The organism is Streptomyces maremycinicus (assembly GCF_001184025.1).
Classification (GTDB): domain Bacteria; phylum Actinomycetota; class Actinomycetes; order Streptomycetales; family Streptomycetaceae; genus Streptomyces; species Streptomyces maremycinicus.
Map to the genome: position 1 here is coordinate 1 of NZ_BBYG01000023.1, position 115,343 is coordinate 115,343.

Here is a 115,343-nt window from a genome sequence, read left to right on the forward strand (position 1 = left end):
TTAAGGCTGCGGAGGGCTGCCGCCGATGTTGGCAAGCCCCACCCGTTGGCTGCCTACGTCATCGCTGCTAACTGACTAGATGATCGGGTGACACACGATCGTGTCAGGCTCCCCCTCTGCAAGCTGGCGTCCTCTCGCGCGCTATGAGCTATGCCGCAACCTCGCTGCCGCTGCTCTATGCCTCGGTGGCAGGGCCGGCTCGTCCGTCAGCCAGCGAACGGCTGCCAAACGACTCTGCCGAGGCACTGGCTACTACTCCAGCCAGTTGCAGCACTAATGGATGCGTGGAAACCTAACAAGTAGGGGATGGAAGTACCAATTACTCAGCTGCGAAGGCATGAATCGCCTCGCCTGTCACAAGGTCGCGAGTTTCTCAAGACGCCGCTTCGAGGGATTTTTGCAACTCACCGCGAAAGCTAGGTGATTGCTTTGCCGCGTAAATCGATGAGCACTTTGGACAGGCTGAAAGCAGAGGCAGCAATTGTCCACGCCTACCGCTCCCAATTGGCGACCCCTACTGAGGCTGGCACGAGAGGGCGCTCTCTCCTTTCTGGAGAACTTAGAGAGGTGGAGCGGAATACTTCTCATCCGGAAAGCAGGATTCCTTCTCTCCTGAAGCCTGCGATCAATTACCTACTCAAGACATTGCCAACTCTCAGCGATAGGCGATCTCGGCTACTCAATTTGATGCTACAGGCCAGTCACGATACGGCGCGGGTCACCTTCGGAGTGGATATCGATCGTTCCGCACATCTCACCTACCACCTGAGCGGCGGTCCGCACGCCGGAGTAACTTCAATGGCGGACGGCAGCATTTCGGTAAAGTATTCTGAGCGCCTCCTCCTTTTCGTAGAGTTCTTCTCGTGGATGCTGACTGAGGATTTTTTCGAAGAGTATCATCACATTGCCCAACTCCGACTCACCGGAAACTATGCCTCGACGGATGAAATAATAGGCGCCTTGGTCCGCTTCGCGATGGCCCAGGAAAACTTTACAAACGGCGGAGCTTATTTGATGTCGAGGAGTGCCAATAAAAAGGGTTTGTTTGGATTGCCCCATGGATTCCCTGCCCACTCTTTTATTGTGGCTCATGAACTCTCACATAAGCTGCTCGATGAGGTTGATACAGCACCAGAGCTCGCCGCGTGGGTAGCCCAACATGGACTGACCACCGCTAACCGTGAGATCGCCGCAGATGCACTGGCCGTAGAGCTAATCAAGACTATCCACGAGCCGTACGAGGCGTATGACTGGGTCGATTCTGCGGGCGCCGTGTGGGCTCTCACCACTCTTCAGGCCGTCGACGTCGGATCGCATGCGCGCCTCTCGGCTGCAAATCCCAATTTCGATGAGAGACTTGAGGCTCTGGCTGGAAAGTTCCGGCGGTCAGCAAAGATTCCTAATCCAGACCGGCGAAATTTCTTGATTACCCTCTCTTCCCACAAACACTTCATACCTGACAGCGCTTGGGACGCTCTCCGCTTTCTCGCGAAAAGCCGATTTATTGCCGTCAAGGGCAGGGCATTGAAAGCCATCGATTTGGCCCAGTTCGGAGATGCCTTTCTGGTGATGGGGAAAGTGGATGCGGGTCTGAATTTTTTGCGCTCCCGAACCTCTCCGGGATACCACTTCGCGGATTACGCCGAGGCGATCTCTTTTAATCAAGGGGATGATATTTGCGAGTACACTTCGCGATATGTCGAAAGGCTGAATATTCAGGGTAGCGGAAAGGAAGCCCTAGAGGATCCTCAACACTCAGTGCGATATTACGACCTCATTGATTGGATCTGGAAATCTCCTCGAATTTCTGAGCTAGCGGCTGAAGATCGCGAGGTAGCGTACGGATTAGCCATCTATCTGGCGAGCGTGTATGCAGAGGCATGCCGACGAGCGCAGGAGGAACAGGAATGACGACCGACTTGCAGAATCTCACGGAAGATCAGCTTTTCGCGAAGCTCGATGAGCTCGTATATGGTTCCGACGAATACATATCCGGTAGGGAGTTGCAAGCTGCAATCGAGCGAGGTCGAACCTGGGCTTCCACTTGGCTAGATCGAAATCGTCGCACAGTATGTCGGGAGCTGAGAAGTCGCGGCTTTACCGACTCGACGAAGCAAGAAAAGTTTCTAGATTTCGCGACGATAGTTGAAATCGTAGGCCATACGGGACTCGATCCTCATTATTCTCCAGTGCTGGCAGCAATTCTATTGAAACGTGGCATCGATGCCCTATGTCCTTAAGTCGCCGGGACTGATGCCTACCTGGTTCGATGGGCAGGACCGAGTCGTTCAGAGCTGAAAATCTGACGGTTGCCGCCTCTGAACACGGACCGCGAGTGTCTCTGGGGCCGTAGTGCCCCGAAGCGCAAAACTACAGTCCGCGGCATAGTTGGTCCGCAGTCTGTAAATCTGCCGATGCCTCGAGCTGGCCGTGACTGCGAAGGGACTTGGGAGAAATCTAGGAGAAGATCTTCTCCCAATGTCTCTCAAGCACCCACGGAGGCCGCTCGATACCGACGCCCTGACCTGTGCAATCGTCAAAAAGTTCAGGCACGGACCACACTCCGACCTTATTCAGGACGAAGAGGTCGTGCCAGACGCGTGCCAGATCGCACGGGGAGCCGCGGGGGACAACGGGGAACCGAGGAACACGCCACCAGGCGTCAACGCCCTTCCGTCCCAGGTCAGTCCCCCGGCAAGTCCCGGATCACCTCAGCTTCCCAAGCTGATAGCTCCGGCGTCGTTGTATCGGCCCGGCCGTCGTGGCCCGCTCTGGTCGACGGCATTGGCAGCGTGGCTAAGGCCGGTGGGGGTGCATCGAGGCATACGCGTACGTGGTCGGTCGGCGCACCCGCCGTCGTGGCTGACTGTCGTCGGCTGAGGTTCAGACGGGGTGTATCGGGGGTGCCGGCCGTCAGTCGAGTGGGGGCGAAGCTGGGCCGTCCCTGGGCCGTCCGAGGTTGCTCGACAGTGGCCAATGACGACCAGTGACGACCACCAGACGCCCGACCCCACCGCCCCTGACCAGCAAAAACCCAGCTCACCAAGATCCCCGGCAAGACCCAGGGCAAGAAGACATGTCTTGCCTCGCCCATTGAGACTCCACCGACCTATGCGCAGTCCGGTGCCATTCGCATGGGCCGGTGTCGAGGAAACTTCCAGGCCGTAATGAGCGCGGGCGATGTCGCGGATTGAGGTGTCGGCGGCCTGCCTGCACTTCAGTAGGCCCCGGATCCACGCAAGACTGCCGAGACCGTGCGAAACAAGATCACCACATCCAGGCTGATGGACCAGTTGTCGACGTACGCGAGGTCCAGGCGCACCGATTCCTCCCAGCTGAGATCGGATCGTCCGCTGATTTGCCACAGCCCGGTGAGTCCGGGCTTGACCAGGAGGCGCCGACGTTCATCCGGGCCGTAATGAGCGGCTTCCTCCGGCAAGGGCGGGCGGGGCCCGACTAGGGACATGTCACCGATCAGCACATTGATCATTTGAGGGAGTTCGTCTAGCGAGTAGCGTCGCAACACTCTTCCCACCGACGTGATGCGCGGGTCGCGGCGCATTTTGAACAGGGGACCGTCGCCGCTGTAGTTCAGCTGGGACAACTCCGCTTCGAACTTTGCCGCCTCAACGTTCATGGTGCGGAATTTATACATGGTGAACGGCTTCCCGTCACGACCCACCCTGTTTTGGCGGAACAGCACGGGGCCACGACTCGTAATCCGGATAAGCAGGCTGATGAACAAAAGCATCGGCAGGAAGAGGAACAGCAGCGCAGCGGCGAACACGCGATCAGTGATCGCCCGCAAACTGTGCTGAAGGCCCTGCCTCTTGTGACGGCCTACTTTGATCAATGCCAGTCCGGCAACCGATGCCGACGACTGTCGGCCCGTGCCCAGATCCACGATGCTTTGGGAGAGAAACAGATCAGCATCGATGCCCTCTAGCGACCAGACCAGCTGATGCAGAGCGGACCTGGACAGACCGCTGTCGGGGATGACGATCACCGTGTCGGCACCGCTGGCCGTCATGACTTGGCGGATGTCGGCGACGGTGCCCAGCACACTAATTCTCAAATCTTCCCACGTGCCGGCTTCGGAGATAGGCGTAGCAGGCACACACGCACCGACCACCGAGATCCCGGCCCCGGTCGAGGCTGGCTCCCACAGTTTCAAGAACTCCGCAGCGTGCTCGCCTGCTCCGACCAGGACGACGAGCCGCCCGCGATCCGATCCCAGGGCGTCTTTCGGCCAGGACCGGGCGCGAATCAGTTCGTTGAGGCACAGCACAGCGATCAGGCTAACGATCCAGATCCAGGATCCGAAGCTCGATGTGGCCAGCACCGCGATAATCACGAAGGCAGCAACCAGCAGCCCACGCACGACCGCATGAATCATACGCTTGACGGTGCGGCGGCGCTTCCGCCTACGGTAGCTCGCCGCCGACGGCTTCGGCGACAGCAAATGGCTGTATTCGCCAAAGCGAGAACGCAACAGGGCAGAGTCCGAGGACGCTCCGATCAGGTCCAGACGCCGGGCCATCTCCCGCTCCACGCGGCCCGCGTAGTCCTCATGTTCCATAGCCGTGTCGTTCACTACACCCCCGTGGTTCGAGATACCTCGGGAAAGGAAAAGCCCGTCAGGGCCAATTGGTCGCGAATGGGGGTCACCACACGCTGCTCCAGGATGGCGCGGATTCCAGGTCTGCGAAGATCGGAAGTCAGCGGCGGCCTGCGATCTTCGAGTAAGAGCACCGCACGCACCGCACCGACCGCGTCGATGAGAGGGAAAGCCGTCGCGGTCATGGATTTTCCTGCGATAGCCCGCCGTTGATCGTCGGTGAGCTGCCAAAGGGCAGGATCCCCAAGGAGGTCGGTGGGCAACCCCATGTCCTCCGGCGCCGACACCACGGTCTTCTCCTGCCATGCCTTCCCGGCCAAGCCCTGACCCTCCTGCCAGCGCAGCTCCTGCTCCAGGCGTGAGTAGGGGCCGAAGGCGTAGGCGATCCGCAGCGTCCCTTCATCCGTAAAGGTCAGCACGCAGGCGCGCAAATTGCTGGTGCCCGGCACTTCTTCCTCGAAGTTCTCGATCACCGGAAAGACCGTCTGGAGAACCCCGATGACGCTCAATTCGGCCTGGGCCGCTTGCAATCGCAGGGCGTCGTCCCGTGAAAGGCGCGTCGCACTGAATGATGCAGCCCCGGCCACGAGGAATCCGAGGACCAGCATGGGGGCGCTGATCGACGGTGGCAGGACCGCGATCGAGCCGACCGCGGTGAGACCTGGTGCGGCCCAGTGGCGCCATACCATGCCCAGCAAACGACGGCGGCCCGACTGGCCAGCACGCGGACCTGCCACAAGGCCCCCAATGGATCCACGGACGGTAGGAATTTGGGACGAGTGTAGGACCCTCTCCGGCCGGGCGGGGAAGAATCTCTCATCCTTCACAGACAGGGCAAGACGCCATACAAGACCACCCCGTCCGTTTACGAGAGACGGGCCTGCGGAATGTGCCGTTCCGGTGAATGGACGGAGGAACCGCCCGGCTAACCCCGGCTGCCCAGACGTATCCGCAGCTCAAGGGCACCAACAAACACAAGGGGATCGACCACTTCTAAGCGCTAGGACGCAGCTTTGGCGATCCAGTGCTAGTCGTCGGCGTGGGTCCATTCCGCAATGACCCAAGCATCGGAGCCGGTTGATCGCCACGCGACGTATCCAGGTGGCATGGTGGCCAACTGGGCAAGCGATGGGTCCAGGTCCACGACGTGCTGGAGGTGAAGGACCGACGAGGCACCAGTACCGTTGGGATCGTGGGCGCCGTCGCTCACGAGCTAGTCGTCCTCGTCATCGTGGATCACGGTCAGGGCCGGGAACTCCCCAGCTGAGTCAGTCCTTTGGATGATCGCGAGCAAGTCATGAGGGAAGACCTCCCCTACAAACGGCCAGCTCTGCTGAGGCTGCATAGATCCCAAGCGGGTGATTCTGCGTACAGCAGCGAAGTACAGCAATCACAGCAACCGCCGCCGTTCGGCAGTGGTCGTCACGACCTCAACTTCGGCCGGTATGACCGTGACCGAACGTTCTCTCTAGAGCTACGGATCAGATGCTGCTCCTCCGCAAGCCCCAGGACGCATCAGCGGTGAGTGTCTAACTACGTGACAACGCCGACGAACAGCGGCGGACAACCGCGGACGTCTGCGGACCATCGCGGCAGGTGAGAGGTACATCGGCTGGAGGTCAGGCACTCGCCGCAGTTGCTTCGGGACGAAGCGGTCGCTTCGTTAGGCTGCCCCGCATGACCGACGACGCCCCGGCCTGTCCCGAGTGCAGCCAGCCCATGAAGTCCGGTGGCCTTGTCCTCGTCAAACGGGAGGACGATGGTCGGCGGACCTGCCGGGCACTGTGGCGGTGTGCCGGTCGGCATCTCTGGTGGAGCTGGGCAGACCGGCCGGACGAACCACTGGAGGTCTGTCCCTTCCCGGGGCTGTTCCGCTGACATCCAACGAGCACGGACGGCGGCGACAACCGGCGGCCCTGTACAGCGCCGGTGCGCGAGGCGAGTCCCCACCACGCTGGGCCCGGATCGAACTCCTAAAGCGGAAGTCGCTTCCCCACCCGGCCCGGCTCGAACGGGCTGGTCCCCTCCACGACGGGCCGGTACTGGGGGAAGCAGCCACCGGCCGACGCAGGTCGTGTCAATCGTAGGCCCGATGCTGATTGCCTATGGGGATGATGGAGTTGCTGTACAGCAGCGGAGTACAGCAACCACCGAAACCGCCGGTGACCGACAAGGTCCGTCAGCGGCCAGCTGACCAGCCCAGCAGACCCTGATGACCCCCCTGCCGAGAGTTCGGGACGAAGGGGCCGTGCCAGATCCATGCCATTCGTGCGGGGAACTACGGGGAGTGGCGGGGAACAGCGAGTCAGCCCATCACGGCTGACAGCAGCTTCACCGCAAGGCAGCGCAACCACCGCCGCGAAGAAGCCCAAGCTTCCAAGCCGAGGGCTCTCGATCAGCGATGGATGGTCAGCCCTCGCAACAGTTCTGGTCGATGACGAGACGCCAGCAGGGGGCAGCTGTTCACGCTCTCAAGGAGGGAAACCAGGGTGCTGACTCGTGCTGACTGGGCACCATCTCCTACGAGCACCTGGTGGGGGGAGCGGGTATGGGCAGGGAGCCAAGCACGCTGAAATTGATGCCGACGGAAGGAAAGCGCGTAGCGCCCCTCGTGCTGAGGACACTGATCACCGTCGTCGTGTGCATGGTGGCCTATGGGATCGCCGATCTAATAGACCTGTCCCAGGACGCACTGGAGAAGGTCGGGGTGTCCATCGGCATCGGCGGTCTGACACTGATTGTCCAGTATATGGTCGACTTCGAGCGGCGGCTGGCCTCGATGGAGACCGACCAACGAACGCGAACCCGAGAGCTCCACGACCACTTCCACCAGCTCAGTGAGGCTGCCGGGCTCCTGAGCGAGCTCGATCAGGCGGGCATGAGCACCAGTGACGCGAAGCGTCTGATCAACAGCGCGAGCCTGGTGGGACAGCAGGGCCCGGAGATCGTGAAAGCCTTCGCCCGTGCCGAGATAGAGAGCCTTGCCTCGGTCGTCACGGACCTGACCGGCATGACCGCACACTGGCAGCGGGACAACAACGAGTGGCTCATCAGGCTCACCGAATGTGCCCGGCGCACCATCGATGCCACGAGCAGTTCCATCGACCGGGCCTTCTGGGACACCGACCCGGCGAGGCCCTACCTAGACGCCCAGATCGAAGCGATGCGGGCCCCAGGTGTGAGCATCCGACGTCTCTTCATAATCAACCCCGCCGAAGAGAGTGATCCCGAATTCATGGCCAGGTTCGTGGAGCTCTGCCGGGGACAGCGCGACCTCGGCATCATGGTGCGCTTCATGGTCCTCTCTCCGCAGCGACACACTCGGGCGGCGGCACGGGACATCGTGATATTCGACGACGCGTTGTACTTGGAGTTCGAACCGGACCGGCAGCAGGGCAACCTCCAAACCAGACTCGACGCGGACGCCCGTCGTGTCGACGGGCAGGTCAGGCGCTTCAACGGTCTGTGGCAGGTAGCCACTGAGCCGGGGCAGCGGTGAGTGTCTAACTCCGTGACAACGCCCACGAACAACGACGGACGAGCGCGGACGTCTACGGACCTTCAGCGCAGGTGAGGACCACACCAGTCCAAGGCCATGCCCCGCCCAAGTTGCTTCGGGGCGAAGAGGTCCTCACCGCAAGGTCTCACCGCCACGCTTCCGCCAGCGCAGCCTGCTCTCGTCGACGGCATGGCAACGTGGCTGACGCCGGCGGGGGTGCGGCGAGGCATACGCGTGTGGTCGGTCGGCGCGCCCGCCGTCGTGGCTGGCTGTCGTCGGCCGAGGTTCAGACGGCCCGTATCGAGGTGGCTGCCGTAGGCGGACCTGCCGGACCGTAATGATCAACTCTGGGCCGTCTCTGGGCCGTCCGAGGTTCCCCGAGGCCACTCGACGATGACCGGCAGTGACAGATCAGTACCAGCCGTCAACACCGAAACCCCAGGTCAGCCCTCCCCGGCCGAATGGGTTAACACCCAGGGCTGGACCTCAGGCAAGATGGGGTGTATCTGCCCACCTGCCCACTGCCAGATCTCAAGCTGCCGGACGGTTTCTCTTGGCTGAGTACATCTACACCATGCGCAAGACGCGCAAGGCACACGGCGACAAGGTCATCCTTGACGACGTAACCCTGAGCTTCCTGCCCGGCGCGAAGATCGGTGTGGTCGGGCCGAACGGTGCCGGTAAGTCCACCGTTCTGAAGATCATGGCGGGGCTCGAGCAGCCCTCCAACGGTGACGCGTTCCTGTCGCCCGGCTACAGCGTCGGCATGCTGCTCCAGGAGCCGCCGCTCGACGAGTCCAAGACCGTTCTGGAGAACGTGCAGGACGGCGCGGCCGAGATCATGGGCAAGCTCAAGCGCTTCAACGAGGTCGCCGAGCTGATGGCGACCGACTACTCCGACGCGCTCCTCGACGAGATGGGCAAGCTCCAGGAGGACCTGGACCACGCCAACGCGTGGGACCTGGACACCCAGCTGGAGCAGGCCATGGACGCCCTGGGCTGCCCGCCCGGCGACTGGCCCGTCACCAACCTCTCCGGTGGTGAGCGCCGCCGCGTCGCGCTGTGCAAGCTGCTGCTCGAGGCGCCCGACCTGCTGCTGCTCGACGAGCCCACCAACCACCTGGACGCCGAGTCCGTGCAGTGGCTGGAGCAGCACCTCGCGAAGTACCCCGGCACCGTCGTCGCCGTCACCCACGACCGGTACTTCCTCGACAACGTGGCCGAGTGGATCCTGGAGCTCGACCGCGGTCGCGCCCACCCCTACGAGGGCAACTACTCCACCTACCTCGACACCAAGGCGAGCCGTCTCAAGGTCGAGGGCCAGAAGGACGCCAAGCGTGCGAAGCGTCTGAAGGAAGAACTCGAGTGGGTGCGGTCCAACGCCAAGGGGCGTCAGGCCAAGTCCAAGGCGCGTCTGGCCCGCTACGAGGAGATGGCGGCCGAGGCCGACAAGATGCGGAAGCTGGACTTCGAGGAGATCCAGATCCCGCCGGGCCCGCGTCTGGGCTCCATCGTCGTCGAGGTCAACAACCTCTCCAAGGCCTTCGGCGAGAAGGTGCTGATCGACGACCTCAGCTTCACGCTGCCGCGCAACGGCATCGTCGGGATCATCGGCCCGAACGGCGCCGGCAAGACCACGCTGTTCAAGATGATCCAGGGCCTCGAGGAGCCGGACTCCGGTTCCATCAAGGTCGGCGAGACCGTCAAGATCTCGTACGTCGACCAGAGCCGTGAGAACATCGACCCGAAGAAGTCGCTGTGGGCCGTGGTCTCCGACGAGCTCGACTACATCAACGTCGGGCAGGTGGAGATGCCGTCCCGCGCGTACGTCTCCGCGTTCGGCTTCAAGGGTCCCGACCAGCAGAAGCCGGCCGGCGTGCTCTCCGGTGGTGAGCGCAACCGCCTCAACCTGGCGCTCACCCTCAAGCAGGGCGGCAACCTGCTCCTCCTCGACGAGCCGACGAACGACCTCGACGTCGAGACGCTGTCCTCTCTCGAGAACGCGCTGCTGGAGTTCCCGGGTGCGGCCGTGGTCGTCTCCCACGACCGGTGGTTCCTGGACCGGGTCGCCACCCACATCCTCGCCTACGAGGGTGACTCCAAGTGGTTCTGGTTCGAGGGCAACTTCGAGTCGTACGAGAAGAACAAGATCGAGCGGCTGGGCGCGGACGCCGCGCGCCCGCACCGCGCCACCTACAAGAAGCTGACCCGGGGCTGATCGATCTTGCGGCACATCTACCGCTGCCCGCTGCGCTGGGCGGACATGGACGCGTACGGCCACGTCAACAACGTCGTCTTCCTCCGCTACCTGGAGGAAGCCCGTATCGACTTCCTGTTCCGCCCGGAGAAGAACTTCAAGCAGGGGTCCGTGGTGGCGCGCCACGAGATCGACTACAAGCGGCAGCTCGTCCACCGGCACTCCCCGGTCGACATCGAACTGTGGATCACACAGATCAGGGCGGCGTCCTTCACCATCACCTACGAGGTGAAGGACGGCGACCAGGTGTACGTCACCGCCTCCACGGTGATCGTGCCGTTCGACTTCGAGGCGCAGCGGCCGCGACGGCTCACCGCCGAGGAGCGTGAGTTCCTCGCCGAGTACCGGGACGACGACGAGGAGGCCGTCGCCGCATGACGGTGCTGCACCTCGCCGACGAGGGGGAGGCGGCGGACTTCGCGGCCTTCCTCTCCCGGCTGCTCCGCTACGACCGCGGAGCGGCGGTGCGGCTCCAGGCGGCCGGCACCGCGCTCGCCGTCTTCGGCCGGCCGCCCTCCTTCGAGGTGCTCGCGATCCGCGCGGTCCGGCTGGCCAAGCCGTACGAGAACGGCCTCGACGTCACGCTCGACGTGACCGTTTCGGCGGGTGAGCTGCTGGAGTCCGTCGACGAGAGCGCCGCGACGGCCGCCGTTCCCGGGGCCGTCACCGGGCCGCCGTGGGCCGGTGTGCTGCCGCCGCGCGGGGGCTGGCGGCCCGAGGCGGGTCTGCCCGCACCGGACGCGCTGCGTGCGCTGGTCGGGGCGGCCGTCGCTGAATTCCGTTCCCGTACCGAGGAGTTGGCGGACGAGCTGCGGACGCGGGCCGAACTCGACCGGATCGGCCGGGAGATCTGGTCCCGGACGGTCGGGGACACCGGACTTCCCGTGCGCGCCGTGCACGCGGCCCAGTCGCTCGGATTCCTCCGGCCCTCGGTGGGACCGGGCGAGCTGAAACTGCTCTCCTTCGGCGCGTGGCTGCGGCTGCGCACGCCGTACGGGTCGATCGCCGTCCGGCGGGCGGGGCGGCTGGGGACGCTCGACGTCAGCGTCCGCTGAAGCACGCCCTCCGGGGCCCCGCGTGACGGATTTCGTCCGCGTTGACGCTTGCCGCCCGGGCCCCCGCATGCCGGATTTCGCCTGCGCTGACGCGTGCCCGCCCGGGCCCCCCGCGCGTCGACCTTGTCCACGCTGACGCGCGCCTTCCACGGCCCTACGCGACGGACTGCGCCTGCGCTGGCGCGCGCCGTCCGCGGCCCCGCGTGCCGGACATCGTCCGCGCTGACGCGTGCCGCTCGGGCCTTCGTCCGCGCTGACGCGCGCCGTCCGCGACCGCACATGCCGGACTTCGTCCGCGCTGGCGCGCGCCGTCCGCGGCCGCACGTGACGGACTTCGTCCGCGCTGACGCGTGCCGCCCGGGCCCCCGCGTGACGGACTTCGTCCACGCTGGCGCGAGCCTTCCGCGGCCCCCGCGCGACGGGCTTCGCCCTCACTGACGCGGCGCGCCCTCCGCGGCCCCCAAGCCCCGCACTTCGCCCGCGCGTCGAAGTGCGCCCGCCCGTCTAAGTCGGCCACCCCCGGATCGCCCTGCGGAGGTTCGCCGTACGGAGGATTCGCCGTCCGGTGTGCCTAGTCCGGGGTGTTCACCATCGACGCCGCCGCGTACGTCAGGTAGTTCCACAGGGTGTGCTCGTGTTCCTCGGACAGTCCGAGCTCGTCGACCGCGACCCGCATGTGCTTCAGCCAGGCGTCGTGGGCGGCCCGGTCCACGACGAACGGGGCGTGCCGCATCCGCAGACGCGGGTGGCCGCGGTGCTCGCTGTAGGTCGTCGGACCGCCCCAGTACTGCATGAGGAACAGCGCGAAACGCTCCTCGGCCGGGCCCAGGTCCTCCTCCGGGTACATGGGCCGCAGGACCGGGTCCCCGGCGACTCCCTCGTAGAAACGGTGGACCAGTCGGCGGAAGGTCTCCTCCCCACCGACCTGCTCGTAGAAGGTCTGCTCCTGAAGCGTGCCGCGCCGAATCTCTTTCACGCCTCCCATGGTCTCAGACCGGCAGGCGGAGGACTTGAGGCTTAGGACCACCCCCGCGGTCACCGCCGGCGGCTCGCTTCCCGGGGTCGCGCGCCGCACAGTGGAGTCATGAGCGCGGACGCACTCGACAGGGAGCTGGCAGACCTCGCCGCATCGGCCCGGACGGGGCTGCTGCGGCAGATCGTGGCGAGCGGGGCCTTCGACGCCGATCCGCGCTGGGAGGACGCCTTCGCCGCGGTCCCGCGCCATCTCTTCGTGCCGTACTACTACGTCGGCGGGGTCGGCGGCTACGAACGGCGCTGGGCCGGGAGCCCCGACCCGCGCACCCGGGCCCGCTGGGTGCGGGGCGCCTACGAGGACGTCCCGCTGGCCACCAGGCTGCGCGACGGCGTGCTGGTCTCCTCCAGCAGCCAGCCCTCGCTGATGGCGCTGATGCTGGCCGAGCTGCGGGTCGAGGACGGTGACCGGGTCCTGGAGATCGGCGCGGGCACCGGGTACAACGCGGCGCTGCTGTCCTACCGGCTGGGCGAGGAGAACGTCACCACCGTCGACCTGGATCCGGAGATCACCGAGTCGGCCCGCCGGCATCTCGAGCACGCGGGATACCGACCGACCGTCGTCACCGGGGACGGGGCGCGCGGCGTGCCCGAACGCGCGCCCTTCGACCGGATCATCGCGACCTGCACGATGGCCTCGATCCCGCGCGCCTGGCTCGCCCAGTGCACCCCCGGAGCGCTGATCCTGGCCCCGCTGGCCACCGGGCTGATCGCGCTGACCGTACGGGACGCAGGCCACGCCGAGGGTCACTTCCTGGAGACCCCGGCCTACTTCGTGCCGTTGCGCGGGTCGGACCGGCCCGAGCCGGAGCCGGTGGCGCTCGCCGGGGTGCCGCACCGGGCCCGGGAGAGCGATCTGTTCCGGTTCCTGCTGGCCCTGACCCGGGGCGCCCTCGACCCCCAGGAGGCGTCCGCCCTGTGGGAGCGCGAGGGGATGCCGGGACGGCAGCGGTACGGCATCACGGTCGGCGCCGAGCACGCCTGGGCGTGGCTCGACGAACCGGAGGGGCCGTACGCGTGGCCCCTGCCGGGTTCGTCGGGTCCTGGACTCGTCGAGGCGTAGGGCCCGTCCGTCCTAGCCGCGGCGGATCGTGAGGGTCGTCCAGGCGCCGACGTGCACCTGGTCGCCGTCCTGGAGCGGTACCGGGACGAACGGCTGGATCGGTTCTTCCGAGCCGTTCACCGTGGTGCCGTTCGTCGAGTTCTGGTCGACGACCGCCCAGGTGCCGTCCGGCTGCTGCACGAGCACCGCGTGCTGGTGCGAGACGCCCGGGTCCTCCGGCGGCACCGACAGGTCCAGGTCGGGGGTCTCCCCGGTGGAGTGGCGGCGGCGGCCGATGGTGAACTGGTTGCCGGTGAGCGTGCGCTGCTGCTCGGGAGAGTAGGCGGGCAGGTTGAGCCCCGCGGCCTCGGGGCCCGAGCGGTGCATCATCGCCATGAAGTACGCGCGGTCCGGGCCGATGGTCACCGTCCAGGTGGCCGGCTGCTGCTGGTAGCCGGAGCCGGGCGGGGGCGGTGCCTGGTCGGCGCCGGGCTGCGGGTAGCCGTAGCCACCGCCGCCCTGGGCCGGGCCGGGGCCGCCGGGCGCGCCCTGGCCGGTGCCGGTGTTCGACGGCGGGGAGATCACCCAGTCGTCGTCGGCGCCGCCGAAGGGACGGCCGCCGGGTTGCTGCGGACGGCCGGTCTCCTGCGGGTAGCCGGGCGGGGCCGTCGGGCCGGACGGCTGGAAGGCCTGCGGGGCACCGGGGCCGCCCGGATTCCTGGGGTCGTTCTGGCCGCCGCCGAAGCCGCCCTGGCCCGGTATGCCGGGACCGGTGGGCGTGGGACCGGGCGGTGGCGGAACCGGCCGCGAGGGGTCGGCGCCGAAGCCGGAGGGTCCGCCGGGACCGGCCGGACCCGGGGGACGGCCGCCGGGTCCGGAGGGCTCGCGCCCGAAGGGGTCGCCGACGGGACCGCCGGGCTCGCGCCCGAAGGGGTCGGAGGCCTGTCCGGTCTGCTCACGCCGGTAGGGGTCCGAGGACGGGCCCGACGGCTCACGGCCGAAGGGGTCGCCGCCCTGGCCCGGGGGACGGCCGCCGGGTCGGAAGGGGTCGCCGCCCTGGTGGGAGGGGTCCCGTCCGAAGGCACCCGGAGGCGGACCGCCGGCAGGACCGCCCTGGCCCCCCGGACCGCCCTGTCCACCGGGACGGCCCTGACCGCCCTGACCGCCCGGACCCGACGGCTCGCCGCCGAACGGCGGGATCGGTTCGGCGGGACGGTTCACCTGGGACGGGCGGGAGCTCTGGTAGTCGAACGAGTCACTGCCCCCGTAGGAGGGAGGCGGCGGCTGGAAACGCCCGCCCTGCCCACCGGGACCGCCCTGACCACCTGGACCGCCGGGACCGCCGGGACCGCCCTGACCACCTGGACCGCCCGGACCCGGGCCCTGCGCCGGGGGGCGCGGGGCGGCCGGGGTGTACGAGGTGGCCGTGTTGGTCAGGAAGTTCCACCGGCACTCCTCGCAGAACGGCGCACCGCCCTCACGGGGCGTGCGGCACTGCGGGCAGAGCTCGGGCTCGTGGTCCGGCACCGGGGACAGGTGGCGTCCGCCGGGCTGACCGCCCTGACCGGGCGGGGGCGGCGGGAAGCCGTAGCCGGCGGTCGGGGGCGGCGGGGGAGGGGGCGGAGGTACGGCACCGGCCATGCGGTGACCGCAGACCTCGCACCAGTCGTCGGAACCCGACTGGTGTCCGTTCGGGCAGGTCGGCATGTCGGCGCGTCCCCCTCTCTCCTTCGGTGTCGCCAAAGCGCGTTCGGTGAGGCGTTCAGGTCACTTCTTTACACGAACAGTCTTTGTGGACCGGGTCTCGAGCGTCATTTCGTCGGCGTCCGTGACCTTCGCCTTCAGTCGCACAGTACCTGTCGTCGCGTCGACCACGTCCACCACCTTCGCAAGCAGTTTCGCAGTATCACCGTTCCCCGAGGCGCTCGCGAGCTGAACGGCCCTGCCCAGTTTGGCCGTTGCTCCATCCATATCGCCCGCTTTGCGAAGGTCCAGTCCTTGTTGGATGACCTGCGCCAGTTCGGCCTGGCCCGTGTAGTGAGCGACCTGGGGGTTGATCGACGTGGAGGCGGACATGTCGTCGGTCCACACGGCCCGCACGAGACCCTGTGCGCCGAGGTTGCGGACCGTGCCGTCCGGTTGCGGGATCACCAGGGAGACCCGCGCGGCGAGCATCTCCTGACCGATGTTCGCGGCCGGGACCTCGACACACACGTGGTAGTCGCGGGACTCGTCGCCCCAGGAACCGATGGGGTAGTCGCCCGCGCGCGGGCCCGCCTCCGTACGGCGTCCGGTCAGTTCCTCGACCGTGGGCGCGACCTGCTTGACGAACTTGATGGCGGTGCCGACCGGGGTCCACAGGCGCAGCGCGACGTCCGCGACCTCCTTGCCCATCGCCGTCTCCATCATCTGCGTGAAGTCGGCGGCGAGGCCGGCCGGGTCGGCGACGATGTCGGCGGTGCCGAGCAGGGCGGAGGCGATCCCTGTGACTTCTTTCACTTCCCAGTCGGTGCCCACACCGCGGGCGTCACAGGTGAAACGTCCGGCGCAGTCGTCGAGCGCGGCCTTGAGGTCCTGCGGCGACTCGTGCTCGTTACGGCCGTCGGTGAGCAGGATGCCGTGCCGGATCGCGACGTCCGCGGTCGAGAGCAGCCGGTCGGCCAGCCGCAGCCAGGTGCCGATCGCCGTGCCGCCGCCCGCGCTCAGCCGGCGCAGCGCCTGCTTGGCCTGGTCTCGGGTGGTCGCGTCGGCGACCGCGAGCCGGCCCCCGCCCGGGTAGACCTCCTTGGCGACGTGGGTGCCGCCGATCACCGAGAAGTGCACGCCGTCGCGCAGGGTGTCGATGGCGGCGGCGGTGGCGTCGCGGGCGTTGCGCATCTTGGTCGGCGGGTAGTCCATCGAGCCGGAACAGTCCACCATGATCGCCACGGCGGCGGACGGGCCCTGGCTCGGTGAGTACAGGTGCGGCGCGGCCGCCGCGCTGCCCACGGTGCCGCCGCCGGTGGCGGTGACCGTGACGATGGCGTTGACCTCGCGGCCGCCCTCCGGCAGGTACTCGTTCTGGTAGACGTCCACCGAGAACTGCGGCACGTTCGACTTCGAGAAAATGGCCATGCCTACTCAAATCCCCCTCGGAAACCCCACGTTCGCGGGGCGATGTCTGAATACGGACCGGTCCCCACCGGTCCGTACGCGTGCTTCCCCGTGCTTCCCGTACCTGCCGTGCTTCCCCGTGTTCTTCCGGCGTGTTCCGGCGTGTTCCGGTGTTTCCCTGTTCGCGGCCTCAGGCCGATCCTGCCCCTTGGGCGGGGGCGGGGAACGGTACGACGGCCACTGTTACGTTGTCGTGGCCCCCGCCGTCCAGGGCGTGGCCGACCAGGACCCGTGCGCTGTGCAGCGGTCGGGCGGAGGCGTCCCGCGGGACGACCTCGGCCATGTCCTCGGCCGCCTCCGCGTAGTTCCACAGGCCGTCCGTGCACACCACCACCACGCCGGGCCGGTCCGGCTTGAAGGAAGCGGTGTGCGGCTCCAGTTCGTAGGCGTCGGCGCCGAGCCAGCCGGTGATCGCGTGGGCGCGCTCGTCGGCGTAGGCCTCCGCCTCGTTCATCAGGCCCGCGGCGACCATCTGCGCGGCCCACGAGTCGTCCTCGGTGAGCCGGGCGGGGGGCGAACTGCGGTCGGACGGGACCCAGTAGGCGCGGCTGTCGCCGACCCAGCCGACGACGAGCAGCCCGGCGGTGACGATCGACCCGACGAGGGTGCAGGCCGGGGCGTTCTGGTGCGGGGCGTGCTCACGGACCGTGGCCGGCTCGTCGGCCAGCGCGTTGACCGCGTACGAGGCGGCGACGATCGCCTCGTGCATGGCCTGCTGCGGGTGCGTGCCCCGCGGCAGGGATGCCAGCAGGGCCTCCCTGGCCGCCTTCGACGCGGCGAGGGAGGCGTCGTCGGGGCGGGTCGCGGAGGACACGCCGTCGCAGACGATCGCCACGAGCGCGGGCGAGCCGTCGGGCAGGGCGGAGCAGGCGAGACCGAAGGCGTCCTCGTTGCGGTGGTGGCGCAGACCGCGGTCGCTGACGGCGGCCAACGGCCCCGACTCCAGCTCCATGTGGTCGCGTTCGCGCGGCTGGGCGTGTCCGCAGTTCTCGCAGTACCCGTCGTCGTCGACCCGGCCCGCCCGGCAGGCCACGCACACCTGGGCGGTCTCGGCCACCGCGGCGGCCTCGGCGGCGACCCGGGGGTCCGGCGCCTGGAGGGCGTACTCGTCGGGCTCCGAGGGCCGGTCGAACCGGACACCGGAGACACCGGCGGCGCCGGTGACACCGGAACCGCCCGGAACGGGGGACGCCGGGGTCTGCGGCGGGAGCGGGGAACCGGGGGCCGGCGGGGGTACCGGCACACCGGGGCCCGCGGGCGGTGGCACACCGGGACCCGACCGTGGCGGCGGCGCGCCGTCCGGAGGCGGCGCCGCCATGGCGACACCACTTGCACCCGGGCCACTCGGACCCGGGCCACTCACACCGAAGCCACTCGCAGCGGCGCCACTCACGCCGAAGCCACTCCCACCGGAGCCGCTCTCGCCACTCGCAGCGGCACCACTCGCAGCGGCGCCACTCGAACCGGCACCGCTCACACCGGCGCCGTTCGCGGCGAGCCCGCTCAGGCCGGCGCCCGGCGCGGCCGTGCCGCTCGCCGTCGGCCCCGCGGGAGCCTGCTGGGCCGAGCCGTTCATCGTGAGGGTCGGGTGGTCGTCCGGGCGCGCCGGTACGGCGGACAGGTCGTATCCGCACGCACCGCAGAAACGGTCACCCGCGTCGAGCGGCTCCGCGCAGCTCGGACACGTCGGCAGGGCGGCCTGCCGGGGCATCTGGGACATCAACTACACCCACGTCCGGGGGCGGTAACGATTGGCACGTTCCACCAGGTCGATCCTTTCCTCGCCGCCCGTCGCCAGCCGGGCCAGCGTGCGGTACGAACGCTCCAGGCCGAAGCGCAGCCCCCGCTCGTCCAGTTGGCTGCCGAGCAGCACCCGGGCGGCCGGGCCCGCGCCCTGGCCACCGGAGAGTATCCAGTCGAGGGCACAGCCGAGGACCTCCGCGGACAACTGCTCGCGCCGCTTCGGATCCAGACCGTACGCGTCCAGCGCCTCGACCTGGGCCGCGGCGGCGGTGAGGTCCTCCAGGAAGGGTACGTCGGAGGCGAGGGCGGTCCGCTCCCGCAGCCGGGCCCGCACGGCGGCCACCCGGGCCGCCGTGTAGTGGATGGAGGACTCCGGCACCGACTCCAGGGTCCGTACGGCGCTCCGCCGGTCACCGGCCGCGAGCTGCACGCGGGCCAGGCCGAACGCGGCGCTCACGAAGCTCGGGTCGGTCGACCACACCAGGCGGTAGTACTCGGCGGCGTTGTCCAGCTGCCCCAGCACCTCCGCGCACAGGCCGAGCGCCAGCTTGGGCGTGGGCTCGCCCGGGAAGGCGTCGTAGATCGCGTCGAAGGCGAGCGCGGCGCCCTCGTGGTCGCCGGTCACCAGCGAGGTCACGCCCCGGTACCAGACCACCCGCCAGTCGTCGGGCCGTTCGCCCTCCAGTTTCTGGAGGGACATGAGGGCCGCCTGGTGGTCGCCGTTCTCCAGCCAGGCGCGGATCTGCCGCAGCCGGGTCTCGACCGACGGCGCCGGCGCGGCCGCGAGCGCCGTGATCAGCTCGGCCGGCGCGGAGGCCAGCAGGCCGGCGAGGAAACCCGCGTTGGGGTCGGTGGCGTCGACGTGCGGAACGGGCAGCGCGAGCGCGGCGGCGGGCGCGGCGACGGTCTTCACGAGGCCGGGGGCGACAGCGCCCGGCGCGACGGTGCTGCCGGCGCCGGACAAGGCGCCACCGCCACCGCCCGCGCCCGGCAGCCCGGAGGTGCCGACGAAGGCGGGCGCGGCGGTTCCGGAGAGTGCCGGAGCGGCGCCCGCGAAGGCGGGAGCACCGCCGGGCAGGGCCGGTGCGGCACCCGAACGGCGGAGCGGACGCGGCGATCTGACGGCGACCCGCGCCCCCAGCCGGGACACCTCGCCGGTCGGCTTCGGGAACAGCTCGGTGTCCGTGACCTTGACCTCCGGCCCGAACAGGGTGGACAGGGCGGGCCGGGCCCGGCCGCTCTGGAGCGAGACGACCTCGCGCAGCACACCGGTCAGCTGCTCCGCCATCTCCTGCGCGGAGGCGAACCTGCGGGCCGGGTCGGGGTCGGTGGCGCGGACCAGCAGCCGGTAGAACGACTCGTACTGGCGGAAGACCTCGATGTTGTCGGGGTCGGGCAGCGAGTCCACGAAGACGGTCGTGTAGCCCTGGAAGTCGAAGGTCAGGACGGCGAGCGTACGGCCCACCGTGTACAGGTCGGACGCGACCGAGGGGCCGACCTCCGCGACCTCCGGACCCTGGTAGCCGACCGTGCCGTAGATGGCCGACTCGTCGTCGTCCATTCTCCGTACCGCGCCCATGTCGATCAGCTTGAGCTGGTCCTCGGTCTGGATCGCGTTGTCGACCTTGAAGTCGCAGTACAGCAGGTTGCGGCTGTGCAGATGGCCGAGCGCCTCGAGTGCCTCGATGCCGTACGCGCAGGCCTGCTCCACGGGGAGCGGATCCCGCTTGCCCTGCGGGGTGCGGCGGTCGTTGGCGATCTCCTTGAGGGACTTGCCGCCGACGTACTCCATGACGATGTAGCCGTCGAGCGAGCCGGTGCGCTGGTCGAGATGCTCGACGAAGTTGTAGATCCGCACGATGTTGGCGTGCTCGATCTCGGCGAGGAAGCGCCGCTCGGAGATGGCCGCGGCCATCGCGTCCTGGTCACCGGTGTCCAGGAGGCCCTTGAGCACCACCCACCGGTCGGAGACCGCGCGGTCGACCGCCAGGTAGACCCAGCCCAGCCCGCCGTGCGCCAGCGCTCCCACGACCTCGTACTGGCCGTGCACGACGTCGCCGGCCTTCAGCTTCGGCACGAAGGAGTACGGGTGGCCGCACTTGGTGCAGAAGCCCTCGGTGCGTCCTTCCCGCTCGCCGCGCGAACGGCCCACCGGGGCACCGCAGTCGGAGCGCGAGCAGAACCGCTTGCGCTCCGGTACCTCGGGGTTCTCCTGCACCATCACGCGCGGGTCGGGCCGCGGCACCTGCGGCACCGTGACCAGGCCGACGCCGAGCCGGGCCCGCGCGGAGGAGCCGGCGGTCGAACCGGAGCTGCGTACCGACACCGAACGGCCCGTCGACCTGCCCGACAGCGACCGGGACAGCCGCCCCGACACCGAGCGCCGCGACTTCGACGACTGCGACGACGTACGGCTGCTGCGCGCGCTGCGCCCGCTGGAGCGTGAACCGGCGCTGCCCGCCGTGCCCTTGCCGCCCCCGGTCACCCCGGTCGGCGGTGAACCGACCAGACCGTCCCCGGAGGAGGAGCCCCCGGACGCGACGACCGGGGCCAGACCGCAGGTGTCGCAGTACAGCTCGCCGCCGCCCACGTCCTCGTACGACCCCTCGCAGCCCGGCCGCTGACACGTCTGCCCCGCCTGACTCATGGTTACTGCTCCCCCCTACGGTCCTGAGGTCCGCCCTGCTCGGGCACGCGCGGCGCCGTGAGCAGTTCGGCGGCCGCCTGCTGGTAGCGCAGGACGGCCTGTCCGGCGACGCGCAGATCACAGGGCGCGCTCCAGAGCATGCGGCGCGCCGCGTCGTAGCGCTCGATGAGGAACGGGTCCTCGGCGAGCCCGTGCCGGGCGACCTTCGCCTTGTACGCGTCGAGACGGCCGCGCAGCTCCGCGCGGACCGCCAGTGGCTGGGTGACGGCGGTCAACGACTCCCGGGCCCGCAGCAGTTCGTCCTCCGCCTTCTGTTCCAGGGACTCCAGCAGCGGGGACAGCCGGTGCCACTGGGCGTGCCTGCGGTACTCGGCGGCCGTCGCGAGCTGCTCCTGGAGCACGGTCGGCGGCCCGCTGACCACCGGCACCTCCGTCGCGGCGATCTTCGCGAGCACCTCGCCGCGCGCGGTGCGCGCCTCGGCGAGCGTCCGGTCGGCCCGGCTGAGGATGTCCCGCAGCTTCACCAGTCGCTGCTCGGCGTCCTGGCGGACCGTCAGGACGGCGTCGATCTCCCGACGTACGTCCTCCAGGGCGCGCGCCTCACGGTCGTACACCGTGGTGTCGGGTCGGCCGCCGCCCGGCGCCGAACTGCCCTGTGCGCGGACCCAGAAGGCCAGCGGGTCCGACACCACCTGCTCGCGCAGGGAGGTCAGGGTGCGGGTGATGCGCTCCAGGTCGTCGCCCGCCGGGTGCTCGCCCGGGCGGACGCCGACGGAGTGCGCGAGCCGGCGGGTGCGCTGAAGTTCCGCGGCCAGTAAATCTATCCGGGCGGGCAGCGCCGACCACACCGCGTCGGCGGTGACGACCATGTCGAGCGAGGACGCGTAGAGCTCGTTCATCCGGTCGACGAGGGTGGTCAGGGAGAAGCTGTGGCTGAGCCGGCCGGCGCCGTGCAGCGTGGGCGCCTCGGCGGTGGCGGCCGTACCGGCGGCGGAGCCCGCCACCGTGACCGACTCGCCGCGCAGCAGTTCCGTCAGCTCCACCAGGTCCTCGCGGCTGGACCAGCGGCGGCGCGAGCGGATGTCGCGGGCGGTGCGCAGCGCGTCCGTGTACGCGTCGAAGTACGTCCACAGCAGTGTGATCGACGCCTCCGCGGACGCCCAGCGCTCCTTGGTGACACCGGTGAGTTCGGCGCCTTCGAGGAGCCTGCGGCCCGCGTGGTCCTGGAGGGCGAGGAGCGAGGTCTCGATCGCCTCGTGCTCCGCGCCGAGCCGCGCCAGCGCACGGTCGACCTCGTCCCGGTCCATCACCGGCCCGGGGGGTCCCGTGACGCCCATCGATCACCTCTCGCTGCTGTGTCGGTCTCTCGGCTGTGTCCGCCGCCTGCCCTGCCGTCCTGCGCCTGCCCCGCCCGTCCTGCCGCCGGTCCGTCAGCTCGTGCTCAGGTACTGCGGCACGGGCGGCCTCGACTTCGCCGCGTCACCGCCCAGTGTCGCCGACAGCCACTTGTCGTACGAGGCCTGCCAGCCGTTCGCGCGGTACTCCACCAGGATCTGGTTGACCCGGCGTACCAGATCCGTCGCGTCCTTCTTCATGGCCACGCCGTAGTACTCGGTCGTGAAGGGGGCGCCCTTCAGTTCGACGGTCGGGTCCTGGGCGGCCTGACTGGCCGCGAGCGCGCCGTCGGTGACCACCGCGTCGACCTCGCCGAGCTGAAGCCGCACCAGGCAGTCGAGCTGGTTGGGCACGGGAGCGGCGATCACGACGCTGGAGGCGATCCTCCCGGCCTTCTTGTCGTCGACCAGCTTGGTGTTGGCCGTCGAACCGGTCGCCGTGCAGACCTTCTTCTTCGCCAGCGTGTCGTCGTACCCCTTCACCGTCGAGGACTTGGGCGCGAGGACCTGCTGTCCCGTCTTGAAGTAGGGCGCGGAGAACGCGACGTCCTCGAGGCGGGTGCAGGAGATCGTCATGGTGCGGACGACCATGTCGACCCGCCCCTCCTGGATGGCCGGGATGCGCTGGTTGGTCGGGATGGCCTTGAACTGGACCGCGTTCGGGTCGCCGAGGATGTCCTGGGCGATCCGGTGGACCAGGTCGATGTCGAAGCCCTCCAGCTCGGCGCCCGTGTTGTTGGGGTCGCGGTAACCCCAGCGGTAGCTGTTCTGGTCGACGCCGACGATCAGCTTGCGCTTCTCGCCCTGCCGGGCCTTGATGGCGGCGATCGTCGGACCGTCCGCGCCGGACGGCGTCGGCGTCCGCTTCTCCGGGTCCGTGCAGTCGGCGTCGGCCGCCTGGGTGCCCGCGGCGACGCCCCGCCCGGCCTGGCCGGTGCTTCCGTCGCCGGGCGACCGGGTCGTCCACGGCAGCAGCAGGACGAAGGCCAGCGCGAGGGCGCACAGACCCGCCATCGCGCCCACTCCGCCCCAGCCCTTCAGGCCGGCCCGTACCCGTCGCACCCGCATCGTCATGCCCCCTTCCACCGGTACGCCTCCTTCAGCCGGTCCGCCCCCGCCCCCGGACAGGCTCCTGCCCACCGGCAGACGCCTGTCCACCGATCCGCGCCCGTTCACCCGCCCGCGCCTGTTCACCGGTACTCCGACAGTCTGCGGCCGATGCCGACGACCGCGCCCGCGGCGCCCAGCACGGCCAGCACGGCGGCGCCGATCGACAGGCCGGTCATCGCGTCCAGGCCGTCCCCGGCCGCCTGCCGGAACTCGGTCTGCTCGTGCTCCAGCGCGTCCGCGAGGTTCTGGTCGACGTTGTCGAAGCAGGCGCCGGTCGCGTCCTTGCCGCCGATCACGAGGGCCAGCGCCTGCTCGTAGTTGCCGTTGTCGTCCTGCGCGCGGGCCGAGGTGTGGCGCTTCTTCCACTCCGCCATGTTGCTCTCGGCCGACGCGACCGGCTTCTCGCCCGCCTGGTCGTCGGCGAGCTTCGCCGCGAGGGTGAGGCCCTTGCCGAGGGTGGTGATCTCGGTGTTGAACTCGTGGTCGTACTTGTCGAGCGTCACCTCCTCGCCGTCGGCCGTCACCTTCACCGTCTCGGCGCCGCGCGCCACCAGGGTCAGGTTCTCGTTGCCGCGTGCCTTGAGGGAGGCGATCCGGGCGTCGTGCAGGACGTTCAGCGAGCGGACGCCGTGGTCGTAGGAGTCGTTCAGACCCGCGCGGGCCACGCTGTGGCCGACGACCAGCCAGAGCAGGACGACCGTGGTGGCCGCCGTCGCCGCGACCAGGCCGTGGTTCATGACCCGGTTCGTACGGCGGTAGTTGCGGTGCTGTGCCCAGGCGAGGGCGGCGAGCGCGAGGACGCCCAGCGAGATGGCCGCCCACGGGTAGGGGGTGGCGTCGCCGTAGTCGTCCTGGAGGCGCTGGTTCTCCTTCGTGTAGAGATCCTGGGCCGCCGGGAGCATCTCCCCCTGCATCTTCTGGTTGGCGTACCGCAGATAGGCGCCGCCGACCGGGAAACCCTGCCGGTTGTACGTCCGCGCGCGCTCCACCAGGCCCTTGTACTCGGGCAGCAGCTTGTTCAGCTCGGTGATGAACGCCGTGGAGGGCGAGTCCGGATCGGCGTTGTTGGCCGCGGTGACGAGCTTGGAGGCGGCCTCGTCGATGTCCTCCTCGTAGCGCTGCCGGGACTCCGCCGTCTCCTGGCCCCCCGCCAGGAAGCCGCTGGAGGCCGCCGTGTTGGCGTCGGCCAGCGCGCGGTAGATGTCGGCCGCGGCCGTGCTGAGCGGCTGGCTCTTGTGCAGCACGTCGTCGGCCGCGGCCGCGCGGTCGGTCGTCTGCCAGGCCGTCACGGCACCGAAGGCGAGGACGAGCAGGGCGAGGAGGGCGCCGATGATGCGGAGCCGGCCCGGCTCCGTGGTCGCCGCGGCGCGCGCCTTGTCGACGCCCTCGGCGAAGGCCGTGCGGCGCGTCGGAGGCGGCGCCGACGCCGGCGCGAGTGGCGCTACGGTGTTGCCTGGTGCCGGGTTTGCCACGTTGTTGACCTCCCCCATGGTCATCTGCCGCCGCCAGTATCGCTGGCGGGACCGGTCCTGCGCACCGGCCTTCACGCGATCTTGATCAGATCGCAGTCACCCCTGTCCATGAATACGCGTCGGGTGGGTGTTCGGTTCCTTCGTGGCGACCCGTGTTGTGATCGGAGGCACCCGTGGTCACTCATCCCGCGTCGAAATGCCCGCGCACCCTGCGCTGCACGTCCGCGTCCGCCCCCAGCCGGTCCAGGCCCAGCAGCGCGGCGCCCAGCACCGGGCGTTCCCGCACGACGCTCGCCACCGCCTTCGGCGCCCGAGCGGCCAGGAGTTCGCGGACCCCGTCGTCCAACTGCCCGTGGCCCGCCGTGAGAACGCCTCCCCCCAGTAGCACCGGTGTCTCCTCCTCCAGAAGGTCCAGACGGGTCAGGGCCACCGTCGCCATCGACACCACCTCCTGAGCGAGCCGGTCGACGACCGCGCGCGCCACCGCGTCCCCGTCCCGCGCCGTCCCGAAGAGGACCGGGGTCAGTTCGTGGCGGCGGGACGGGGCGATGCGCTCCAGATGGAGGGCCTCGATCAGGGCGTACATGGACGGCAGCCCGAAGTGGGACGGGAGCGCGTCGGTGAGGGCCGTCGGGGCGCCCCTGCCGTCCTCCGCCCGCGCCGCGTGCCACATCGCCTCCTCGGCCAGGCCCCAGCCGCCGCCCCAGTCGCCGGAGAGGCGGCCGAGGGCCGGGAAGCGGGCGGTGCGGCCGTCGGGGCGCATGCCGACGCAGTTGATGCCGGCGCCGCAGACGACGGCCACCCCCCGGGGTTCGGCGACGCCCGCCCGCAGGATGGCGAACGTGTCGTTGCGGACGTCCACCGAGGCGCCCCACGCGCGCGCGTGCAGGGCCGCCGCCAGCTGTTCCTCCTCCACCGGAAGGTCGGCGTTGGCCAGACAGGCCGACACATGGACCACCGAGTCGACGCCCGCCGCCGCGTACGCGCGCGTGACGGTGTCGGCCAGGGCGTCCACCGCCGCCGTCACCCCCACGGCGGGCGGCCGGAAGCCGTCACCGCGGGCCGTGGCGAGGACCGCTCCGTCGGCCGCCACGACCGCGACGTCCGTCTTGCTGTTGCCCGCGTCGATGGCGAGCACGCTTGCCGTCAGGCCCACGCGAGATGCTCCCGGTTGTGTGCGATCAGCTGGTCGGTCAGCCGCTCTGCGTACTCGTACTGGCCGACCAGAGGGTGGGACAGCAGGGCCTTGAAGACCCGGTCGCGGCCGCCGTGCAGGGCCGCCCGGAGGGCCAGGTCCTCGTACGCCGTCACGCTCGCGGTCAGCCCCGCGTGGAGCGGGTCGAGGGAGGGCACCGGGAGCGGGGACGGACCCTTGGGGCCCACCGCCGCCTGGACCTCGATCACCGCGTCGTCCGGCAGGAAGGGCAGCGTGCCGTTGTTGAGGGTGTTCACCACCTGGTAGGGGCTGCCGGAGCCGGCCAGCAGCGCCGCCGCCAGGTCGACCGCCGCCTCCGAGTAGTAGGCGCCGCCGCGCTTCGCCAGCAGCTCCGGCTTCTCGTCCAGGGCCGGGTCCGCGTACAACGACAGCAACCGGCGTTCCATCGCGGCCACTTCCGCCGCCCTCGACGGCTTCGTACGCAGCTCCCTCACGACCTCGTCGTGCGCGTAGTAGTAGCGCAGGTAGTAGGAGGGGATCGTGCCCAGCCGGTCCAGGAGTACGCGGGGCAGCCGCAGGTCGGCCGCGATCGTGTCGGCGTGGGCGGCCAGCAGGCCCGGCAGCACGTCCTCGCCCTCGGGGCCGCCCAGGCGCACCCCGGTCTCCCAGGTGAGGTGGTTGAGGCCCACGTGGTCCAGGTGGACCTCGGCCGGGGTGACGTCGAGCAGGGCGGCGAACTTGCGCTGGAGGCCGATCGCCACGTTGCACAGGCCGACCGCCTTGTGGCCGGCCCGGAGCAGGGCGCGGGTGACGATGCCGACCGGGTTGGTGAAGTCGATGATCCAGGCGTTCGGGTTGGCCCTCCGCACCCGTTCGGCGATGTCCAGCACCACCGGGACGGTCCGCAGCGCCTTGGCGAGACCGCCCGCCCCCGTCGTCTCCTGCCCGACGCAGCCGCACTCCAGCGGCCAGGTCTCGTCCTGCTCGCGGGCCGCCTGGCCGCCGACGCGGAGCTGGAGCAGCACGGCGTCGGCGCCCTCGACGGCCGCGTCCAGGTCGGACGTCGTCACGATGCGGCCCGGGTGCCCCTGCCGGGCGAAGATACGGCGAGCCAGGCCGCCGACCAGTTCCAGACGGTCGGCCGCCGGGTCGACGAGGACGAGTTCCTCCACGGGGAGGGTCTCCCGCAGCCGGGCGAAGCCGTCGACGAGTTCGGGTGTGTAGGTCGAGCCGCCGCCGACCACGGTGAGTTTCATGGCGAGTTAACCCTTTACTCCGGTGAGGGTGACACCTTCGACGAACGCCTTCTGGGCGAAGAAGAACACGAGGATCACGGGGGCCATGACCAGCACGGTGGCCGCCATGGTGAGGTTCCAGTCGGTGTGGTGCGCGCCCTTGAAGGACTCCAGGGCGTAGGAGAGGGTCCACGCGTCCGGATTTTCGGAGGCGTAGATCTGCGGACCGAAGTAGTCGTTCCAGGCGGCGAAGAACTGGAAGAGGGCGACGGCGGCGATGCCGGGCTTCGCCATCGGCAGCACCACCCTCAGCAGGGTGCGCAGCTCGCCGCAGCCGTCCACCCGTGCCGCGTCCAGGTACTCGTTCGGGATGGTCAGCAGGAACTGGCGCAGCAGGAAGATCGAGAACGCGTCGCCGAACGCCAGCGGGATGATCATCGGCCACAGCGTGCCCGACAGGTCCAGCTGCTTCGCCCAGAACAGGTACATCGGGATGACGACCACCTGCGGGGGCAGCATCATCATCGAGATCACCAGCATGAGCGTCAGATTCCGGCCCCGGAAGCGGAACTTGGCGAGCGCGTACGCGACGGGCACGGACGACACGACGGTGAGGACCGTGCCCAGTCCGGCGTAGATCAGCGTGTTCCGCCACCAGGTGAGGAAGCCCGGGGTGTCGAAGACCTTCCGGTAGTTGGCCCACTCCCAGGTGTGCGGGATCAGGTCGCGGCTGAGCGCCTGGGTGTCGCTCATCAGGGAGGTCAGGAACACGAACACGAAGGGGAGGGTGAAGAAGAGGGCGGCGGCCACGCCGAGGGAGTGCACCGCGATCCACTCCAGCAGCGCCCGGCGGCGGGCGGTGCGCTCGGCGGGCGAGGACGGTTCCCTCAACTCCACCGGACGGTCCAGTACTTGGGTCATACGGGTCAGTCACCTGCCTGGATGAGACCGCCCCGGCGCCGCATCAACAGCGCGGTGAACGCCATCGACAGGGCGAACAGCACCAGGGCCACGACACAGGCCGAGCCGTAGTCGAAGCGCTGGAAGCCGAGGTTGTAGACGAGTTGGGGAAGGGTGAGCGTGGAGTGCTCGGGGTAGCCGGGCTCGAACATGGTGCCCGCGCCCTGGATCACGCCCGAGGCGACCTTTCCGGCGACCAGCGGCTGCGTGTAGCACTGCATCGCCGCGATCACGCCGGTGACCACCGCGAACATGATGATCGGCGAGATGTTGGGGAGGGTGACGAACCGGAACCGCTGCCACGCCGAGGCGCCGTCCAGTTCCGCGGCCTCGTACTGCTCCTTCGGGACGTCGAGCAGCGCGGCCATGAAGATGACCATCAGGTCGCCGACCCCCCACAGGAACATCAGGGTGAGGGCGGGCTTGGACCAGCTCGGGTCGTTGAACCAGCCGGGCGCCGGGACGCCGATCTTCTCCAGGATCGAGTTGACCGGGCCGGTGCCGGGGTTGAGGAGGAAGGCGAAGGCCATGGTGGCCGCCACCGGCGGGGCGAGGTAGGGCAGGTAGAAGAGGGTGCGGAAGATCCCCGTACCGGTCTTGATCTTCGTGATGAGCATGCCGATGCCGAGTCCGAACAGCACCCGCGATGTCACCATGATCACGACGAGCCAGAGCGTGTTGCGCAGGGCCGGCCAGAAGAACGGGTAGTGCTCGAAGACGTACGTCCAGTTCTTGGCGCCGCTCCACGTCGGCGGCTTGAAGCCGTCGTAGTGCATGAACGAGAAGTAGACCGTGGAGATCATCGGGTACGCGAAGAACACCGCGAATCCGATCAGCCAGGGGGAGAGGAAGGCGAGGGTGCGCAGTGCCGAGCGACGGTGCTTCGCCCGCAGCGTGTGGGTGGCCGCCATCGCTACTTCGCCTGCGCGATGTCCGTGTCGATCTGCGCCGCCGCCTTCTCCAGGCCGGCCTTCAGGTCGGTGACCTTGCCGCTCTCGTAGTCGTAGCCGAGCTGCTGCACGGTGGTGAGGTAGACGCCGCCGTTGATCGACGCGGGGGAGGTGGTCGAGTTCGGGTCGGCGGCGATGTCCAGGAACGTCTTGAACCGCGCGTCGTACTTCAGGTCCGGTGACTTCAGCGCGGCCAGCGTGGACGGCACGTTGTGGATGGCGTTGGAGAAGGCGACGACCGCGTCCGTGTCGGTGGTCATGTACTTCACCAGTTCCCAGGCCGCGTTCTGCTTCTTGCTGGTGGCGGCGATGCCGGCGATGGTGCCGGTGATGTAGCCCTTGCCGTACTGGGCCGCCTGGTCGTCCGGGACGGGCAGCGGGGCGACGCCGATCTCGAAGTCGGGCTTGGCCTCCAGGGCCATGCCGAGCCGCCACTCGCCGTCGAGCTGCATGGCGACCTGACCGGTCTGGAAGGGGTGCTTGGGGCCCCACTCGTCGCCGAGCGTGGAGCGGAAGGTCTCCAGCTTCTTGAAGCCGCCGAGTTCGTCGACGAGCTTCTTCTGGAGGGTGAAGGCGGACGCGACGGCCGGGTCGGTGGCGATCGTCGACTTGCCGGCCGTGTCGAAGTACGTCGGCGAGAACTGGCCTAGGTAGTGCTCGGTGGTGGTCTCCCAGCCGTGGTAGTTCGGCATGAAGCCGAGCTGCTCGAAGGTGCCGCCCCGGGGGATCGTCAGCTTCTTGGCGTCGGCCTCGAACTCGGACCAGGTCTTCGGGGGAGCGGTGATGCCCGCCTTCTCGAACGCCGTCTTGTTGTAGTAGAGGCCGTACGCGTCGCCCAGCAGCGGGACGGCGCAGCGGTTGCCGTCGAACTGGGTGTACTCGTTCATGGCCTTCGGGAAGGTCGTGGACGGGTCGATGTCCGCCTTCTCGAAGAAGGGGTTGAGGTCGACCAGGGCGCCCGACGAGCAGAACTTGCCGACGTTGTTGGTGGTGAACGACGAGATCACGTCCGGCGCCTTGGTGCCGCCCGCGCGCAGCGCCTGGTCGATCTTGTCGTCGGTCATGTTGCCGACGACGTTCACATGGATGTTGGGGTGTGCCTTCTCGAAGCCCGCGATCAGCGACTTCACGGCCTTCACCTCGTTCGGCGCGCTCCAGGCGTGCCAGAAGGTGAGGGTCGTCTCCTTCGACGCGTCGTCGTCGGAGCCGGCCGCGGACTGGCCGGTACAGGCGGTGGTGCTCAGGAGGAGGGCCGTGGCGGCGGTGAGGGCGAAAGCCGCCTTTCGGACGGCTGTGGGTATGGGTGTGGGCATGACGGAGCCTTCCAGGAACAGGGCAGGGTGAAGGAGAGGCGGTGCGGTGGAGCAGGGTGGAGCGAGGTGGGGAGGGATGGAGCGGGGTGAGGTGCGGGCCGGGGAGGGGGTGGTGGTGAGGGTCCGGGGGAGAGGGTCGGTGGTGCGGCTAGCGGGAGGTGTCGAAGACCTCGTCGCGGGTGGCCGCCAGCGCGCTCTCCAGCGCGCCGCGCAGCACGGGCCGTTCGGTGACGTCGCCCATGACCAGCTTCGGCCGGGACGCGGCCAGTTCCGCCAGCTCGTCCTGGACGAGGGCGCGCAGCACCTCGCCGCCGGCGGTCAGGGAGGCGCCGCTGAGGACGACGAGTTCGGGGTCGAGCACGGAGACGAGCGAGGCGAGACCGGTCGCGAGCCGGGTCGCGTACGTCTGGAGCAGTTGCCGGTGCGGGGCGGTGTCCTCGGCGGCGGCCCGCTCGACGAGCGCGGCGGCGACCTCGGCGTACGGCCCGGACGGGATGCCGGTGATGCCGAGCTCCCGGGCCAGCCGGGGCACGGCCTGCGAGCCCGCCAGCTCCTGGAAGCCACCGCTGTTGGCCTTGGTCACCTGCCGGACCAGGGGCGCGCCCGGGACCGGCAGGAAGCCGACCTCGCCGGCGCCGCCGGTCCAGCCGCGGTGCAGCCGGCCGCCGAGGACGAGGGCGGCGCCGAGACCGGCCTCGTTCCACAGCAGGACGAAGTCCTCGTGGCCGCGCGCCGCGCCCAGGCGCTGCTCGGCGACGGCGGCGAGGTTGACGTCGTTCTCGTACTCGACCGGCATCGGCAGCGCCGCGGCGAGATCGTCGAGCAGCGCGGGGGAGTGCCAACCGGGCAGGTGGGAGGCGTAGCGCAGGCGACCGGTGGTGGGGTCGAAGGCGCCGGGGGTGGCGACGACCAGCCGCCGCACGTCGTCCCGGGTGAGGTGCGCGGCCTTCACCGCGCCGTCGAGGGCCTCGGTGACCTGCCGTACGACGGCGTCGGGGGTCTTCCGGCCGGGTGTGGGCACCTCGAACGTGCCCACGGTCCGGCCGGTGGCGTCGGCGACGGCGGCCAGGACGCGCTCGGGGGTGACATCGAGCCCCGCGGCGTACGCGGCGGCCGGGTTGACCTCGTACAGCTGGGCGTTGGGCCCGGGGCGGCCCTCGGTGGTGCCGGTCGCGAGCACCAGTCCCGCCGCTTCCAGCCGGGCCAGCAGCTGTGAGGCGGTGGGCTTCGACAGGCCGGTGAGCTTGCCGATCCGGGTGCGGGACAGGGGTCCGTGCGCCAGCAGGAGGTCGAGGGCGGCGCGGTCGTTCATGGCGCGCAGGACGCGCGGGGTGCCCGGCGTACCGGCGGTTCCTGCCATGGGGTCGACACCTGCCTTTCTGAACTGCCCAGCTTCTCAAGCGCGCCGGACGCAAGTCCACATCCGGTCACTGTTAGGAAAGTTTCCTATCGGCTGGCAGGAACGTAGACCCGTCACGAAGGGGACGTCAAGGAGTGAAACGGCGAACGCCCCCGAGGCAACAGAGTCGTTACTTCGCGGGCGGGACGCGTCACGTCGGCGCGGGAACAGCCGGCCGGACCGATGCGGCCGGACGGGGCCGCGCAAGCTCGACGGGGCCGGGGAGGGCCGAGGGGGGCCCGGGGAGGGCCGAGGGGGACCCGGGAAGGCCGGGCGGGCCGGGAAGGCCGGTCGCGGCAGGGAGGGAAGGCCGGTCGGGGCAGGGAGGGAAGGCCGGTCGCGGCGGGGAGGGAAGGCCGGTCGGGGCCGGGAAAGCCGGAAGGCCGTACCCGGAGCCTTCCGGCGTGCGGGCTACTTCGCCGGCGCGGTCGGGGCCGCCGACCGGGGCTGGTTGAGCGGGGTCGTCGCCGCCACCTGCGGCGAGTCCGCGTTGGAGAACACCGACGGCGCCGCGACCGCGGCCGTCGGGTCGGCCGGGTCCTCGGTGGCCGTGGCGGTCGCGCCGCCCACGATGCGGATGTCGGCCGCGTCGAAGGCCCGCTTGATGCGCCAGCGCAGCTCCCGCTCGACGACCAGGGCCTTGCCGGGCATCGTCTTCGCGGAGACGCGGACCACCATCGAGTCGAGCAGGACGCTGTCCAGGCCGAGCACCTCGATCGGGCTCCACAGGAGCTCGTTCCAGGGCTCCTCCTTGCTCATCTTCTCGGCGACCTCGTCCAGGGTGGCCTTGACCAGATCGAGGTCCTCGGACGCCTTGACGGTCACGTCGACGCCGGCCGTGGCCCAGCCCTGCGAGAGGTTGCCGATCCGCTTGACCTCACCGTTGCGGACGTACCAGATCTCACCGTTGGCGCCGCGGAGCTTCGTCACGCGCAGCCCCACCTCGATGACCTCACCGGTGGCCACGCCCGCGTCGATCTGGTCGCCGACGCCGTACTGGTCCTCAAGGATCATGAACACGCCGGAGAGGAAGTCCGTGACCAGGTTGCGCGCGCCGAAACCGATCGCCACGCCCGCGACACCGGCGGAGGCCAGCAGCGGGGCCAGATTGATCTCGAAGGTGCCCAGCACCATCAGGGCGGCCGTGCCGAGGATCAGGAAACTCGCCACCGAACGCAGCACCGAGCCGATCGCCTGCGAGCGCTGACGCCGCCGCTCGTTGTTGACCAGCAGCCCGCCCAGCGCCGTGCCGTCGACCGAGGAGACGGTGCGGTTCATCCGGTCGATCAGCTTGGTGATCGCCCGCTGCACCACCACTCTCAGCACCACCGCGATCACCAGGATCAGCAGCACGCGCAGACCGATCGCCAGCCAGGTCGACCAGTTCTGCTCGACCCAGCTGGCCGCGTTCGTCGCGCTCTCCTGGGCGTCCTGGAGGGACGGGACGATCACCGCGGTCGGCGACTCCGAGGGAGTCGGCGACGGTGACGCGTCGGCGGCCAGTAGGACGGCGGGCAAGGACACGGCAGGTACCTCCAGGTGCTGCACTGCTCCATTCGGTGCGGCGGTCAAGGGCGACACGCGCTGCGAGGTCACGGAAAGGTCACCGGACGGGCAGAACCACCACACTAACGGGGCATTGTGTGTGGTTCGGCGAGTTCCGTGAAGGAGAGACGGTCCTCACCTGGGCTTGAACAGGCCATGATCCTGGGGAGACAACAGGGTGTGGTCGAAAACACTCCCAGCCCGTTACCGGGACATGGTGGCGCGTCCACCAGGCAAGAGGGGACACTGACCACAGATCGTCCCGGCGCGAGCCACGCGCCGCCGACGCCCAAGGAGGCATCCGTGCCGCATGTCCTGGTCCTCAACGCGTCGTACGAGCCGCTCGGCGTCGTACCGCTCCGCCGCGCGCTCGTCCTCGTCCTGGAGAACAAGGCGATCTCCCTCGAGGAATCCGGCGCCTTCCTGCACAGCGCGACCGTCACAGTCCCCGCACCCAGCGTGGTCCGGCTCAAGCGATTCGTCCGGGTTCCCTATCGGGGGCCCGTTCCTCTGACCCGTCGGGCGCTCTTCGCCCGTGACGGGGGCCGGTGCATGTACTGCGGTGGCGTCGCAACCAGCGTCGACCACGTCGTCCCGCGCAGTCGCGGGGGCAAACACGTGTGGGACAACGTCGTGGCGTCCTGCCGTCGCTGCAACCACACCAAGGCCGATCGGCACCTCGTCGAGATCGGCTGGCGGCTGCGCCACAAACCCGCTCCCCCGTCCGGACTCGCCTGGCGCATCATCGGCACCGGGCATAGGGACCCGCGCTGGCTGCCGTACTTGCAGCCGTACGGCGCGGACGACGCACTGGCCCGGATCGACGGCATCTCCGCCTGACGATCCGGGTCTTCGTATTGCGTCGCCCGCGCCTTCGCACCGCGCCACGACGTCACGACGGCCCGGCCGGATGTGACGGGCTCCGGGGACCGCCCTGCGCCCCCGGAGCCCCATCGGCATGCCCGCCCCGTCCCTTTGCCCAGCCTGCCGTCATGCCCGCCCCGTCCCTTCCTCCGGCCTGCCGTCATGCCCGCTGGCACCCCTGGTGGGGGTCCGGCCCCGCGGCGGCCGCCGGGCCGGTGCGGGCCTGGCCGGGCGGGTCCCGGCGGCGGCAGGATGGGGCCGTGCCCACCGAGTCGGACAAGATCGAGCTGAGCGAACACGAACTGCGGGAGATCGCGGGCTACGCGGCCCACTGCGCGCGCAGGGCGCTGCCGCTCTTCGAGCGGAGCCTTCCCTCCGACCCGCGCCCCCGCGACGCCGTCGAAGCGGCGGAGGCCTTCGCCGGGGGCGGCCGGCGCACGGGCGCCCTGCGGCAGAGCGCGTGGGCGGCCTACCGGGCCGCGCGGGAGGCCGCCGCGGCCGCCGCGCCCGCCCCCTGCGCCGCGGCGGACGCGGCACGCGCGGCGAGCCACGCGGCGGCCGCGGCGTATCTGCATCCGCTGGCCGACGCGCACCAGGTGAAGCACATCCTCGGTGCGGCGGCGCACGCGGCGCGGGCGGAGGAGCTGGCAGCGGAGGAGGAGCCGGCCGCGGGTGAGGAGCCGGCCGCGGGTGAGGAGCCGGCCGCGGGTGAGGACGGGACCGGCGTCTTCGTCCCTTCCGCCGGGGCGGGGAGCCCGACGGGCGGCGGGACCCCGGCGGGGACTGCGGAATGGGCGCGCCGTCACGCGCCGGCGGCGGTCGCCGCGGTGCTCGGCCGGTTGCCCGCAGCGCCTCCCGGAGGCGGACGGGTGGGAGAGCTGATGCGCGGTCTCGACGCAGCCCTGCGCGCCTGAGCGCGCGCGGGGGCGGGCGGGCTGTCCGGAGGTGTGCGGGGGATCGGGGGCGGGCGGGCTGCCCGAAGGTGCGCGGGTGATCGGGGGCGGGCGGGCTGCCCCAGGGTGTGCCGGCGACGGGGGCGGGCGGGCTGTCCGGAGGTGTGCGGGGGACCGGGGGCGGATCCCTCGTGTCGGCGCGGGTTCCGGGAGGGGGTCGCGGCGTGTAATGACGTGAGGACGTCTGTCCCCGCGTCCGCTGGGTAGGGCTGGGGTATCCGATGCCGTACTGAAGAGGAGGCCACCGTGATCGCACCGGCCCGCTCCAAACGCCCGGCGGAGCACTCCGCCGTCACCCCCGCCGAGCTCGAGGACCCCTCCCTCCGTGCCTTCAGCGCCGAGGGAACCCGCGCCGAACCCCCGCTGACCAGTGAACCGCCGCTGCCCGACGCCGAGCCCCTGACCAGCGAGCCGCCGCTCGCCGTCACGGACCCCGACTCCACGAGGCCCTGAATGACCGCACCCCCGGGAGAGGAGCTCGCCCGGCTCGCCACGCTGCACGGGGTCGCCACCTCCTACCAGCCCTCCCCGGACCGCACGGTCACCGCCTCGGCCGGGGCCGTCACCCGCGCCCTGGCCGCCCTCGGGGTCGACGCGGACACCCCGGAGGCCGTACGTGCCGCGCTCGCCGCCCGGGAACGGGAACTGGCCGAGCGGCTGCTGCCGCCGACGGTGGTGTGCTGGCGCGGAAGCCCCTGCGAGGCGCTAGCCGCCCTCCCCGCGGGTACCGCCCTGCGGGTGGAGACCGAACAGGGCGAGCGCCGCGACTTCGGCGACCGGCTCCCGCTCGGGGTGCACCAGCTGACGGCCACCGCACCGGACGGGCGGACCGGCCGCGCCCATCTCGTCGTCGCCCCGCCCCGGCTGCCCACGCCCACGGGACGCTCGTACGGGCTCCTAGTCCAGCTGTACTCGCTGCTCTCCCGGCGTTCCTGGGGCATGGGTGACCTCGGGGATCTCGGTGAGCTGACCGCCTGGGCGGGCCGGGCGCTCGGTGCCGGGTTCGTGCAGGTCAACCCCTTGCACGCGGCCGTGCCCGGGGCGCCGACCGACCCGTCCCCGTACCGCCCCTCCTCGCGCCGCTTCCCCGACCCGGTGCATCTGCGGGTCGAGGACGTCCCCGAGTTCGCGTACGTGCCGGACGCCGGGGAAGCGTGCTCCGCGTTGCTCGAACGGGCCGGACGGCTGCGCGAAGCCGTCCTGGAGAAGGGTGAGTTGATCGACCGGGACGCCGTGTGGGAGCTGAAGCGGGAGGCGCTGGAGCAGGTCGCCCGGGTGCCGCTCGGGCCCGGCCGACGCGCCGCCTACTGCGACTTCCTCGCCGAACAGGGCCAGGCCCTGGAGGACCACGCGACCTGGTGCGCGCTCGCCGAGGTGCACGGCCCCCAGTGGCGGCGGTGGCCGGCCGGGCTCCGGGATCCGCGTTCCGCCGAGACCACCCGCGCCCGGGGCGAGTTGATGGACCGCGTCGACTTCCACTCCCGCCTCGCCTGGCTCACCGACGCCCAGCTCACCGCCGCCCAGCGCGCTGCGCGGGAGGCGGGCATGCCGGTCGGGATCGTGCACGACCTGGCGGTCGGCGTGCACCCGGAGGGCGCCGACGCGTGGGCGCAGCAGGAGTACTTCGCCGCCGGCATGTCGGTGGGCGCGCCGCCGGACGCCTTCAACGCGCGCGGCCAGGACTGGGGCCTGCCGCCCTGGCGCCCCGACCGGCTGGCCGCCTCCGGCTACGCCCCCTACCGTCGGCTCCTCAAGGGCCTCTTCCGGTACGCAGGCGCCCTGCGCATCGACCACGTCATGGGCCTGTTCCGTCTCTGGTGGGTCCCGCAGGGCGAGCCACCGACCGAGGGTGCCTACGTCCGCTACGACGCGGAGGCCATGCTCGCCGTCCTGGTGCTGGAGGCGTCCCTGGCCGGTTCGGTGGTGATCGGTGAGGACCTGGGCACCGTCGAGCCGGGGGTGCGCGAGACGCTGCGCGAACGGGGCGTGCTCGGTACGTCGGTGCTGTGGTTCGAACGGGACTGGGAAGGCGACGGGCGCCCCCTGTCCCCCGAACGCTGGCGCGACGACTGCCTGGCCACCGCCACGACGCACGACCTGCCGTCCACCGCCGCCCGGCTGACCGGCGAACACGTCGAACTCCGGGACCGGCTGGGCCTGTCGACCCGCCCGGTGGAGGAGGAACGCGCGGAGGCGGCCAACGACACGGCGGAGTGGCTGGCCCTGCTCACCCGGCTCGGACTGCTGGCCGGCAGCGGCGGCGGCAGCGATCTCTCCTCGGAGGAGGCCGAGGTCCAGGCCGTCCACCGCTTCCTGCTGCGCACTCCCGCCCGCATGATCGGCGTCTGGCTCCCGGACGGCGTCGGCGACCGCCGCCCGCAGAACCTCCCCGGCACCTGGGACCAGTATCCGAACTGGCGCCTGCCGATCGCGGACGCCGCGGGCCGCCCGGTGACCCTGGAGGAACTGGCGGCCTCACCGAGGCTGCGGGCGCTGATCGACGTCCTGCGCGAGGAGCACGGCCCGTCCGGGGGCGACGCCTCCGCGGGAACCTGAGCGGGAGCTTGAGCGGGAGCTTGAGCGGGAGCCAAAGCGGGAGCTCGTGCGGGCGTGGGGTCGGCCGGCCGTTGGGGCCGGTCGGCCGTGGGCGGGTCGGCCGTGGGCGGGTCGTGGGCAGGCTGCGGGCAGGACTTTCGACGCCGTGACGGGGGTGTGCCGGTGGCCGCCCCCGGGGCGGCGGTACGAGCGCCCGCGCGCCGCCGTGTGCCTCATACGGCACCCCGGGCGCGCGCTCCCCGACACGGTTCGCTAACTTGGGCACCGTGGACAAGAAGAACGCCCTGCGCGCCGGCGCCCTGGCTGCCGGTACGACGCTGATGATGCTGCTCATGTCGTCCCCCGCGCTCGCGCTCACCCGCGACGACGGTGACGACCCCGGCCCGGGTCTGAGTGTCGGCGAGACGCTGGGCCTCTACGTCGTGGCCCCGATCGCGATCTTCGCGCTGATCGCCGGCCTCGTGTGGGTCCTGGACAAGTCGAAGGACCGGCACGACCCCACCAGCTCGAACATCACCGTCAAGGGCGGGGCGAACGCCAAGGCCTAGCCCGCAGACCCCCTGACTCCAGGCCCGCACGCGGGCCCGAGGGCGCCGGTCTCTTTCCCGTACGCGTATGGCGTGGGGGAAGGGGCCCGGCGCCCTCGACGCGTTCAGGGGCGCCGCTGAGACGCCGCCCGGTCCCGGTACGGGACGGAGGTGACCGTGTCGGGGCGCCCGGCCGACCGCCTCGCCGACCGCCCGGCCGTGCGCCCGGTCGACTGTCCCGGCTCAGCTCCTCGGTGTCTCCGTCGTCAGCAGCAGATCCCGCAGCAGGTCGGCCAGTTGACCGACCCTTTCGGTGTCCAGGGCGGCGGTGAGGGCCTCGGTCTGGGCGGCGAGGCCCGCGCCGACCGCCCGGTCGACCAGATCGAGGCCCTTCTCGGTCAGCGTCACCTGGAGGCCCCGGCGGTCGTGCGGGTCGGGGGAGCGGCGCAGCAGCGCGGCGCGCTCCAGTTTGTCGAGGCGGCCGGTCATGCCGCCGGTGGTGAGCATGAGCGTCGCCGACAGCTGGCGGGGCGAGAGGGTGTAGGGCTCGCCGGCCCGGCGCAGGGTGGCGAGCACGTCGAACTCACCGCGGCCGATGCCGAGTCCCGCGTACGCCTTCTCCAGCCGGTCGCCCATCGCGCGCGCGAGCCGGGAGATCCGGCCGAAGACCTCCATGGCGCCGGTGTCGAGGTCGGGCCGGACGGCAGCCCACTGCTCGATGATCGCGTCGACGGGGTCCTTGCGCGGGGGCTGGGGGCTGCTCATGGGACGAGTATCCCCCTGTTCCCGGTCAGCCACGAGAAAGTAGCTCGCCGTTAAGCCGGTAGGTGCCAAGTCGATCACCAGTAAGCCGCTTTGCGCTAAGCCGCTTGACGGTAAGTCGCTTAGCGCTAAGCTAAATACATGAAGAGGTCCACGACCGTTCTGCTCACCGCTCTCGCCCCGGTCTCCTGGGGCACCACCTACGCCGTCACCACCGAGTTCCTCCCCGCGGACCGGCCCCTGTTCACCGGCCTGATGCGGGCCCTGCCCGCCGGGCTGCTGCTGCTCGCCCTGGGCCGGGTCCTGCCGCGCGGTGTCTGGTGGGGGAAGGCCGCGGTACTCGGCGCGCTGAACATCGGCGCCTTCTTCCCGCTGCTCTTCCTCTCCGCCTACCGCCTGCCCGGTGGCCTGGCGGCGGTCGTCGGTTCGGCCGGGCCGCTGTTCGTGGTGGGACTCTCGGCGCTGCTGCTGGGGCAGCGGCCGACCGCCCGGACCGTACTGGCCGGGGTCGTGGCCGCGTTCGGCGTCAGCCTGGTGGTGCTGAAGGCGGCCGGGGCGCTGGACCCGATCGGCGTGCTCGCGGCGGTCGCCTCCACCGCCTCGATGTCGGCGGGCACGGTGCTCACCAAACGGTGGGGCCGCCCGGACGGCGTCGGCCCGCTGGCCCTGGCCGGCTGGCAGCTCACGGCGGGCGGCCTGCTCATCGCGCCGCTCGCCTTCCTCGTCGAGGGCGCCCCGCCCGCCCTGGACGGCCGCGCGGTCGGCGGCTACCTGTACCTCGCCCTGGCGAACACGGCGGTGTCGTACTGGCTCTGGTTCCGTGGCATCGGCCGGCTCACCGCCACCCAGGTCACCTTCCTGGGCCCGCTCTCCCCGCTGACCGCGGCCGTCGTCGGCTGGGCCGCCCTCGGCCAGGCGCTGACGCCGCTCCAGCTGACCGGCATGGCGCTGGCGTTCGGCGCGACGGTGGCCGGTCAACTGAGGCCCGGCGGCCCGGCCCCACGCACGTTCGTGCCCACGAGGCGAGTGACCCACGAGGACCGACTCACGAGAACCGGCCGGAGGTGACGGTGCCGCGACTCGGGCGGTTGGGCGGTTCGGCCGTGGCGGCGTGACCCGGCCCAGCGCGGTCCGTCGCGGCCCCGCCCGGCGTGGTCGGGCCCGGCGTGGTCCGGCACGGCGCCGACTGGCACGGCACGGACCGGCACGGCACGGCTGAGGGCGCCCGATGCGACATCAGGCGCCCTCAGCTACGTGAGGCAGACGCGACGCGGGCCGCCCGGCGAGGCCCCGGCCCGTCGCGGACCGGCACGGCACGGCTGAGGGCGCCCGATGCGATATCGGGCGCCCTCCGCTGCGTCATGCGGCTGCGACGCGGCCGTGGCCGTGGCCCAAGGATTGCCACCGCCGCCACCGCCGTGACTGCCGGGCCACCACCGTGACCGCGGCGACCGCCATGAGCGCCGTGACCGCCGCGCGGGGACCGCGAGGACGGACGACCGGTCGACCGGACGGCCGTACGGCAGGACGGCTACCGTGCGTCGGCCTCCTGGGCCTTCAGGGCGCGCTCCACGCCCGCGCGGGACTCGGAGACGAGGCGGCGCAGGGCCGCGTTCGGCTCGGCCGAGGCCAGCCAGGCGTCCGTCTTGTCCAGGGTCTCCCGGGAGACCTGGACCCCCGGGTACAGGCCGATCGCGATCTGCTGGGCGATCTCGTGCGAACGGGAGTCCCAGATGCCCTTGACGACCTCGAAGTACCGGTCCGTGTAAGGCGCGAGCAGCTCACGCTGGTCGGTCTGGACGAAGCCGCCGATCACCGCCTCCTGCACCGCGTTCGGCAGCTCGTCGGACTCCACGACCGACGCCCACGCCTCCGCCTTCGCCTCCGGGGTCGGCCGGGCGGCCCGCGCGGTCGCCGCGTGCCGCTCACCGGCGGCCGTCTTGTCCCGCTCGTACTCGGCGGCGATGTCCGCCTCGTCGAAGGTGCCCACGGCCACCAGCCGCTGCACGAACGCCCAGCGCAGCTCGGTGTCGACGGCCAGGCCCTCGATGGTCTGGCCGCCGTCGAGCAGCGACTCCAGGAGGTCGATCTGCTCCGGGGTGCGGGCGGTGGCCGCGAACGCGCGGGCCCACGCCAGCTGGTGGTCGCTGCCCGCCGCCGAGGACCGCAGATGCGCCAGCGTGGCGTCCGTCCACCGGGTCAGCAGGGCCTCGCGGCTGGCCGGGGCGGCGTACAGGTCGATGGCGAGCTTGACCTGGCGGTGCAGCGACTGGACGACACCGATGTCGGACTCCTTGCCGATGCCGGAGAGCACCAGGGACAGGTAGTCGCGGGTGGGCAGTTCGCCGTCTCGGGTCATGTCCCAGGCGGACGCCCAGCACAGGGCGCGCGGCAGGGACGACTCGAAGTCGCCCAGGTGCTCGGTGACGAAGGCGAGCGACTGCTCGTCGAGGCGGACCTTGGCGTACGACAGGTCGTCGTCGTTGAGCAGGACGACGTCCGGACGGCGCTTGCCGACCAGCTGCGGTACGGCCGTCAGCTCGCCGTCGATGTCCAGTTCCACCCGCTCGTCCCGCACCAGCTTGCCGCTGCCGTCGTCGAGTCCGTACAGGCCGACGGCGATGCGGTGCGGGCGCAGGACCGGCTCGCCCTTGGCGCCGGCCGGGAGCGCCGGGGCTTCCTGGCGGACCGCGAAGGAGGTGATGACACCCTCGGCGTCCGTCTCGATCTCGGGACGCAGGATGTTGATGCCGGCGGTCTGGAGCCACTTCTGCGACCAGGTGCCGAGGTCACGGCCGGAGGTCTCCTCCAGCGCGCCGAGCAGGTCCGACAGGCGGGTGTTGCCGAACGCGTGCCGCTTGAAGTAGGCCTGCACGCCCGCGAAGAACTCGTCCATGCCGACGTACGCCACGAGCTGCTTCAGGACGGACGCGCCCTTGGCGTAGGTGATGCCGTCGAAGTTGACGAGGACGTCGTCCAGGTCGCGGATCTCGGCCATGATCGGGTGGGTGGACGGCAGCTGGTCCTGCCGGTACGCCCAGGTCTTCATGGAGTTGGCGAACGTGGTCCACGAGTGCGGCCAGCGCGACTGCGGGTGGTACGCCTGGCAGGCGATGGAGGTGTACGTGGCGAACGACTCGTTCAGCCAGAGGTCGTTCCACCACTCCATGGTGACCAGGTCGCCGAACCACATGTGGGCCAGCTCGTGCAGGATCGTCTCCGCGCGCAGCTCGTAGGCCGCGTCGGTCACCTTCGACCGGAACACGTACTGGTCCCGGATGGTGACCGCGCCCGCGTTCTCCATCGCGCCGGCGTTGAACTCCGGTACGAACAGCTGGTCGTACTTCTTGAACGGGTACGCGTAGTCGAACTTCTCCTGGAACCAGTCGAAGCCCTGCCGCGTGACCTCGAAGATCGCGTCCGAGTCGAGGAACTCGGCGAGCGAGGGCCGGCAGTAGATGCCGAGGGGCACCGACCGGCCGTCCTTCTCGTACACGCTGTGGACGCTGTGGTACGGCCCGACGATCAGCGCGGTGATGTAGCTGGAGATCCGCGGGGTCGGCTCGAAGGCCCAGACGTCGTCCTTGGGCTCGGGCGTCGGGGAGTTGGAGATGACGGTCCAGCCGCTCGGCGCCTTCACGGTGAAGCGGAAGGTGGCCTTGAGGTCGGGCTGCTCGAACGACGCGAAGACGCGGCGGGCGTCCGGCACCTCGAACTGGGTGTACAGGTAGGCCTGCTCGTCGACCGGGTCGACGAACCGGTGCAGGCCCTCACCGGTGTTGGTGTACGCGCAGTCCGCCACGACCCGCAGGACGTTGCGTCCCTCCAGCAGGCCCGGCAGCGCGATCCGGGAGTCCTTGAAGAGCCCCGCCGCGTCGAGCGTGTCCCCGTTCAGCGTGATCTCGTGGACGGTCGGCGCCACCAGGTCGATGAACGACTCCGCGCCCCCCTCCGTGACGTCGAAGCGCACCGTCGTGACGGACCGGTAGGTCCCTCCCTCCTGCGCGCCGGAGAGGTCGAGATCGATCTCGTAAGAGTCAACGCTGAGCAGCTTCGCCCGCTGCTGTGCCTCTTCGCGAGTCAGGTTTGTGCCAGGCACGCGGTCATCTCCTCGGATATGTGTCGGTTGCGCCATCCTTCCACGGCACCCCTGTCCCGGGCGACGACCTTATGGGCGGCCCCGGGGCCACGTCCGAGGGGATCGGGGTCCGCGTCGGCCGTCCCCCTGGACACCTGGGGCAGGGTGCGCCCGGCGCCGGACGGCGGTCGCGGGGGCGCCGGACCGACCCCTCGCCGTCCCCGCCCTCGCCACCCGCGCCCGCGGCCGAGCGCGACGTCCGGATTCCGCCGGTGCGGCCGGGGGGCGAGCGGGAGGCTCGGGACATGACGATCCAGGCAGACGCGACGCCCCGGGAAGCAACGACGACCCGGGGAGGCACCCGCACCGGCACGCGCCCGGTATCCGGCCCGGCGGGTCACACCGCGCGGCCCGTCCCGCCCGACGTCCTCGACGAGCTGCGCGCCGTCGACGACGCGGGGCGGCCGGCCGTTCCCCTGACCGACGAGGAGGGCGGCGCGCCGCTGCGTTGCTGTCTGCGGCGCAGCGAGGCCGGGGAGTCGATCGCGCTGGTCTCCTATGCGCCGCTGCGCCGCTGGGCGGCCGCGGCCGGTGTCGATCCCGGCGCGTACGACGAACAGGGGCCGGTGTTCATCCACGCGCGGGCGTGCGGGGGTCCGGCCGGGGGAGGGCTGCCGTTCACCGGGGCCCGGCGCACCCTGCGCCGCTACTCCGCCGCCGGACGCATTCTGGGCGGCCGGCTCGTCGAGGACCCCGACGGGTTCGACGCGGCCTTCGCCGAGGCGTTCGCCGACCCCGAGGTCGCCCTCGTGCACGTCCGGGCCGTCGAGTACGGCTGTTTCCTGTACGAGGTGCGCCGCGGCTGACCGCGCGGCGGGCCCGGGCACGGGGGAGGGGCGGGTGCCTGTCGCACCCGCCCCTCCACGCAGCTTCCCGCGGCTCGGGAAACCCGCCGTCAGCTCTTCAGCTCGGCCGCCACCAGCTCCGCGATCTGTACCGCGTTCAGGGCCGCGCCCTTGCGGAGGTTGTCGTTGGAGATGAACAGGGCGAGGCCGTGCTCCACGGTCTCGTCCTCGCGGATGCGGCCCACGAACGACGGGTCCTTGCCGGCCGCCTGGAGCGGGGTGGGGATGTCGCTGAGGGCCACGCCCGGGGCGCCGCCCAGCAGCTCCGTCGCGCGCTCGGCGCTGATCGGACGCGCGAACCGGGCGTTGACCTGGAGGGAGTGGCCGGAGAAGACCGGGACGCGCACACAGGTGCCGGAGACCTTCAGCCCGGGGATCTCCAGGATCTTGCGGGACTCGTTGCGGAGCTTCTGCTCCTCGTCGGTCTCGTTCAGGCCGTCCTCGACGATCGAGCCCGCGAGCGGGATCACGTTGAAGGCGATGGGGCGCTTGTAGACCTGCGGCTCCGGGTAGTCGACCGACTCCCCGTCGTGGGTCAGCCGGTCCGCGTCGGGCACGACCTTCTGCGCCTGCCCGTGCAGCTCCGCCACGCCCGCGAGGCCCGAGCCGGACACCGCCTGGTACGTCGCGACGACCAGCGCCTCCAGACCGGCCTCCGCGTGCAGCGGCTTCAGGACCGGCATCGCGGCCATCGTCGTGCAGTTCGGGTTGGCGATGATGCCCTTGGGGCGGTCCACGATCGCGTGCGGGTTGACCTCGGAGACGACCAGCGGCACCTCGGGGTCCTTGCGCCACGCCGACGAGTTGTCGATCACGACCGGGCCCTGCGCGGCGACCTTCTCGGCCAGCGCCCGCGAGGTCGCGCCACCCGCGGAGAACAGGACGATGTCGAGGCCCGCGTAGTCGGCCGTCGCCGCGTCCTCCACCGTCACGCCGTCCAGGACCGTCCCCGCCGAACGGGCCGAGGCGAACAGACGCAGCTCCGTGACGGGGAAGTCACGCTCCTTGAGGATCCTGCGCATGACCGTGCCGACCTGACCGGTGGCTCCGACGATTCCGACCCTCACGGCGACTCCTTGCTCTTTTGCACTGTTCACGGCTCTTCACGGACTTTTCCATCATGCGGCCGACCCCGGCCCCCCTGTCCAATTCTTTGCCCACCATGCCCGAGGACTGGGACGCCCGCCGGTGTGACGTACGCCTCCCGAGGATTCCCCGGCGCCACGCCGAACGTTTTCGCGCCCCACGGCGTCGTAGAGGAAACGCGGTAGAGAGGGGTGGCTGTGCTGCGCGGAAAAGCCCGGCGCGCCCGGGGGGACGGGGCAGGACCGGGCGACGATCCGCTCGACGCGGCGCAGGAGCGCCGGGTGCGGGCGGTGCTCGCGCTCGGCGGGGTCCCGCAGGCGGACCTGCCGGACGGGGTACAGCAGGTCCGGCTGCGGCTCCTGGAGCGTGCGGCGAAGGGGTACGAGACGCCGCGCGACGTCTCCGCGTGGGCGGCCGTCGTCGCCTCCAACCTCGCCATGGACTGGCACCGGGCCAAGCGCCGCCAGGAGCGGCTGGGGGAGCGGCTGGCCTCGCTGCGCCAGCACGAGCACCCCTCCGGCGAGGACACCAGCGTGCTCTCGCTCGCCGTGGCGCAGGGCCTGGACGACCTGCCCGACGCCCAGCGCCAGGTGCTCGTCCTGCGTTTCTACGCCGACCTGCCGGTGCGTTCGATCGCCGCGGAACTGGGCGTTCCGGAGGGCACGGTCAAGAGCCGCCTGCACACGGCGGTCCGGGCCCTGCGCGCCCGTCTGCACGAAGACGAGGTGGTGTGACGTGACCGCCCGACCCGGACAGGGATCCGGACACGGACCCGATCCGCACGACGACAGCCGCGAGGACCGCGCGAGCCACGGCCGCCGACACCGGAACGACGACCACGGCGCGTACGAGAACGTCGACCGCGGTGAGTACGAGAACCACGACCGCGGTGAGCACGAGGGCCGGGACGGACGGGAGGGGTACGACGGGATGGACGCGTTGATGGCCGCCGTGCTCGACGTGCCGCTCTCCGGACTCTCCGAGGAGGCCCGCGCCGATCCCGCCTACCTGGCCGCCCACCGCTCGGCGACCGCCGACGTGGCGCTTCTGCGCGAGCAGCTCGGCGTCCTCGCGGAGGCGCTGACCGAGGCGGTGCCGGCGGAGCCGGTGCGCGAGCGGGCCGTGGCCCCCGCGGCCGCCCCCGTGCGGCGGCCGCGCCCGGCGCGCCGCTTCCGTCAGCCGGCCCTGCGGCTGGCCGGTGCGGCCGCCGCCGGTGCGCTGGTCCTCGGTGGCGGATGGATGGTCGTCCAGGTCGGCCAGGGGGTGGGCGACAGCGCGGCGAGCAAGAGCGCCGACAGCGCGGCCGGGTCGGACGAGAAGGCCGACGCCTCGGCGGGCGACGGCGCGGGTCTCCTCGGCGACCCCGGCTACCTGGCCTGCGCCCGGCTCGTCGTCGAGGGGGACGTCACCGCCGTCGGCCCGGTGGCGGGCGCCACCCGGGAACGGGTCACCCTGCACGTCACCCGCGCCTACCGGCCGGCCGGCGCCGGGCCCGAGGTCGCCTTCGAGATGGCGGCGGACATGGACCCGCTGCTGCGGGCGGGCGACCACGTCCTGGTCGCCCTGTCGAAGGGGTCCGCCACCCCCGACGTCTGGGCGGTCGGCGAGGCCGACATCGCCCCCGAGCGGGAGGCGATCGCCCGGGCCCTGCCCGGGACGGAGGGCGTCACCTGCGAATAGCCGAGCCGGGACACGCCGGGACGGCGGGACACGGCCGGACACGGCCGGACACGGCGAAGGGCGGGCGCCCGGTGGACGCCCGCCCCTGTCGCTCGTGGGTCACTACCGGTTACGGAGTGACCTTCTCGATGGCCACGTTGCCGATGCCCGCGACGGTGCCCCGCGCGTTCACCAGCTGGACCTGGCCGAAGAAGGCCCGGCCCTCGGGCGCGGCGGCCGCGGCGGTGACGGTCGCGGAGACCGACGCCGAGGCACCCGTGCCGAGCTTCACCGGCGTCGACTCGTCGACGGTGACGGTGCCGAGCGAGGACGAGAAGAACACGTCCAGGTAGTCGTACGCCGTCGTACCGGCCGGGACCGAGTAGCCCGCGACCTCGATGGTGTACGTGCCGGCGGCGGGCGACGGGATGGAGACCGCCTCCTCCGAGTCACCGTCGGCCTGCTGGGCGACCTGGTTGCCGGCCGCGTCGAAGACCGTCAGGTCCAGGTCGGCGGAGGCGTCGGAGACGTTGCCGATGGAGACGTCCAGCGACTTGGCGCCGGCCGGGACCTCGACCGTGGTGGTCTCGGTCGCGCCGTTCGCGATGGTCGGGCGGGTCGCCTTGGACGAGCCGAGCGGACCGCCGGCCAGCTTGCCGTCGATGGCGGCGAAGTTGTTCGTGACCTTCCAGGAGACGGGGGCCGGGGTGCCGACCTTCGCCTCGGGCACGGTCACGGTCTCCGGGTCGAAGGACGCGCCGTAGACGGTGGCGTCCAGCTTGTACGGGTTGTCGAGCAGCGGCGAGGTGCGGCGCGACTCGACCTCGATCTCCCAGACCCCGGGCTGCGGGTTCTGGTACGAACGGGCGTCGGGCTTGCAGCCGTTGCCGTCGAGGTAGTTGTTGTAGCAGTAGATCGTGGAGCTGTCCTCGACCGCGACACCGTACGGGTGGATCGAGATGAACCGGGTCTGGCTCTTGTCCTTCAGCCCGCCGATCGCGACCTCGAACGCCTTGGCGCCCTCGGGCACGGTCAGGAAGTAGGACTGCGAGCTGTTGCGCTGCACGGTGTTCGACGCGTGGAACGCGTACTTCACCGGGGTCGAGACGACGACCGTGTTGAGGATCTGCTTGTCGAGGCCCTCGGTCTTCGGGTCGTCGACCTCGAGGATCGCGCTGGCGATGCCCGCGGCCTTCGGCTGGGCCTGGATCTTGACGGTGACCGGCTTGTTCAGCGGCAGCTTCACCTCGTCGGAGCCGAGGATCCTGAAGGTGCCGCCCGCGTTGTTCTCGATGTGCAGCTCGTGCCGGATCGCCTTGTCGGCGCCGGACGTACGGGTGATGGTGACGTCGTACGTCTTCTTCTGGCCGGCCTTGAGGCCGCCCTCGCGGTCGTAGATGCCGGTGCCGAAGCCCGGCGTCTTCAGCGCGAAGTCGAGCGCGGTGTCGACCGGCGCCTTGACGGCGTAGTCGTGGGCGGTGGCGCCCTTCCTGATGGACTTCCAGGCGTCCACGATGTTGATGGCGCCCGCGCCCTCCTCGTACGCCTGGAGACCCTTGATGTGGTCGGCGGTCGAGGTCAGCGCCGTGCGCAGGATCGCCGGGGTGAGCGCGACCTTCTGCTGCTTGGCGGCCGAGATCAGCAGCGCCGAGGCGCCCGCGGCCTGCGGGGAGGCCATCGAGGTGCCCTGGAGCATGGAGTAGCCGGCCGGCAGCGGGTAGCCCGCCTCGGCGACCGGGGAGCCCTCGAGCCAGGTCTGCGTGGTGTTGATCGCGGCACCCGGGGCGACGAGCGTCGGCGTGAAGCCGCCGTCCTCACGCGGGCCGCGCGAGGAGAAGGGCAGCAGCGCGTACTTCTTCGTCACCTGCGAGCCGTAGTTGGCGGCCCAGGTCTCCTTGGAGATGGCCGCGCCGACCGAGATCACCTTGTCGGCCAGACCGGGGTCGCCGATGGTGTTGGCGCCGGGGCCCTCGTTGCCGGCCGAGATGACCAGCTGCACGCCGTAGGTGTCGATGAGGCGCGTGTACAGCTCGGCGCGCGCGTTGTTGCCGTCGTTCAGGCCCGGCAGACCGCCGATCGACATGTTGACGATGTCGACACCGCGGTTGGCGACCAGGTCGATCATGCCCTCGGTGAGGGCGACGTTGGTGCAGCCCGGGCCGAAGACGCAGGCGCGGGAGGAGACGATCTTCGCGCCGGGCGCGGCGCCGTTCATCTTGCCGCCGAACAGGCCGTTCGCGGCGGTGATGCCGGCGACGTGCGTGCCGTGCTCGCTGGCGATGAGACCGATGTTGGCGAAGTCGGCCTTCTTGCCGACCCAGTCACCGCCGTACGGGTCCATCGGCACGTCCTTGCGGATCTGCACGACGAACGGCTGCCGCTCGGCGACGTCGGTCGCCGGGTTGTCGGTGCCGAAGTACCCGATCTGGTAGCCGTCCTTGTACGGCTTCATCGCGGTGTCGTCGGTGAAGTCGCCGTTGTTGTTCACGTCGACGGTGACGGTGCCGGCGGCCGCGTCGTACAGGACGCCCCACACGTCGGTGGTGTCGCCGTCGCGGTTGACGTCGCCCTTGGCGTCGCCGCCCGCGGTCGCGGACTCCCGGAAGAGGTTGACCTGGTAGGAGCCGGCCTTCGCCGTCCAGGTCCGGCCGCCGAAGGTGAAGCTGGGCCCGGACACCGAGGTCGTCATCGCGCGCCAGGAGGCGTCGCCGTCGAGGATCGGGTCGGTCGCCGTCACCCAGTCGACGATCTTGCGCTCGCCGGTGGTGGTCTTCTGGAGCGCGGGGTGCGCCAGGTCCACGCCGGAGTCGAGGACGCCGATGGTGACACCGCGGCCGTCCGCCTTCGGGTTCTTCTTCACGAAGTCGACGGCGCCCGTCTCGAAGGACGGGTTGTACGGGTTCTCGGCGGGGGTGTTCTTGTTCGGCGCGGCGTAGGTCTTCGCCTTCGCGGCGGACGCGGCGCCCTTCGCGGTGTCCGCTCTCGGCGTCGGGTCGTCGAGGACGATGTCCTGCCGCAGGTCGATGGCGTGCACCGAGGACAGCTTGGCCGCGGCGGCGATCGCGGAGTCGGCCTTGCCGGTCGGGACGGTGGCGCGGACGTAACCGACCTTGTCGTAGGACTGGCCCACGGAGCCGCCCTTGACCGCGTCCAGCTCCTCGGCGACCTGCTCGGTCTGTCCGGGGGCGGTCGCGACCATCAGCGTGACGTTCTTGTCGCCGGCGGCCTTGGCCTCGGCGAGGAGGTCGGCGTCGTCGGAGCCGAGCTTGTCGTGGGCGGACTTCGCGCCCGGGTCGGCCGCGGCCGGGGTCTGGCCGGCGTCGGCGGAGAAGGCCATGGGTATCGGCCCGGCCGCGGACAGCGCGGCCACCAGGCCGGCGGCCACGGCTATGCGGGCCACACGTCTTGCGCCCGATATCGGTTCACGCTGGGGGGTGAGGGTCATCGGCATCCCTTGTAGGTAAAGGAACGAGCACCGCGTGACCAGGCCGTTCCTGCCTGATCACGGTCGTCCGGAATGCGGTCCCGGATGACCGCAAAGCTTTACCTAAGGGACAGCTGTTTGGGGAGAGTTGACCGAATCGATATGCATGTATGGGGAAAACCCTCTACGAGCCCACTGTGAGAGGGCTGTTCGCCGGTTGTGCGGGTTTCGGCCGGGAGGGCCGGGTGCCCCGGGCGGGCGTGCGTGTCCGACCGTCGGCTGTGCCCGGCCGGTGTGCCGGGCCGGTGTGCCGTGTGCGTCGCGCGGGTCAGGCGTCCTTGGCGCGGGCGTAGTGCCGGGACGCCTTCGCGCGGTTGCCGCAGGCCGCCATGGAGCACCAGCGGCGGGTGCCATTGCGTGAGCTGTCGAAGAAGTGCAGTACGCAGGCCTCGTGCGCGCAGCGGCGGATCCGGTCCGGGGCGGCGGAGAGCAGCTCCAGGTAGTTGCGGGCGGCCAGCCAGCCCGGCCCCCAGGCCTCGTCCCTGAACTCGGCCCGCTCGCCGGGTCCTTCGGCGGTGAGGGTCGGCCGGATCCGCCCGTGTCCGAGCACGGTGTCGACGCCGGCGATGTCCGCCGTGCCGCCCGCCGTGCCGTCCGCCGTGCCGCCCGCCGTGCCGTCCGCCGGGCCGTCCACCGCGGCCCCGAGCGCGTCGCGCGCCCGCAGGGTGTGCCGCAGGGTCGCCGCGTCGGCCGGGAACCGCCCGTCCAGCCCGTTCGCGGCGAGCCACACGGCGAGCCCGTCCGTGTCCCGCAGCAGATCCTGTACGGCGCCCTCCCGCAGCCATCGCGTGTTGAGCAGGTCGAGCGCGAGGGGCTCGCCGGTGAGCGGGCGGGGGTCGGGGGCGGTGGCGGACATCGGGGCTCCTTCCGTACTAACCGTTCAAGAGTACGTGACCGGTTGACTTGCCGGAGTGTAACCCTTAACTTGGATGTGAAGGGTTACATGCGGGACTTGTCTGGGTCGAGGAGGTCGGGCAGCTCATGAGCGTCTACCACGCGGGCTCGCGCGCGGTTCAGGACCGGGTGGGGGTCCGTGACCTCGCCGATCACCTCGGCCGGGCGGTCGGCGAGGGCATCCGACCGGTCGTCGCCGCCTTCCTGGAGCTCCAGCCGCTGCTGGTCCTCGGTGCCGCCGACCCGGAGGACGGCCGGGTGTGGGCGTCGGCGCTCGCGGGCACCCCCGGCTTCGTCCGGGCCACCGGACCCCGCCGGATCTCGGTCGCGACCGGCGTCGGCGACGCGGCGGGCGACGCGGGTGGGACCCGACCCGTGGACCCCCTCGCCCGGGCACTGGCCACCCCCGGGACCCCCGTGGGCACCCTCGCCCTCGATCCGCGCACGCGTCGCCGTATGCGGCTGAACGGCCGGCTGCGGCTCACTCCGCGCGGCTTCGCCGTCGACACCGACCGGGTGTTCGCCAACTGCCCCAAGTACGTGCAGCGCAGAAGGACCTTCGAGGTGGTCGACCGCACCCCCGGCAGCCCGCGCCGCGGCACCGGACTGACCGACGGGCAGCGGGACTTCCTCGCCGGCTGCGACACGTTCTTCCTCGCCACCGTCCGGCCCGGCGGCAGCGGGGCCGAGGTCAGTCACCGCGGCGGCGACCCGGGCTTCGTGCACGTCACCTCACCGCGCACCGTCACCTGGCGTGACCGCCCCGGCAACTCGATGTTCCTCACCCTGGGCAACCTCGCCACGGACCCCCGTGCCGGACTGCTCTTCCTCGACTGGACGACGGGCCGCACCCTCCAGCTCACGGGCGAGGCCCGTACCCGGTTCGCCCCCGACGGCACCCGCACGGTCCACTTCACCGTCACCGAGGCGCTCGACACCCCCGCCGCGCTCCCGCTGCGCTGGTCCGCGCCGGAATACTCCCCCGCGAACGCGGAGCCCACCGGTTGACGTCCCCTCACGCGCCGGAGGCCGAGGGTGTCGCCGGGGACGCGGCACCGACCGCAGCCACGGCAGCAACTGCGCCACACCCCAGGCCGCCTCCACGCCGAGGAACGGCCACAGCACCCCTGGGGCGCCCTGGGCCAGCGCGTACGCCATCCACGCCGTGAACAGGGCGCGAGCGACGCCGTCGAGCAGTCCGTGCACCGCCAGAGGCCTGACCAGGCGCAGCACGGCCCAGACGATCACCACCGACCCCATCAGGTTCGCGAACAGGGTCTGGATCGGGTCGGCCTGCGGGAACGTACCCGTTCCCCAGGCCCGGCTCCACGACGACAGCAGGTCGTGGACGAGCGCGTACGTCCACGGTGTCGCGAAGCCGGCCGTGACGACGAGGTCGTACCAGGCGCTCGCGCGGACGAGCCGGAGACCGGACGGGCCGTAGGAGGCGCCGGGGCCGCCGGGACCGAGGGGAGACGCGGGAGTGGAAGTGGTCATGCGGCCGACGCTAAACACTGGACTACGCTCCAAGGTCAAGCGTCGACCGCGATCCGACGGAGACTCCCGCATGCGCATCGGAGAGCTGGCTGCCCGCACGGGCACCACCCGGGACACCATCCGCTTCTACGAGAGGGTCGGCCTCGTCGAGGGCCGCCGACTGCCCAACGGCTACCGCGACTTCGCGCCGGAGACCGTGGAGTGGCTGGCCTACGTGCGCACCGCGCAGACCCTGGGGTTCACCCTCGCGGAGATCGCCCGGCACGGCGAGGAGCTGCGCGAGGCGCCCGACTCCGCGGACGCCCTCTCCGCCCTCTTCGAGCAGAAGATCCAGGTCGTCGATGCCCGCATGGCCGAACTCGCCGCCCTCCGCGCCGAACTCACCGACCGCGTCGGCACCGGCTGCCCCCTGCGCACGGCGTGACGGCGGGGCGGCGTGCCCCCGGGACTGTGTGACCGTGCGCCGGCATGAGGAGGGGCCGTCGGGTGTCACCCGACGGCCCCTCCTCTCCCCTCCTGGTCCCGCCCGGTCCGTCACTACCGGGGCAGCACCACGACATACGCGGCCGGGTCCCGGTCGCCCGCCGCCATCAGCGCCGTGCGGACCACCGCCGCCTGCTGTTCCATCGCGTCCCGCAGCTTCTTCGGCGTGACGTACACGACCGTGATGCCGAGCCGCTCCAGATGCTCGCGCTTACGGGCGTACTCCGACCAGAGCGCGTCCTCGTCCTGCCGCGGCGCCCGGGTGTCCAGCTCGACCGCCACCGCCTGCTCCGGCCAGTACGCGTCCAGGCCCCCCAGGTGGGGACCGCCCGGCAGTCGCAGGTCCACGTTCCACACCGGGTCGGGCAGGCCGTACTCGCACACCATTGTGTACAGCCGGTCCTCCGCGATCGCGCGCCCCTCCGCGAGCAGCGAGTCCACCGCGTCCACCACGTGCGGGCGGCTCAGCAACTTGGCGTTGTTCAACTCCCGTACCACCGCGGCCGGTTCGCAGTGGCCGCCGCGCACCGCATCCGAAAGCAGCCGTTGTACCGTCCCCGCGTCCGTCAGCTGGGCCACGGCGTCGGCGAGCGCGCGGGGCACCGGCGCCACCGGAACTCCCGTGGCCTGCTCGGGAGTCGGCAGGGTGCCCGCGCGGACGACGTGGGCGCAGCCCGTCGAGCGCAGTCGGCGCAGCCGGGGGACCAGGACGTCGATGTGCTCAAGGGACGGCAGCGGGGGAGCGGACGAGATCCCGTGCAGGTTCAGGGCCGCCAGCCCGGTGATCATCGCCTCCTTGTACACCGGCCGGTGCGGGTCCCCGGCGTCCGGCTGGGCCGGGACCGCGGGCGGTGGCGTCGCCGTGTCGCGACCCGCGTACATCAGCACCGCGTGCAGCCGCTCCTCGCTGGTCGGCGGGCCGGGGTGGAGCAGGTACACGCCGGGGAGGAGCTGCTGCCAGGGGCCGCCGGGACGGCACTGCTCGTTCGCCTCGGCCGGGGCGACGCCCTGGGTGCGGAGCCGGCCCGTGGTGGTGACGCGGCGCTGGACGTCCGACAGGTGGCGGACGGGGCGGGGGGACGCCGAGGGAACCTGGGGGAGCGGGGTGTTGTGGTGGTTCATGCAACGGGGATTCCGCGCCCGGCCCCTGTCGTAACCGCTGTTACACGCCCGTCGACAAATCCGGACAAGCTCGCCCTAAAGGAAGGGCGTTCGGATGCCGATGGGGCGCCGAAAACCCCTGGTCCCGTACGGGGGAGCCAGGGGTTACGGGTCGGATTGCCTGAATTCCGTAACGGTGACCGTCAGCGGAATTCATGGCCAAAGCTCAGGGCTTGAGCGCTCCGTCGGTTCCGGCCTCCGCGCCGGCCGCCTGGGCCCGCAGCGACCGCGCCAGGTCGTCCCGCGCCTCCAGCACCAGCCGGCGCAGCGCCGGGGCCGCCGACTCGTGCGCCGTGAGCCACGCGTCGGTCGCCTCCAGCGTCCCGGGGGAGTCCTGGAGCGCGGGGAACAGGCCCTTGACGACGTTCATCGCGATCTGGATCGACCGCTCGGCCCAGATCCGCTCGATCGACGCGAAGTACTTCTCCGTGTACGGCACGAGCAGCTCCCGCTGCGAGGGCTGGGCGAATCCCGCGATCGTCGCCTCCACCAGCGCGTTGGACAGCGAGTCCGACTCCGTCAGCTGGGCCCACGCCTGCGCCTTGACCGCCTCCGACGGGCGGGCCGCGAGACAGCGGACCTGGTGCCGCTTGCCGGACGCCGTGTCGTCCCGGGCGAGTTCGGCCGCCAGCGCCTTCTCGTCCGCGTGTCCGTGCGCGACCAGCGGCTCCACGAACACCCAGCGCAGTTCCTGGTCCACCGTCAGTCCGTCGATCGACGCCGTGCCGTCCAGCAGGCCCTGGAGCAGCTCGAAGTCGGCGGCGGAGGACGCCACGGCCGCGAAGAAGCGCGCCCAGGCCAGCTGGTGCTCGCTGCCCGGTCCGGCCGCCCGCAGATTCCGCAGCGCGGTGTCGGCCAGCAGCGCCTCACCCGTCCGCCGCCAGGACGGCGGCGCGTAGTGGACCAGCGCCGAGTCCGCCCAGGCGTGCAGCATCTGGAGGACGCCGATGTCGGACTCGCGGTGCCCGAACCGCACCACCAGGTCCACGAAGTCGGGCGCGGGCAGCAGCGCGTCCCGGGTCAGGTTCCACAGCGCCGACCAGCACAGGGCCCGTGCCAGCGGGTCGGTCATCGAACCCAGGTGCTCGCGCAGGGTGGCCAGCGAGTTCTCGTCGAAGCGCACCTTGCAGTACGTCAGGTCGTCGTCGTTGACCAGCACGAGCTCCGGGGCCTCGGCTCCCGCCAGCTCCGTCACGACCGTACGCGGACCGTCGACGTCCGTCTCGGCGCGCGCGTACCGCACGAGACGGTCGTCCTCGCGGCGGTAGAGGCCGATCGCCACCCGGTGCGGCCGCAGCTCGGGGTACGCCTCGGCGGCCTCCTGGACCACCGCCAGCTCGTCGATCCGGCCCCGCGGGTCCAGCAGCACCTGCGGGGTCAGCGCGTTCACCCCCGCCGTCTGGAGCCAGGACCGCGCCCAGCCGCCCATGTCCCGGCCGCTGGTCTCGGCGAGCACCGACAGCAGATCACCGAGGCGCGTGTTGCCGTACGCGTGCCGCTTGAAGTAGCGCCGCGCGCCCTCGAGGAACGCGTCCTGGCCGACGTACGCCACCAGCTGCTTCAGGACGGAGGCGCCCTTGGCGTACGTGATGCCGTCGAAGTTCAGCTTCGCGTCCTGGAGGTCGCGGATGTCGGCGGTGATCGGGTGGGTGGAGGGCAGCTGGTCCGCGCGGTAGGCCCACGCCTTGCGGCGGTTGGCGAAGGTGATCCAGGCGTCGGTGAAGCGGGTCGCGCCGACGTTCGCGAACGTGCCCATGAAGTCGGCGAAGGACTCCTTCAGCCACAGGTCGTCCCACCACACCATGGTCACCAGGTCGCCGAACCACATGTGCGCCATCTCGTGCAGGATGACGTTCGCCCGCGCCTCGTACGACGCCTGCGTCACCTTGCCCCGGAAGATGTACTCCTCGCGGAAGGTCACCAGCCCCGGGTTCTCCATCGCGCCGAGGTTGTACTCGGGCACGAACGCCTGGTCGTACTTGCCGAAGGGGTACGGGTAGTCGAAGTGGTCGTGGAAGAAGTCCAGGCCCTGCTTGGTGACGAGGAAGACGTCCGCGGAGTCGAAGTGGGGCGCCAGACCCTTGCGGCACATCGCGCCGAGGGGGATCTCCAGCGTCGTCCCGTCGCCCAGGTCGCGCGTGTAGGTGTCCGTCACGTAGTGGTACGGGCCGGCCACGACACAGGTGATGTACGTCGAGATCGGCTTGGTCTCCGCGAAGCGCCACACCCCGTCGGCCTGCTCGCCGGCGCCGTTGCTCCACACCACCCACTCCTCGGGCGCCCGCACCTCGAAGCGGAACGGCGCCTTGAGGTCGGGCTGCTCGAAGCCCGCGAAGACCCGGCGGGCGTCGGCCGGCTCGTACTGGGTGTACAGGTACACCTCGCCGTCCTCCGGGTCGACGAAGCGGTGCAGGCCCTCGCCGGTGCGCGAGTAGGCGCACTGCGCGTCGACGATCAGCTCGTTCTCCGCGGCCAGGTCCTCCAGCAGGATCCGGACGCCGTCGAAGACCTCACCGGGGTCCAGGTCGCGGCCGTTGAGCGAGACGGACGTCACGCTCGGCGCGATCAGGTCCACGAAGCTCGACGCGCCGGGTTCACTGCACCGGAAGCGGATCGTGGTGACCGAACGGAAGGTGCGGGGCTCGTCCCCGGGCAGGTCGCCGACCGCCGACCGGATGTCGAGGGACACGTCGTACCCGTCGACGGACAGCAGGGCGGCCCGCTCCCGGGCCTCCTCACGGGACAGGTTCTCACCGGGCACGGCGGTACTCCCTCAGTGCATGGGCACGGGCTTTCGGACAGGAGTGATCCTGCCACGCGCCCCTGACGCCGGGCAGCAGGGAATGAGCGGCACGGACGGCGGTGTTCAGCGGGGAAAGGCTTATCTCATGAGGAATGCTCGAGGAGAGACATGTCGGAGAAGACCCCCGTCGACTTCTGGTTCGACCCGCTCTGCCCGTGGGCCTGGATGACCTCCCGGTGGGTGCTGGAAGTGGAGAAGGTCCGTGACATCGAGGTCCGCTGGCACATCATGAGCCTCGCCGTCCTCAACGAGAACAAGCTGGACGAGCTGCCCGAGGAGTACCGCGAGATGCTCGCGGTCAAGGCCTGGCAGCCGGTGCGCGTGGTCACCGCCGCCTGGCAGCTGCACGGCGCCGACGTCCTCGGCCCCCTCTACACCGCCCTCGGCACCCGCATCCACAACAACGGCGAGGGCGCGACCGTGGAGGCCATCGCCGGCGCGCTCGAGGACGTCGGTCTGCCCGCCTCCCTGATCGAGTACGCCGAGCAGTCGGACTTCGAGTTCGACGCGCAGCTGCGCGCCTCCCACAAGGAGGGCATCGAGAAGGTCGGCCAGGACGTCGGCACCCCCGTCATCGCCGTCCCCGGCCCCGACGGTGAGCAGATCGCCTTCTTCGGTCCCGTGGTCACCCCCGCCCCGAAGGGCGAGGAGGCCGCCCGCCTCTGGGACGGCACCCTCGCCGTCGCCTCGGTGCCCGGCTTCTACGAGATCAAGCGCACCCGCACCAAGGGCCCGGACTTCAGCAACCTGTGACGGCGATGGTGCCCCGCGCGCACGGCTCGCGGGGCACCACGGATCTCATGACGGAGATCGACACCTCGGTCCTGGAAGCGGCCGGCCGGACCCTCGACCTGACCCGCCCGACCGCCCCGATCCTCAGCGGCATCCTCGGCCACGTCGACGACCACGACGGCGCCCGCGAGCCCGTCCGTGCCCTGCTGTCCGGACCGCCCTCCGGCAGCCACCTCTGCGTCAACGACGGCTCCCGCGGCACCGACCCGGCCTACGAGCGGGCCCAGGACGCCTACAACGAGACCGGTGCCGTCCCGTACTCCCTGCGCCCGGTCGAGCAGATCGAGGGCTGCTTCGAGGGGCTCGAACTGGTGCCGCCGGGCGCGGTGTCCGTCCCGATGCGGCGCCCGGACGAGACGCCTCCGCTGCCGATCGGCCGGCACGGCGGCATCGGCCGCAAGCCCTGACGCCCGTCCCGGACGGGCCCTAGCCGGCCGGCTGCGGGGACGTCCGGAACTCCTCCGGGAGATCGAAGCCGGACCGCCAGTTGAAGTAGGACTGCACCCGCACGCAGCCTTCGCTGGTGCAGCGCCGGTACTTGTCGAGATCCGCCCGGTGCGCGAGCACCTGTGTCTGCGTCAGGGCGAAGGCCCGCTCGGCGCCCTGAAGGTGACGGAAGTGCTGTTCGGTGTCCCCGCAGTTGGGGCAACGCCTCTTCGGAAGACCCATGCGGGCCACTGTCACCCCGCGACGCGGTCCTTGGGAAGCCCCCGGCCAGGGCATACGGGAGCGGCCCCGCGAGTCAGGTCCTCGCGGGGCCGCTCCTTCACTCCGCCCGCCGCCGTGAAGGGTGAGAAGACGATCACGAGGCAGGACGCTTCAGGGCTGCCTCAGGGGGCGAGCAGCAGCACGTCCGCACGGGACGTGGCGGCGGCGTGGCGCCGGGCCACGTCCTGCCAGTCGACGACGGCCCACATCGCCTCGATGAAGTCGACCTTCTGGTTCTTGTACTGGAGGTAGAAGGCGTGCTCCCAGGCGTCGAAGACGAGGAGCGGCACGGAGCCCTGGCCGACGTTGCCCTGGTGGTCGTAGACCTGCTCGACGATCAGACGGCCGCTGAGCGGCTCGAGGGCGAGGACGCCCCAGCCGGAACCCTGGGTCGTCGCGGCCGCCTTGGTCAGCTGGGCCTTGAAGCCGGCGAACGAGCCGAAGGAATCGGTGATCGCGTCCGCGAGGTCGCCGACGCCGTCCGCCGCGAGGGGCTCACCGCCGCCGTCGCCGCTCATGTTGGACCAGTAGATGCTGTGCAGGATGTGGCCGGAGAGGTGGAAGGCGAGGTTCTTCTCCAGGCCGTTCAGCGCCGCCCACCGCTCCTTGTCCCGCGCCTCCGCCAGCTGCTCCAGCGTGTCGTTGGCGCCCTTCACATAGGCCGCGTGGTGCTTGTCGTGGTGCAGCTCGATGATCTCCGGGCTGATCACGGGGGCGAGCGCGGAGTAGTCGTAGGGCAGCTCGGGCAGCGTGTAGACGGGCATGGCGGGGTCCCCTCGACCTCTTATTGCAACTTACTTGCAAGTGCAGGCTAGCAACAAGAAGGGGGTTCCGCGCAAGGACGCGCCCGGGCGTGGCGGCAACGAGAAGGCCCCCACGCGTCGTTCGCGTGAGGGCCACGAGGGGACGGGGAGCACCGGGGACCGGGAGGACGGGGAGCACCGGGGACCGGGAGGACGGGGAGCACCGGGGACGGGGAGGACGGGGAGGACCGGGGGTGGTGGACCGGCGGCCGGTGGACCGGCGGACCGGTGGGCCGGTGGGCCGGGGAGGCGCGGACGGGTCAGGCCGTGGCCCGCCCCCGCCGCCGCTGCCCCGCGTACCCGACGGCCGCCAGGAACACCGTCATCCCGCCCGACCAGTACAACTGCGCCCGGGTGCCCGGCTCCCGCGCCATCAGGACGAAGATCGCCGCCATGCCCGCCAGCGCGACCCAGGTGAGCACCGGGAACGCCCACATCCGGACGGCCAGACGCTCGGGCGCCTCCCGCTCCAGCCGCCCGCGCAGCCGCAGCTGGGAGAGCGCGATGAAGATCCAGACGACCAGGATCACCGCGCCGATCATGTTCAGCAGCCAGGGGAACACGTCGTCCGGACGCCAGTAGCTGAGCAGCACGCAGCCGAAGCCGAAGACACTGGAGGCGAGCACCGCGACGCGGGGCGCGCCGCCGTCCGAGACCCGGCCCAGCGCCTTAGGGCCGTGGCCCCGCTCCACCAGCGAGTACGCGATGCGCGAGGAGCCGTAGACGTTGGCGTTCATGGCGCTGAGCAGCGCCGCCAGCACCACCACGTTCATCACCTGGCCGGCCCCCGGGATGCCGAGGCCGTCGAGAGCGGCGACGTAGGGGCCCTTCTCGACGACGGCCTCGGAGTCCCACGGCACCAGGGTGACGATGACCGCCATGGAACCGACGTAGAACAGCGCGATGCGCCACATCGCCGTCCGGACCGCGCTCGCCACGCCCCGGACCGGGTTCTCGGACTCGGCGGCGGCGATGGTGACCGTCTCCAGGCCGCCGTACGCGAAGACGGACGCGAGCAGGCCGACGACCAGGCCCTCGCCGCCGTGCGGGAAGAACTCACCCAGGTGGGAGGTGCCGGGGGAGTCCGTGCCCGGCAGCACGCCGGCCACCGCCAGCACGCCCAGCACCAGGAACAGGGAGATCGCGCCGACCTTCAGGGCCGCGAACCAGAACTCGAACTCGCCGAAGTTCTTCACCGCGGCCAGGTTCGCCCCGCAGAACAGGAGCATGAACAGCGCCACCCAGGCCCACTCCGGCGTGCCCGGCAGCCAGCCCGTGACGATCTTCGCGGCGCCGATGCCCTCCAGGCCGACGGCCGTGCACAGCAGGACCCAGAAGGCCCATCCCACGGTGAAGCCCGCCCAGGGGCCGAAGGCCCGCTCGGCGTGCGCGGAGAACGAGCCCGAGGAGGGATACGCGGCGGACATCTCGCCCAGCATCCGCATCACCAGCATCACGAGCAGGCCGGAGAGGGCGTAGGCGAGGACGATCGACGGGCCGGCGGCGGCGATCCCCGCGCCCGAGCCGACGAAGAGACCGGCGCCGATGACGCCACCGAGGGCGATCATCGACAGATGGCGCTGCTTGAGGCCGTGGGACAGGGTGACGTCCGGCTCTTGTGGAGCTTCGACGGTGGTGCTGGGCATGGGCGCGGTTCGTCCAATGCGTGAGACGGGCAAAAACGCCCACAGTCTGGGCAGCCCCTCCGCCTGCGCGGAGGGGCCGCCCATCATCCGGACGGACCGGACACGCGGTGTGGCTAGGCGGCTACGGAGGTGTAGTGCGCGGCGTCGCCCTCGATCGAGTAGCTCTCCTTGCCCTCGATGCCGACCGGGATGTCACCCGCGACGGTCACCCGGTGCAGCCGGCGCGGCCGGCCGTCGTAGTTGTCGACCGCGTAGTGCTGGGTGATGCGGTTGTCGAACAGGACCAGCTGGTTCTCCGACCAGCGGTGGCGCAGGATGTTCTCCGGCCGGGTGACGTACGCCTGGAGCAGGTCGAGGATCTTGCGCGACTCGGCCGGCGAGAGTCCCACGATGCGCTGGGCGAACCCGCCGATGAACAGGCCGCGTTCCCCGGTCAGCGGATGCACGCGGACCACCGGGTGGACCGTGCGGTACTTGATCGAGGTGAACTGGGCGCGCGCGGCGGCCTGCGCCTCGTCGACCGTCTCCTCCGGCACCGCGTAGTCGTAGTCGTTGGTGTGCTCGGCCCACAGGGTGTCGGCGAGCTGCCGCAGCGGCTCCGGCAGCTGCCGGTAGGCCGCCGCGGAGCTGGCGATCAGGGTCTCGCCGCCGTACGGCGGCAGGACCAGGCTGCGCAGGGTGCTGGCCTGCGGCGGGTTGAGCACGAAGGTGACGTCCGTGTGCCAGTGGTTGGCGGCGCGGCCGCGCTCGCTGTCCACGGGCAGCACGTTCGGGGCGCCGTCCACGGCCGGCACGGTCGGGTGGGCGGTGGTGAGGTCGCCGAAGTGGCGGACGAACGCCTGCTGGCCCGCGTCGTCCAGGTTCACGTCGTCGAAGACCAGGGCCTTGTGGACGTTGAGCGCCTCGCGCAGGGCCGCGTAGGTCTCCTCGTCGAGGGGCTCGGCGAGGTCGACGCCGGAGACCTGGGCGCCGATGTTCGCGGTGACCTTGCGGATCTCGATGCTCATGGGAGGTTCCTTTCGGACGAGGTCAGACGAGGACGGGTGCGGGGGCGGTCACGTACTGGTTGGCGGGGCGCGGCAGGCCGTACCTCTCGCGCAGGGTCGTGCGGGGGCCGTACTCGGTGCGCAGCAGGCCGCGGGCGCGCAGGATCGGCACGACGTGGTCGACGAAGGCGTCCAGTCCGGAGGGCAGCACCGCGGGCATGATGTTGAACCCGTCGGCGGCGCCCTGTGTGAACCAGCTCTCGATCGCGTCGGCGACCTGCTCGGGCGTGCCCGCGAAGGTGAGGTGGCCGCGCCCGCCGCCGAGCCGCCCGATCAGCTGCCGCACGGTGAGGCGCTCGCGCCGGGCCAGCTCCACCACGAGGGTGTAGCGGCTCTTGGCGCCCTCGATCGCGCTCTCCGGCGGCAGATCGGCGGGCAGCTCCGCGTCCAGCTCCAGGGCTCCCGGCTCCAGTTGGAGCAGCTGCTCCAGCCGCTGGACCCCGTGCGTGTGCACGATGTGGTCCTCCAGGACCTGCTCGTTCGCCCGGGCCTCGGCCTCCGTCGAGCCGATCACCGGGACGATCCCGGGCAGCACCTTGAGGTGCTCGGGGTCCCGGCCGGCCTGCCGGGTGAGGGACTTGAGGTCGGCGTAGAAGGCCTGCGCGTCGGCGAGGGTCTGCTGTGCGGTGAACACCGCCTCCGCGTACCGGGCCGCGAACGCCTTGCCGTCCGCGCTCGACCCGGCCTGCACCAGCAGCGGGTAACCCTGGGGCGAACGCGGGACGTTGAGGGCCCCCTCGACACTGAAGTACGTCCCCCGGTGCCGGGGCGGGTGGACCTTGGTGTCGTCGCCCCAGACACCGGTCGCCTTGTCGGCGACGATCGCGTCGTCCTCCCAGCTGTCCCAGAGCTTCAGGGCCACGTCGAGGAACTCACCGGCGCGGGCATAGCGCTCGGCGTGCGCGGGCTCGGCGTCCAGACCGAAGTTGCGGGCGGCCTCGGCGCCGGCGGTGGTGACGATGTTCCAGCCCGCCCGGCCCCCGCTGATGATGTCGAGCGAGGCGAACTTGCGGGCCAGGTTGTAGGGGGAGTTGTAGGAGGTGGACGCGGTGGCGATGAGCCCGATGTGGCGGGTGGCCGTCGCCAGCGCGGTGAGCAGGGTGAGCGGCTCCAGGGCACCGGCCGGGCGCTGGGCGATGGTGCCCCACAGCTGCGGGCCGTCGGCGAGGAACAGGGAGTCGAAGGTGCCGCGTTCGGCGATCCGGGCCAGGTGGACGTAGTGGTCCAGCTCCACATGGGCGTGCGGGTCGCTCTCCGGGAGCCGCCAGGACGCCTCGTGGTGGCCGGTGTTCATCAGGAACGCGTTCAGGTGGAGCTGTCGTCCGTGGTGCGGCGTGGTCACTTGTGGTCCTCCGTGACGCCCAGGGCGGCGAGCAGCCGTTCGCGGTACTCGCCGAGCAGCGGGTCCCGGTACGAGCGCGGGTGCGGGCGGTCGATGGTCAGGTCGAGGCCGATCCGGCCGTGGTCGAGGACGAGGACGCGGTCGGCGAGCACGATCGCCTCGTCCACGTCGTGGGTGACGAGCAGTACGGAAGGCCGGTGGCGTTCCCACAGCTCGCGCAGCAGGGTGTGCATCTTGATCCGGGTGAGGGCGTCCAGCGCCCCGAACGGCTCGTCGGCGAGGAGGAGTTCGGGTTCGCGGACCAGTGAGCGGGCCAGCGCGGCACGCTGTGCCTCACCGCCGGACAGCTCGTTGGGCCAGGCCCGCTCGCGTCCCTTCAGCCCGACCTCGGCGAGGGCCTCGCGGCCCTTGTGCTCCGCCTCCTTGCCGTCGAGACCCAGCAGCACGTTGTCCAGCACCCGCCGCCAGGGCAGCAGCCGGGAGTCCTGGAAGACCACCGACACCCGCTCCGGGGCCGTGAGCTGCCCGCTGCCGACGACCTCGTGGTCGAGGTGGGCGACCGCCCGCAGCAGGGTGCTCTTGCCGGACCCGCTGTGCCCGAGGAGAGCCACGAACTGGCCGGCCGGGATGTCCAGGTCGATGCCGTCGAGCACCGTGCGGTCCTCGAACGACCTTGTCAGGCCGCGCAGTTGTACTGCGGACGAGCGGATCAGCTGCTCAGTGTGCGGCGCCACGACAGCACCCTCCGTTCGATGAGACGGACCGCGGTGTCGGAGAGGAGACCGAAGACGCCGTAGATGAGCAGGCCGACGAGGATGACGTCCGACTGGCCGTAGTTCTGGGCCTGGAACATCATGTAACCGAGGCCGCTGGTGGCGTTGATCTGCTCCAGGACCACCAGTCCCAGCCAGGAGCCGGTCACCCCGAGCCGGAGTCCCACGAAGAATCCGGGCAGGGCGCCGGGGATCACGACCTGCCGGATGAACTGGACCTTCGACAGGCCCTGCACCTCGGCGAGTTCGACGAACCGGTGGTCGATGCCGGACAGCGCGGCATGCGTGTTGAGGTAGATCGGGATGTAGACGACGATGGCGATGATCGCGATCTTGAAGGTCTCGCCGATGCCCAGCCAGAGGATGAACAGCGGGATCAGACCGAGGGTCGGGATCGCCCGGTTGAGCTGCACGGTCCCGTCGATCAGGGCCTCACCGGTCCGGGTCAGCCCCGAGGCCAGCGCGAGTGTCACCCCGGCGGTCAGGCCGATCGCGAAGCCGTAGGCGGCCCGCTCCAGCGAGGTGAGGACGTCGGTGGTCAGCGTCCCGTCGGTCCACAGGTTCGCGCCCGTCTCCAGCACCGTCCAGGGTGCGGGGATGGCCCCGGTGTCCAGCCGCCCGGCGGCCGAGGCGGCGGCCCACAGGACGATGAGCAGCAGGGGCCCGACGAGCCGCGAGGCGGGCCATGGTTTGCCGGGAGAGAGCCCACGACGCCGTCGTCGGCGGCGGCCTCGAGCCGCGTCCTCGGCGGTGACGGCGACGGAGGCGGCGGGGGCCGTGGCCGCCTCGGCGCCGGTGTCCGCGGACGCGTCGGTGACCGTGCCCGCGCGGGTGTCCGCGGTCGCGTCGGTGCTCGTGCCGGTGTTCGTGCTGGCGCTGGTGGTCATGGCGGTCAACTCCGGTACTCGGCTGCCACCGACTTGGCGGCGATGCCCTCGAAGCGGTGGTCGAAGAGCGAGGCGACGTCGAACTTCTTCACGAAGCCGCCGTCCGCGAGAAGGTCCGCGGTCTCCTGCTCCCACTTGATGGCCTCGTCCCAACTCGGCGGGAACAGCGGCTTGTTGGCGAGTGCGGTGATCGACTCGGCCTGGTCGAGCGTCAGGTTCTGCGTCTTGACGTAGAACTCCTCGTTCCAGACGTCCGGGTTCTCGTAGCTCCACACCAGGCCCTGCGCCCACTGCGGGATGTACGCGGCGACGGCGGCGGCCTTCGCCTTGTCGTTCAGCACGGACGTCGGCGCCCACAGCAGGCTGAGCAGGTCGACCACGTCGGTGGTGATGACCCTGGCGCCCTTGGACCCGTACTGCTTGAGGTAGGCGGGGGACTGGGTGTTGCCGAGCGGGGCGATGTCCACCTGGCCCGACTGGAGGGCGGTGAGGAACTGGTTGCTGGTCAGCGGGACCAGCCGCACGTCGTCGTACTTCAGTCCGGCCTTCTTCAGCGCCCGAAGCAGGACGACGCCCTGCGCCTGCCCCTGGGAGAACGCCAGCTTCTTTCCACGGAAGTCGTCGACGGTCTCGATGTCGCTGCCCGGCTTGGTGGCGAAGACGTAGTTCGGCTTGCGGGTGATGTTGATCGCGACGATTTTCGCGTCGAAGCCCTGGTAGTGCGCCTGGATCGGCGGAATGCCGGCGTTGTTGGCAACGTCCAGGGACTTCGCGCGGAAGGCGTTGATGACATCGGGACCGGCCCCGATGTTCAGCCAGCTCGACACCGTGAAGGGGAGTTCGGGCAGCTTCGCCAGCTTCAGCTGAAGTTCCTGCGCGCCCTGGAAGGAGGCGATCCTCAGGCTGGTGCCGGCGGGCACCTCGTCGGCGAGCGGGGCCGTGGAGGCGCCCTCGCCGCCGGTGGCGGCACTGCTCTCGGCGCAGCCGCTCAGCCCGGCCACACCGGCGGCGGCGCCCAGCAGCGAGGCGAGGAAGAGACGCCGGTCGACACCGGACGTACGGGAAACAGGCACGGGAGAACCCCCAGGGGAAAACGGAGACAAGGCAGGCGGAAGCCGGCGAAGGAAAGCGGGAGTGGCAGAGGCCGCAAGGGACTGCGGGAATCGCGAGAAACCAGCAGGAGATCCGCGGGAGATCCGCAGGAGATCCGCGGGAAGTCCGCAAGGAATCTGCAACAAGACCGAAACGAATCCTGCGGCTAATGGCAGGAGAAGGACGCGCTCCCGGCGCGCCGGGGCGTCAGCAACAGAAAGTGCGACAGCTCATGAGAAAGATGTTCCTGTCCACGTGCGGGGCCTGTCAACATTCGGAGTTTCTGAATTAACTCGCCCGAGGTGGGGCGTCCGGAGTGCGCAGCCCGGACGGGGCCAGCGGATCCCGGTAGAGCACGTCCAGGGCCACCGCGCCGCCCGCCACGGCCAGCACGGAGTCGGGGAAACTGCTCGGCGACACGGTGGCGGAGCGCCCCGGCCCGACCTCGTCCCGCAGCGCGGCCAGGCAGTCCTCCCGGAACAGCACACCCACCTCGGTGACGACGACCCGTTCCGGGTTGAGCACGTCCAGCAGCAGTCCGGCCGCCCGGCCCACCATCCGCGCCCGCTCCCGCAACAGCCGCGCGGCCACCGGGTTCCCGGCGTCGGCCGCGGCGACCACGTGCATCGGGTTCACCCCGTCGATCACCCCGGCCCGCCGGGCCCGCCGGCACAACGTCCGCTCGCTCAGCTCCACTTGAAGGCAGCCGACCCGGCCGCAGTCGCACGGCTCGGTACCGCCGGCCAACGGCAGATGCGCGATGGAGCCCGCCTGCGAACGCGGCCCGTGATGCACCTCGTCGTGGGTGGCGAACGCCGCGTCGACCACGTTCCCGACGAACAGGTGCAGCACGCTGAGGCTGCCGCGCGCCCGCCCGAACAGCCGTTCCGCGTTGACCAACGCCCGCGCGTGCCCGTCCACCTGGACCGGCAGTCCGGTGTGCGCGCCGACCGTCTCCCGCACCGGCACGTCCCGCCAGCCGAGCAGCGGATGCTCGACGACGGTCCCCGAATCCCGGTCCACCCAGCCGCCCACGGCGACCCCCACCCCGAGGGACCGGCAGCCGGGAGCCTGCCCCAGCAGCGCGCCGAGCCCGTCGGCGGCCCGCGCCAGCACCTCGGACGGTTCGAGGCGGCCCCGGTGCTTCAACTCCCGCCGCGCCACCACCCGCCCGCGCAGATCCAGCAGCGACACCGTCGTATAGGGCACCGCCACGTGCATCCCGCCCACCACGAACCGTGAGTCGTCCAGATCCACCGGAACGTGCGGCCGGCCCACCCCGTTGCTGCGCCGGGGCGCCGCCGCCTCCCTGATCAGCCCGAGCCCGGTGAGCCGGGCGCAGTGGTCGGTGACGGAGGCGGGGGACAGCCCGGTGAGCCGGGCGATGGTGGAGCGCGCGACGGGGCCGTGCTCCAGCACGGACCGCAGGATCACACTGGCGCTGGTGCGCCGCCGGTCGCTGTCGGCGACCCGGGTGACAGGAGAGACGCCGGGAGCGTCGAGGGCGGGGGGAACCGCGGTACGGGGCATGGGGAACTTCCTCGGAAGTCGGGAGCCGGTCCGACACTGCGCCGTCTGTGGAGCGCGGCGCGCCGGATGATCGGCTCCGCCCGCCTCACACCGGAGGGCGACAGGCGGCCGCGCTCACGCGTCGCAGGTCGACATGGCGACGCGACGAGAAGTTCAGGGCCTGGGCCTGGGCAACCATGGCTCGAAGCTAGCAAAGGGGGCCCGGCCCTGCCCAGATGGTGACCGACGGGCGAGACGGCCGCCGTTCGATTGGCGAAACCCTACAGAGACCGCCCGGGGCGCCCGCGTATCCCGAGCCACTCCACCTCAGTGACCAGCGTCACCTCGGACCGTGTGTAAGCCGCCCTCTTTGTCAGGAGCCCACCAACCTCCCGTTCGACCGTTTGTCGACCGCGGACGGTGATCGCCTCGACCCCCCTGGGATAGCGTCGCCGTGTCCCGTCCGTCCCGATCTCGCGGAGTCCCCATGAGCACCGCCGCCGTCACCCCCGCCAGTCCCGGAAAGGTCCTCGCCGACCTTCTCCCCGCTTCCCGTGTCCGGGACATCGCGCTCGTGCTCGGCGGTGCCGCGCTCACCGGCCTCGCGGCCCAGATCGCCGTCCCGGTGCCCGGCTCCCCCGTCCCGGTGACCGGCCAGACCTTCGCCGCGCTGCTCGTCGGCACCACCCTCGGCGCCCGCCGCGGGGTCTCCTCCCTCGCCGTCTACGCGGTGGCCGGTCTCGCCGGCGTGCCGTGGTTCGCGAACGGCGGCTCCGGTGTCTCCGTCTCCTTCGGCTACATCCTCGGCATGATCCTCGCGACCGCCGCCGTGGGCGCCCTGGCCCGCCGCGGCGCCGACCGCTCCGTGGCGCGCATGGCGGGCACGATGCTGCTGGGCGAGGCGATCATCTACCTCGTCGGCGTCCCGTACCTGGCCTACGCCGCCGACATGTCCGCCTCCGCGGCGATCGCGGCCGGGCTCACCCCGTTCCTGATCGGCGACGCCGCCAAGGCGGCCCTGGCGATGGGCCTCCTGCCGACGGCCTGGAAGCTCGTCAAGGAGTAACCGCCCTCAGGCGCCGACGAAGGGGTTCGCCGGGCCGGGTCGCGTGCTGCGATCCGGCCCGGCGAACCCCTTTCGTGTGCGCCCGGTCAGCTCTCCGCCCGCTCCGGCCGCCGCCGGGACGACCACCACAGTCCGGCCGCGCCCGCCGTGAGCAGCGCGGCACCGGCCGCGCCGAGCGGCAACACCTCCCGTTCGACGCCGGTCCTGGGCAGTTCCTCGCCGCCGGGACCCACCGGCGTGTTGTCGGTACCGAGGAGCAGCGGCGTGGCGGGCGCGTTCGGCGACGGGTTCGTCGTACCGAACGGCACCGGGCCCTGCTGCCAGAACGTCTTCTTCCCGTCCGCGGTCTGGACGGGCAGACAGATCTTCCCGGTCTTGCTCAGATCGAAGGTCGCGTCGACGGCGTACGCCTTCGACGCCCCGGCCGCGAGATTGTCGATGGGGCAGGCGAAGCCGCTGTTGGAGCCTTCCGGAAGATCCTTCTCCGCGATGGCGTCACACCCCTGAACGCTTTTGACCGTGAGGCCGTCGAAACCGACGACCAAAAGCCTTATCTCTCCGCTGTCCTTGGTTCCCTCGTTCTTCACCGTGGCGGTGATCGCCGTTTTCCTGGAACTGTTGTCGACCGAGATCCGCTCCGGCAGTGTCGTCGTCGTCTTCACGCCCGCGGGCGCCTCGTCGACGGGCTTTCCCCCCTTGCTGCTTCCCGGTCCCTGATCGTCCGCCCCGGCGGGGAAGGAAAAGATCAACACCGCCGAGAAAGATGCCACGACCAGCGATCCGGCGACGGTCGTCGCACGACGAGAACTCATGTTCGCCCCCCTTGGCTGCGCCTGAATTCGCAGTACTGGAAGAGGTACCACAAGATTTCTCCACACTATGCTGGTAAGGCAGTAAGTGTGACTATTGTGTTCCGGGGGTCGGGCAGCGGAGGGGGTGCAGCGGATTGCCGGGAAATGCGGGAAACGCAGAGAATCCGGGGAACCCAGGTATTTCGGGGAACACAGGGAATTCGGGGAGTGGCGGTTTTCCCGGGTTGCTGGTGACGGGGCGCTACCGACTGGTCGAGAGTATCGGCCAGGGGGGAATGGGGCGCGTGTGGCGAGCCACCGACGAGGTGCTCGACCGGCAGGTCGCGGTGAAGGAGATGCGCATCGACGGCCTCGACGCGGAGGACGCCCGCACCCGCCGCGAACGCACCCTGCGCGAGGCCCGCGCCACCGCCCGCATCGACCATCCCAACGTGGTGCGCGTCTACGACGTCGTCGACGAGGGCGAACGCCTCTGGATCGTCATGGAGTTGGTGGTGGGCCGCTCCCTCGAACGGATCATGGCCGAGGAAGGCCGGCTGGGACCTACCGAGACCGCCCGGATCGGCCTGGGCCTGGTCACGGCACTGCGCCAGGTGCACGCGCGGGGGGTGCTGCACCGCGACATCAAACCGGGCAACGTCCTGGTGGAAGGCATGAGCGGCACGGGAGGCACGGCAGGCACGGGAGGCACGGCAGGCACGGGAAGCGCGGGAAACACGGGAAACGTGGGAAGAGGGGGGAGTGCGGGGAGCGCGGGCGGCGGGGAGACCGGGGGTGTCCGGCGGATCGTCCTCACCGACTTCGGCATCGCCGCCATCCAGGACACCAAGGCGCTGACCATGGTCGGCATGCTGGTCGGCTCCCCCGACTACATGGCCCCCGAGCGCATCTCGGGCCGCCCGCAGGGACCGCCCTCCGACGTGTGGTCGCTGGGCGCGACACTCTGTGCCGCCCTGGCCGGCCATTCGCCCTTCTCCCGGGACACCACCCTGGCGACCCTGCACGCGGTGCTCTACGAGGAGCCCCGACTCCCCGCCGACGCGGGCCCGTTGCACGACATCCTCGTCGCGCTCCTGGCCAAGGAGCCGACGGCCCGCCCCACCCTCGCCGGTCTGGAATCCGCCCTCGACCGCATCGCCTTCCCGCCGCCGCCCGGCGACCGGGGGCCGGAACCGAACCCGGACGCGGGGGAGTCGCCGCTACGGGAGTCGCCACAGGGGGAGTCACCACAACGGGAGTCGCCGCTCGGGGAGTTGCCGCAGCCGGAGTCGCCACAAGGGGAGTCGCCGCTCGGGGAGTTGCCGCAGCCGGAGTCGCCGCTGCGGGAGTCGCCGACCCGCACACTCCTGAACGCCGCCAGGAAGCCCGTCCCGCCGGTCCAGCCCGACTCGCCCGACGCACCGGAGGGGACCGGTACCGGCCTCGACGCCTCCGCCGATGCCGGCACCGGCGCCGCCGGCGGAGCGTCTTCGGAGCTGCGTTCGGAGTCGGGCACGGAACCCCCGTCCCCCGGCCCGCCGGCAACCTCACCTCCACGTTCCGGCATCTCGCTCGCCCGTTCCCGCGCGGTGACGGAACGCACCCCCGCCCCGCCGCACCCGTCCCCGCAGCCTGACCCGCACTCATCGCCGACCCGACGAGCGGGCCTGCTCCCCGATGGTGAGCGGACCGGTCCCGGGAGGGGGCGGTGGAGTCGCCGTACCGGTGCGGTCGCCGCCGTCGGTGCGGCCGTCGTGGCAGCGGTCCTCGCGATCGTCCTGGCCTGGGCCCCCGGCTCGCACGACGGCGACAAGCAGGCGAGCGGCTCCTCGCCCGAGCCGTCCCCGGTCGCCGGTTCGAGTGCAGACGCCGCAACCGGCGCAGCCACCGGCTCCGGAGACTCCGGTACCGGTCCGAGTCCCTCGCCGTCGTCCACCGTGGAGGGGACGTTCAGGCCGCAGAGCCTGCCGCCCGGCACGCACCAGGAGGCCGGAGGCTTCGCGTGGGCGACGCCCGAGGGCTGGCGACGCGATGTGAAGACGGGCGCGGAGGTGCACTACACGTCACCCGACGGCAGCCAGGAACTGGTCGCCAAGTCCTCCCTGGCCCGGGGCGACCTGATGGACACCTGGCGGACCTCGGAACGCAACGCCCACCAGGGCCGGGACTACAGCAAGATCCGCCTGGAGGAGACGACGTTCCGGGGCCGGCCGGCGGTCGTCTGGGAGTACACGTTCACTCTCCAGGGCACCGCCTGGCACGCCCGCCTCCTGGGCTTCAACGAGAGCGGGAAGTCGTACCAGATCAACACCTGGTACCGGCCCGCGGCCGAGACGGCGGCCCTGAAGACGTACGAGAAGGTCAAGGACAGCTTCACCGTGATGTGACGAGAGGGGCCCGCCGCGGCGGACCCCTCTCATCGGCTCTCGTCGGCCCTCATCGGCCGTCGAGCGGAGCTACTCGACCTCGCGCCCGGCAGGCGCGGTGCCGGTGCCTGTGCCGAGGCCGGTGACGGTGTCGGTGGGAGCGGTGGCGGCAGTGCCGGGGGGAGCGGCGGCGGTCGCGACCTTGGCCCTGGAGGCCTTGACCCGGCCCTCCTTGACGAAGGCGACGGCGACCACGAGAGCGGCGACGAGCAGCGACAGCAGTACGGTCGTCCGCCCGCTGCTCTCCCCTTCGGTGTCGGTGAGCATGTACCCGAGCACGAAGACGATCAGCGCGGCCGTCGCCCAGGTGAGATACGGGTACAGCCACATCTTCACGACGAGCTTCTCCGGCGCCTCGGCCTGGATGATCTTCCGCATCCGCAGCTGGGAGAAGCAGATCACCAGCCAGACGAACAGGGCCACGGCGCCGCTGGAGTTCACGAGGAACAGGAAGACGGAGTCCGGGAACTTGTAGTTGAAGAAGACGGCGACGAACCCGAACAGCACCGAGGCCACGATCGCCGCGAGAGGCACACCACGACTCGTCGTCCGGGCGAACATCTTCGGCGCGTCACCGCGCTCACCGAGCGAGAAGGCCATGCGGGAGGCCGTGTAGAGCCCGGAGTTGAGACAGGACAGCACCGAGGTCAGCACGATGAAGTTCATGATCTGACCGGCGTGCGCGATCCCGAGGGAGTCGAGGGCGGCCACGTAGGAGCCCTGCTCCTTGATGGAGGCGTCGTCCCAGGGCAGCAGCGTCACGACGACGAAGATCGAACCGAGGTAGAAGACGCCGATACGCCAGATGATGCTGTTCGTGGACTTCGTCACGGCGCGCTGCGGGTTCTCGGACTCGCCGGCCGCGAGGGTCGCGATCTCGCTGCCCATGAAGGAGAAGACGACGAGCAGCACACCGGTGAGGATGGCGCCCGGTCCGTTGGGCAGGAAGCCGCCGTGGCCGGTGAGGTTGCCGAGGCCCGCCTTGTCGCTGTCGGAACCGGGCAGCACGCCGAAGACGGCGAGCCCGCCGATGACGATGAAGGCGCCGATCGCGACGACCTTGATCCCGGCGAACCAGAACTCGAACTCACCGTAGGACCCGACGGAGACGAGGTTGGTGGCGGTCAGCACCACCATCACGATGAGCGCCCACCCCCACTGCGGTACGCCGGGCATCCAGCCTTCGAGGATCTTGGCCCCGGCGGTGGCCTCCACCGCGAGCACGACGACCCAGAAGAACCAGTACAGCCAGCCGATGGAGAACCCGGCCCAGCGGCCGAGCGCCCGGTCGGCGTGCGCGGAGAACGAACCGGAGGTCGGATTGGCCGCGGACATCTCGCCGAGCATGCGCATCACCAGCACCACGAGCGTGCCGACGAGAGCGTAGGACAGCAGAATGCCCGGCCCGGCGGTGGCGATACCGGAGCTGGAACCGACGAACAGTCCGGCTCCGATCACTCCGCCGATGGCGATCATCGACAGATGCCGGTTCTTGAGCCCTGCCTGAAGTCCGGATCCCGATCCCGATCCGGATCCGCTTCCGGGTTCTCCGGAACCTCCTGGGCCGTGTGCGGCCTCGGTGAGGGTCGGCTGCGAAGTCATGAGGGTGTTTTCCTTTGCGCCGCGTGAGGGGAATCAAGTGCGTCGTGCGTGGGGGCGTACGAGCCGGTCCAGTGAATCCGAGGTGAATGGATTCGGGAACCTTTGATTCCGGATCGTTACTTGAGGTTTTCCTGAGCTTCTATAGGATTGCTCACAGTTTTCAGACCCGGCACCCGGCGCTGCTACCCCGCAACACTCGTGTCACACTCATCCCATGCGCGTGTATCTCGGCTCGGACCATGCCGGCTTCGAACTCAAGAACCACCTCGTCGAGTGGCTCAGGGCGGCGGGTCACGACCCGGTCGACTGCGGGCCCCACATCTACGACGCCCAGGACGACTACCCGCCCTTCTGCCTCCGCGCCGCGGAGCGGACGGCGGCGGACCCCGAGTCCCTCGGCATCGTGATCGGTGGCTCCGGCAACGGCGAGCAGATCGCGGCGAACAAGGTCAAGGGCGTCCGTGCCGCGCTGGCCTGGAGCGAGGAGACGGCGGCCCTCGGCCGCCAGCACAACAACGCCAACGTCGTGGCGGTCGGCTCCCGCATGCACACCCAGGACGAGGCGACGAAGTTCGTCGAGACCTTCCTCGGCACCCCGTTCTCCGAGGACGAGCGCCACATCCGCCGCATCGACATGCTCTCGTCCTACGAGACCACAGGCGACCTCCCGGCAATCCCGCCCCACCACCCCCAGCAGTAGCAGCGCGAAGACCCCGGAGCTCGACTTCTCGACCCACCGAGTCGGGTGGGTGGTGGGTGGGCGACGGGGTCCGGGGCGGAGCCCCGCGCGGGGGCCGTCGACCGACCGGGTCGGGCAGGTGGGTGGGTGGGAAAAGATCGCTCGCAGGGAGGCACCGGTGCCGGAAGGCCACACGATTCACCGACTGGCCCAGGACTACGCCCGTTTCGCCCACCGCCCCCTCCGGACGACCAGCCCCCAGGGCAAGTTCGCCGACGCCGCCGCCCTCCTCGCCGACATCCCCCTCACCCGCACCGAGGCCCACGGCAAACACCTCTTCCTCGGCTTCACCGGCGACCGGTGGATCCACATCCACCTGGGCCTCTTCGGCAAGGTCACCTTCGGCCCGGCCCCCGCGCCCCCGCCCACGGACACCGTCCGGCTCCGCCTCGCCGACCCCACCTCCTACGTGGACCTCCGGGGCCCCACCACCTGCGCCCTGATCACCGGCGACGAGAAGCGGGCGATACACGCGCGCCTCGGCGCCGACCCCCTCCGCGCCGACGCCGACCCCCGGGCCGCGTACGCCCGCGTCTCCCGCAGCCGTACGACGATCGCCGCCCTCCTCATGGACCAGAAGATCATCGCCGGCGTCGGCAACGTCTACCGCGCCGAGGTCCTCTTCCGGCACGGCATCGACCCGTACCGCGCGGGCCGGGACATCACCCCCGCCGAGTGGGACGCGATCTGGGCCGACCTGGTCGCCCTGATGCGCGAGGGCGTCCGCAACAACCGCATCGACACGGTCCGCCCCCAGCACACCCCGGAGGCGATGGGCCGCCCGCCCCGCGTCGACGACCACGGCGGCGAGGTGTACGTCTACCGGCGCACCCACCAGCCCTGCCACCTCTGCGGCGACGCCGTCCGTACCGCCGACCTCGCCGCCCGCAACCTCTTCTGGTGCCCCACCTGCCAGAAGAACTGACGGCGCGGATCCCGTCAGAACCCGTGCGGCAACCAGGGGGCGGTGGCAGCCCCGAACCCCACGGCGGCCTCCGCCAGCGCGCCCTGCCGCAGCTCCCGCACCCGCCCGGCCCCCGCCAGCGAGGCCAGGCTCACACCCCCGAGATACGCCGCTCCCAACTCCCGTACGGTCAAAGCGAGATCGGCCGTGTCCGAGGTGCGCCCGCACACCGCGCCCTTGGCGTCCCCCGACAGCCGCCAACGCCCTGAGTTCCAGGGGCAGAAGGCGTCCTCGACCTCCAACACCACGTCCACCGGCGTCTGGTAGGTCCGCGCCTCGAGCGCCGCACCCACGTCCACCGGCCGCACGTACAACGAGTCCCGCACCCGCAGCTCGCACCGCCGGACGTCGGAGACGAGATGCCGCCACGCCTCGTCCATCGGCCGCCCCCGGACCTTCAGCGAGGTCGTGAGGTCGATCCCGAACAGGAACCGCCACAGTGCCGCCTCCGACACCGGATCGACCCCCGCCAGATCCTGGAGCTGCACCTGCCCGTTGTGCCCGCTGTCCCGCCACTCGGGCCGCACCCGGAAGCGGACGTACCCGGTGACCTCACCGTCCCGTTCGGCGAGCACGCACTGGAGCGGCGACGCCCCGCCCCGCTCGCTCGCCGGATCGAGCAGCCCCAGCCGCTCCCAGCCGGGCCGCCGCGCGAGCATCCCGGCCCGGGCGGGCACGGTCCGCGCGTACACCGCCTCGCACACCTCGAGCTCCGCGCCGGGGTCGGCGTACCGCAGCCGCACCTCGTCCGTACCGGCCGGGACGGACAGCCGTACCCGAGTGGTGTCGATCTCCGCGTGCAGCCCGAAGGTCGCGGCGGCGTATCCGAACCGTCCGTAGATGTCCGGTTCCGAGGCGGTGAGGATCGCGAGCGGCTCACCCCACGCCCGCACATCGTCCAGCTGCCGTCGCATCATCGACGTCAGCACCCCGCGCCGCCGGTGGGTCGCGCTCACGCCGACCATCGTCACGCCCGCCGCCGGCACCGAGGCCCCGCCCGGCACCGTCAGCCGGAAGTCGTACGCCCCCGCCGTGGCCACGCACTGCTCGCCGTCCCACACGCCCAGGGAGCGCTCGTACGAGGTGAGCGCCCTGAACAGCTCCCGTTCCTCCGTGGATTCCCCGACCCCGCCGAAGGCGCGGAGCAGGGTGTCGTACCACTCGTCCCATTCGTCCCGGCGCAGCACTCGTGGTTCCCGCGACTCCCGCATTTCCCGCACCTTCCGCTGTTCCCGAAGCCCGGCCGCGGAAGAGGTCGCACGGCCGTCGCCTCACGGGGCATGCACTCATGCCTAGCAGTCCAATGCGGGACGAGCCAGCCAATTTCTCCCTCCTCGGGGCGCGAGCGCTTTCCGTGAAGTTCACTGTGAAGTTGAGCCTCGGAGGGGGGACAAGTGGGACCTCCCGTGCCAAGCGGCGGGTTCGATGGATAGGGTCCCGAACTAATGGCAGTAGGACGACAGCGGCGCGCGGAAGCCGAGACGTTGACGGCCCGGTTGAAGCACTTGTGGCACCGGGTCCGCACCGGCGTGCGCAGAAGCGCCGTGGACTACTTCCGCGGTGACGGTTCGGACTGGATCGCGCTGGCCTTCCTGCTGCTCACCGTCCCGCTGATCGCCGCCACCACCCTCGCCGACTCGGTGTGGTGCTCACCGGCCGCCCTGGTGCTGCCGATCGTCGCCGGCGGACTGCTGCTGCGCCCGTCGAGCCTGCTCGGCCTGTACGCGGCGGCGGCCACCGCGCTCATCGTGGAGTCGGTGCAACTGGGCCCGTACACCGAGGGTCCGTCCCGGGTGACCCCGGGCGTGGTGCTGGTCGTCGCAGCATGCGGTTTCTTCGGACTGCTCATCGCCCAGTTCCGCAGCCGCGTCGGCGTGCCCTGGCGGCGCGGCGGCACCATGCTCTTCGACCTGCGCGAACGCATCCGGGTGCAGAGCAAGCTGCCGAGCCTGCCGCACGGCTGGCACCGCGAGATGGCGCTGCGCCCCGCGGGGGGCCAGTCGTTCTCCGGTGACTTCGTCGTCGCGGCCCGGACGAACGGCGGCCGCACCATGGAGGTCGTCCTCACCGACGTCTCCGGCAAGGGCATGGACGCCGGTTCCCGGGCCCTGCTGCTGTCGGGCGCCTTCGGCGGCCTGCTCGGCTCGCTGCCGCCGCACGCCTTCCTCCCGGCCGCCAACGGCTACCTGCTCCGGCAGGACTGGGACGAGGGTTTCGCGACCTCCATCCACCTGGTCCTCGACCTCGACTCCGGCGACTACGAGCTCTACTCCGCCGGCCACCCGCCGGGCCTCCAGCTCAGCGCGGGCAGCGGCCGCTGGGAGGAGAAGGCCGCCGAGGGTCCCCTGCTCGGGGTGTACGACGGCGCCCAGTTCGACCCCGTGAAGGGCTCGCTGCGCCCCGGTGACGTGCTGATGCTCTTCACGGACGGCCTGGTGGAGACCTCCGACCGGGACATCGTAGAGGGCATCGACCGCCTCACCGGCGAGGCCGACCGGTATGTGGCGGGCGGCTTCCAGGGCGCCGCCTGGCATCTGATCGAGGCGGTGGCGAAGGACGTCAACGACGACCGGGCCCTGCTGCTGGTCTGCCGCGAGGGCCCGACGTCCCAGTCGGCCCCCCTGTCCTGACCACCCCTGATCGCCCCCGATCACCTCTGTCCGGCTTTCCGACCCTCTTGAGGGGGACCGCCCGCCATGCTCACCCTGTCCGAGGTCGAGAGCCTCGCCCGCGCCGCCCACCAGGGACAGACCGACAAGGCGGGCCGCCCCTACGCCGAACACCTCCGGGCGGTCGCCGAGGGCGTGCGGGCGCGGGGCGGCGACGCCGATCAGATCGCGGCGGCCTGGCTGCACGACGCCGTCGAGGACGACGCCCTGTCCGAGACCTGGCTGCGCGAGGCGGCGCTGAGCGACCGTACGAAGGCGGTCGTCCTGGCGGTCACCAAACGGGCGGGGGAGACGCCGGAGGCGTACGCGGAGCGCATCCTGGCCACACCGGGCGCGTTGCTGGTGAAGGAGGCGGACCTGGCGCACAACGCCGACGCGGCACGGCTCGCCGTCCTGGACGCGGTCACCCGGGCGCGACTGACCGAGAAGTACGCGCGGATGCGCGCCCTTCTCGGCCTCACCGCCCGCCCGGAGAACGGCGAGAGCGTCTAGCCCGCGACGTCCGCGCGCCGTTCCCGCGGCTCCGGCTGCCCCTGCTGTCCCGGATGTCCCTGCTGGACCCCTGGGTCGGCCTGCTGCCGCTGTTCACCCTTCGCGCGCTCGCGGGCCGACTCGGTGGCGTCCTGCTTGAAGGCCCAGTCCATCCTCGGTTCCACCACGAACCGCAGCACCTGCCGGACGGGCCCGGTGCACAACAGGGTGACGGTCACCGCCACGGCGACGGTGGCGGCGATCTCCCCGAGCGGGCGGTGCAGCGCGGGGTGCTCGAACCAGCCGCGGTACTCGGCGGTCTTGAGCAGCAGGCCGTGCGTCAGATAGCCGTAGAGCGTGCCCGCGCCGAGCGCCGTGAACCACATCGTGCGCCCCGGCACCCAGGACAGGAAGCAGGCGGTCAGCAGCAGGGAGCAGCCGAACAGGGCGAGCTGCATCACGGGGCCGACCCACCACGGGACGCCCAGTTCCTGCGCGGAGTTGCGGTGGTAGAGCCATCCGCTGTTCATCCGCGGCACCGCCCACCAGGCGAAGGCCAGCGAGAACGCGAACACCGGCACCGCCGCGATCCGCACGGAGCGCCGGCGCACCAGCGCGAAGTGCTCCGGCCTCAGGTTCAGTCCCAGCACGAAGAACGGCAGGAACTGAAGGACGCGGGGGAGGTCCAGATCGCCGCCGATGTTCGGCGTGGCGGACGCCAGCATGGCGACGCCCAGCGCGACGGGCAGCGGATGACGGATCACCTTCCACAGCGGCGTGGTCAGCCGCCAGACGAACAGCGCGCACAGGAACCAGGTCAGGTAGTACGGGTCGAGCAGGCTGATGTCCTGGGGGGCCCCGTCGACGTAGGTCTTCAGCAGCGGGTACGCGGTCTCGAAGACGACGTACGGCACGACGATCCCCGTCACCAGCCGCTTGAGCTTGCCGGGACTTCCGTCGAAACCGCGGGAGAAGTAGCCGGAGATGACGATGAAGGCCGGCATGTGGAACGTGTACACCAGCACGTACGCCGCCGTGAGTACCCGGCTGTCGCCCTTCAGCGGCTCCCAGACGTGCCCCATGGCCACCAGCACGATCGCCAGGTACTTCGCGTTGTCGAAGAACGCGTCGCGCTTCGCGGCGGGCCGCGGTGAGGGCCCCGCGGAGGATCTGTCCCGGGACTCGCCCGGCCGGTCGGACCGGCCGTGCTGGTCGTGTCGGCCGTTCCGGTTCTGGGGCGAGCCGGGGCTCGGGGCGAGAGACGAGGCGGCGTGGAACATTTGAGGCACCCTAGCGTCGCGCGCGCGTATTCGTAAAACGCCCCAGGTCATTCCTTGTTATTACCCACAGGTTCGCCCGGCGTATTGCTCCCGGGAAGGGGGGCCGTCGTTCGCATCCGACCTTGATGTCACGATTCATCCCGACTAAAAGGTGCATAACGTCGGTTGTGCACTCGCAGTTGACGTGACTGCGGCCGCAATTGGAATTACCTGCGCAGGCGTTGTGTGGACACGGCAACGAACTGCCCCAATTCCCGTGCCGGTACGTGCTCGAATTGCCCGGCGCCGCACTCCCGGCCGGACGGGCCCGCGCGATGATGTGTCACGGGCCGCATAGGGAGGCCCTGTTGGTGGCACGATGGTCTCGGGAGTGCGGACCGACAGAGGGTGTGTGATCAGTTGTGGCCATTTCACTGTCAGTGGTGCTGCTGTTGGCGATCATCCTGGTGGTCCTGATCCGGGGAGGGTCGATCAAGGCGGGGCCGGCGATAGTCGCGATCCTGTTCGGCTTCTTCCTCGCCTCTACCGGCATGGCCCCGTCGATCAACCGCTTCCTCGACTCCCTCGCGGACACGATCAACTCGATCAGCTTCTGAGGCCGGGCCTCGCGTTCCGGGCCTCGCGTTCCGGGCCTCATGTGTCCGGGCCTCGCGTGTCCAGGGCGCCGTGCGGGACCGGTGCCCGGACACGGCGAGGGCCGGGTCGGAGAGAGATCTCCGACCCGGCCCGGGCCGTACAGAGCGGGCGACGGGAATCGAACCCGCGTAGCTAGTTTGGAAGACTAGTGCTCTACCATTGAGCTACGCCCGCACACAAGGCGCCGCAGGTCAGCGACCGCGGCACTTCAGGCATCGTAGCGGGTCGGCGCCCCGCCGCGCACACCCCGTTTCCCGGGCCCGCCGCGGCGCGCCCCGGAGCTCGGCAAAAGCGGCGGTCAGGTGGCCTGCGGGCATGTACCCTACGTGACGCACCAGACGGGGTGTGGCGCAGCTTGGTAGCGCGTCCGCTTTGGGAGCGGAAGGCCGTGGGTTCAAATCCCGCCACCCCGACCACCACCGGCCACGCCCGGCCGTCTACGGCCACCGAACGGCCATCACCGGCCGCCACCGGCCATCTGCGCGGTCACCTCGCTTGATCGCCTTTGGGGCGTGTCGTCGCTGCCGTTACTATGCAAGCTGCACGCCCGTATGCCTCATCCTCTGGTAAGTCCTCCGGGCGGCGAATCCGCGGGAGCCGGTCTGGCTCTTGCAGAAACCAAGAAGTCAGCCCCCAAGGAGACCGAACCGTGAAGAGCGCCGTGGAGACCCTGAACCCGACTCGGGTTCGGCTCAGCATCGAGGTGCCCTTCGAGGAGCTCAAGGACAGCCTCGACGCGGCGTACAAGAAGATCAACCAGCAGGTCACGGTGAAGGGCTTCCGCAAGGGCAAGATCCCCGCCCGGGTCATCGACCAGCGCTTCGGCCGTGGCGCCGTGCTGGAGGAGGCCGTCAACGACGCGCTGCCGAAGTTCTACACGGAGGCGGTCAACGAGGCCGAGATCGACGTCCTCGGCCAGCCCGAGGTCGACATCACGGAGCTGAAGGACGGCGAGACGCTGAACTTCACCGCCGAGGTCGACGTCCGTCCCTCCATCGAGCTCCCCGAGGACTTCTCCTCCATCGAGGTCGAGGTCGACGCCGTCGAGGTGTCCGAGGAGGACATCGACAAGGCGGTCGAGCAGCTCCGTGAGCGCTTCGCCTCGACCTCCCCGGTCGAGCGCGCCGCCGAGGACGGCGATGTCGTGACCGTCGACCTCGAGGCCAAGGTCGACGGCGAGGTCCTCGAGGACGGCGTCGCCAGCGGCGTCTCCTACACCATCGGCTCGGGCGAGCTGCTGGAAGGCATCGACGAGGCCGTGAAGGGCCTGGAGGCCGGTGGCGAGGCCACCTTCACCTCCGAGCTCAAGGGCGGCTCGGCGGCCGGCAAGGAGGCCGAGGTCACCGTCAAGGTCACCCAGGTCGCCGCCCGCGAGCTCCCCGAGCTGGACGACGAGTTCGCGCAGCTCGCCTCCGAGTTCGACACCCTCGAGGAGCTCAAGGCGGACAGCCGCAAGCGCCTCGAGAACACCAAGCAGTACGACCAGGCCACGCAGGCCCAGGAGCGCGTCCTCGACAAGCTGCTGGAGCTCGTCGAGGTGCCCGTCCCCGAGAAGCTGCTCGAGGACGAGGTCAACACCCGCAAGCACAACCTGGAGCACCACCAGCTCGGCCAGATGGGCCTCGACCTCGACAAGTACCTGGAGATCCAGGGCAAGACCGCCGAGGAGTTCGAGACCGAGACCCGTGAGGCCGCGGTCAAGGGCATCAAGACCCAGTTCGTGCTCGACGAGCTCGTCAAGCGCGAGAAGCTGAACGTCAACCAGGAGGAGCTCACCGAGCACCTCATGCGCCGTGCCGCTTCCTCCGGCATGTCCCCCGACCAGTTCGCCCAGGCGGTCGTCGAGGGCGGCCAGGTTCCGCTCCTGGTCGGCGAGGTCGCCCGCGGCAAGGCCCTGGCCACGGTCGTCGAGACCGCCACGGTGAAGGACACCAACGGCGAGATCGTCGACCTGGACGACGAGGAGGACGAGACCGAGGAGAACACCTCCGAGGCGGCCTCCGAGGAGAACACCGAGGCCTGAGCGGCCTCGCGTCACCTCTGACGCAGACACGAGGGCCCCGGGGCGGTACGCGCCCCGGGGCCCTTCTGTCACAGGACGGACGGTCCGCGCCCGCCCACGGACGAGGCCCCCCACGTCTACGCCCCCGGCGAACACTCTCCTCTCCGGGATTCCCCGAAGGGACCCGCGCGTTAGGGTCCATGAGTACGAGGGCAGGGGACTCTCCGTTGCCCCCGGCAGTACACGTGAGACGGCCCGGCGCCGTCGTAAGACGAGCAGGTGGATACGTGACGAATCTGATGCCCACAGCCGCCGGCGACCCCATCGGTGGTGGCCTCGGCGACCAGGTCTACAACCGGCTGCTCGGCGAGCGGATCATCTTCCTCGGCCAGGCGGTCGACGACGACATCGCCAACAAGATCACCGCACAGCTGCTGCTCCTTGCCGCCGATCCGGACAAGGACATCTACCTGTACATCAACAGCCCCGGCGGCTCGATCACGGCCGGCATGGCGATCTACGACACGATGCAGTTCATCAAGAACGACGTGGTGACCATCGCCATGGGTCTCGCGGCCTCCATGGGCCAGTTCCTGCTCAGCGCGGGCACGCCCGGCAAGCGCTTCGCGCTGCCGAACGCCGAGATCCTGATCCACCAGCCCTCCGCGGGCCTGGCGGGCTCGGCCTCCGATATCAAGATCCACGCCGAGCGGCTGCTGCACACCAAGAAGCGCATGGCCGAGCTGACCTCCCAGCACACCGGCCAGACGGTCGAGCAGGTCACCCGCGACTCGGACCGCGACCGCTGGTTCGACGCGTTCGAGGCCAAGGAGTACGGCCTCATCGACGACGTCATCCCGACGGCTGCCGGCATGCCGGGCGGCGGCGGTACCGGGGCGGCCTGAGGACCACTGACGGCAGCAGGCCCCGGCAGGGCGCCCCGCGGGGAGGTCCTCCGGGACCCCTCGGCTCCCGGCTCCCGGGCTCCCGGACCGCCGGGAACTCCCGGAGCCTCCGAAGCCCCGGGAATCCCCGGGAGCCCCTGAGAGCCTCCAGGAGGCCTTCAGGGTCCTGCGGGCCCCCCGGGCCACCCCCGGGGGTCACCGAGGCCCTCGGAAGCCGTCAGCACCCCATCCAGCCCCTCCAGCCCACCGCCCCAGTCCTCTTTCCAGGAGACACCGTGAACGACTTCCCCGGCAGCGGCATCTACGCCCGCACCGAGGCCGAATACACCGGCCCCCGGGCCGAATCCCGCTACGTCATCCCGCGCTTCGTCGAGCGCACCTCCCAGGGCGTCCGCGAGTACGACCCGTACGCGAAGCTCTTCGAGGAGCGGGTGATCTTCCTCGGCGTGCAGATCGACGACGCCTCCGCCAACGACGTCATGGCGCAGCTGCTGTGCCTGGAGTCGATGGACCCGGACCGGGACATCTCGGTCTACATCAACAGCCCCGGCGGCTCCTTCACCGCGCTGACCGCGATCTACGACACGATGCAGTTCGTGAAGCCCGACATCCAGACGGTCTGCATGGGTCAGGCGGCCTCCGCCGCCGCGATCCTGCTGGCCGCCGGTACGCCGGGCAAGCGCATGGCGCTGCCCAACGCCCGCGTGCTGATCCACCAGCCCTACAGCGAGACGGGTCGCGGTCAGGTCTCCGACCTGGAGATCGCCGCCAACGAGATCCTCCGGATGCGTGCGCAGCTGGAGGACATGCTGGCCAAGCACTCGACCACGCCGATCGAGAAGATCCGCGAGGACATCGAGCGCGACAAGATCCTCACGGCCGAGGACGCCCTGGCCTACGGCCTGGTCGACCAGATCATCTCCACCCGCAAGCTGAACAACAACTCTCTGCGTTGACGCGCGAGGTCGTCCCTCTCGGGCCCCTCCCGGCACGGTGTGACACGGTCCACGTCGCAGTGAACCGTGCCAAGGGGGGCCCGAACGGGGGGCCAGGCAAGGTACCGTCGGAATAAGGCAGCACCAGGAGCCGCTGGATTCGAAAGCGTCCAGTCGTCTCCCAGGCGAAGGGGAAGCACACCGTGGCACGCATCGGTGACGGCGGCGATCTGCTCAAGTGCTCGTTCTGCGGCAAGAGCCAGAAGCAGGTCAAGAAGCTCATCGCAGGGCCCGGTGTGTACATCTGCGACGAGTGCATCGACCTCTGCAACGAGATCATCGAGGAAGAACTCGCGGAGACGAGCGAGGTCCGCTGGGAGGAACTCCCGAAGCCGCGCGAGATCTACGAGTTCCTCGAGGGCTACGTGGTGGGCCAGGAGCCCGCCAAGAAGGCCCTGTCGGTAGCGGTGTACAACCACTACAAGCGCGTCCAGGCCGGTGAGAACGGCGGCGGTCAAAGCCGCGAGGACGCCATCGAGTTGGCGAAGTCCAACATCCTCCTGCTCGGTCCCACGGGCTCCGGCAAGACGCTCCTGGCGCAGACCCTGGCGCGCATGCTGAACGTCCCGTTCGCGATCGCCGACGCCACCGCGCTGACCGAGGCGGGCTATGTCGGCGAGGACGTCGAGAACATCCTGCTGAAGCTGATCCAGGCCGCGGACTACGACGTCAAGAAGGCCGAGACCGGGATCATCTACATCGATGAGATCGACAAGGTCGCGCGCAAGAGCGAGAACCCCTCCATCACCCGTGACGTCTCGGGCGAGGGCGTGCAGCAGGCCCTGCTGAAGATCCTGGAGGGCACCACCGCCTCGGTCCCGCCGCAGGGCGGCCGCAAGCACCCGCACCAGGAGTTCATCCAGATCGACACGACGAACGTGCTGTTCATCGTGGGCGGTGCGTTCTCGGGCCTGGAGAAGATCATCGAGACCCGGGCCGGCGCCAAGGGCATCGGGTTCGGCGCGACGATCCGGTCCAAGCGCGAGCTGGAGTCCAAGGACCAGTTCGAGGCCGTCATGCCGGAGGACCTGGTCAAGTTCGGCATGATCCCGGAGTTCATCGGCCGTCTCCCGGTCATCACCTCGGTCCACAACCTGGACCGCGAGGCGCTCCTCCAGATCCTGATCGAGCCGCGCAACGCGCTGGTGAAGCAGTACCAGCGCCTCTTCGAACTCGACGGTGTGGAGCTGGACTTCGAGCGGGAGGCCCTGGAGGCCATCGCAGACCAGGCCATCCTCCGCCAGACCGGCGCCCGCGGCCTGCGCGCCATCATGGAGGAAGTCCTCCAGGCGGTCATGTACGAGGTCCCGTCCCGCAAGGACGTGGCCCGCGTGGTCATCACGGCGGACGTGGTCCTCTCCAACGTCAACCCGACCCTGATCCCCCGCGACGCACGCGGCGGCCGCGGCCCGGGCGAGCAGAAGACGGCGTAGGCGCGGCACAGACCGAAGCGGGCGCCCGGTGGACCTCCACCGGGCGCCCGCTCGTCTTTGCCTTGCCGCAGCCCTGGCGCGTCGATTACCAGTACTGGTTGGTTCCCACGGGCGTCCCGCAGAGCTGGAGCATGGCATCGCCTTCGAACACGGCCACCTGCGTCCAGGCCTGCCTGACACCGGCCGAGTCTGTGAGGTTTGTTCCCCAGCTCTGGGAGTTGCCGACACCGGCGTAAAGACGGTGCCACGCCCAGTAGGCGTTCGAGCCGTCGCTCCGCCGAGTGACGAGCCGGACTCCCACACTGTGCCCGTCTGACTTCCTGTCAGTGACGAACAGCGTCATCGGGTCCAACTTTGTCCGGCTCGCGTAGTTCCACTGGCCGCCACCAGTCGCCCCTGCCACGGCGACGCCGGCGCTGAAGCAGGAGTTCTCGTAGGTGGCGGCCGCCGCCGGAGTGGCCGCCACGGGTATCGCCAGCGACGCCACGGCTGCCGCGACCAGCAAGGAGTAACGATTACGCACAGCGCCCTCTTTTCACCCGTTGAATGACATGGTCACGTTAGTAACCGACCGTGATGCTCGGGTGATCCTGCGTGAACTGTGGTGCGCGTCACCTCGGTGCGGGTTGATCCGACACCTTGAACGCGGCGGGCGCGTTGCCCCCGAGGAAGATCTCCCCCAGGGGCGTGTCGTCCTCAGACCTTGACGCGGGCTTCCTTGCGGACGCCTGCCGCGATCGTCGCCGATTCGTCCAGGGAGTACGTCTTGGCGCCGGCGGTCGGCTCGACCACGCCCATGGTGCTGTAGTCCGCCCAGATGCACAGGTAGGTCTTCTGGGTCTTCTTGGTGACCTCGTTCGTGCTTTCGGCCTGCTGGCACTTCATCACGGCGCCGTCGAGTCCGTCGGGAGTCACCGACTCGGCGTCACCGATCAGCTTCACGTCGTCGTCCGACCCCGACTTCATCTGGGCGAGGGTGATGTCGAGGGCCTGCTCGGGGTCCTTGACCGTGCCGTAGACGCCGAAGAACGTGACGTTCTCGGCGGTCTCCGTCTTCGCGAGCTCGCTCGGGTCGGTGGTGTCGATGGACGTCAGGTCGATGGTGGAGTAGATAGCGCCGATGGAGGTGGCGTTGCTGACTCCCGCCTTGGCGAGGTCCTTCTCGTCGCTCGCGCTCGCCTTCTCCTCCTTGGAGTCGCCCATCCGCTTGTACTTGCTCGACAGCAGCGAGGTCGGAGCCGTGAGCTTGTGCGCGCCGTCGTCCTCCAGGCCGCCCGCGCCGCCGCTTCCGCCGATCACGAAGTACGCGCCCACGCCGATCGCGGCGACGACCGCGATCGCGCCGATGACGATGCCCGCCTTCTTGCCGCCGCCGCTCGGGGCCGGGGGCTGCGGGACGCCGTAGGGGGCCTGGCCGTACGGCGGCTGCTGGCCGTAGGGGGGCTGGGGCTGGCCGGAGGGCGGCTGCTGGCCGTAGGGCGGGGTCTGCGGGGGGACGCCCTGCGGGGGCTGCTGCGGGTAGCCGTAGCCGGGCTGCGGGGCGGGAGGCTGCTGGGGGTGGCCGTAGCCGGGCTGCGGGGCCTGCGGCGGCTGGCCGTACGGACCTGGCTGGCCGTACGGTCCGGGCTGCTGGGGCGGCCCGCCGTACGGGCCCGGCTGGTTGTGACTCATTTCTGGGTTCCCCTCCAGTGCTTATGTGATTTTCACATCCTGGCTCAAAGCTCACACCGGTACGGCGGCGGGGCCCCCACCGTTACAGAGGAAACACGTTTCGGGACGACGCCGTGACACCCCTAAACTGGGCGCGTGACCGAGAACGCTCAGCAGCAGCCATCAGCGCCCCACACCGAACTGCCGACCCAGTACGCGCCGGCCGACGTAGAGGGGCCGCTGTACGAGCGCTGGGTGGAGCGGGGCTACTTCGAGGCGGACGCGAAGAGCGAGAAGCCCCCGTACACGATCGTCATCCCGCCGCCGAACGTCACGGGCAGCCTGCACCTGGGGCACGCCTTCCAGCACACGCTCATGGACGCCCTGACCCGCCGCAAGCGCATGCAGGGCTACGAGGCCCTGTGGCTGCCGGGCATGGACCACGCCGGCATCGCCACCCAGAACAAGGTCGAGCAGCAGCTCGCCGAGGAGGGCAAGTCCCGCCACGACCTGGGCCGCGAGGAGTTCGTCGAGCGCGTCTGGCAGTGGAAGGAAGAGTACGGCGGCAAGATCCTCGGCCAGATGCGCCGGCTCGGCGACGGAGTCGCCTGGGACCGCGAGCGCTTCACCATGGACGAGGGTCTGTCCAAGGCCGTCCAGACCATCTTCAAGAAGCTCTACGACGACGAGCTGATCTACCGCGCCGAGCGCATCATCAACTGGTGTCCGCGCTGTCTTACGGCCATCTCGGACATCGAGGTCGAGTACCAGGAGGACGACGGCGAGCTCGTCTCCATCACGTACGGCGAGGGCGAGGAGACGCTGGTCGTCGCCACCACCCGCGCCGAGACGATGCTCGGTGACACCGCCGTCGCCGTCCACCCCGACGACGAGCGCTACCGGCACCTCGTCGGCAAGCACATCAAGCTGCCGCTGACCGACCGCACCATCCCCGTCGTCGCCGACACCCACGTCGACCCGGAGTTCGGTACGGGTGCGGTCAAGGTCACCCCGGCCCACGACCCCAACGACTTCGCGATCGGCCGGCGCCACGGCCTGGAGTCGATCACGGTCATGGACGAGCGCGCGGTCATCACCGTGCACGGCCCGTTCGAGGGGCTCGACCGCTTCGAGGCGCGCTCCGCCATCGTCGCGGCGCTGCGTTCCCAGGGCCGGATCGTCGCCGAGAAGCGGCCGTACTCCCACAGCGTCGGCCACTGCTCACGCTGCAAGACCACCGTCGAGCCGCGCCTGTCCCTCCAGTGGTGGGTCAAGGTCGGCCCGCTGGCCAAGGCGGCCGGCGACGCGGTCCGCGACGGGCGGGTCGAGATCCACCCCGCGGACATGTCGAAGCGGTACTTCGACTGGGTCGACAACATGCACGACTGGTGCATCTCGCGCCAGTTGTGGTGGGGTCACCGCGTCCCGGTCTGGTACGGCCCCGAGGGCGAGGTCGTCTGCGTCGGCCCCGACGAGGAGCCGCCGGCGGGCGAGGGCTGGCGTCAGGACACCGACGTCCTCGACACCTGGTTCTCCTCCGGCCTGTGGCCGTTCTCCACGCTCGGCTGGCCCGAACAGACCGCCGACCTGCGGAAGTTCTATCCGACCGACGTCCTGCTCACCGGCCACGACATCATCTTCTTCTGGGTCGCCCGGATGATGATGTTCGGCCTGTACGCCATGGACGGCGAGGTCCCCTTCAAGACCATCGCCCTGACCGGCCTGGTCCGCGACGAGCGCGGCAAGAAGATGTCGAAGTCCTTCGGCAACGTCGTCGACCCGCTCGACTGGATGGACAAGTACGGTTCCGACGCCGTCCGCTTCACGCTCGCCAAGGGCGCCAACCCCGGTACGGACGTCCCGATCGGCGAGGACTGGGTCCAGGCCTCCCGCAACTTCGCCAACAAGATCTGGAACGCCACCCGCTTCGCGCTGATGAACGGCGCGACGGTCGAGGGCCCGCTGCCGGACCCGTCCGAGATGACGGCGACGGACCGCTGGATCCTCTCCCGCCTGAACAAGACGGTCGCCGAAGTCGACGCGTTCTACGACGACTTCCAGTTCGCCAAGCTCGCCGACGCCCTCTACCACTTCGCCTGGGACGAGGTCTTCGACTGGTACGTCGAGCTGTCCAAGACGACGTTCATGGCGGGCGGCGAGCCCGCGAAGGTCTCGGGCCGGGTCCTCGGCGAGGTGCTCGACGTCACCCTCAAGCTGCTGCACCCGATCGTCCCGTTCGTCACGGAGACGCTCTGGACCACGCTCACCGGCGGCGAGTCCGTCGTCGTCGCCGAGTGGCCCACGGACAGCGGCTTCCGGGACACGGCGGCCGAGCGGGAGATCGAGAGCCTCCGGTCGGTGATCACCGAGGTCCGCCGCTTCCGTGCCGACCAGGGCCTCCAGCCCGGCCAGCGGGTCCCCGCGCGGCTGTCGCTCGACGGCACGGCGCTGGCGCCCCACGAGGCGGCCATCCGTCAGCTCCTGCGCCTCCAGCCGGAGGGTGACGCCTTCTCGGCGACGGCGACCCTGCCCGTCGCGGGCGCCACGGTCGCGCTGGACCTGTCCGGCACGATCGACCTGGTCGCGGAGCGCAAGCGCCTGGCCAAGGATCTGGCGGCCGCCGAGAAGGAGAAGGCCCAGGCCGACGCCAAGCTCGGCAACGAGGCGTTCCTGGCGAAGGCCCCGGACAACGTGGTCGACAAGATCCGCGGCCGCCTCGCCAAGGCGGACGAGGACATCGCCCGCATCCGGACCCAGCTGGAGCGCCTGCCGCAGGCGTAGGCCCACGCCGCTCGTGCAGGCGTCATGAAGGTGTCATGACGGCGAAGGCCCCCGGGACCCTCACGGTTCCGGGGGCCTTCGCCCACGTCTGTCACCGGCCGTCCGTAGACTGGCTCCGTGAGCGAGCTCCCCCCGAACGGCAACCCAGACGACCTGCCCGACCCTCTCGATCCCTTCGACGAGATCATCGCGGAGGAGACCGACCGCGACCCGGATCTCGCGGTCATCGAAGCAGGCAGCCGCACCCTGCGCACCCAGGGCGGCGCACCGCAGGCCGAGGTGCCCACGCGCCCCGAGGACCCCGAGGTCGACAAGGCCCTGCGCGAGGTCGAGGCCGAGCTGGCCACCCGCTGGGGCGAGACCAAGCTGGAGCCCTCGGTCGACCGCATCGCCGCGCTGATGGACGTGCTGGGGGACCCGCAGCGGTCGTACCCCTCGATCCACATCACCGGGACCAACGGCAAGACCTCCACCGCCCGCATGGTCGAGGCCCTGCTGAACGCCTTCGACCTGCGCACCGGCCGGTACACCTCCCCGCACGTCCAGTCGATCACCGAGCGGATCAGCCTGGACGGCGCGCCGATCTCCGCCGAGCGGTTCATCGAGACGTACGACGACATCAAGGCGTACGTCGAGATGGTCGACGGCATGCAGCCGTACCGGCTGTCCTTCTTCGAGGTGCTCACCGGCATGGCGTACGCCGCCTTCTCGGACGCACCGGTCGACGTCGCCGTCGTGGAGGTGGGGATGGGCGGCTCGTGGGACGCGACCAACGTGATCGACGGTGACGTCGCTGTGGTCACGCCCATCGACCTGGACCACACCGACCGGCTCGGGGAGACGACCGCCGAGATCGCCGCCGAGAAGGCCGGGATCATCAAGCAGGACGCCACGGTCATCCTGGCCCAGCAGCCCGTGGACGCGGCCCAGGTGCTGCTCAAGAAGGCCGTCGAGGTCGACGCCACCGTGGCCCGCGAGGGGCTGGAGTTCGGCGTCGTCGCCCGTCAGGTCGCCGTCGGCGGACAGATGGTCACCCTGCGCGGCCTGGGCGGCGAGTACCCCGAGGTGTACCTGCCCCTGCACGGCCCATACCAGGCGCACAACGCGGCCGTCGCGCTCGCCGCCGTCGAGGCGTTCTTCGGCGTCGGCTCGCAGCGCCCCGAGCCGCTCGACATCGACACCGTCCGCAAGGCCTTCGCGGCCGTCTCCTCGCCGGGCCGCCTGGAAGTCGTACGGCGCTCCCCGACCGTCGTCCTCGACGCCGCCCACAACCCGGCCGGCGCTCGGGCCACCGCCGAGGCCGTCGGCGAGGCCTTCGACTTCAGCCGGCTGATCGGCGTGGTCGGGGCCAGCGGCGACAAGAACGTGCGGGGGGTCCTGGAGGCCTTCGAGCCGATCTTCGCGGAGGTCGTCGTCACCCAGAACTCCAGCCACCGCGCGATGGACGCCGACGAACTGGCCGCGATCGCCGTCGAGGTGTTCGGCGACGACCGGGTCCAGGTCGAGCCGAGGCTGCCCGACGCTCTGGAGGCGGCGGTCACGCTCGCCGAGGAGGAGGGCGAGTTCGCGGGCGGCGCGGTACTGGTCACCGGTTCCGTCATCACGGTCGGCGAGGCCCGGCTGCTCCTCGGAAAGGGCTGAGGTCCCCACCATGCGTACGCTCTGTTCCTCGACGCTGATCGGCGAGTTCTTCGTCATCGGCTTCGCCGGTCTGGTCGCCATGAAGGACGCCGACCTGTCCACCGCCACGGTGTGGACGGTCTGTGGCATCGCCATGTTCTTCAGCGTGCTGCTGTGCGGCATGGTCACCCGGCCCGGGGGCGTCGCCCTCGGCTGGGCGCTTCAGATCGCCCTGGTCGCGTCCGGCTTCTTCGTCCCGATCATGTTCTTCCTCGGGGTGCTCTTCGGGGCCCTGTGGTGGGCGTCCGTGCACTTCGGGCGCAAGGTCGACGAGGCGAAGGCCCGCTTCGCCGCGCAGGCGGCCGCAGGCTCTCCGGATACCGCTGACGCTGCGTGACAGGTGCCCGGAAAGGCCCTGTAACCTCATCCCACCGCACACACCGGCCGTAGCAACACACCGGCAGTAGAAGGAGTCACCTCGTGAGCCAGCGCACCCTCGTCCTGCTCAAGCCCGACGCCGTCCGTCGTGGCCTGACCGGCGAGATCCTCAGCCGTATCGAGCGCAAGGCCGGCTGGCAGATCACCGCGCTGGAACTGCGGACCCTGGACCAGGACACGCTGGAGCAGCACTACGGCGAGCACAAGGGCAAGCCCTTCTACGAGCCGCTGGTGGAGTTCATGGCCTCCGGTCCGGTCGTCGCGCTGATCGTCGAGGGCGACCGTGTCATCGAGGGTGTGCGCGGCCTCGCGGGTCCGACCGACCCGATCGCCGCGGCCCCCGGCTCCATCCGCGGCGACTACGGTGTGATCGTCCGCGAGAACCTGATCCACGCCTCCGACTCCGAGGAGTCCGCCGAGCGTGAGGTGAAGATCTTCTTCCCCGGTCGCGCCTGAGACCGGCGCCGGACACACCGGCCGGCAGGGCCTGAAGCGGGCGATCGAGGGAACGTGAGCCCCCGAACGCCCGTCTCCAGAAGCGAACCCACACAGCATCTGCAAACAATGGCGGAGACCGCTCCGCAGTGTTCGTGCAGGCGCGTTTACGATGGAAGCCTTCACGTCACAGCACCCACCTCGCCGACCTGATAAGCCCTCAAAGCTCATGGAAGGCCAGTCGAATCCTGATGGGGAACTCAATGTCGTTCATCGGCCGTGACATGGCTGTCGACCTCGGGACCGCCAACACGCTGGTGTACGTCAGGGGTCGCGGGATCGTACTCAACGAGCCGTCCGTCGTCGCGATCAACACCAACACCGGTGGCATCCTCGCGGTCGGCGCCGAAGCGAAGAAGATGATCGGGCGCACGCCCGGCAACATCGTTGCCGTGCGTCCGCTGAAGGACGGCGTGATCGCCGACTTCGAGATCACCGAGCGGATGCTCCGCTACTTCATCCTGAAGATCCACAAGCGGCGGTATCTGGCTCGTCCGCGGGTCGTCGTCTGTGTGCCCTCGGGCATCACGGGCGTCGAGCGCCGCGCCGTCATCGAGGCGTCGACCCAGGCCGGCGCCCGTCAGGTGCACATCATCGAGGAGCCCATGGCCGCGGCCATCGGCTCCGGCCTGCCGGTCCACGAGGCGACCGGCAACATGGTGGTGGACATCGGCGGCGGCACCACGGAGGTCGCGGTCATCTCGCTCGGCGGCATCGTCACGGCCCAGTCCATCCGCGTCGCGGGCGACGAACTGGACAACGCGATCATCCAGCACATCAAGAAGGAGTACAGCCTCCTCCTCGGTGAGCGGACGGCCGAACAGATCAAGATCACGATCGGTTCGGCCTACGACCTCGACGACGACCAGCACACCGAAATCCGCGGCCGGGACCTCGTGTCCGGGCTGCCCAAGACCGTCGTCATCTCGGCCGCCGAGGTGCGCAAGGCGATCGAGGAACCGGTCAACGCGATCGTCGACGCCGTGAAGACCACCCTCGACAAGTGCCCGCCGGAGCTGTCCGGCGACATCATGGACCGCGGAATCGTTCTGACCGGCGGCGGAGCACTGCTGCGCGGTCTGGACGAGCGGCTGCGCCGGGAGACCGGCATGCCCATCCACATCGCCGAGGACCCGCTGGACAGCGTGGCGCTCGGCTCCGGGAAGTGCGTGGAGGAGTTCGAGGCGCTCCAGCAGGTCCTGGACGCCGCGCCCCGCAGATGACGTAACGCTTCGATTCCGCCGTACGAGATGATCTCCTCTCGTGCGGCGGATCGTTGATATTCAGGCATAAGCTCCCACAAAGCGCCCTTGGTCATCTTGGCCCGGGGCTACCCCAATTCCTGATCCTGCTTCCTGATTCCTGTTCTTGGTTTTTTCTCGAGGAAGGGCACGGCCGCCGCACGTGAGGGACACACGAGAGAGCCGGCTGCTCCTGGTGCTGCTGATCGCCGTAGCGTTCGCGCTGATCACGGTGGACATCCGGGGCGGTGAGGATTCCCCGGTCGACGGTGCCCGGCAGGCCGCCGCCGCGGCCTTCGGTCCGATCGAGAACGGCGTGTCGTCGGCGGTGGATCCCGTCGGCAACGCCGTCTCCGCCGTCCGGGACTCCGGTGAACGCCATGACCGGCTCACCGGTCTGGAGAAGGAGAACGCGGCTCTCAAGGCGAAGCTCGGCAGCGACGACCGCAACCGCAGCCGGCTGGCGCAGCTCGACAAGATGCTGAAGATCGCCGGCACGGGCCAGTACGGCATCAAGGGCGCGGAGGTCATCGCGATAGGAGCGGCCCAGGGCTTCTCCTGGACCATCACCATCGACATCGGCGCGAACGACGGCGTCAAGCGCGACATGACGGTCCTCAACGGGGACGGCCTGGTCGGACGGGTCACCACCGTCGGGCCCGGCACCGCGACCGTCCTGCTGGCCAGCGACCCCGACTTCACCGTCGGCACCCGGATGGAGGCGTCCGACGAGCTCGGCTTCGCCTCCGGACAGGGCGACCGGCCGCTGCGCGTCGAACTCCTCAACGGCAAGGCCGAGGTGCGCAAGGGCGATCGGCTGGTGACCTTCGGCTCGCAGGCCGACAAGCCCTTCGTGCCCGGCGTCCCCGTCGGCGTCGTCTCCCGCGTCGACCCCTCCGGCGGCGACCTCACCCGCACCCTCTACGTCACGCCGTACGTCAGCTTCACCAAGCTCGACATCGTGGGCGTGGTCGTCGAGGCCCCGAAGAAGGACCCGCGCGACACCGTGCTCCCCTCGAAGCCCAAGCCGGTCCCCACGCCGACGGTGACCGTCACGGTCACTCCGAACGCGAACGCACCCGAAGACGGCCAGCAGCAGTAGGAGCTGACAACCCCCATGCGCGTCAACCGGATCCTGCTCTCCGTCCCGCTGATCGTCGTCGCCCTGGTGATCCAGGTCAGCGTCCTCGCCCGGCTCCACCTCCCGGGCGCCGTCCCGGACCTCCTCCTGCTCACCGTGCTGGGCCTCGCCATGGTCTACGGCCATGTCGGCGGCGCCCTCATCGGCTTCGGCGCCGGCCTGCTGGCCGACCTCGCGCCGCCCGCCGACCACGCCGCCGGGCGCTACGCCCTCGTGCTGTGCGTGATCGGCTACCTCGCCGGGCTGGTCAAGCCCGAGAGCGGGCAGATCAAGTCAGCCACCGGCCCGATGGTCGTGGTCGTCGGCGCCGCGATCGGCTCCACCCTGCTGTACGCCGGGGTGGGCGCCCTCGTCGGCGACACCGCCGCCCGCCATGTCGGCCTCACCGGGCTGCTGTTCACGGCCGGTCTGTACGACCTGCTGCTGGCCCCGTTCGTCGTCCCCGCGGTCATGTTCCTGGCGCGGCGCGCCGACAACGACCCCCTCGCGGAGACCAACTCCGCGGCCAAGAGCCCGGACATCTCGTCCGGCTGGCTGTCCTCCGGGACGGGTCTCAGGATCGGCGGGCAGCGCAACGGGCTGAAGCTGAAGGCTGCCCGCTCACGCGGGGCGCGCGCCGGCCGCATCAAGGGGGTCAAGCGGCTGTGAGTCCGGGCGCCGGCGCGTGGGGCGCGCCAGGTAGTGGTTCACCCGAACGGGGAAGTTCCGGCGGAACGCGGCCTCACAGGCCGATCGTTCATCATTCGTCCGCGCACACACGTCCGCGTACCGACTCCGCGTACGGAGAGGGGGAGGCACCGCAGTGACCAACATTCCCGAGACCGGTCGGACCCCACGGGTCCAGATCCGGCTCGTCGTGATCCAGATCCTCGTCCTCTCCCTGCTCGGCACCCTCGGCGGCCGGCTGTGGTACCTCCAGATCCGCGAGGGCGCGGAGTACGCCAAGGAGGCTTCCGGCAACCACGTCCAGCAGGTCGTCGAGCCCGCCGTGCGCGGCTCGATCCTGGACGCGCGCGGAGTGCCCCTCGCGGACAACGAGACACGGCTCGTGGTCTCCGCCTCCCGCACCGACCTGCTGAAGCAGAAGGACGACGGCAAGGCGGTCCTGGCCAAGCTCGCGTCGGTCCTCGGCCTGAGCGCCGAGGAGGTCGAACAGAAGGTCCGGCTGTGCGACGCGAAGACCCCCCAGCCCTGCTGGAACGGCTCGCCCTACCAGCCGATCCCGATCACCGACGAGGCCACCGCCAAGCAGGCCCTCCAGATCCGCGAGCGCGCCGAGGACTTCCCCGGCATCACCGCCGAGCCCGAGGCCGTGCGCCGCTACCCCGCTCCCGGCAAGTCCAACACCGCCCAGGTGCTCGGCTACCTCTCCCCGGTCACCGACGAGGAGCTCACCAAGGCCCAGGACACCGACTCGCCGTTCCTGCGCTCCGACCAGGTGGGCCGCTCCGGCCTGGAGCGCCAGTACGACAAGGTGCTGCGCGGCAAGGCGGGCGTCACCCGCTACGAGGTCGACAACCTCGGCCGCGTCATCGGTGAGGCCGAGGCGGACGCGGCCCAGCCCGGCTCCAACCTCGTCACCAGCATCGACGCCCGCGTCCAGCGGGTCGCCGAGTACGAGCTGAACGAGGCGATGAAGGAAGCCCGCAAGCAGCACGACCGCAACACCAACGAGAACTACAAGGCCGACTCGGGCGCCGTCGTGGTGATGGAGGCCAAGACCGGCCGCATCGTCGCCATGGCCTCCAACCCGACGTACGACCCGAACGCCTGGGTGGGCGGGATCTCCGCCAAGGACTACAAGACGCTGACGGGCAAGGCGTCCAACTACCCGCTGCTCAACCGGGCCATACAGGGTCAGTCCGCGCCCGGCTCCACCTTCAAGGTGATCTCCACGGCCGGCGCCGTCGAGGCCGGCTACGACTTCAACGGCCGCTACCCCTGCACCAGTTCCTACTCGGTCGGCGGCCAGGTCTTCAAGAACTTCGAGTCGGAGAACTTCGGCCCCATCTCGCTCGGCCGGGCCCTGGAGGTCTCCTGCGACACCGTGTTCTACGGGCTCGCGCACAAGGAGTGGCAGAAGGACGGCGGCATCAAGCCGAAGAACCCCAACGACTACTTCTTCAAGGCGGCCCACCAGTTCGGCCTCGGCAAGGAGACCGGCATCGACCTGCCGAACGAGGTCACCGGCCGCGTCCCGGACCGTCAGTGGAAGCAGTCGTACTGGGACGCCAACAAGGACGCCTGGTGCAAGTCCGGCAAGAAGGACGGCAGCTACGTCGAGAAGATCGCGTACGAGAACTGCCTCGAGGGCAACCGGATGCGTGCCGGTGACGAGATCAACTACTCCATCGGCCAGGGCGACACCCTGGTCACCCCGATCCAGATGGCCACGATCTACGCGGCGATCTCCAACGGCGGCACGCTGTACGACCCGACGGTCGGCAAGGCCATCGTGAGCGCCGACGGCAAGACGGTCGACGAGATCGAGCCCACGTCCCACGGCAAGCTGCCGATAAGCAAGACCACGCTGAGCCAGATGGACGAGGCCCTCGCGGGCGTCGCCACCCGCGGTACGGCGGCCTGGCGCTTCGCCCAGGTCGGCTGGCCGCAGGACAAGATCCCGATGCACGCCAAGACGGGTACCGCGGAGGTCTACGGCAAGCAGACGACGTCCTGGTTCACCACGTACACCAAGGACTACGCGGTCGTGATGACGATCTCGCAGGGCGGCACCGGTTCGGGTGCGTCCGGCCCGGCCGTGCGCAACATCTACGACGCGCTGTACGGCGTCTCCGACGACGGCACGATCGACAAGTCGAAGGCCCTGCTGCCCGCCCCGCAGGCGAGCCTGCCGAAGATCCAGACGGACGGCACCATCAAGTCCCCGAAGGTCTCCAAGGACCCGGCGAAGGAGCAGCGCGTCAGCCAGGAGGGCGCGCCGGAGCCGGACGAGACGCAGGCGGCGGGCACCGTGCAGCAGAACACGAGCACCAACCGCGACACGCGCAGGCGGCGGCGCAGGAGGGGAAGCCGGAGGATGTGCACATGAGCGGCGCGAACGGTTTCTCCGTCTCCGGATACGGGCCCGAGCGGGCCGGCTGGACCCGGGTCTTCGCCCGTGACTCGCTGGCCCGGCGGCTGGACTGGCCGATACTGATGTCGGCGATCGCCCTGTCGCTGATCGGCTCGCTCCTGGTCTACTCGGCGACCCGCAACCGCACCGAGATCAACCAGGGCGACCCGTACTACTTCTTCGTCCGGCACCTGATGAACACCGGCATCGGCATGTGCCTGATGATCGGCACGATCTGGCTGGGCCACCGCACCCTGCGCAACGCGGTTCCGGTCCTCTACGGCCTCTCGCTCATGGGCATCCTGGCGGTGCTGACGCCGCTGGGCTCGACGGTCAACGGCGCGCACTCCTGGATCGTGATCGGCGGCGGCTTCTCGCTCCAGCCCTCGGAGTTCGTGAAGATCACGATCATCCTGGGCATGGCGATGCTGCTCGCGGCCCGGGTCGACGCCGGCGACAAGCTCTATCCCGACCAGCGCACGGTGCTCCAGGCACTCGGGCTCGCGGCCATCCCCATGCTGATCGTGATGCTGATGCCCGACCTCGGGTCGGTCATGGTCATGGTCATCATCGTGCTGGGGGTGCTGCTGGCCTCCGGCGCCTCCAACCGCTGGGTCTTCGGACTCCTCGGCGCGGGCGCGGCCGGCGCGGTCGCCGTCTGGCAGCTGCACATCCTGGACGACTACCAGATCGCCCGCTTCGCCGCCTTCGCCAACCCCAGCCTCGACCCCGCGGGCGTCGGCTACAACACCAACCAGGCGCGGATCGCGATCGGCTCCGGCGGCCTCACCGGCGCCGGGCTGTTCCATGGCTCACAGACGACGGGCCAGTTCGTGCCTGAGCAGCAGACGGACTTCGTCTTCACCGTCGCGGGCGAGGAACTGGGCTTCATGGGCGCGGGCCTGATCATCGTCCTGCTCGGGGTGATCCTGTGGCGGGCCAGCCGCATAGCGCGTGAGACCACGGAGCTGTACGGCACGATCGTCGCCGCGGGCATCGTGGCCTGGTTCGCCTTCCAGTCCTTCGAGAACATCGGCATGACCCTGGGGATCATGCCGGTGACGGGTCTGCCCCTGCCGTTCGTGTCCTACGGCGGCACGTCCATGTTCGCGGTCTGGGTGGCCTTGGGGCTGCTCCAGTCCATCCGGGTGCAGCGGCCCATGTCGGCGTGAGCGGGCGCGAGATGGCCCGGACCTTCTGCTTTTGCCTGGTTTCCGCTGGTCGGGTCTTGATTCGGGTCCGGTGCGCACTGCCGCTCGGGCCCGACTCCGACTAGGTTCGATTCATGACGGAGACGAAACGCGAGATCGAGCGCAAGTACGAATCCGACGAGAGCGGGCTGCCCGACCTGACCGGTGTCGCCGGAGTCGCGTCCGTCCTCGACAAGGGCGTCACCGAACTGGACGCGACCTACTACGACACCTCCGACCTGCGTCTGGCCTCGGCCTCGATCACGCTGCGCCGCCGCACGGGAGGGTCCGACGCGGGCTGGCACCTGAAACTGCCGGTGGGACCCGGCATCCGGGACGAGATCAGGGCCCCGCTCTCCGACGCCGTACCCGACGAGCTCGCCGGGCTGGTCCGCTCCCGCGTCCGCGAGGGACAGCTCGTGCCCGTGGTGCGGCTGCGCTCCAGCCGGGACATCCGCGAACTCGTCGACGCCCAGGGCCGGCTGCTCGCCGAGGCGAGTGTCGACGCCGTACGCGCGGACCGGAAGTTCGGCGGCGAGGGCCGGGCCGAGTGGACCGAGATCGAGGTGGAGCTCGCCGACGGCGGTGATCCGGTCCTGCTCGACAAGGTGGAGAAGCGGCTGCGCAAGGCGGGCGTCCGGCCGTCGAAGTCGGCGTCGAAGCTGGCCCGGGCGCTGGCCGAGACGAAGGGCGCGCATCCACGGCCGAAGGACGAGGGCCCCGGCAAGCCCGTCACCGCCGGTGACCACGTCCTGGCGTACGTGCGCGCCCAGCGGGACGCGATCGTCGAGCTGGACCCGGCCGTGCGCCGGGACGCCGAGGACTCGATCCACGACATGCGGGTCGCCACCCGCCGGCTGCGCAGTACGTTCCGTACCTTCCGCAAGGTCCTCGACCGGGACGTCACCGACCCGATCGCCGACGAACTGAAATGGCTGGCCGGCGAGCTGGGCGTGGGCCGTGACCACGAGGTGCTGGCCGAGCGGCTGGACACGGCCCTCGACGCACTGCCCTCCACCCTGGTCTCCGGCCCGATCCACGCCCGGCTGAGCGCCTGGGCCAAAGCCGGGGAGCACGGCTCCCGCCGCCGGCTGCTCGGCGTGCTCGACTCGCCGCGCTATCTGGCGCTCCTCGACAGCCTGGACGCCGCGGTCAGCGACCCGCCGACGCTGCGGGCGGCCGACAAGAAGCCGGACAAGGTGCTCGCCAAGGCCGTGCGCAAGGACTTCGGGAAGGTGTCCGAGCTGGTCGAGCGGGCCATGGAGCAGCCGCCGGGCACCGACCGCGACCTCGGGCTGCACGAGGCCCGCAAGAAGGCCAAGCGGACACGGTACGCGGCCGAGACGGCCCGCCCGGCCCTCGGTGGCCCGGCCAAGGCCCTGGTCAAGTCCATGAAGTCGCTCCAGAGCCTGCTCGGCGACCACCAGGACAGCGTGATGGCCCGCACCACGCTGCGGGAGCTGTCCGCCGTGGCGCACGCGGCGGGGGAGAGCGCCTTCACCTACGGGGTGCTCCACGCCCGCGAGGAGCGGAGTGCCGAGCGGGTGGAGGAGGCCCTGCCGACAAAGTGGCGGAAGACCGGTAGATCGATGGAGGTCTAGTGGCGGACGGGTCCCGGTGGCCGGTTCCCCGCCGCCGGGATCCCCGCGGCGGGGATCTCCGCGGACGGGGGAGTCCTCCGAGCGGGTTACGCTTGATGGTCACCCCTGTCCCCGCCAGCTCACGAAGGTAACGCCGCGATGTCTGTCGAGTCGGTCTTCCCGCAGCTCGAAGCCTTGCTCCCGCATGTGCAGAAGCCGATCCAGTACGTGGGCGGCGAGCTCAACTCCACCGTCAAGCCCTGGGAGTCCTGCGACGTCCACTGGGCGCTCATGTACCCGGACGCCTATGAGGTCGGTCTGCCCAACCAGGGCGTCATGATCCTCTACGAGGTGCTGAACGAGCAGGAGGGGGTCCTGGCCGAGCGCACGTACAGCGTCTGGCCGGACCTCGAGGCGCTGATGCGGGAGCACGCGGTCCCGCAGTTCACCGTGGACAGCCACCGTCCGGTGAAGGCCTTCGACGTGTTCGGGCTGTCCTTCTCCACGGAGCTGGGCTACACGAACATGCTCACGGCGCTGGACCTCGCGGGTATCCCGCTGGAGTCCAAGGACCGCGGTCTCGACGACCCGATCGTGCTGGCGGGCGGCCACGCGGCCTTCAACCCCGAGCCGATCGCCGACTTCATCGACGCGGCGGTCATCGGCGACGGCGAGCAGGCCGTGCTGGACATGACGAAGATCATCCGCGAGTGGAAGGCGGAGGGCCGGCCGGGCGGCCGCGAGGAGGTCCTCTTCCGTCTCGCGAAGACCGGCGCGGTCTACATCCCGCGGTTCTACGACGTGGAGTACCTGCCGGACGCCCGGATCGCCCGTGTGGTGCCGAACAAGTCGGGCGTCCCGTGGCGCGTGTCGAAGCACACGGTGATGGACCTCGACGAGTGGCCCTACCCCAAGCAGCCGCTGGTCCCGCTGGCCGAGACGGTGCACGAGCGGATGTCGGTGGAGATCTTCCGCGGCTGCACCCGCGGCTGCCGTTTCTGCCAGGCCGGCATGATCACGCGCCCGGTGCGCGAGCGGTCGATCACCGGGATCGGCGACATGGTCGAGAAGGGCCTGAAGGCGACCGGCTTCGAGGAGGTCGGCCTGCTCTCGCTGTCGAGCGCCGACCACAGCGAGATCGCCGAGGTCGCGAAGGGCCTCGCGGACCGCTACGAGGAGGACAAGATCGGCTTGTCCCTCCCCTCCACCCGCGTGGACGCCTTCAACGTGGACCTGGCGAACGAGCTGACCCGCAACGGCCGCCGGTCCGGCCTGACCTTCGCCCCCGAGGGCGGCTCGGAGCGCATGCGCAAGGTCATCAACAAGATGGTCTCCGAAGAGGACCTGATCCGGACGGTCTCCACCGCGTACGGCAACGGCTGGCGCCAGGTGAAGCTGTACTTCATGTGCGGTCTGCCGACGGAGACCGACGAGGACGTCCTCCAGATCGCCGACATGGCGATGAAGGTGATCGCCGAGGGCCGCAAGGTCTCCGGTCAGAACGACATCCGCTGCACGGTGTCGATCGGCGGGTTCGTGCCGAAGCCGCACACGCCGTTCCAGTGGGCGCCGCAGCTCTCCGCCGAGGAGACCGACGCGCGTCTCACCAAGCTCCGCGACAAGATCCGCGGCGACAAGAAGTACGGCCGTTCGATCGGCTTCCGCTACCACGACGGCAAGCCGGGCATCGTCGAGGGTCTCCTCTCGCGCGGTGACCGCCGTATCGGCGCCGTCATCCGGGCCGTCTACGAGGACGGCGGTCGCTTCGACGGCTGGCGCGAGCACTTCTCCTACGACCGCTGGATGGCCTGCGCCGACAAGACGCTGCCCGCCTTCGGTGTGGACGTCGACTGGTACACGACGCGGGAGAAGTCCTACGAGGAGGTCCTGCCCTGGGACCACCTGGACTCGGGCCTCGACAAGGACTGGCTCTGGGAGGACTGGCAGGACGCCCTCGACGAGACGGAGGTCGAGGACTGCCGCTGGACGCCCTGCTTCGACTGCGGGGTGTGCCCGGCGATGGACACCCACATCCAGATCGGTCCGACCGGCCAGAAGCTGCTGCCGTTGACGGTGAAGCAGCCGGCGGGGAGTGCCGCGCACAGTCACTGAGGATTCACGGCGGCCCTGCGGGGTATCGCGAACCATGCCCGGAGGTCTGTCGGCGGACCTCCGGGCATCGCTTTCAGCGGGGTGCGGGGCCGGTCACGAGCCGCCGTTGATGACCGTCGCCAGCGGCTGCAAGGTCACCTTGGTCCAGGGGTTGGGCAGACCGTTGGCGTCGTTGCAGTTCAGCGTCGCCGGATTGGTGCCGGTGACGGCGACGCAGGTGGTCTCCCAGACCTGGCCGGTGGTGGTCATCACGTCGAACTTGATCGGGTTGCCGTTGTTGGCGCTGTGCCCGTTGACGGCGGCTCCGCAGACGAAGCCCACGTTGCGGCCGTCGGCGTCCTCCCCGCCCGCGGGGTAGTCGGGGTGGGTGCTCAGATCGGTCCACAGGAACGGACGGGGCGCGACGCCTCGCAGGTCGTGGATACCGGCGAAGGTCGAGCCGCCGGTCAGCGCGACCCTCAGCTCGAAGTTGTTGGAGTCCTGCGCGGCGTCGATGTCGGAGCAGGGGCCCGTCGCCCCGGTGGCTCCGGTCGCCCCTGTCGGACCGGTGGCGCCGTCGACACCGTTCGTCCCCGTGGCGCCCGTGGCGCCCGTGGCTCCGGTGGGGCCGTCCGCGCCGGTCGCACCTGTCGCCCCGGTGGCGCCGTCGACGCCGTCCGCACCTGGCGCTCCGGTGGCTCCCGTGGCTCCGGTCACGCCGTCGACGCCGTCGACGCCGTCGATCCCGTCGGCACCGGTCGCGCCGGTGGCTCCCGTCGGTCCGGTGGGGCCGGTGGCGCCGGTGACCCCGTGGTCACCCTTCGGGCCTTTCGGACCCTTGGGGCCGGTGGGACCCGTCGGGCCCTTGCACTTGTCCTTGCCGCCGGCCTCGATCGCCCTCGGCTTGTGGTGCTCGTGCTTGTGGTGCCCCGGCTTGCACTTGCCGCCGGGGGAGGGAAGTTCCGCCTGTACTCGGTCGGTGACACTGCGGGCCGCCGCGGCTGCCGGGCTGATCACGCCGGCCGCCAGGACCACGGCGAGCGAGGCCACCATGCCGGCCCGCTTGCATCTGTGCCGGGCCACCGGCCCGAGGAGGGAGTACGGTCCGAACTCAGGACGCATTTCAAGTGCTCCTTGCATCGAGCGGTCCGGGCGCTCCCCGAACCTGAGGGTGAGCTTGACCTGAGCGCGCCCGTTCCGGCGCGATGCGACGACCAAAAGATAGTTTTTATCGACGTATCGGACTAATCGGTGCGTGCTGATGGGGTATTCGCCGCGTGGAACGGGCCGTCGGAGCCGCCGGGCTGTGTCACCTTGACGCCCGTGACCCACCAGACCCTGTGCCTGTGCATGATCGTCAAGGACGAGTCGCGCGTGATCGAACGCTGCCTGAAGTCCGTACGGCCCCTCATCGACTACTGGGTGATCTCCGACACCGGTTCGACGGACGGCACTCAGGATCTGATCCGCAAGGTGCTCGACGGCATCCCGGGCGAACTCCACGAGGAGCCCTGGGTCGACTTCGGACACAACCGGACGCTGAACATCCGGCGCGCCCTCGGCAAGGCCGACTACCTGCTCACCCTCGACGCCGACCACGTCATGCGCCAGGACGCCCCGCTGCCCCGGCTGACGGCGGGCTCGTACATGCTGCGGTACGACACGCCGGGCACCCAGCACCGCTTCAAGCACCTCATGCGGGGCGACCGGACCTGGCGCTACGAGGGCGTCACCCACGAGTACCCGTGCACCGACGGCCCGGACCGGCAGGAGAACCTGGACGCGCTCGTCATCGAGGACCACGCGGACGGCGGCTGCCGCAGCGACAAGTTCGAGCGCGACGCGCGCCTGCTGCGGGGCGAGTTGGAGCGCGACCCCACCAACCCGCGCACGGTCTTCTACCTCGCCAACACCGAACGCGACCTGGGCCACGTGGACGAGGCGATCGCCCTGTACGAGCGGCGTGCCGGACTGGGCGGCTGGGGCGAGGAGGTCTACTGCTCGCTCCTGGAGGCCGGGATCCTGCGGGCGGAGAAGACCGACGACTGGCCCGGAGCCATGGACGCGTTCTCCCGCGCCTGGGAGTCCCGCCCGACCCGCCTGGAAGCCGTCTACGAACTGGCCTCACGGCTGCGCCTGAAGAGCCGTTACCGCACCGCGTACGCCCTGCTCGGCGCGGTCGTCGGCCAGGGTGAACCCGACGACCTGCTCTTCACCCGGTCGTGGGTCTACCGGTGGGGTCTGCTCTTCGAGTTCTCCATCTGCGCCTACTGGGTCGGCGACCACCGGGCGGCCGTCCGGGCCTGCGACACCCTGCTCGCGATGCCCGACCTGCCCGGAGCCGTCCGCCGCCAGACGGAGACCAACCGCGAGTTCTCCGCACCCCACGTCAAGGCCGTCCCCCGGCCGGCCGGACCGGAGCGCCGGCCGAAGGCCTCGCGGGCGGGGAAGGCGGCGCGGTCCCGGCGGAAGTGACCTGCCCCTGACGCACCCTCAACAGCGCATCCACCGGCGTGGTTGTAGCGTCTACGTCGTTATGGACCTGGAGAAACCGCCCGCCGGACGGCCTGCCGGACAGCGCACCGGCCACCGCCCCGGACCGCCCGCGCGGGAGCCCGTACGGGAGCCCGAGGGATGCCTCGTCGTGGCGATCCGGCTGCCCGTGCGGATCGTCGTGCTCGTGCTCGTCGTGCCCGTGCGGATGGTGTGGGACGCGCTCGTCGTCGTGGGGCGGCTGCTGCGCGACGCGGTGCTCCGGCCGCTGGGGCGGGCCCTGCTCCGGCTCGGGAAGGCGCTGTTCGTCCTGCCGTTGGCCGCGCTGTGGCGGTACGTCGTCGTCCCGGCGGGCAAGGCGCTCGCATGGCTCGGCCGGGTGCTGCTCGTGGTGCCGGTGGTGTGGACCTACCGGCATGTCCTGACCCCGGTCGGGCACGGCGTCGCACGGCTCGCGCGCGGGATCGGGGCCGGGCTGGTGTGGGTCCACACGCGCGTGCTCACCCCGGTCGGACATGCCTGCCGGTGGCTGCTGAAGGGGATCGGGGCGTTCCTCGCCGCCGTCGGCGTCGGCGCGTACACCGGCGTGGCGTGGCTGCTGCGGTACCTCGTCGTCGTCCCCGCCCGCTGGGTCCACCGGTGGGTCCTCGCGCCGACCGGGCGGGCGATCGCCTGGTGCGCGCGCGGCGTGTGGCGGCTCCTGGCACTGCTCGTCACCGGGATCGGCCTGGTCCTGTACTGGACGGCCCGGATCCTGGTGGTGCTGCCCGCGCTCGCCCTGTGGCGCTGGGTGCTCGCCCCCGTCGGCCGTCTCCTGGCCGTCGTCGCGCGCGAGGTGGGCGACGCCCTCGGGCATGCCTGGCGGATCGCCGGCCGGATCTCGCGGGCCGTCGGACGGTTCCTCGGGACCCTCCTGCGGTGGATCTTCGTGGAGCCCGTCCGCTGGGTGTACCGGAGCGTCCTCACCCCGGTCGGACATGTCGTCCGGGACGCCGTGCTGCGTCCCGCCGCCAGTGCCGCGCGCAGCGTCGGCCGGGCCACCCGGCAGACCCTGGCCGCCGCCCGGGAGACGGCCCGGCAGGCCCGCGCGGACGTGCGCCGGATGCTCTTCGGGCAGTCGCGGGAGCGAGAGCCGGTCGGCGGGCGGGAACCATCGGGTGCCGAGGCACGTACTCTTGGTAGGAGTACGACCGCTCTCACGAAGGACTGAACGACACTGGGCAAGCGACAGCCCGAAGGCCCGCCGCCCGCACCCGCGGTGCAGCGCATCCGACTGCGCTACACCAAGCGCGGCCGCCTCCGGTTCACCAGCCACCGTGACTTCCAGCGCGCCTTCGAGCGTGCGTTGCGCCGTGCCGAGGTGCCGATGGCGTACTCGGCGGGGTTCACGCCGCATCCGAAGGTGTCGTACGCCAATGCCGCACCCACCGGCACGGGCAGTGAGGCGGAGTACCTGGAGATCGCGCTCACCGCGGCGCGGGACCCGGAGAAACTGAGAATCCTCCTCGACGAGTCGCTGCCCACCGGCCTCGACGTCGTCGACGCGGTCGAGGCCCGGACCTCGGGACTCGCCGACCGGCTGACGGCCTCCGTATGGGAGCTGCGGCTGGACGGAGTGGACCCGGCCGACGCCGACCGCGCGGTGGAGGCCTTCAACAAGGCCGACGCCGTCGAGGTCCAGCGCATGGCCAAGAACGGCGTCCGGACCTTCGACGCCCGTGCCGCTGTCGTCCGACTCGAGACGCACAGTGAAACTGCTGATAGGCCGACGGACCAGCCCTGTGCGATACTGCGGCTGGTTGTTCGGCACGTGACGCCTGCCGTACGACCCGACGACGTCCTGTCCGGTCTTCGCGCCGTGGCCGACCTGGCGCCGCCGGTCCCCGCAGCGGTGACCAGGCTGGCGCAGGGGCTGTTCGATGAAGAGACCGGCACGGTGACCGACCCGCTCGCGCCCGACCGCGAGGCAGCTCCGGCCCCCACAACGGCCGATCCCGCTGCCGCCGCGAAGGCGCCCGCGTAGGGAAGTTCCGCGAAGGGACGGACGTCGTAGCGCCGCCCTCGTACTCGGGAGCCACCTGGGTCGGGCGGCGAACCGACCAGAAGACTTTCGCCAGGCCGTACGCATTCGGTGTACGGAACCGGCGAGACAGGACACAGAGAGCCCCCGTGCGGCGCCCGCGCCCCGGACGGCGGCACCGCGCATCGCGCGAGCCGCGGACGTCAACGGCGATCGATCCCTCGTGATCGACGCCGGACCAGGCGCGGCGCCCGGGGGCCTGACGGGAGAAACGCCCGCATGCTCGAGCCAACCGAATCGACAGAGTCCACCACGGACTCCGAAGCGAACAGCCCCAGCGACACCCTGCCGCCGCGTCGTCGGCGCCGTGCCGCTTCCCGACCGGCGGGTCCGCCGGTCGCCGCCGCCGACACCTCGGCCGAGACCACCACGCCGGCCATACCGGCCGTGGAATCCGCCGAGCAGTTGGCGGAAGAGGTCCCCGAAGAGGAGACCGCCGAGGCCGCCCGGGCCGACGGCACCGCCGACAGCCCGGCGGCCGAAGAAGCCGCCGAGGCCGCGCCGCGTCCCCGGCGCCGGGCCACCCGCCGCGCCTCCGCGCCCGCCGGGGCTCCGGCCGCCGCCGAGGCCGCCGAGACCGTGCTGCCCGTGGCCGCCGAGGTGAGCGCGCCCGCCGAGGTGAGCGCGCCCGCGGCGGCGGAAGCGCTCGCCGAGGAGGCCGCCGCCGAGGACGCCGCTCCCCGCCGCGGCCGTCGCCGTGCCACGCGTCGCGTGACCACGCCCACCGAGTCCCCGGCGGAGGCCGTCGAGGCCGCGGCCGTGGAGCAGCCCGCCGCGGAGTCCGAGCCCGTCGCCCAGGTCGCCGACGAGGCGCCCGCCGAGGCCGCGCCCCGTACGCGGCGCCGGGCCACCCGCCGGGCGACCGCGCCCGCCGGTGCGCCGGAGGCCGAGACGCCCGCCGTCGCCGCCGGGACCGAGGCTCCGGCCGTGGCCGACGAGACGCCGGCCGAGCCCGCCCCCCGCACCCGCCGTCGCGCCACGCGTCGGGTGACCGCGCCCGCCGAGGCCGAGACCGCCGAGCAGGCCGTCACCGCGGCCGCCGCCCCCGTCGACGAGGTGAAGGCGCCCGAGGCGCCCGCCGCTGCGGCCGAGGCCGCGCCCGCCGCCGAGGCCCCGCAGCCCACGCAGGCAGCTCAGCCCACGCAGTCCGCTCAGACCGACGAGGACGCCGGTTCCCGACGCGGTCGCCGTCGTGTGGTCCGCCGGGCCGCCGGCGGTTTCACCGCGCCCGCGCAGGAGAGCGCGGAGGGCGACACGCCGCGTCGTCCGGCGCGGCCCGCGGTCGCCGTGTTCCAGGCACCCGTGTTCGCCGAGCCGCAGTTCCAGACCCCGCAGCGGGCCGCGGCCGAGGCCGCCGCCGCCGGGGCCGAGGTGACGGAGGCCGAGGAGCCCGAGGAGACCGAGGTGACCCAGGAGGCTCCGGAGGAGCCGACCGGGTCGCGTCGTCGCCGTCGCCGCCGGGCCGCCGGTTTCGGTGACGAGGCCGAGACCGGCCGCACCGCCGCTGCCGCCGCCCCCGCTCCCGTGGCGCCCGCCGCCGCGGACGAGTCCGAGGCCGAGCCGGAGGACACCGACGAGGTCGAGGACGTTGTCGACGGGGACGACGAGACCGAGGAGACCGGGTCGCGTCGTCGCCGCCGTCGCGGTGGCCGTCGCCGTCGTCGTGGCGATGCCGCCGACGGCGAGGGGGACGCCGAGTCCGACGACTTCGCCGCCGACCAGGCCGCTCAGGACGCCGAGGACACCGCCGAGCAGGAGGACGAGGACGCGGAGGACGCCGAGGACGAGTCCGGCGGCTCCTCCGCCGGCAGCCGTCGCCGCCGTCGCAGGCGTCGTCGTGCCGGTGACTCCTCTCCCGAGGCCGAGCCGGTCGACGGGGACCCGGAGCGCACGGTCGTCAAGGTCCGTGAGCCGCGCAAGCCCTCCGAGCCGTCGGACGAGGTGCAGTCCATCAAGGGCTCGACCCGTCTCGAGGCCAAGAAGCAGCGTCGCCGGGAAGGCCGCGAGCAGGGCCGCCGCCGCGTGCCGATCATCACCGAGGCCGAGTTCCTGGCCCGCCGCGAGGCCGTCGAGCGGGTGATGGTCGTCCGCCAGAGCGGCGAGCGCACCCAGATCGGCGTCCTGGAAGACAACGTGCTCGTCGAGCACTACGTCAACAAGGAGCAGGCCACCTCCTACGTCGGCAACGTGTACCTGGGCAAGGTCCAGAACGTGCTGCCGTCGATGGAGGCCGCCTTCATCGACATCGGCAAGGGGCGCAACGCCGTCCTGTACGCCGGTGAGGTCAACTTCGAGGCGCTCGGCATGGCCAACGGGCCGCGTCGCATCGAGGCCGCCCTCAAGTCGGGCCAGTCGGTCCTCGTCCAGGTGACGAAGGACCCGATCGGCCACAAGGGCGCCCGGCTGACCAGCCAGGTCTCGCTCCCGGGCCGCTACCTCGTGTACGTGCCCGAGGGTTCGATGACCGGCATCAGCCGCAAGCTGCCCGACACCGAGCGGGCCCGGCTGAAGACGATCCTCAAGAAGATCGTCCCCGAGGACGCGGGCGTCATCGTGCGCACCGCCGCCGAGGGCGCGAGCGAGGACGAGCTGCGCCGCGACGTCGAGCGGCTCCAGGGGCAGTGGGAGGAGATCCAGAAGAAGGCGAAGAACGGCGGCAACGCGCCGACGCTGCTGTACGGCGAGCCGGACATGACCGTCCGCGTCGTGCGCGACATCTTCAACGAGGACTTCACCAAGGTCATCGTCAGCGGTGACGAGGCCTGGTCGACCATCCACGGGTACGTCTCGCACGTCGCGCCCGACCTGGCCGACCGCCTGTCCCGGTGGACCTCCGAGGTCGACGTCTTCGCCACCTACCGGATCGACGAGCAGCTCGCCAAGGCGCTGGACCGCAAGGTCTGGCTGCCCAGCGGCGGTTCGCTGGTGATCGACCGGACCGAGGCGATGGTCGTCGTCGACGTCAACACCGGCAAGTTCACCGGTCAGGGCGGCAACCTCGAGGAGACGGTCACCAGGAACAACCTGGAGGCGGCCGAGGAGATCGTGCGTCAGCTGCGGCTGCGCGACCTCGGCGGCATCATCGTGATCGACTTCATCGACATGGTGCTGGAGTCCAACCGGGACCTGGTGCTGCGGCGTCTGCTGGAGTGCCTGGGCCGCGACCGTACGAAGCACCAGGTCGCCGAGGTGACCTCGCTGGGGCTCGTGCAGATGACCCGTAAGCGGGTGGGCCAGGGACTGCTTGAGTCGTTCTCCGAGACCTGCGTGCACTGCAACGGGCGCGGGGTCATCGTCCACATGGAGCAGCCGACCGCGGTCGGTGGCGGCGGCAAGCGCAAGAAGCGCGGCCGCGGCGGGGACGGACCGGGCCACGACCACGAGCACGAGACGGTGTCGGCCGACGTCGTCGAGCCGCTCGTGGGCGCCGGACAGGAGACGGAGAGCGAGGCCGAGGTCGCCGCCGAGGTGGCCGAGCCGATCGCGCTCGAAGCCCCCGAGTTCGCGCCGGACGAGGAGCTGTACAGCAGCATCGCCGAGGCGGAGGCCGCCGCCACGCGTGGCCGTGGCCGTCGTCGGGCCGGCCGTCGGGCGTCCGCTCCGGCGGGTGCGCCGAGGGGCGGCACGACGCGCAGGGCCGGCGGCTTCGAGGCCGATGCCCCGCAGGAGGCCGTCGAGGCCGCCGCGGAGACGGTCGTCGAGGCGCCCACCGCGCAGGACGTCACCGTCGAGGCGGAGGCCGAGCGTCCGGTGCAGCCGGCCGAGGCGGTCACCGCGCAGACCGAGCCGGTCGCCGTCGAGGACCCGGTCGTCGAGGCCGCGGTGGCCGAGACCCCGGCCGTCGAGGCCCCGGCCGCCGACGAGGCCGCGCCCAAGGGCCGCACCCGTCGTCGCGCCACCCGCAAGGTGTCCGCGCCGGCCGGTTCGCCCGCCGGGGCGGAGGCCGCCGTGCTGACGGTCGCCGAGCCGTCGGTCGCACCGGCACCGGCCGCCGAGGCCGCCGCGGTGGAGCAGCCCGAGGCGGAGCAGGTCGCCGAGCCCGTCGTCGAGAGCGCGGCTCCGGCCCGCCCGCGGCGCCGTGCCGTGCGCAAGGCCACCGCGCCGACCGCGTCCGAGGAGACGGCCGTCATGGTCGTGCCGTCGGCCCCGGCGGAGACCCCCGCCGAGGAGGTCGAGGCGCCCGCCGAGGAGGCCGAGGCCGCTCCGGCGAAGAAGGCGGCCGCGCGCAAGACGGCGAAGAAGGCCACGGCGAAGAAGGCCGCCACCAAGAAGACGGCGGTCGCGAAGAAGACGGCCGCCAAGAAGACGGTCGCCAAGAAGACGACGGCGAAGAAGGCCGCGAAGACGGTGTCGAAGACGACGGCGGCGGCCCACGAGGGCCAGCCGACCGTGTCGGCCTCGACGGAGGAGTGACTCCGCTTCGCTCCGGCCCGGCCTGACACAGGCCGAGCCGGACCGGTTCGGACCGACCGTCACGCGGGCACCCGGTATCCTCCGGGTGCCCGCGTCGCATTGCGTTCAGCAGCGAGTTACTCTGTGTCTCGCTTGTGATGGACCGCACGCTCTCCGTGAGTTTCACTGTGGTAACCCTAGGGAAAATCGCTGTCCGCGTGCTGGTAACGTGCACTGTGGTCCCGGTGGCCAAAGGCATGCACACCGTGACCCCGGCCGATGAGCACATCCGGTCTCACCACCGGACACGGCTGACTTCCCGCAAGGCGCCCTCGGGGGGCGGGGTCCTGTGTACAACCCGTCCGGTCCGTTCACCGGCGCCGGCGGACAACCAGGGATGCGGCCGTGCTGAGCATCGACACGGTCTCTTCCCGACCATGCATGACGTGGTGCGGCTTAGAGGTCGCCGTAGAGGAGGGGATGTCGATGACCGACGCCCATGAGTTCGTACCGGCCGCCAAGCCCGTGATCGGCGAGGAGGAGATCGAGGCCGCGGTGCGCGTGCTGCGCAGCGGCATGGTCGTCCAGGGGCCCGAGGTGGCCGCCTTCGAGGAGGAGTTCTCGGAGCTCGTCGACGGGCGTCACTGCGTCGCGGTCAACTCCGGAACCTCCGCGCTGCACCTGTCGCTCCTCGCCCTCGGCCTCGGCCCGGGCGACGAGGTCATCGTGCCGTCGTTCTCCTTCGCCGCCTCCGCCAACGCGGTGCGGCTGGTCGGCGCCGACGTGGTCTTCGCCGACATCGACCCGCAGACGTACTGCCTGGACCCGGCCGCGGTCGAGGCCGCCCTGTCGCCGCGCACCGCCGCGATCATGCCGGTCCACCTGTACGGTCACCCGGCCGCCATGGACAAGATCATGGCGATCGCCGAGCAGCACGGGCTCGCCGTGGTCGAGGACGCCTGCCAGGCCCACGCGGCCGCGCTGCACGGCACCCCGGTCGGCGCCTTCGGCGCCGCGGGCACCTTCAGCTTCTACCCGACGAAGAACATGCACAGCCTCGAGGGCGGCATGATCTCCACCGGGGACGCGGAGACCGCCCGCACCCTGCGCCTGCTGCGCAACCAGGGCATGGAGAAGCGCTACGCCAACGAGATCGTCGGCGCCAACGTGCGCATGACGGACGTGTCCGCCGCGATCGGCCGTGTGCAGCGCCGCAAGCTGGACGGCTGGACCGAGCAGCGCATCGCCAACGCCGCGTACCTCACCGAGCACATCACCGCGCCCGACGTGGTGACGCCGAAGGTCGCCGAGGGCGCCCGGCACATCTACCACCAGTACACGGTGCGCGTCCTGGGTGACCGCGACGCCGCCATGGCCAAGCTGACCGAGGCCGGCATCGGCAACGCCGTGTACTACCCGACTCCCATCCACCGGCTGAAGCCGTACTGGGAGCCGGACCAGAAGGCGGGCCGGAACTGGGACCTGCCCGAGACGGACCGCGCGGCCGCCCAGGTCGTCTCGCTGCCCGTGCACCCCGCTCTGTCCGCCCAGGACCTCGAGCGCATCGTCACCGCCGTCAATGCTCTGGGGGAGCAGCTGTGAGTACCGGGAAGTCGCTGCGAGCGGGACTCGTCGGCCTCGGTTCCATGGGGCGTCACCACGCCCGTGTCCTGTCGGGTCTGGAGGGCGTCGAACTCGTCGGCGTCGTCGACCCGATGGGTGACAAGTTCGGCGCCGCCCAGGGCGCGCCGATCCTGAACACCGTCGAGGAGCTCATCGCCCTCGGTGTGGACTACGCCGTCGTGGCCTGCCCCACCGCCCTGCACGAGCCGGTCGGCCTGGCGCTCGCCGAGGCCGGTGTGTGCGCCCTGGTCGAGAAGCCGGTCGCCGACACCGTCGAGGGCGCCCGTCGTCTCGTCGAAGCGTTCGAGTCGCGCGGTCTGGTGGCCGGTGTCGGTCACATCGAGCGCTGCAACCCGGCGCTGATGTCGCTGCGCGCCCGCCTGGAGGCCGGCGAGCTCGGTGACGTCTACCAGGTCGTGACGCGCCGTCAGGGTCCCTTCCCGCACCGCATCGCGGACGTCGGCGTCGTCAAGGACCTCGCCACCCACGACATCGACCTCACCGGCTGGGTGACCGGACGCCAGTACGTGTCCATCGCCGCGCACACCGTCTCCAAGAGCGGCCGTGAGCACGAGGACATGGTCTCCGCGGTGGGCCGTCTCGACGACGGCACCATGGTCAACCACCTGGTGAACTGGCTGAGCCCGCTCAAGGAGCGGTTCACCTCGGTCACCGGTGAGCGCGGCTGCTTCATCGCCGACACCCTCACCGCCGACCTGACGTTCCACTCCAACGCCGCCGTCACCACCGAGTGGGAGGCCCTGCGGGCGTTCCGCGGGGTGTCCGAGGGCGACATGATCCGGTACGCCATCCCCAAGCGTGAGCCGCTGCTCGTCGAGCACGAGCTGTTCCGGGACGCGGTGCTCGGCAAGCAGGCCGACATCTGCACCCTGCGCCAGGGCATGCGTACCGTGGAGGTGGCGGCCGCCGTCCTCGAGTCGGCGACCAGCAACCGCAGCGTGTCCCTTCAGCCGGAGGATCTGGCCGCACATGGCAGCTGAGCATCACACATCGGGGGAACGGTGCGTGCTCGGCAGGACTCCTATGTTCTGTGAGACTTTCCCCGCAGGACCCAGCCGGCCGTCGGCTGTCGGAGACCAGGAGCCGGAGCATGAGTGCTGCGCCTGACGTCAGCGTCGTCGTTGCCGTCTACAACACGATGCCGTACCTGACCGAGTGCCTGAACTCCCTGGTCGGGCAGAGCATCGGCCGTGAGCGCCTGGAGATCGTGGCCGTCGACGACGGGTCCACGGACGACAGCGGGCCCGAACTGGACCGGTTCGCGGCGCTGTACCCGGACACCGTCAAGGTGCTCCACCAGCCGAACTCCGGTGGCCCGGCGGCGCCCAGCAACCGGGCGCTGGACGTGGCCACCGGCCGTTACGTGTACTTCATCGGCTCCGACGACTACCTCGGCGAGGAAGCGCTGGAGCGCATGGTGGCCTGCGCCGACCTGCACGGCTCCGACGTCGTGGTCGGCAAGATGGTCGGCACCAACGGCCGTTACGTGCACCAGGCGCTGTACAAGGAGAGCGACCCGGACGTCAGCCTGTACGACTCCGCGCTGCCCTTCACGCTGGCCA

89 protein-coding genes, 2 tRNA genes and 2 pseudogenes (1 of these 93 running past the window's edge) are annotated in these 115,343 nt (G+C 70.7%); 50 read left to right on the forward strand and 43 right to left on the reverse strand.

The annotated features are described in order from the left end of the window. The first annotated feature begins 444 nt into the window (after positions 1-444). Positions 445-1,911 carry a hypothetical protein gene (locus AOQ37_RS40585; protein WP_159401410.1) on the forward strand — a complete coding sequence of 489 codons (1,467 nt, stop codon included), beginning with the start codon at positions 445-447 and terminating at the stop codon, positions 1,909-1,911. A gap of 1,306 nt (positions 1,912-3,217) precedes the next feature. On the opposite strand, the gene AOQ37_RS34045 is transcribed toward AOQ37_RS40585, so the two are convergent. Beyond that, entirely contained in the window at positions 3,218-4,579 is a 1,362-nt protein-coding gene (locus AOQ37_RS34045) for a sugar transferase (RefSeq protein ID WP_159401411.1), read from the reverse strand. A gap of 14 nt (positions 4,580-4,593) precedes the next feature. Then, the gene (locus AOQ37_RS40590) at positions 4,594-5,307 is read right to left on the reverse strand and encodes a hypothetical protein (protein WP_159401412.1); all 714 of its coding nucleotides are present in this window, start codon (positions 5,305-5,307) and stop codon (positions 4,594-4,596) included. Positions 5,308-7,196: 1,889 nt separating this feature from the next. Here AOQ37_RS40590 and AOQ37_RS34055 point away from each other — a divergent pair. The 4 genes from AOQ37_RS34055 to AOQ37_RS34070 all read left to right on the forward strand — a co-directional run bounded on the left by AOQ37_RS34055 (position 7,197) and on the right by AOQ37_RS34070 (position 11,429). Continuing rightward, a complete protein-coding gene (locus AOQ37_RS34055) occupies positions 7,197-8,117 on the forward strand; it encodes a hypothetical protein (RefSeq protein WP_159401413.1) in 921 nt (306 codons plus the stop codon). A 553-nt stretch (positions 8,118-8,670) separates the two neighbouring features. Further along, a complete protein-coding gene (gene ettA / locus AOQ37_RS34060) occupies positions 8,671-10,335 on the forward strand; it encodes an energy-dependent translational throttle protein EttA (protein WP_078890495.1) in 1,665 nt (554 codons plus the stop codon). Between the two features lie 6 nt (positions 10,336-10,341). After that, a complete protein-coding gene (locus AOQ37_RS34065) occupies positions 10,342-10,752 on the forward strand; it encodes an acyl-CoA thioesterase (protein WP_062650358.1) in 411 nt (136 codons plus the stop codon). Next, entirely contained in the window at positions 10,749-11,429 is a 681-nt protein-coding gene (locus AOQ37_RS34070; RefSeq protein ID WP_062650360.1) for a DUF8185 domain-containing protein, read from the forward strand. The genes AOQ37_RS34065 and AOQ37_RS34070 overlap by 4 nt, the downstream gene beginning before the upstream one ends. 571 nt (positions 11,430-12,000) lie before the next feature. Here AOQ37_RS34070 and AOQ37_RS34075 read toward each other — a convergent pair. Next, entirely contained in the window at positions 12,001-12,414 is a 414-nt protein-coding gene (locus AOQ37_RS34075) for a globin (protein WP_062650362.1), read from the reverse strand. Positions 12,415-12,513: 99 nt separating this feature from the next. Here AOQ37_RS34075 and AOQ37_RS34080 point away from each other — a divergent pair, with 99 nt between their 5' ends. Further along, the gene (locus AOQ37_RS34080; RefSeq protein ID WP_062650364.1) at positions 12,514-13,524 is read left to right on the forward strand and encodes a methyltransferase domain-containing protein; all 1,011 of its coding nucleotides are present in this window, start codon (positions 12,514-12,516) and stop codon (positions 13,522-13,524) included. A 12-nt stretch (positions 13,525-13,536) separates the two neighbouring features. Here AOQ37_RS34080 and AOQ37_RS34085 read toward each other — a convergent pair whose 3' ends face one another. The 4 genes from AOQ37_RS34085 to AOQ37_RS34100 form a co-directional block, all read right to left on the reverse strand. Continuing rightward, the gene (locus AOQ37_RS34085) at positions 13,537-15,210 is read right to left on the reverse strand and encodes an FHA domain-containing protein (RefSeq protein WP_062650366.1); all 1,674 of its coding nucleotides are present in this window, start codon (positions 15,208-15,210) and stop codon (positions 13,537-13,539) included. 60 nt (positions 15,211-15,270) lie between these two features. Further along, the gene (locus AOQ37_RS34090) at positions 15,271-16,617 is read right to left on the reverse strand and encodes a vWA domain-containing protein (RefSeq protein WP_062650368.1); all 1,347 of its coding nucleotides are present in this window, start codon (positions 16,615-16,617) and stop codon (positions 15,271-15,273) included. A 169-nt stretch (positions 16,618-16,786) separates the two neighbouring features. Further along, entirely contained in the window at positions 16,787-18,379 is a 1,593-nt protein-coding gene (locus AOQ37_RS34095; protein WP_063781214.1) for a PP2C family protein-serine/threonine phosphatase, read from the reverse strand. Further along, entirely contained in the window at positions 18,380-20,644 is a 2,265-nt protein-coding gene (locus tag AOQ37_RS34100; RefSeq protein WP_445407665.1) for a serine/threonine-protein kinase, read from the reverse strand. Positions 20,645-20,654: 10 nt separating this feature from the next. Here AOQ37_RS34100 and AOQ37_RS42295 point away from each other — a divergent pair, with 10 nt between their 5' ends. Continuing rightward, positions 20,655-21,023 (forward strand): hypothetical protein, encoded by a 369-nt coding sequence (locus tag AOQ37_RS42295; RefSeq protein ID WP_445407666.1) that lies wholly within the window; start codon positions 20,655-20,657, stop codon positions 21,021-21,023. A gap of 25 nt (positions 21,024-21,048) precedes the next feature. On the opposite strand, the gene AOQ37_RS34110 is transcribed toward AOQ37_RS42295, so the two are convergent. The 10 genes from AOQ37_RS34110 to AOQ37_RS34155 form a co-directional block, all read right to left on the reverse strand. Next, positions 21,049-22,383, reverse strand: a complete 1,335-nt coding sequence (locus tag AOQ37_RS34110; RefSeq protein ID WP_062650371.1) for a hypothetical protein — start codon at positions 22,381-22,383, stop codon at positions 21,049-21,051. 93 nt (positions 22,384-22,476) lie between these two features. Next, positions 22,477-23,508: a glutamate ABC transporter substrate-binding protein gene (locus AOQ37_RS34115; RefSeq protein WP_062650578.1), complete on the reverse strand. Its 1,032-nt coding sequence runs from the start codon at positions 23,506-23,508 to the stop codon at positions 22,477-22,479. Between the two features lie 122 nt (positions 23,509-23,630). Beyond that, a complete protein-coding gene (locus AOQ37_RS34120) occupies positions 23,631-25,040 on the reverse strand; it encodes a GlnX family signal transduction membrane protein (protein WP_062650580.1) in 1,410 nt (469 codons plus the stop codon). A gap of 163 nt (positions 25,041-25,203) precedes the next feature. Then, positions 25,204-26,178 carry an N-acetylglucosamine kinase gene (locus AOQ37_RS34125; protein ID WP_062650373.1) on the reverse strand — a complete coding sequence of 325 codons (975 nt, stop codon included), beginning with the start codon at positions 26,176-26,178 and terminating at the stop codon, positions 25,204-25,206. Next, positions 26,169-27,434, reverse strand: a complete 1,266-nt coding sequence (locus AOQ37_RS34130) for a 6-phospho-beta-glucosidase (protein WP_062650375.1) — start codon at positions 27,432-27,434, stop codon at positions 26,169-26,171. The genes AOQ37_RS34125 and AOQ37_RS34130 overlap by 10 nt, the downstream gene beginning before the upstream one ends. A gap of 6 nt (positions 27,435-27,440) precedes the next feature. After that, a complete protein-coding gene (locus AOQ37_RS34135) occupies positions 27,441-28,334 on the reverse strand; it encodes a carbohydrate ABC transporter permease (protein ID WP_062650377.1) in 894 nt (297 codons plus the stop codon). A gap of 5 nt (positions 28,335-28,339) precedes the next feature. Beyond that, positions 28,340-29,284, reverse strand: a complete 945-nt coding sequence (locus AOQ37_RS34140) for a carbohydrate ABC transporter permease (RefSeq protein WP_062650379.1) — start codon at positions 29,282-29,284, stop codon at positions 28,340-28,342. Between the two features lie 2 nt (positions 29,285-29,286). Further along, positions 29,287-30,636 (reverse strand): ABC transporter substrate-binding protein, encoded by a 1,350-nt coding sequence (locus tag AOQ37_RS34145; protein ID WP_234437103.1) that lies wholly within the window; start codon positions 30,634-30,636, stop codon positions 29,287-29,289. Positions 30,637-30,784: 148 nt separating this feature from the next. Continuing rightward, the gene (locus AOQ37_RS34150) at positions 30,785-31,996 is read right to left on the reverse strand and encodes an ROK family transcriptional regulator (protein WP_062650381.1); all 1,212 of its coding nucleotides are present in this window, start codon (positions 31,994-31,996) and stop codon (positions 30,785-30,787) included. 450 nt (positions 31,997-32,446) lie between these two features. Then, entirely contained in the window at positions 32,447-33,559 is a 1,113-nt protein-coding gene (locus AOQ37_RS34155; protein ID WP_062650583.1) for a mechanosensitive ion channel family protein, read from the reverse strand. A 324-nt stretch (positions 33,560-33,883) separates the two neighbouring features. On the opposite strand from AOQ37_RS34155, the gene AOQ37_RS34160 reads away from it, so the two are divergent. From AOQ37_RS34160 to AOQ37_RS34180, 5 genes are all read left to right on the forward strand, one after another. Then, positions 33,884-34,420 carry an HNH endonuclease gene (locus AOQ37_RS34160; protein WP_062650383.1) on the forward strand — a complete coding sequence of 179 codons (537 nt, stop codon included), beginning with the start codon at positions 33,884-33,886 and terminating at the stop codon, positions 34,418-34,420. A gap of 284 nt (positions 34,421-34,704) precedes the next feature. Beyond that, entirely contained in the window at positions 34,705-35,358 is a 654-nt protein-coding gene (locus tag AOQ37_RS40595; RefSeq protein WP_062650385.1) for a putative immunity protein, read from the forward strand. Positions 35,359-35,643: 285 nt separating this feature from the next. After that, a complete protein-coding gene (locus tag AOQ37_RS34170) occupies positions 35,644-35,850 on the forward strand; it encodes a hypothetical protein (RefSeq protein ID WP_107085371.1) in 207 nt (68 codons plus the stop codon). Continuing rightward, positions 35,851-37,953 carry a 4-alpha-glucanotransferase gene (malQ, locus tag AOQ37_RS34175; protein WP_062650389.1) on the forward strand — a complete coding sequence of 701 codons (2,103 nt, stop codon included), beginning with the start codon at positions 35,851-35,853 and terminating at the stop codon, positions 37,951-37,953. It begins immediately after the preceding gene. A gap of 266 nt (positions 37,954-38,219) precedes the next feature. After that, positions 38,220-38,501, forward strand: a complete 282-nt coding sequence (locus AOQ37_RS34180) for a hypothetical protein (RefSeq protein ID WP_062650585.1) — start codon at positions 38,220-38,222, stop codon at positions 38,499-38,501. Positions 38,502-38,723: 222 nt separating this feature from the next. Here the strand turns inward: AOQ37_RS34180 and AOQ37_RS34185 are convergent, their stop codons facing one another. Next, positions 38,724-39,245, reverse strand: coding sequence for a MarR family winged helix-turn-helix transcriptional regulator (locus AOQ37_RS34185; protein ID WP_062650390.1), 522 nt, complete (start codon positions 39,243-39,245; stop codon positions 38,724-38,726). A gap of 138 nt (positions 39,246-39,383) precedes the next feature. Between AOQ37_RS34185 and AOQ37_RS34190 the strand changes: the two genes are divergently transcribed. Continuing rightward, on the forward strand, positions 39,384-40,310 hold the full coding sequence (locus AOQ37_RS34190; protein ID WP_062650393.1) for an EamA family transporter: 927 nt from the start codon (positions 39,384-39,386) through the stop codon (positions 40,308-40,310). Between the two features lie 463 nt (positions 40,311-40,773). On the opposite strand, the gene pepN (AOQ37_RS34195) is transcribed toward AOQ37_RS34190, so the two are convergent. Beyond that, complete coding sequence (gene pepN / locus AOQ37_RS34195) at positions 40,774-43,341, reverse strand: aminopeptidase N (protein WP_062650395.1); 2,568 nt, start codon at positions 43,339-43,341, stop codon at positions 40,774-40,776. 284 nt (positions 43,342-43,625) lie between these two features. Between pepN (AOQ37_RS34195) and AOQ37_RS34200 the strand changes: the two genes are divergently transcribed. Further along, on the forward strand, positions 43,626-44,186 hold the full coding sequence (locus AOQ37_RS34200; protein ID WP_078890499.1) for a DUF1203 domain-containing protein: 561 nt from the start codon (positions 43,626-43,628) through the stop codon (positions 44,184-44,186). A gap of 89 nt (positions 44,187-44,275) precedes the next feature. On the opposite strand, the gene AOQ37_RS34205 is transcribed toward AOQ37_RS34200, so the two are convergent. Further along, positions 44,276-45,292, reverse strand: a complete 1,017-nt coding sequence (locus tag AOQ37_RS34205; protein WP_062650397.1) for an aspartate-semialdehyde dehydrogenase — start codon at positions 45,290-45,292, stop codon at positions 44,276-44,278. A gap of 210 nt (positions 45,293-45,502) precedes the next feature. Between AOQ37_RS34205 and AOQ37_RS34210 the strand changes: the two genes are divergently transcribed. Both AOQ37_RS34210 and AOQ37_RS34215 read left to right on the forward strand, forming a co-directional pair. Further along, complete coding sequence (locus AOQ37_RS34210) at positions 45,503-46,045, forward strand: sigma-70 family RNA polymerase sigma factor (RefSeq protein WP_304956785.1); 543 nt, start codon at positions 45,503-45,505, stop codon at positions 46,043-46,045. Between the two features lies 1 nt (position 46,046). After that, on the forward strand, positions 46,047-46,991 hold the full coding sequence (locus tag AOQ37_RS34215) for a hypothetical protein (RefSeq protein WP_062650401.1): 945 nt from the start codon (positions 46,047-46,049) through the stop codon (positions 46,989-46,991). Positions 46,992-47,100: 109 nt separating this feature from the next. Here the strand turns inward: AOQ37_RS34215 and AOQ37_RS34220 are convergent, their stop codons facing one another. Both AOQ37_RS34220 and AOQ37_RS34225 read right to left on the reverse strand, forming a co-directional pair. Beyond that, positions 47,101-50,415, reverse strand: coding sequence for a S8 family serine peptidase (locus AOQ37_RS34220; RefSeq protein WP_062650403.1), 3,315 nt, complete (start codon positions 50,413-50,415; stop codon positions 47,101-47,103). Between the two features lie 307 nt (positions 50,416-50,722). Then, complete coding sequence (locus tag AOQ37_RS34225; RefSeq protein ID WP_062650405.1) at positions 50,723-51,310, reverse strand: CGNR zinc finger domain-containing protein; 588 nt, start codon at positions 51,308-51,310, stop codon at positions 50,723-50,725. 125 nt (positions 51,311-51,435) lie between these two features. On the opposite strand from AOQ37_RS34225, the gene AOQ37_RS34230 reads away from it, so the two are divergent. Beyond that, positions 51,436-52,356 carry a pyridoxamine 5'-phosphate oxidase family protein gene (locus AOQ37_RS34230; protein WP_062650407.1) on the forward strand — a complete coding sequence of 307 codons (921 nt, stop codon included), beginning with the start codon at positions 51,436-51,438 and terminating at the stop codon, positions 52,354-52,356. A gap of 51 nt (positions 52,357-52,407) precedes the next feature. On the opposite strand, the pseudogene AOQ37_RS41570 reads toward AOQ37_RS34230, so the two are convergent. Beyond that, positions 52,408-52,845: pseudogene (locus AOQ37_RS41570) on the reverse strand (hypothetical protein); the annotation flags it as partial. A gap of 70 nt (positions 52,846-52,915) precedes the next feature. Here AOQ37_RS41570 and AOQ37_RS34235 point away from each other — a divergent pair. Further along, complete coding sequence (locus AOQ37_RS34235) at positions 52,916-53,269, forward strand: MerR family transcriptional regulator (RefSeq protein ID WP_062650409.1); 354 nt, start codon at positions 52,916-52,918, stop codon at positions 53,267-53,269. A gap of 113 nt (positions 53,270-53,382) precedes the next feature. On the opposite strand, the gene AOQ37_RS34240 is transcribed toward AOQ37_RS34235, so the two are convergent. Beyond that, the gene (locus tag AOQ37_RS34240) at positions 53,383-54,450 is read right to left on the reverse strand and encodes a hypothetical protein (RefSeq protein WP_062650411.1); all 1,068 of its coding nucleotides are present in this window, start codon (positions 54,448-54,450) and stop codon (positions 53,383-53,385) included. A 205-nt stretch (positions 54,451-54,655) separates the two neighbouring features. Continuing rightward, positions 54,656-57,250, reverse strand: a complete 2,595-nt coding sequence (gene pepN / locus AOQ37_RS34245; RefSeq protein WP_062650413.1) for an aminopeptidase N — start codon at positions 57,248-57,250, stop codon at positions 54,656-54,658. 150 nt (positions 57,251-57,400) lie between these two features. Between pepN (AOQ37_RS34245) and AOQ37_RS34250 the strand changes: the two genes are divergently transcribed. Further along, positions 57,401-58,045 (forward strand): DsbA family protein, encoded by a 645-nt coding sequence (locus tag AOQ37_RS34250; protein WP_062650415.1) that lies wholly within the window; start codon positions 57,401-57,403, stop codon positions 58,043-58,045. Between the two features lie 68 nt (positions 58,046-58,113). Further along, positions 58,114-58,491 (forward strand): annotated as a pseudogene (locus tag AOQ37_RS34255) (SAM-dependent methyltransferase); the annotation flags it as partial. Between the two features lie 19 nt (positions 58,492-58,510). Here AOQ37_RS34255 and AOQ37_RS34260 read toward each other — a convergent pair. The 10 genes from AOQ37_RS34260 to AOQ37_RS42220 form a co-directional block, all read right to left on the reverse strand. Next, positions 58,511-58,753, reverse strand: a complete 243-nt coding sequence (locus AOQ37_RS34260) for a hypothetical protein (protein ID WP_062650417.1) — start codon at positions 58,751-58,753, stop codon at positions 58,511-58,513. Positions 58,754-58,914: 161 nt separating this feature from the next. Further along, the gene (locus AOQ37_RS34265) at positions 58,915-59,556 is read right to left on the reverse strand and encodes a superoxide dismutase (protein WP_062650419.1); all 642 of its coding nucleotides are present in this window, start codon (positions 59,554-59,556) and stop codon (positions 58,915-58,917) included. Positions 59,557-59,855: 299 nt separating this feature from the next. Further along, positions 59,856-61,241, reverse strand: coding sequence for an amino acid permease (locus AOQ37_RS34270; RefSeq protein WP_062650422.1), 1,386 nt, complete (start codon positions 61,239-61,241; stop codon positions 59,856-59,858). A gap of 113 nt (positions 61,242-61,354) precedes the next feature. Then, positions 61,355-62,248: a TauD/TfdA dioxygenase family protein gene (locus AOQ37_RS34275; protein ID WP_062650424.1), complete on the reverse strand. Its 894-nt coding sequence runs from the start codon at positions 62,246-62,248 to the stop codon at positions 61,355-61,357. Positions 62,249-62,270: 22 nt separating this feature from the next. Next, positions 62,271-63,629 (reverse strand): LLM class flavin-dependent oxidoreductase, encoded by a 1,359-nt coding sequence (locus tag AOQ37_RS34280; protein ID WP_267888029.1) that lies wholly within the window; start codon positions 63,627-63,629, stop codon positions 62,271-62,273. Continuing rightward, complete coding sequence (locus AOQ37_RS34285; protein ID WP_062650426.1) at positions 63,626-64,363, reverse strand: ABC transporter ATP-binding protein; 738 nt, start codon at positions 64,361-64,363, stop codon at positions 63,626-63,628. Before AOQ37_RS34285 ends, AOQ37_RS34280 begins: the two co-directional genes overlap by 4 nt. Further along, a complete protein-coding gene (locus AOQ37_RS34290; protein ID WP_062650428.1) occupies positions 64,339-65,289 on the reverse strand; it encodes an ABC transporter permease in 951 nt (316 codons plus the stop codon). The genes AOQ37_RS34285 and AOQ37_RS34290 overlap by 25 nt, the downstream gene beginning before the upstream one ends. 5 nt (positions 65,290-65,294) lie before the next feature. Further along, the gene (locus AOQ37_RS34295) at positions 65,295-66,362 is read right to left on the reverse strand and encodes an ABC transporter substrate-binding protein (RefSeq protein WP_062650430.1); all 1,068 of its coding nucleotides are present in this window, start codon (positions 66,360-66,362) and stop codon (positions 65,295-65,297) included. 307 nt (positions 66,363-66,669) lie between these two features. After that, positions 66,670-67,911, reverse strand: a complete 1,242-nt coding sequence (locus AOQ37_RS34300; protein WP_062650432.1) for an ROK family transcriptional regulator — start codon at positions 67,909-67,911, stop codon at positions 66,670-66,672. 85 nt (positions 67,912-67,996) lie between these two features. Beyond that, a complete protein-coding gene (locus tag AOQ37_RS42220; RefSeq protein WP_359160048.1) occupies positions 67,997-68,089 on the reverse strand; it encodes a putative leader peptide in 93 nt (30 codons plus the stop codon). A gap of 288 nt (positions 68,090-68,377) precedes the next feature. Between AOQ37_RS42220 and AOQ37_RS34305 the strand changes: the two genes are divergently transcribed. Then, positions 68,378-68,956 carry a biotin transporter BioY gene (locus AOQ37_RS34305; RefSeq protein WP_062650434.1) on the forward strand — a complete coding sequence of 193 codons (579 nt, stop codon included), beginning with the start codon at positions 68,378-68,380 and terminating at the stop codon, positions 68,954-68,956. 86 nt (positions 68,957-69,042) lie between these two features. Here the strand turns inward: AOQ37_RS34305 and AOQ37_RS34310 are convergent, their stop codons facing one another. After that, on the reverse strand, positions 69,043-69,768 hold the full coding sequence (locus tag AOQ37_RS34310; RefSeq protein ID WP_062650436.1) for an LPXTG cell wall anchor domain-containing protein: 726 nt from the start codon (positions 69,766-69,768) through the stop codon (positions 69,043-69,045). Positions 69,769-70,043: 275 nt separating this feature from the next. Here AOQ37_RS34310 and AOQ37_RS34315 point away from each other — a divergent pair, with 275 nt between their 5' ends. Further along, positions 70,044-72,134, forward strand: a complete 2,091-nt coding sequence (locus tag AOQ37_RS34315; RefSeq protein WP_062650591.1) for a protein kinase domain-containing protein — start codon at positions 70,044-70,046, stop codon at positions 72,132-72,134. A gap of 69 nt (positions 72,135-72,203) precedes the next feature. Here AOQ37_RS34315 and AOQ37_RS34320 read toward each other — a convergent pair whose 3' ends face one another. Beyond that, the gene (locus AOQ37_RS34320) at positions 72,204-73,775 is read right to left on the reverse strand and encodes an amino acid permease (protein ID WP_062650438.1); all 1,572 of its coding nucleotides are present in this window, start codon (positions 73,773-73,775) and stop codon (positions 72,204-72,206) included. 214 nt (positions 73,776-73,989) lie between these two features. Between AOQ37_RS34320 and AOQ37_RS34325 the strand changes: the two genes are divergently transcribed. Together AOQ37_RS34325 and AOQ37_RS34330 are read left to right on the forward strand one after the other, a co-directional pair. Continuing rightward, on the forward strand, positions 73,990-74,475 hold the full coding sequence (locus AOQ37_RS34325) for a ribose-5-phosphate isomerase (protein WP_062650440.1): 486 nt from the start codon (positions 73,990-73,992) through the stop codon (positions 74,473-74,475). A 157-nt stretch (positions 74,476-74,632) separates the two neighbouring features. Next, on the forward strand, positions 74,633-75,439 hold the full coding sequence (locus tag AOQ37_RS34330) for an Fpg/Nei family DNA glycosylase (RefSeq protein WP_062650442.1): 807 nt from the start codon (positions 74,633-74,635) through the stop codon (positions 75,437-75,439). A gap of 14 nt (positions 75,440-75,453) precedes the next feature. Here AOQ37_RS34330 and AOQ37_RS34335 read toward each other — a convergent pair whose 3' ends face one another. Continuing rightward, on the reverse strand, positions 75,454-76,689 hold the full coding sequence (locus AOQ37_RS34335) for a GNAT family N-acetyltransferase (RefSeq protein ID WP_078890500.1): 1,236 nt from the start codon (positions 76,687-76,689) through the stop codon (positions 75,454-75,456). Between the two features lie 234 nt (positions 76,690-76,923). Here AOQ37_RS34335 and AOQ37_RS34340 point away from each other — a divergent pair, with 234 nt between their 5' ends. Beyond that, complete coding sequence (locus AOQ37_RS34340) at positions 76,924-78,108, forward strand: PP2C family protein-serine/threonine phosphatase (RefSeq protein ID WP_062650446.1); 1,185 nt, start codon at positions 76,924-76,926, stop codon at positions 78,106-78,108. A gap of 66 nt (positions 78,109-78,174) precedes the next feature. Continuing rightward, positions 78,175-78,639 (forward strand): HD domain-containing protein, encoded by a 465-nt coding sequence (locus tag AOQ37_RS34345; protein ID WP_062650448.1) that lies wholly within the window; start codon positions 78,175-78,177, stop codon positions 78,637-78,639. Here AOQ37_RS34345 and AOQ37_RS34350 read toward each other — a convergent pair. Further along, positions 78,636-79,898, reverse strand: coding sequence for an acyltransferase family protein (locus AOQ37_RS34350; RefSeq protein ID WP_062650450.1), 1,263 nt, complete (start codon positions 79,896-79,898; stop codon positions 78,636-78,638). The two genes, AOQ37_RS34345 and AOQ37_RS34350, sit on opposite strands and share 4 nt — an antisense overlap. Positions 79,899-80,299: 401 nt before the next feature. On the opposite strand from AOQ37_RS34350, the gene AOQ37_RS34355 reads away from it, so the two are divergent. Then, positions 80,300-80,494, forward strand: coding sequence for a hypothetical protein (locus AOQ37_RS34355; RefSeq protein ID WP_030779494.1), 195 nt, complete (start codon positions 80,300-80,302; stop codon positions 80,492-80,494). 143 nt (positions 80,495-80,637) lie between these two features. On the opposite strand, the gene AOQ37_RS34360 is transcribed toward AOQ37_RS34355, so the two are convergent. Then, a tRNA-Gly gene (locus AOQ37_RS34360) sits at positions 80,638-80,708 on the reverse strand. A gap of 165 nt (positions 80,709-80,873) precedes the next feature. Between AOQ37_RS34360 and AOQ37_RS34365 the strand changes: the two genes are divergently transcribed. From AOQ37_RS34365 to clpX, 5 genes are all read left to right on the forward strand, one after another. After that, positions 80,874-80,950, forward strand: a tRNA-Pro gene (locus tag AOQ37_RS34365). A 233-nt stretch (positions 80,951-81,183) separates the two neighbouring features. Beyond that, positions 81,184-82,557: a trigger factor gene (gene tig / locus AOQ37_RS34370; RefSeq protein WP_062650452.1), complete on the forward strand. Its 1,374-nt coding sequence runs from the start codon at positions 81,184-81,186 to the stop codon at positions 82,555-82,557. Positions 82,558-82,835: 278 nt separating this feature from the next. Then, entirely contained in the window at positions 82,836-83,441 is a 606-nt protein-coding gene (locus tag AOQ37_RS34375; RefSeq protein ID WP_028806515.1) for an ATP-dependent Clp protease proteolytic subunit, read from the forward strand. A gap of 275 nt (positions 83,442-83,716) precedes the next feature. Further along, positions 83,717-84,397 (forward strand): ATP-dependent Clp protease proteolytic subunit, encoded by a 681-nt coding sequence (locus AOQ37_RS34380; protein WP_062650454.1) that lies wholly within the window; start codon positions 83,717-83,719, stop codon positions 84,395-84,397. A 182-nt stretch (positions 84,398-84,579) separates the two neighbouring features. Then, on the forward strand, positions 84,580-85,869 hold the full coding sequence (clpX, locus tag AOQ37_RS34385) for an ATP-dependent Clp protease ATP-binding subunit ClpX (protein WP_020127826.1): 1,290 nt from the start codon (positions 84,580-84,582) through the stop codon (positions 85,867-85,869). 85 nt (positions 85,870-85,954) lie between these two features. On the opposite strand, the gene AOQ37_RS34390 is transcribed toward clpX, so the two are convergent. Beyond that, entirely contained in the window at positions 85,955-86,374 is a 420-nt protein-coding gene (locus AOQ37_RS34390; protein ID WP_062650456.1) for a hypothetical protein, read from the reverse strand. Between the two features lie 191 nt (positions 86,375-86,565). Then, a complete protein-coding gene (locus AOQ37_RS34395) occupies positions 86,566-87,540 on the reverse strand; it encodes a hypothetical protein (RefSeq protein WP_062650457.1) in 975 nt (324 codons plus the stop codon). A 135-nt stretch (positions 87,541-87,675) separates the two neighbouring features. On the opposite strand from AOQ37_RS34395, the gene AOQ37_RS34400 reads away from it, so the two are divergent. From AOQ37_RS34400 to AOQ37_RS34450, 11 genes are all read left to right on the forward strand, one after another. Then, the gene (locus tag AOQ37_RS34400) at positions 87,676-90,300 is read left to right on the forward strand and encodes a valine--tRNA ligase (RefSeq protein WP_062650458.1); all 2,625 of its coding nucleotides are present in this window, start codon (positions 87,676-87,678) and stop codon (positions 90,298-90,300) included. A 117-nt stretch (positions 90,301-90,417) separates the two neighbouring features. After that, on the forward strand, positions 90,418-91,941 hold the full coding sequence (gene folC, locus AOQ37_RS34405; RefSeq protein WP_062650459.1) for a bifunctional tetrahydrofolate synthase/dihydrofolate synthase: 1,524 nt from the start codon (positions 90,418-90,420) through the stop codon (positions 91,939-91,941). 10 nt (positions 91,942-91,951) lie between these two features. Further along, a complete protein-coding gene (locus AOQ37_RS34410) occupies positions 91,952-92,317 on the forward strand; it encodes a DUF4233 domain-containing protein (RefSeq protein ID WP_062650460.1) in 366 nt (121 codons plus the stop codon). 83 nt (positions 92,318-92,400) lie between these two features. Further along, a complete protein-coding gene (ndk, locus tag AOQ37_RS34415; protein ID WP_062650461.1) occupies positions 92,401-92,814 on the forward strand; it encodes a nucleoside-diphosphate kinase in 414 nt (137 codons plus the stop codon). Between the two features lie 242 nt (positions 92,815-93,056). After that, positions 93,057-94,076, forward strand: a complete 1,020-nt coding sequence (locus AOQ37_RS34420) for a rod shape-determining protein (RefSeq protein ID WP_020127820.1) — start codon at positions 93,057-93,059, stop codon at positions 94,074-94,076. 181 nt (positions 94,077-94,257) lie between these two features. Beyond that, entirely contained in the window at positions 94,258-95,196 is a 939-nt protein-coding gene (gene mreC, locus AOQ37_RS34425; protein ID WP_062650462.1) for a rod shape-determining protein MreC, read from the forward strand. Positions 95,197-95,211: 15 nt separating this feature from the next. Beyond that, positions 95,212-95,883, forward strand: a complete 672-nt coding sequence (gene mreD / locus AOQ37_RS34430) for a rod shape-determining protein MreD (protein ID WP_062650464.1) — start codon at positions 95,212-95,214, stop codon at positions 95,881-95,883. Between the two features lie 154 nt (positions 95,884-96,037). Further along, positions 96,038-98,287, forward strand: coding sequence for a penicillin-binding protein 2 (gene mrdA / locus AOQ37_RS34435; RefSeq protein WP_062650465.1), 2,250 nt, complete (start codon positions 96,038-96,040; stop codon positions 98,285-98,287). Further along, positions 98,284-99,483, forward strand: coding sequence for a rod shape-determining protein RodA (rodA, locus tag AOQ37_RS34440; protein ID WP_062650467.1), 1,200 nt, complete (start codon positions 98,284-98,286; stop codon positions 99,481-99,483). Before mrdA ends, rodA begins: the two co-directional genes overlap by 4 nt. 113 nt (positions 99,484-99,596) lie before the next feature. Then, positions 99,597-101,102 carry a CYTH and CHAD domain-containing protein gene (locus tag AOQ37_RS34445; protein WP_062650469.1) on the forward strand — a complete coding sequence of 502 codons (1,506 nt, stop codon included), beginning with the start codon at positions 99,597-99,599 and terminating at the stop codon, positions 101,100-101,102. 138 nt (positions 101,103-101,240) lie between these two features. After that, positions 101,241-103,193 (forward strand): TIGR03960 family B12-binding radical SAM protein, encoded by a 1,953-nt coding sequence (locus AOQ37_RS34450; RefSeq protein WP_062650471.1) that lies wholly within the window; start codon positions 101,241-101,243, stop codon positions 103,191-103,193. 93 nt (positions 103,194-103,286) lie between these two features. Here AOQ37_RS34450 and AOQ37_RS34455 read toward each other — a convergent pair whose 3' ends face one another. After that, positions 103,287-104,294, reverse strand: coding sequence for a collagen-like triple helix repeat-containing protein (locus AOQ37_RS34455; RefSeq protein WP_062650472.1), 1,008 nt, complete (start codon positions 104,292-104,294; stop codon positions 103,287-103,289). Between the two features lie 201 nt (positions 104,295-104,495). On the opposite strand from AOQ37_RS34455, the gene AOQ37_RS34460 reads away from it, so the two are divergent. The 7 genes from AOQ37_RS34460 to AOQ37_RS34490 form a co-directional block, all read left to right on the forward strand. Further along, complete coding sequence (locus AOQ37_RS34460) at positions 104,496-105,647, forward strand: glycosyltransferase (RefSeq protein ID WP_107085373.1); 1,152 nt, start codon at positions 104,496-104,498, stop codon at positions 105,645-105,647. 61 nt (positions 105,648-105,708) lie between these two features. Beyond that, positions 105,709-106,875 carry a phosphatidylglycerol lysyltransferase domain-containing protein gene (locus AOQ37_RS34465; RefSeq protein ID WP_078890501.1) on the forward strand — a complete coding sequence of 389 codons (1,167 nt, stop codon included), beginning with the start codon at positions 105,709-105,711 and terminating at the stop codon, positions 106,873-106,875. A gap of 48 nt (positions 106,876-106,923) precedes the next feature. Next, positions 106,924-107,688, forward strand: coding sequence for a TIGR03936 family radical SAM-associated protein (locus tag AOQ37_RS34470; protein WP_062650476.1), 765 nt, complete (start codon positions 106,924-106,926; stop codon positions 107,686-107,688). Between the two features lie 276 nt (positions 107,689-107,964). Beyond that, entirely contained in the window at positions 107,965-112,158 is a 4,194-nt protein-coding gene (locus AOQ37_RS34475) for an Rne/Rng family ribonuclease (protein WP_062650477.1), read from the forward strand. Positions 112,159-112,623: 465 nt separating this feature from the next. Next, positions 112,624-113,739 (forward strand): DegT/DnrJ/EryC1/StrS family aminotransferase, encoded by a 1,116-nt coding sequence (locus AOQ37_RS34480; RefSeq protein ID WP_107085378.1) that lies wholly within the window; start codon positions 112,624-112,626, stop codon positions 113,737-113,739. Further along, entirely contained in the window at positions 113,736-114,761 is a 1,026-nt protein-coding gene (locus AOQ37_RS34485) for a Gfo/Idh/MocA family protein (RefSeq protein ID WP_078890502.1), read from the forward strand. The genes AOQ37_RS34480 and AOQ37_RS34485 overlap by 4 nt, the downstream gene beginning before the upstream one ends. A gap of 110 nt (positions 114,762-114,871) precedes the next feature. Then, a protein-coding gene (locus AOQ37_RS34490; protein ID WP_062650481.1) for a glycosyltransferase family 2 protein crosses the window boundary here: on the forward strand, positions 114,872-115,343 show its beginning. It continues 1,238 nt past the right edge of the window; only the first 472 of its 1,710 coding nucleotides appear in the window; the start codon lies at positions 114,872-114,874; the stop codon falls past the right edge of the window.

What these genes read in the sequence shown, in the direction of transcription:
- AOQ37_RS34055 (WP_159401413.1), top strand. Translation starts at nt 7,197, where the DNA reads ATGCCGACGGAAGGAAAGCGCGTAGCGCCCCTCGTGCTGAGGACACTG.
- AOQ37_RS34455 (WP_062650472.1), bottom strand. Translation starts at nt 104,294, where the DNA reads ATGCGTCCTGAGTTCGGACCGTACTCCCTCCTCGGGCCGGTGGCCCGG.
- AOQ37_RS34045 (WP_159401411.1), bottom strand. Translation starts at nt 4,579, where the DNA reads ATGGAACATGAGGACTACGCGGGCCGCGTGGAGCGGGAGATGGCCCGG.
- AOQ37_RS34230 (WP_062650407.1), top strand. Translation starts at nt 51,436, where the DNA reads ATGAGCGTCTACCACGCGGGCTCGCGCGCGGTTCAGGACCGGGTGGGG.
- AOQ37_RS34475 (WP_062650477.1), top strand. Translation starts at nt 107,965, where the DNA reads ATGCTCGAGCCAACCGAATCGACAGAGTCCACCACGGACTCCGAAGCG.
- AOQ37_RS34375 (WP_028806515.1), top strand. Translation starts at nt 82,836, where the DNA reads ATGCCCACAGCCGCCGGCGACCCCATCGGTGGTGGCCTCGGCGACCAG.
- AOQ37_RS34185 (WP_062650390.1), bottom strand. Translation starts at nt 39,245, where the DNA reads ATGAGCAGCCCCCAGCCCCCGCGCAAGGACCCCGTCGACGCGATCATC.
- AOQ37_RS34350 (WP_062650450.1), bottom strand. Translation starts at nt 79,898, where the DNA reads ATGTTCCACGCCGCCTCGTCTCTCGCCCCGAGCCCCGGCTCGCCCCAG.
- AOQ37_RS42220 (WP_359160048.1), bottom strand. Translation starts at nt 68,089, where the DNA reads ATGGTTGCCCAGGCCCAGGCCCTGAACTTCTCGTCGCGTCGCCATGTC.
- AOQ37_RS40585 (WP_159401410.1), top strand. Translation starts at nt 445, where the DNA reads ATGAGCACTTTGGACAGGCTGAAAGCAGAGGCAGCAATTGTCCACGCC.
- AOQ37_RS34110 (WP_062650371.1), bottom strand. Translation starts at nt 22,383, where the DNA reads ATGGGCGTCACGGGACCCCCCGGGCCGGTGATGGACCGGGACGAGGTC.
- AOQ37_RS34310 (WP_062650436.1), bottom strand. Translation starts at nt 69,768, where the DNA reads ATGAGTTCTCGTCGTGCGACGACCGTCGCCGGATCGCTGGTCGTGGCA.
- AOQ37_RS34115 (WP_062650578.1), bottom strand. Translation starts at nt 23,508, where the DNA reads ATGCGGGTGCGACGGGTACGGGCCGGCCTGAAGGGCTGGGGCGGAGTG.
- AOQ37_RS34220 (WP_062650403.1), bottom strand. Translation starts at nt 50,415, where the DNA reads ATGACCCTCACCCCCCAGCGTGAACCGATATCGGGCGCAAGACGTGTG.
- AOQ37_RS34395 (WP_062650457.1), bottom strand. Translation starts at nt 87,540, where the DNA reads ATGAGTCACAACCAGCCGGGCCCGTACGGCGGGCCGCCCCAGCAGCCC.
- AOQ37_RS34120 (WP_062650580.1), bottom strand. Translation starts at nt 25,040, where the DNA reads ATGGGGGAGGTCAACAACGTGGCAAACCCGGCACCAGGCAACACCGTA.
- AOQ37_RS34275 (WP_062650424.1), bottom strand. Translation starts at nt 62,248, where the DNA reads ATGAGCATCGAGATCCGCAAGGTCACCGCGAACATCGGCGCCCAGGTC.
- AOQ37_RS34240 (WP_062650411.1), bottom strand. Translation starts at nt 54,450, where the DNA reads ATGAACCACCACAACACCCCGCTCCCCCAGGTTCCCTCGGCGTCCCCC.
- AOQ37_RS40590 (WP_159401412.1), bottom strand. Translation starts at nt 5,307, where the DNA reads ATGGTATGGCGCCACTGGGCCGCACCAGGTCTCACCGCGGTCGGCTCG.
- AOQ37_RS34135 (WP_062650377.1), bottom strand. Translation starts at nt 28,334, where the DNA reads ATGACCCAAGTACTGGACCGTCCGGTGGAGTTGAGGGAACCGTCCTCG.
- AOQ37_RS34335 (WP_078890500.1), bottom strand. Translation starts at nt 76,689, where the DNA reads ATGCGGGAGTCGCGGGAACCACGAGTGCTGCGCCGGGACGAATGGGAC.
- AOQ37_RS34345 (WP_062650448.1), top strand. Translation starts at nt 78,175, where the DNA reads ATGCTCACCCTGTCCGAGGTCGAGAGCCTCGCCCGCGCCGCCCACCAG.
- AOQ37_RS34150 (WP_062650381.1), bottom strand. Translation starts at nt 31,996, where the DNA reads ATGGCAGGAACCGCCGGTACGCCGGGCACCCCGCGCGTCCTGCGCGCC.
- AOQ37_RS34270 (WP_062650422.1), bottom strand. Translation starts at nt 61,241, where the DNA reads ATGCCCAGCACCACCGTCGAAGCTCCACAAGAGCCGGACGTCACCCTG.
- AOQ37_RS34445 (WP_062650469.1), top strand. Translation starts at nt 99,597, where the DNA reads ATGACGGAGACGAAACGCGAGATCGAGCGCAAGTACGAATCCGACGAG.
- AOQ37_RS34085 (WP_062650366.1), bottom strand. Translation starts at nt 15,210, where the DNA reads ATGCCGACCTGCCCGAACGGACACCAGTCGGGTTCCGACGACTGGTGC.
- AOQ37_RS34090 (WP_062650368.1), bottom strand. Translation starts at nt 16,617, where the DNA reads ATGGCCATTTTCTCGAAGTCGAACGTGCCGCAGTTCTCGGTGGACGTC.
- AOQ37_RS34235 (WP_062650409.1), top strand. Translation starts at nt 52,916, where the DNA reads ATGCGCATCGGAGAGCTGGCTGCCCGCACGGGCACCACCCGGGACACC.
- AOQ37_RS34420 (WP_020127820.1), top strand. Translation starts at nt 93,057, where the DNA reads ATGTCGTTCATCGGCCGTGACATGGCTGTCGACCTCGGGACCGCCAAC.
- malQ (WP_062650389.1), top strand. Translation starts at nt 35,851, where the DNA reads ATGACCGCACCCCCGGGAGAGGAGCTCGCCCGGCTCGCCACGCTGCAC.
- AOQ37_RS34075 (WP_062650362.1), bottom strand. Translation starts at nt 12,414, where the DNA reads ATGGGAGGCGTGAAAGAGATTCGGCGCGGCACGCTTCAGGAGCAGACC.
- rodA (WP_062650467.1), top strand. Translation starts at nt 98,284, where the DNA reads ATGAGCGGCGCGAACGGTTTCTCCGTCTCCGGATACGGGCCCGAGCGG.
- AOQ37_RS34265 (WP_062650419.1), bottom strand. Translation starts at nt 59,556, where the DNA reads ATGCCCGTCTACACGCTGCCCGAGCTGCCCTACGACTACTCCGCGCTC.
- AOQ37_RS34145 (WP_234437103.1), bottom strand. Translation starts at nt 30,636, where the DNA reads ATGCCCACACCCATACCCACAGCCGTCCGAAAGGCGGCTTTCGCCCTC.
- AOQ37_RS34260 (WP_062650417.1), bottom strand. Translation starts at nt 58,753, where the DNA reads ATGGGTCTTCCGAAGAGGCGTTGCCCCAACTGCGGGGACACCGAACAG.
- AOQ37_RS34225 (WP_062650405.1), bottom strand. Translation starts at nt 51,310, where the DNA reads ATGTCCGCCACCGCCCCCGACCCCCGCCCGCTCACCGGCGAGCCCCTC.
- AOQ37_RS34450 (WP_062650471.1), top strand. Translation starts at nt 101,241, where the DNA reads ATGTCTGTCGAGTCGGTCTTCCCGCAGCTCGAAGCCTTGCTCCCGCAT.
- AOQ37_RS34200 (WP_078890499.1), top strand. Translation starts at nt 43,626, where the DNA reads ATGACGATCCAGGCAGACGCGACGCCCCGGGAAGCAACGACGACCCGG.
- AOQ37_RS34305 (WP_062650434.1), top strand. Translation starts at nt 68,378, where the DNA reads ATGAGCACCGCCGCCGTCACCCCCGCCAGTCCCGGAAAGGTCCTCGCC.
- AOQ37_RS34320 (WP_062650438.1), bottom strand. Translation starts at nt 73,775, where the DNA reads ATGACTTCGCAGCCGACCCTCACCGAGGCCGCACACGGCCCAGGAGGT.
- AOQ37_RS34080 (WP_062650364.1), top strand. Translation starts at nt 12,514, where the DNA reads ATGAGCGCGGACGCACTCGACAGGGAGCTGGCAGACCTCGCCGCATCG.
- AOQ37_RS34250 (WP_062650415.1), top strand. Translation starts at nt 57,401, where the DNA reads ATGTCGGAGAAGACCCCCGTCGACTTCTGGTTCGACCCGCTCTGCCCG.
- mreD (WP_062650464.1), top strand. Translation starts at nt 95,212, where the DNA reads ATGCGCGTCAACCGGATCCTGCTCTCCGTCCCGCTGATCGTCGTCGCC.
- AOQ37_RS34190 (WP_062650393.1), top strand. Translation starts at nt 39,384, where the DNA reads ATGAAGAGGTCCACGACCGTTCTGCTCACCGCTCTCGCCCCGGTCTCC.
- AOQ37_RS34300 (WP_062650432.1), bottom strand. Translation starts at nt 67,911, where the DNA reads ATGCCCCGTACCGCGGTTCCCCCCGCCCTCGACGCTCCCGGCGTCTCT.
- AOQ37_RS34325 (WP_062650440.1), top strand. Translation starts at nt 73,990, where the DNA reads ATGCGCGTGTATCTCGGCTCGGACCATGCCGGCTTCGAACTCAAGAAC.
- AOQ37_RS34130 (WP_062650375.1), bottom strand. Translation starts at nt 27,434, where the DNA reads ATGAAACTCACCGTGGTCGGCGGCGGCTCGACCTACACACCCGAACTC.
- AOQ37_RS34465 (WP_078890501.1), top strand. Translation starts at nt 105,709, where the DNA reads ATGGACCTGGAGAAACCGCCCGCCGGACGGCCTGCCGGACAGCGCACC.
- AOQ37_RS34480 (WP_107085378.1), top strand. Translation starts at nt 112,624, where the DNA reads ATGACCGACGCCCATGAGTTCGTACCGGCCGCCAAGCCCGTGATCGGC.
- AOQ37_RS34140 (WP_062650379.1), bottom strand. Translation starts at nt 29,284, where the DNA reads ATGGCGGCCACCCACACGCTGCGGGCGAAGCACCGTCGCTCGGCACTG.
- AOQ37_RS34340 (WP_062650446.1), top strand. Translation starts at nt 76,924, where the DNA reads ATGGCAGTAGGACGACAGCGGCGCGCGGAAGCCGAGACGTTGACGGCC.
- AOQ37_RS34070 (WP_062650360.1), top strand. Translation starts at nt 10,749, where the DNA reads ATGACGGTGCTGCACCTCGCCGACGAGGGGGAGGCGGCGGACTTCGCG.
- AOQ37_RS34315 (WP_062650591.1), top strand. Translation starts at nt 70,044, where the DNA reads ATGGGGCGCGTGTGGCGAGCCACCGACGAGGTGCTCGACCGGCAGGTC.
- AOQ37_RS34410 (WP_062650460.1), top strand. Translation starts at nt 91,952, where the DNA reads ATGCGTACGCTCTGTTCCTCGACGCTGATCGGCGAGTTCTTCGTCATC.
- AOQ37_RS34290 (WP_062650428.1), bottom strand. Translation starts at nt 65,289, where the DNA reads ATGACCACCAGCGCCAGCACGAACACCGGCACGAGCACCGACGCGACC.